We start from the raw sequence: 93148 nt of genomic DNA, 5'->3' as shown, positions 1-93148 counted from the left end.
GCTCGTTCCCGCCGATTACGAAGCGGCTCGCAGCTCCATCAAGCTCGCCGCTCACACCGATGGTCCCGTGTACGTTCGCATGGGCCGCGCTGCCGTTCCCGCCGTATACGCTCCTGGCGTCGAGCTGGAAGTGGGTCGTGCCTACGTGCTGCGCGAAGGCACCGATGTCACCATCATCGCCAATGGCGTCGAAATCAGGGAAGCCCTGCTCGCGGCCGACGAATTGGCCGAGCGTGGCATTTCCGCCGAGGTCATCGACGCATTCTGCGTGAAGCCGCTCGACGAGGAGACCATCCTCGCATCGGCTCGCAAGACGGGTCGCGTCGTGGTTGCCGAAGAGCATTCCATGTACGGTGGCCTCTGCTCGGCCGTTGCCGAAACGCTCGCCTTGAACCATCCCACGCCGTGCGCGTTCGTGGCAATGCGCGACCGATTCGGCAAATCGGGGTCGTTCGAAGAGCTCATGTCGTACTTTGGGCTCGATTCCAAGGCCATTGTTGAAGCTGTGGAGAGCGTGGTGGCAAAATAGCACCATGCTAGAATGGCATTGTGTCTCAGTACATCACTATTCGAACGGAGCATTCTGTGACAAACGCTAACAACCAAGGGGTTACTGCGCCTGGTGCGTATCCCGCGGGTGCGCGTGCGGGTCATGCCAAGCAGATGACGGCTCAGCTGTCCTCCACTCTGCCTGATCTCGACCTCGACAGCATGCAGCAGCCTTCGGGCACTCCCGTCGTCACGTTCGACCATGTGACGAAAATCTATCCCGCTCAGCCTAGCAAGCCCGCTCTGTACGACGTCTCGCTGCAGGTGTACGCAGGCGAATTCGTCTTCCTGGTCGGCCATTCCGGCTCCGGCAAGACCACGCTCACGCGTATGATCATCCGCGAGATCAAGCCCACCGAGGGCCATATCTACATTGCAGACGAAGACCTCTCCACGATGCGCAACTGGCGCGTTCCGTACCTGCGCCGCAACATCGGCACGGTATTCCAGGACTTCAAGCTGCTTCCGAATAAGACGGTTTTCGAGAACGTGGCATTCGCGCTCGAGGTAATCGGCAAGTCGCGCCACGTCATCCGCACCCAGGTTCCCGAGGTGCTTCGCCTCGTCGGCCTGCAGGACAAGCTCGACAAGCGCCCCGACCAGCTCTCCGGTGGCGAGCAGCAGCGCGTTTCCATTGCCCGCGCAATCGTGAATCGCCCGCCGCTTCTCATCTGCGACGAGCCCACGGGTAATCTCGACCCGCAAACCTCGCGCGGCATCATGGACCTTCTGGAGCGCATTAACCGTACCGGCACTACCGTGCTGGTAGCCACGCACGACCGCGAAATGGTCGACAACATGCGTCGTCGCGTTATCGCGCTCGACAAGGGCCATCTCACGCGCGACCAGGACAGGGGGGTGTACGGTTTCGATGTCTAGTTTGGCGTATTTCTTCTCCGAGTCGCTCAAGGGGTTCGCTCGCAACCTTTCCACGGCGCTCGGTTCCATCGTCACGATTTTCCTTTCGCTGATGATCATTGGTATCTTCCTGATCGGCGGTTTCGTTGTCGACAACATCGTCAAGTCCGTCGAAAGCAAGGTATCCATCACGGCGTACATTGCCGACGATGCCTCTGAAAGCGATATCCAGTCGCTGCAGAGCCAGATCAAGAGCATGAACGGCGTTGCCACCGTGTCCTTCACCACGAAGGACCAGGCTCTCGAGAATTTCAAGAATTCCATGACGAGCAACCCGGAAATCGTCGACCAGCTCGATGGCGAGAATCCTCTTCCCGCATCCATCGACGTTGAGCTTTCCGAAGCCCAGCAGGTCGAAGACGTGGCAAACCAGATTCTGAACAACGACACGTTCAAGAAGATCTGCGACAACGCAAGCGATCCCAGCGATTCGCTCAAGTACGGCCAGAAGACGGTCGAGAAGCTGTTCACCGTTACCAACTACATCCGCTATGTGGGTGTTGCCCTGGTGGCGCTGCTCATCTTCATCGCATTCGTGTTCATCAACAACACGATTCGCCTCTCCATCCTGGCTCGTCGCAAGGAAATCGCCATCATGCGTCTTGTAGGCGCCTCGAACAACTTCATCCGCGGGCCCTTCCTGATGGAAGGCGCGCTGCACGCCATCATCGGCGCTGCTCTCGCGGTTGTCGTCCTCGAGCTCCTGCGCAACCTGGCCATGCCGCGCTTCCAGTCGGCACTGCCTTGGCTGCCTATCGACATCGCTGGTTCGTCTTTCTTCCTGATTTACGTTATCCTGTTGGTGAGTGGCCTGGTTATCGGCCTGCTCGGTTCGACGCTCGCTATGCGCCGTTACCTGAAGGTGTAAGCAAAGGAATCGTGGCTAGCGCTCATGGCGCGAAAGATTACACGTAACGCTAAGAAAAGCATTCGCAAGCGCGATGCACATCACATCAGGCTGATCAAAATGATGGTCAGCCTGTTGTTCGTGTGCCTGGCCTTCATTTTGGGCTTCGCGCTTCGCGGCAACGATATTGTCGTCGAGCGTCTTGGGCTCGACGATTCCTCGGCCGATAGCTCCCAGAACCCGGGCCTCACCGTTTCTGGCAACACGTACGATTCCCTTTCCGCCCGCGTGGCTGAAATCCAGGGCATCCCTTCCACCGAGAGCCTCGATTCCTACAGTCTCGACTCCGCCACAGAAAACGTGCTGAAGGCCCTTGCCGACTCCACCGACGATTCCTATCTGCGCTATTACGACGAAGCGCATTACGCCGCCTACCTGAAAGAGGTTTCTGCGACGTATGCGGGCGTTGGCATCCTGTTCGCCGAAAACAACGGCCAGGCGTATGCCGTCGACGTGTTCTCGGGCTCGGAAGCGGAGGCTTCGGGCGTCATGTCGGGCGATTACGTCGTCGCCATCGATGGCGACCGTGGAACCGATGGCTGGACGGCTGCCGAAGTCGTGAAGCAAGTCTCCCGCGATAAGGGCAGTTCCGTGGTGCTCACGTTCCGCAGGCCCGCGTCGCTCGATGCGGAAGGCGGTGACGAATTCACCGTCACGCTCATCTGCAGCGATTATTCCGAGCCAAACGTCACTACCGAGCTCGTTGATGGCGTTGGCTACATCAAGCTTGCGCAGATTACCCAGAACGCCGATGTGCTCGTGCAGAATGCCGTGAGCACGCTTTCCGCGGAAGGCGCCAAGAGCTTCGTGCTCGATTTGCGCGACAACCCCGGTGGCTACCTTACGCAGGCAGTCGACATCGCCTCGCTGTTCATTGGCAGTGGCACCATCGTGGGCATTCAGACGAAGGCGTCGGTTTCCACGCGCACGGCCACGGGTTCCGTTGTCACCACGCTTCCGCTCGTCGTTCTCGTGAATGGCAATACCGCATCCACCGCCGAGGTCATCGTTGGCGCGTTGCAGGATACCGATAGGGCTACCATCGTTGGCTCGCGCACGATGGGGAAGGGCTCCGTGCAGTCGGTCGTCGAGCTTTCCTTCGGCGGCGCCTTGCGCTACACCAGCGCGTATTACAGCACGCCCAAGGGCTACGCCATCGACAACAGCGGCATTTCCCCCGATGTCACCATTTCCGACAATCCCGACGAACAGGGCGATGAGCAGCTGAATCTCGCGCTTGAAACGGCGCGTTCGCTCATTACCATCTAGAATCGATGGCCCGTTCCCGTCACAACACGCGCCGTCGCCCCAAGAGCAATCCGCGCGGCGTTATTTCCATTCTCCCCGATGGCTTTGGGTTCGTTCAGACGTCTGAGGGCGAGTTCTTCGTGCCTGCATCGAAGATAGGCGGGGCATTTGATGGGGACGAGGTAGAGCTCGCGCCCATTCACATCAACCATGCGCGTCCCCAGGCGGGTAAGAGCCATAACCAGGTGGGGGAGCGGCCTTCCGCTCGCGTGGTTGCCGTTTTGCATCGCGCGCACGAAACGCTCGTGGGCCGTTATGAGGTTGCCGATCCGTTCGGCGTGGTGGTCCCCAGCGATTCGCGCATCCCCTACGACGTGTTCACGATGCGCTCCGACAATCCCGATATTCCCGATGGCTCCTTCGTGCGCGTGCGCATCAATTCGTTCCCCTCGCGGAAGAGCGCGGCAACGGGCGTGGTAGAGGAAGTGCTGGGGGCAAGCGAAGACTCCCCGGGCATGGACGTTGAGGCGGTCATTGGCCGCTACAAGCTCGAGACTTCATTTTCCGAAGGGGCCATCGAGCAGGCGAATGCTGCCCGTGTCGATGAAGCGCATGCGCTTGCCCATGGGTATCGCGACATTCGCGATCGATTCATCTTCACCGTCGACCCGGTGGATGCGCGCGACTTCGATGACGCGCTTTCCATCGAGCCCCAATCCGATGGCAGCTTCCTTCTGGGCGTTCACATTGCCGATGTGGCGCATTACGTTCCCTGGGATTCTTCGGTCGACCTTGATGCGCGCAGGCGTGCCACCAGCGTGTACGCCGTCGATCGCGTTGTTCCCATGGTGCCCGAGCATCTGTCGAACGACGTATGCTCGCTCGTTCCCGGTGCTACGCGCCGTGCCATGACGGTTGACATTCATCTGTCGCGGTCGTGGGAGGTCCTTGATGTCGAGGCCTACGAGTCGCTCATCGTTTCCTCGGCGCGTCTTTCGTATGAATGGGCACAGTGCTACATCGAGGCTGATACCGTCGAGGATGCGCGCTCGCGTACTCGCCTAGAGGACGAGCCCCATGCGGCCATGCCCCTACATGACAGCACGTGCAATCAGCTCTTTGCCGCGCTTGGGTACTTGAACGACATGGCCCATGCGCGCATGAGGCGCAGGGAATCGCGCGGGGGCATGGATTTCTCCTCGCGCGAGGCGAAGGTCGTGCTCGATGACGAGGGCATTCCCGTCGACGTTCGCATTCGCACGAAAACGGACGCGACGAGTTGCATCGAGGAAGCCATGATTCTCTGCAACGAGTGCGTGGCCGAACTGCTCGTTCAGGCGGAAGCCCCTTCGATTTTCCGCGTGCACGATGCTCCCTCCGCCGATTCGCTGGCCGACCTCGTTGTGGTCCTTCACGAGTTTGGCTACGAGAAAGACGTTCCCATCGAAAGCGTTGTGGCGGGGAATCGCCATGCCCTGCAGCGCATGCTCGAGCTTGCGAAGGGCCGCCCCGAAGAGGAGCTCGTTTCGTCGCTGGTGGTGCGCAGCATGAAGCGCGCCGAGTACAAGGCAAGCTGCGAGCCGCACTATGGGTTGGCAAGCGAAACGTATTGCCATTTCACGAGCCCGATTCGACGTTATCCCGACCTTGTGGTCCATCGTGCCCTGAAGGCATTGCTCCATGGCGGCGGCGTGCTCCCCGCGGCGCAGTCGCAGGCGCTTTCCTGGATTGCGGAGCATTCGTCCAAGATGGAGCGCATCGCCGATGCATGCGCACGCGAAACGCAGGAGATCAAGCTCGTCGAATACATGTCGCGCTACGTTGGGCAAACGCTTCCGGGAATCGTTTCCGGCGTTACGTCGTATGGCCTGTACGTTCGATTCGACAATACATGCGAGGGCTTTCTGCCCGTGCGCTTCCTGGGGTACGACTACTTCACGTTCGATGCGGCTCGGTATCGTCTGGTGGGGCAGGATACCAACCGAACCTATCGCTTGGGGCAGGTGCTTCGCGTGCTCGTGCATGATGCGCCGGCGCACGCTCGCAAGCTCGACCTGCGACTCGCGTAATCGCCATATCCCTTTTGTCGAAGCGGCCCGCGTGGCGTTTGGGCGTTCCCTCCATCGCGTATAATGATGTGCGAAATTCAAGAGGAATAGAGGTTTCATCGTGAATGACGAACAGTTCAATTATCTGAAATCGCTGGTAGAGACCCCGTCTGTTACCGGTACGGAATACAATGTCGCGCGTCTCGTGCGCGAGTACGTGGCCGATGTGGCCGATGAGGTCGAAACCGACGTCATGGGCTCCGTGCATGCGGTTTTGCATGCGGCCGCGAATCCCGAAGACCCCGAGGCAAAGGCGCCTTCGGTTCTCATCGCCGCCCACATGGACGAAATCGGCCTGATGGTGCACTACATTTCCGACGAGGGCTTCCTGTATGTCTCCGCCGTTGGCGGCGTGGATGCGGGTCTTCTTCCCGGCCTGCGCGTCGACGTCCATACCAAGGATGGCGACCTGCGCGGCGTGGTGGGTCGCATGCCCATTCACCTCATTCCCGCCGACGAACGCAAGACGGTTGCCTCGCTCGACAAGCTTTGCATCGACCTGGGCATGCCAGCCGCGGAAGTGAAGAAGCGCGTGCGCATTGGCGACACCATCACGTATGGCGTTGGCTGCGAGCATTTCGGCGAGGGCATGGCAGTGTCCCGCGCGTTTGACGATCAGGCGGGTGTCTTCATCGCCACCCGCGTCATGGAGGAACTTGCGAAAGCGGGGGATAGCAAGGCCGATTACATCTGCGCTGCCACCGTGCAGGAGGAAATCGGCTGCCGCGGCGGCCTTACCAGCGCGTTCAGCGTCCATCCCGATGTCGCGCTTGGTTTCGACGTTACCCATGCCACCGATTACCCTGGCATCGACAAGAACAAGTTCGGCGGCGTGAAGTGCGGCGGCGGCCCCGTTATCGCGCGTGGCCCCAACATCAACCCCGTCGTCTTCGAACGCCTGGTCATGGCTGCCGAAGAGGAGGGCATCGCCTATCAGCTCGAAGCCGAGCCGGGCGTAACGGGCACCGATGCGGGCCCCATGCAGGTACAGCAGGGCGGCATCGCCACGGGTCTCGTTTCCCTGCCGCTGCGTTACATGCATACGCCCAACGAGGTCATTTCGCTCGACGACGTCGAGGGCTGCATCAAGCTCCTCGTCCGCTTCATCCGCGACCTCGACTCCGATATCTCATTCGTTCCGGGAATGTAGCATGGCTAACCGCGAGGAAAAGCTCATTGCGAAGAATAGGCGCACTCTGCATGAGTACGAGGTTCTTCGCACGTACGAATGCGGCATCGTGCTCACGGGCACCGAGGTTTGCTCGCTGCGCGAGAACAATTGCCAGCTGAACGATTGCTTCGCGTTGGTGCGCAAGGGCGAGGTATGGCTCATGAACCTGCATATCGCGCCCTATAGCCACGGCAACATCAGCAATCCCGATCCCGACAGGAATCGCAAGCTCTTGCTGCATAAAACGGAAATACGCTCGCTTCTCGAGCAGACGCGCGAGCGCGGCATGGCGCTTGTACCCCTTAAGATGTATTTTTCCACCAGCAATCTCGTTAAGCTCGAGCTTGCCGTCTGCCGCGGCAAGAAACTGTACGATAAGCGCCAGGATATGCGTGCCCGCGATGCGAAGCGCGACGTCGAGCGCGCGTTGAAAGACCGCTCCCGTTATTAGGAGGCTCCATGGCCGAACCCGAAGACGTTCTGTTCGAAGACGATGACGACGCGGAAGTAGAAGCTGCGCTCGCCGAGATTTCCGAAGAGGAAGACGTCGAATACGAATACGTCTACGTCGATGAAGACGGGAACGAGATTCCCGTGGAAGACGAAGACGACCTCGAAGACGCCATCGTGGAAGACGACGGCGACGAGGATGTCGAGTACGTGTACGTCGACGAGGATGGCAACGAGATTCCCGCCGATCAGCTCGACGAGCTCGATGTCGACGTGGAAGACGACGAGCCGGAAGAGTACGTGTACGTCGATGAAGATGGCAACGAAGTCGTCATCAGCGAAGACGAGCTTGACGGCTATGAAATCGTTTCGGAGTCCGACGGCGATAATCCGCTCGCGTACGACAAGGTGCAGCGTGCCACCGACGATTTGAACTCCATCGCTCGCGAGGGCATCAAGATGGGGAAGGAGCTCAAGGAAACGGTCGACGATTTCAAGTCGCTCCTCGATTTCAAGAGCATGTTCAAATAGCTGGTTCTCGGTTCCGCGCTTGCACCCCGTGTGCGCGGAACCAGTTGTTTAGGCAACGAAAAAGCCCGCTCATACGAGCGGGCTTTCATGTTAGAACGTATGCCAAGAAGAGTTAGGCGCGTTCCACCTTGCCGGCCTTCAGGCACTTCGTGCAGATGTTGGCCTTGCGCACGTGACCCTTTGCGTCCTTGATGGTGACGCGCTGGATGTTCGGGCGGAACATGCGGTTCGTAACACGGTGCGAGTGGCTTATGTTACGACCAGCAACAGGTGCCTTGCCGCATACTTCACAGATCTTAGACATTCGTATCACTCCAGACGGTTATGTTCTATGCTTGCCAAACATATCCAGACAAGCGTGGATTACCAAAAGCTCCAGTACTATAACATGGATACACGAGAGCGCCAACACTTTTATGAGATGCTTGGGATGCTCATTCACTGTTTCTTCGTAAAGGGCGCCTATTTGGGGGCGTGGGGCGGCCTTTGCTTATGGAGAACTCGCCTTTACTTCCCGGGGCTTCTGGAGGCATTCTGCCTATGGGGTATACTGAAAAGCTGATTAATTGACTGAAGATGATTTTAATTGCGCGTATCGTGAAAGGATACTCAATGCCAGATATTATTTCCGGTGAGCTCCACGTCGCCAATGATGTATTGTCCGACCTGGTTGGCAATGCAGCAATGAATGTCTATGGCGTGGTTGGCATGGCTGCGCCCTCCGCATCCGATGGCATCGCCAAGATTCTCCCCGCATCGCGTCTGCGTCGCGGCGTCGTCGTGCAGACGAACGAAAACGGCGTTCACGTCGACCTCTACGTCATCATCGAGTATGGCACGAACATCAATGTAATTTCCCAGAATCTCGTCGAAGCGGTCGAGTTCGCGCTCACCAACTACGCCCAGGTGCCCATCACGGGCGTCGACGTTCACGTCCAGGGTGTAAAGGTGCGCAATAAATAGCGGGTTCACGCAGTCAGCGAATCCCAACAAGGAGTTTAGGCCGATATGTCTGAAACATATACGAGTAATGATATTTTGAACGCCATTGCGGTTGCCGCGCGTACGCTGGGCGAGCGCAAAGACGAGGTGAACCGCCTTAACGTGTTCCCCGTGCCCGATGGCGACACCGGCACGAACATGTCGCTTACCGTGAAGATGGTAGTCGACAACCTGGCCAAGCTGCCCATCGGCGCATCGAATGCCGATGTGCGCAAGGCCATCACCACCGGCGCTCTCATGGGCGCTCGCGGCAATTCCGGCGTTATCACCTCGCAGATCCTCCGTGGTCTGTGCGAAGGCGCCGCCGATGCCACGGAATTCTCCGTCGCTTCCATCGACAAGGCGTTCGACCAGGCCGTTACCACGGCATTCCAGGCCGTGCGCAAGCCCGTCGAAGGCACGATTCTCACGGTTCTGAAGGATACCGCCGCTGCTGCGCGCCGTGCCAACAAGAAGAAGATGGAGCTCGATGAGGCCCTGGCCTACATCGTCAGCGAGTCGTATGCCTCCGTGCAGCGCACGCCCGAGCTTCTTCCCGTGCTGGCCGAAAACAACGTCGTCGACGCCGGCGGCTATGGCCTGGCCATCCTGCTCGACAGCTTCGTTTCCGCCATCACGGGCCGCGAAGCTCCCCTGGGCGACGAGCTCGCGTTCTCGCGCGGTTCCGAACCCAAGGTCGAAATCGAGCAGATCAACGACTGGGAAGGCTCCCGCTTCAGGTACTGCAACGAGTTCCTGGTAGACTCCGAAACCCTCGACAAAGACGAGGCTCTCGACTTCCTTTCCACGATGGGCGACTGCGAGCTCTGCGTGGGCAGCATCCCCAAATTCAAGGTTCACGTGCACTCGAACACGCCCGACAAGGTTCTGGCGTACTTCCTCGAGCGCGGCCAGATTTCCGAGGTCTTCATCCACAACATGCAGCTCCAGGCTGCCGACCGCAATGCCAAGCTTGCCGAAGAGCAGCAGGAAGAGCATAAGGCGCTCGGCTTCGTGGCCGTTGCGGCGGGCGAGGGCAATGCCAAGATCCTCGAGAGCCTGGGCGTCGACCGCGTCGTTTCCGGCGGTCAGACCATGAACCCCTCCACGAAGGATCTTCTTGATGCGGTGAACAGCGTGAACGCCGACGCCGTTATCATCCTTCCGAACAACAGCAACATCATCATGGCTGCGCAGAGCTGTGCCAGCGTTTCGGAAATCCCCTGTGGCGTCGTTCCCACGAAGAGCGTGCCCCAGGCCTTCTCCGCGATGTTCGCCGCTAACCCCGATGCCTCCCTGGACGAGAACGTCGAATCCATGACCGACGTCATCGCCGAGGTGCGCACGGGCGAAGTCACGCAGGCCATCAAAGACGCCAAAGACGCGCATGGCAACCCCATCAACAATGGCGACACCATCGGCATCGCCGATGGTTCCATCGAGGCCGTGGGCGCGTCTTCCGAAGAAGTCACGCTGAAGCTTCTCGAAACGCTCGAAGCCGAAGATGCCGATACGCTCACCATCCTGGCGGGTTGCGATTATCCCGACGACGAATTCGAGGCGCTCGTTGCGCGCATCGAGGAAGCGTTCGAGGAACTCGAGGTCGACGCCCATCGCGGCGAGCAGCCTCTGTATCCCATCGTCTTCGGTCTTGAATAGCGAAACGCTATCATCTCGTAGGGCCCAGGCCTCATTCTCGCTCGATTCGCCGGTAACGGCGGTGAAGGGTATTTCGGGAGTGAGGGCTGGGTCTCTGCGTTCTCTGGGTATCTCTACCGTTCGTGACCTCGTTTCGCATTACCCGCGACGCTACATCGACATGAGTCGCCTGGTCACGTGCGCGGAAGCGCGCATTTCCGATGCATGCACCATCGTAGCCAGCGTCTACGAGGTGAAGGTCAAACGGCCCAAGAACCTCGTGCTCACCGAGATTACCATCAACGACGGCACGGGGACGCTCATCGTTACGTGCTTCCGTCAGCCCTGGTGGGGGCAGAAGCTTTCCCGCGGAACGCGCATCGCCGTATCGGGCACCGTCGAGTTCAATTTCGGCTTCAAGCGCATGACCAACCCGCTTATCGAGGTGGTCGAAGACGCGTCGCAGCAGGTTTCTGGGGCGATTGTTCCCGTGCATCCCGCATCCGAAAAGCTTCCCGCTGCCACGATGCGCAAGCTCGTGCAGGCGGCTATGGAAATCACCGTGGGGCTGGAAGACCCGTTGCCTCTTTCGCTGCGCACGCGTTACCGCCTGATGTCGCGGGGAATGGCGCTCAACTGCATTCATTTTCCCAAGTCGATGCAGGAATACGCTAACGCGCGCCGCCGCCTTGCCTACGAAGAGGTGCTCATGCTCGAGCTGCATCTCATGCGCTCGCATGTCGCGAAGGCGGGGCGTGAGGGCGCAGTCTCTCATGTTGTGGATGGCCCGCATGCCGCCGCGCTGAGCGAGGCCATTCCCTTCCAGCTTACCGACGAGCAGCAGGCTGCCGTAAGCGACATTCGGTCGCGCATGGCGAAACCGGCGCCCATGCACCACATGCTTCTGGGCGACGTGGGCACGGGTAAAACGGCCGTTGCCGCTTTCGCGCTTGCCGCCGTTGCCGATACGGGCACCCAGGCCCTCATGATGGCGCCTACCGAAGTGCTCGCGCGTCAGTATGCGCGCTCCCTTGGCGCTTGGTTCGATGCCGCGGGCATTACGTGGGACGTGCTCACTGGTTCGGTGGACGCCGAAGAGCGCGCTGGCATTCTCGAGCGCGTTTCGTCGGGGAAGACCTCCGTGCTGTTTGGCACGCATGCCCTTATAGAGGACGAGGTGCGCCCTGCGAAGTGCACGCTCGTGGTAATCGACGAGCAGCAGCGTTTCGGCGTCTCGCAGAGAAACGCGCTCATCGCGAAGGGCGTTGCGCCCGACGTGCTCTCGCTCACCGCCACGCCCATTCCCCGATCGCTCGCGCTTGCAACCTATGGCGACATGACGCTGTCGTACCTGCGCCGTCGCCCCCATGCGCATGCGGTCACGAAAACGAAAGCGCTCACGTACTCCCAGATAGGCGAGGCGTATGAAGCGGCTCGCGACGCGCTCGACGCCGGTCGGCAGGTGTATGTCGTCTGCCCGCTCGTGGGGCAGTCGCATTCCGAGAAGAACAAGGAGGCGGCCAAGCGCCGCGCATCCTCCGAGGCTACGCGGGCCGCTGACGAAGGCGAGCAGCACGCGTATGCGTCCATCGCCATCGAAGGCGAGGCCGATTACCGCAACGACGACGCGCATGCCGCCATCGAGCAGGCGCGCTTCCTCGAACAGAAGATCTTCTGCGGCTACGAGGTGGGCGTGCTGCATGGGCGCATGAAGAGCGATGAGAAGCAGGCTGCCATGGAGGCGTTCGCCGAAGGTCGCACGCAGGTGCTCGTGGCCACCACGGTTATCGAGGTTGGCGTCGACGTTCCGAACGCAACCGTCATGGTCGTGCGGGATGCCGATCGTTTCGGCCTGGCTCAGCTCCATCAGCTGCGCGGTCGCGTGGGCCGTGGCGAGGCGGCAGGCGAGGTGTATCTCGTTTCCGGTAGCAAGGCTCCTCTCGCGCTCGAGCGCCTGGCGGCCATGGAGCGCATCGAGGATGGCTTCGAGCTGGCCGAATACGACCTTTCGCTTCGTCGCGAGGGAGACATCCTGGGCAACAGGCAGCATGGCGTGTCAACGCTTCGGCTCGTGAACGTCGTGAGGGATGCCGCCCTCATCGAGGCGGCTCACGCAGATGCCCTCGAATTGCTTCAGGCCGACCCCGAATTGAACCATCCCGATCATCGTGCGCTCAGATACGAGGTATCGCGTGCGTTTCCCGAGCAATCCCAGAGAAAGGACGACTAATGCGCATCATCGCCGGTGAATTCCGCGGCAGGCCCCTGCGGGCGCCAAAGGGCCGCACCACGCGCCCCACGGTAGACCGCGTACGCGAGTCGCTCATGAGCACCGTCATGTCTGCTCGTGGCTCGTGGGAGGGCGCGTATGTTCTCGACGCTTTCGCGGGTAGCGGCGCCCTTGGCATGGAGGCCCTTTCTCGTGGTGCCGAGTTCGCATGCTTTTGCGAGCGCGACCGCGAGGCGCTTGGATGCCTGGCAGTGAATACGGTTTTGGCCGAGCCGCAGCGCACGCATGTGGCGCGCATCGACATCGAAAAGCGCCTGCCCCCGATTCCGGCATCGCCCTTCGACCTGGTGTTCCTCGATCCTCCGTATGCCTACGACGTGCAGACCGTAGCCGGCGTGCTCTCCAGGCTCGACGAGGCGGGCATGCTCGCTTGCGATGTGCTGATTAGCTATGAACATGACGCATCGCTCGATTGCGCGGATGCCCCGGAATTTCTTGCCTTACAATTGCATCACCTTACGCGTAAGAAGTATGGCGATACCGCTATCGACCTGTTCAGAAAGGAGCTCGCATGAAACGCGCGCTCGTGCCCGGTACGTTCGACCCCATCACGGAGGGGCACCTCGACATCATTCGACGTGCTTCCCAGATCTTCGATGAGGTGATCGTCGCCGTGGCCGCGTCGCCCAACAAGGGCGGCCGCAAGAGGCTCTTCACGCTCGAGGAGCGCGTCGAGCTGGCCCAGAAGTCGGTGGCCGATATTCCCAACGTGCGCGTCGAGCCGTTCAGCGAGCTTCTCGTTTCCTTCGCGCGCCGCATGGACGCCAAGGTTCTGGTGAAGGGCCTGCGCGCTATCACCGACTTCGAGTACGAGTTCCAGATGACGGCCATGAACTACGACATCGACCGCGAAGTCGAGACGGTGTTCATCATGTCGCCTCCAAAGTACATGTACCTGTCGTCTTCCATCGTTCGCGAAATCGCGAGCCTGGGCGGCCCGTTCCACGAGTTCGTGTCCGACCCGGTCTATCGCGCGCTGTGCGAGAAGTACGGTCTTCCCGCCAACGAGCAGGAACAATAATCCGCGTCCGCTTCTTCGCTACCCGGCAACCCCGCCGTGGAGCGGGCGGGGAAGTGGGGCACTTAGCTCGTGCATCGTGCCCGTTTGCGGCATCGTGCGCCATAGGCATATGCGCTAGCTGGTTAAATGTCGTATAATCGCACGTGGAGCCTGAGTGTTCATTTTGTTCCATATGGAACTGCATGATAGAATGCAGTGGATTGTTTTGACATATTCAACCGCAGCTTAGACGCAGCATACGGAAGGAAATACTATGGACGAAACAGGGGTTTTGGGGCTTATCGAGGAGCTTTCTATCCTCCTGGAAGATGCGAAGCCCGTCTTCGGCAAAGGCAACCTGCGCCAGGTCGACGTTGCTGCCGCCTTCGAAATCATCGATGACATCCGCGACGCTTTCCCCAGCGAGTTCGCTCAGTCTCGCCAGATCGTGCGCGAGCGCCAGAGCCTTCTCGACGACGCCGAGGCCGAAGCAACGCGCATGATCGAAGATGCGCGTAGCCAGGCGCTCACCATCGCCGGCGAGCAGGAAATCGTGCGCATTTCCCAGCAGCAGGCCGACACCATCATGGCCGAAGCCCGAGAGCTCGAGCGCGAAACCCGCGCTGGTGCCGAAGACTACGCCGACGAGGTATTCGGCCACGTCGAGCAGAGCCTCGACACGCTTCTGTCCAACGTGCGTCGTTGCCGCGAGCGTCTGAATTCGAACTCGTTCGGCAGCGGTCGATAGGGCTTTCCGGTAATGGATTCCACTACCATCGAAATCCCATCCGAGCTCTTCGCGCCCGCGGAGAGCTCTTCCTATTCGGGCATTCTCGAACTGCCTGAACTGGAAGCCGGCCCCGATATCTACGCCTTTTCCGAGCCTCTTTCCTGGAATGTCGTCGTGTCCAATACGGGCGACGCGCTCCTGGTGAATGGCACGGTTACGGGCCTGGCCACCACGTCGTGCGCGCGCTGCCTCGACCCGATCGAGGTCGATTTCCAGGGCGACATCGAGGGCTATTTCCTCATTGGCGACGCGGAAAGCCCCGAGGATATGGACGAAGACGAGTTCGATCGCCTCGACGATTCGAACACCATCGACCTCGTGCCCCTCATGACGGCGGCATTGCTGGTCGACACGCCACTCGTTCCTCTGTGCCGCGACGATTGCAAGGGCATTTGCCCCGATTGCGGTGCGAATCTGAACGAAGGCGATTGCGGGTGCGCCGCCAAGCGCGAGGCCGAGCAACAGGCCGAGGCGGAAGCCGCGAATCCCTTTGCCGCATTGAAGGGGTTGAAGTTCGACGACTAACGCGTTCCGGGCTGTTCTTTTCGGGGATGTCCGTTCGCGCAAACACGCGAGTGTGCAGTCTCGGTGAACATGCCTTGCGTCCCCATGGCGCGGGTGTTAACATACCCATTCGCGTATTCGTGTTATATGTTGCAGGCGCTAGGGAGCGCCTCAGCTGTAAGAAGGAGATAATAATGGCAGTACCTAAACGCAAAACGGGCCGTGCTCGCACGCATTCCCGCCGTTCCGCTAACGACAAGATCGCAGCTCCCGCTCGTTCTCTGTGCCCGAAGTGCGGCGAAGTGAAGCTCCCGCATCGCGTGTGCCCGAGCTGCGGTTTCTACCGCGACCGCGAGGTCATCGAGACGGCTTAGTTCTAGCTGCCATAGTTTGTTAACGGGTCCCCTGATCGCGTAAGAGGTCAGGGGATTTTTACTATTGCGAAGTACCGAATGAAAGGTGAGCGCGCATGAATCAGTCTGTGACCATTGCCGTCGATGCCCTGGGTGGCGACGCCGGCACTTCCGTAGTTCTGCCCGGCGTCGAAGCCGCCCTGGCCGAAGACCCCTCGCTGTCCGTGCTCTTGTGCGGCCCCGAGGATGTCGTCGTTCCGTTCTGCGAAGCGCATGAGCGCTGCGAAGCTGTGGTGACCACCGAGGAAATCGCAATGGGCGAGCATCCCGCGCAGGCCGTGCGCAAGAAGAAGGACTCGTCGCTCGTGGTGGGCTGCCGCATGGTGAAAGAGGGCAGGGCCCAGGGCTTCTTCTCGGCGGGTTCCACCGGCGCGGTGCTCACGGCTGGCACGCTCGTCATCGGGCGCATCAAGGGCGTTTCCCGTCCCGCGCTTTGCACGGTGCTTCCCACGCCCACGCGTCCCGTGGTGATGTGCGATGTGGGTGCCAATGCCGATTGCAAACCCGAGTACCTCGTGCAGTTTGCCCAGATGGCCTCTATCTACGCCGAGAAGGTGCTTGGCCGCGAGAACCCACGCGTCGCCCTTCTGAACATCGGCTCCGAAGAGGCAAAGGGCAGCCAGTTCGCCCAGGCGTGCCATGCGCTGCTGAAGGAAAACGTGCCGAACTTCACGGGCAATGCGGAAGGCAACGACGTCTTGGCTGCCACGCACGACGTGTACGTCACCGATGGCTTCACCGGCAACGTATGTCTGAAGACGATCGAGGGCACGTCGAAGGCGCTCTTCGGCGCCCTGAAGGGCGTCTTTACCAAGAATGCCGCAACCATGCTGGGCGCTGCGCTGGTGAAGGGTGGCCTGAAGGACCTGAAGGACCTTGTTTCCGCCGACCGCATGGGTGCCGCTCCCGTGCTGGGCGTCGCGGGCGCGTGCATGGTGGGCCATGGCTCTTCCAACGAAACCGCCATCAAGAACGGCATCCACATGGCCGCCAAGACGGTGCGCCTGCAGGTTTCTGAATTAATCGCGCAAGCCGTCTCTTCACCTGCAGCTTCGGGTAAAATGGATAAATCTGAATAGATTCGCGTTTTCATACATTTGAGGAAGGGGGCGGGCCCTCGGGGCCTGTGTTATGAATGCAATTCCGCGTGACGAGCAGCGTAAGAAGCTCGACCTAGCGCAGGAAATCCTTGGGTACCGCTTTACCAACGAGCGGTACCTCCTCTCCGCCATCACGCATCCGTCGGCGGTCGAGGGCAAGCCCGTAAAGTTTTCGTACGAGCGCTTGGAGTTCCTGGGCGACAGTATTCTCGGCGCCGTGGTGGCCGATGCGGCGTTTCATAAGTTCTCGGAAATCGACGAAGGCGGGCTCACGCGTATCAAGGTCTCGCTCGTAAGCGGCGCCTCGCTTTCCCATGTGGCGAGCGAGCTCGGCTTCGCCGATTTCATTATCTTCGGCCTGTCCGAACGCGGCACGGGCCGTCGCGGCCTGCATTCCGCACTCGAGAATGTCTACGAGGCCATCGTCGCCGCGCTGTATCTCGATGGTGGCATGGATGCAGCTCGCGATTTCATTTCCAAGACGCTTCTTGGCTACATGAGCATCGACATGGCCCGCGAGCCGGAAAATCCGAAGAGCGTCCTGCAGGAAAAGCTTCAGGAAGATGGCATCACGCCCACCTACAAGCTCATCGAGACGCAGGGCCCTCCGCACGACCGCACGTTCGTCACGCAGGTGTACGCCGGCCTTCAGGCGCTTGCCCGCGGCGTGGGCCGTACGAAGAAGGAAAGCGAAAGCCAGGCCGCCCAGAGCGCTCTCACGCAGATGTCCTTCGAGTCGTCGAAGAAGAGCGAGCGTGAAATCCAGCGCGAGCAGAAGGCCGCCCGCCGTGCCGAGCGCAAGGCCGAACGCGAAGCTGAAAAGGCCCGCAAGGTCGAAATGAAGAACAAGAAAAAGCCCTCTTCTTCCGAGCGGGGATAATCCGTGTATCTCAAGTCGCTTGTCCTGAAGGGGTTCAAATCATTTGCCGATCGCAGCGTGCTGGGCTTCGAGCCCGGCATTGCCGCTGTTGTGGGCCCTAACGGTTCGGGTAAGTCGAACATCTCCGACGCCGTGCTGTGGGTTCTGGGCGAGCGCAACGCGAAGAACCTTCGCGGCCAGGCCATGGAAGACGTCATCTTCGCGGGCTCTTCCGCGCGCAAACCGGTGGGCGTGGCCGAAGTCGAGCTCGTGCTCGACAATTCCGATGGCACGCTTCCCGTGGAATACAACGACGTCTCCATCATGCGCCGCATGTACCGCAGTGGCGAAAGCGAGTACCTCATCAACGGCACCATTGCCCGAAGGATGGACGTGCTCGACATTCTGCACGATAGCGGCTTGGGCACGGGCACGCACTCGATCATCGCCCAGGGTCATTTGGCCGAAATCCTGCAGAGCAAGCCGGAGGACCGCCGCGCCCTCATCGAGGAAGCCGCTGGCGTTCTGAAGCACAAGCAGCGCAAGGCGAAGAGCCAGCGCAAGCTCGAGCGCATGGACGAGCACCTCGCGCGCGTGCGCGATGTCGTTGCCGAGGTGGAGCGCCAGGTGAAGCCGCTCGAGCGCAAGGCGAAGCGCGCCATGCAGTATCGCGACGTCAGCAAGCAGCTCGCGCAGGTCAACCTCGAGCTCGCCGTCGACGACCTCCGTACGCTCCAGAAGGCGTGGGATGAAACGCTCAAGCGCGAGCAAGCGCTGTCTTCCCAGCTCGAGGGGCTTCGCACGCAAATCGAGAAAACCGAGTCGGTGTCGGAGGAGCTGCAGAAGAAGCTGCAAGCCGAAACGGCCGAGGCGGGCATCGTGGCTACCCATCAGCGACGCGCGCAGGCCGCTTCCGATAAGCTCGATTCGAACGTGCTCCTTCTCCACGAGCGCAAGCGCTCCATCCAAAGCTACCTCGCCGACCTCCAGCTTCAGCTGCAGGGGTCGGAGCGTTCGCTGCAAGAGCTCGAAGAGCGCAGGGAACAGGCGCAGGCCCAGCTCGATGAGGCCGTTGCCGCCCGCGAGGCCGCCGATGCCGCATATGCCGCTTCGCGCACGCGCACGCAGGAGCTGCAGGAGAAGAAGCGCGCGCTGCAGCAGCAGCTCGACGACTCCACGCGCAAACGCCGCGACGCCCTTCAGGAGCTCGAGGGCGTGCGCGCAGCTCAGGCCCGTACGCAGGAAATCCTTGCCAGCAGCCATGCGCAGCAGAAGCTCATCGACACCCATGCGGCCGAGCTCGACGAACGCTTTGCTGCCGCGAAGGCGGCAGTCGACGCTGCGCAGGCCCACGCCAACGCCATGGCGCACGACCTGGAAGAGGCCAAGAAGGCCGAAAATGAGGCGCGCACCAAGGTGGGCGTGGCCGTGCGCAAGCGCGACGAGCTGCGACACGCCCTCGACGAGGCGCGCGACGAGCGGGCGACTGCGTCCGCTGCCGTGAAGAGCCTCGAGGAGCTTCAGCGTGCGCGCACCGCTTCCAATCCGCTTCTTCAGTGGGTGGGGGAGCATGCAGGCGAGCTGAAGTCGCAGGCCACCCCCTTCATCGAATCGCTTACCGCGTCTCCCGAAGCCGAGGCGCTCGTTACGCTCCTGCTTGGCTCCGACGTGGAGGCCCTTTTCGTCGACGATGCGCCCAGCGCGCTCGATGCTGCCACGCGCATCGTTTCCTCGGGCCAAGCGGGTTCCATTTCGCTTCTGCCCCGTAGCGACATGCGTCCGGGCACGTTGCCCGCCAGTTTGCCGGAAGGCGCGCGTACGCTCGTTTCCATGCTTTCGTATCCCAGTTCGGCCGCATCGTCGGTCGAGGCGCTGCTGGGCGATGTGCTCATCTGCGATAGCATCGCCGCTGCGCAACGCGTTGCCGCCGAGGTTCCCGGCGTTCGCGCCGCTACGCTCGATGGCGTGGTCGCATGGCCGAATGGCAAGGTAACGTACGTTCTTCCCGGCGACGATAGCGCCAACGCCCTCGCCGCGCATCGCGAGCTCGAGGCTGCGCGCGAGCGCCTTTCCGCTGCCCAGGAAGCGCTCGACCTTGCGCAGAAGTCGCTCGACGAATCCGAGGAGGAGCTTCGCGCCGTTCAATCGGTCGTGCTTTCCACCTCCCAGAGCAAGGCTAAGCTGCAGGGCGCATCCGACGCCGCGTCCACCCAGGTGAAGCAAGCGCAATCTGCGCTTGACGCCCTGAAGCGAGAATCCGATTCCATTGAAAAGCAGCGCGCTTCTGCCCAGGAGGCACTTGAGGCTGCCCAGCCCGAAGCCGTTTCGCTCGACGAGCGCGCCAAGATCCTCTCCGGCACCATCGACGATGCGAAGAACCGCATCGATACGCTGCGCGACGAACTGGCGCCCGTGCGCGCCCAGGCCGACGAAGCGTCGAACGCGCTTGCCGAGGCGAAGCTCGCCGCGGCAACGGCCAAGGAGCGCACCGATTACGCCAAGCGCATGGTAATCGCGCGCGAGCAGGATATTCGTCAGGCCAAGAAGACGCGCGAGGTGGCGCAGCGCAACATTGCGAAGAAGAGCGTCGCCGCCCGCCGTATCGACCCGCTGCTCGAGATCTGCCGTACCCTCGCCGAGGCCTCTCGCGTTCGCTCGCAGAACCTCGAAGACGCGAGCGCGGCTTCTCGAGAGATGTCCGCTGGCCTTCACGAGCAGATCAACGAGGCGCGTGCCAAAGCCAAGGAGGCTCACGATGCCTTCGATGCCTCGAACGAGACGCTTTCCCAGGTAAGGGTTGAAAAGGGTCGTTTGGAAATGCAGGTGGAAACCGCCATCCGCACCATCACCGACGACTGCGGCACGCCGCTCGAAGTGGCGATGCGCGAACCCGAGCTGGAAGACCGAGCGGCTCTCGAAGCCGAATCGTTCAAGCTTCAGCGCCGCATCGCGAACATGGGCACGATCAATCCCGACGCTGCCGCCGAGTACGAGCAGCTCAAGACGCGCTACGATTACCTGCAGTCGCAGCTCGACGATATGATGGCTGCCCGCCGGTCCCTCGTGAAGATCGTCCATGTCATCGACGATCGCATGAAAGACGACTTCGTGAATACGTTCGAGCAGGTGAACGCTAATTTCCAGCGCATCTTCCGCGAACTTTTCCCGGGTGGCGCGGGCGAGCTTTCCCTGGTCGATCCCGACGACCCCGAAAACACTGGCGTCGAGGTGAGCGCCCAGCCCAGCGGCAAGCGCATCCTGAAGATGTCGCTCATGTCGGGTGGCGAGAAATCGCTGGTAGCCATGGCGCTGTTGTTCGCGGTATACGAAACGCGTGCCACGCCGTTCTACATCCTCGACGAGATCGAAGCCGCTCTCGACGACACGAACCTGCGTAGGCTCGTCGCGTATCTCGATTCCATTCGCGACACCACGCAGTTCATCATGATCACGCACCAGCGTCGCACGATGGAAATGGCCGACGTGCTCTATGGCGTGTCGATGCAGTCGGATGGCGTTACCAAGGTTATGAGCCAGCGTCTCGACGCTGCGCTTCGCTATGCGGAAGGATAATCATGTTTGAGAGTATGAAGCGTGGCATGCAGAACACGCGTCAGCGTTTCGCCGAGCGCATGAACATGCTGCTCGACCGCGGTCCCGACGTCGACGAGGACTTCTGGGATGGCCTGGAAGAGGCCCTCATCCTGGCCGATGTGGGCGCACCCGCTGCATGTGACATCGTCGAGCGGATGCGCGAGATGGCAACGCGCAAGGCCCTGCCCGATGCCTACGCCGTCATGGATGCCCTGGCCGACCAGCTGGCCGAACGCTTTGCCAGCGCTGATGTGAACCTGTTCGACGAGAATCCCGTGCTCGTGCTCTTCGTGGGCATCAATGGTGCGGGCAAAACCACCACGGTGGGCAAGATTGCCTATTCCGCGAAGGAAGCTGGTCGCAACGTGCTTCTGGGCAGCGCCGACACCTTCCGCGCTGCCGCCATCGAGCAGCTTGAAGAGTGGGGGCGCCGCGCCAACGTGGAAATCGTCGAGCGCGAACGCGGGGCCGATCCGGCAAGCGTTTGCTACGACACGATCGAGCGCGCCGAGGCCACCAATGCCGACCTCGTCCTCATCGACACCGCGGGTCGCCTGCATACGTCCGACGACCTCATGCGCGAGCTGAGCAAGGTGGTGAACGTCGTCCGCAAGCGTTCCTCCATTCCCGTGAAGACGGTGCTCGTCATCGACGCAACCACCGGCCAGAACGGCCTTTCCCAGGCGCGCAAGTTCAACGACGCGCTCGACCTGGATGGCCTTATCGTCACGAAGCTCGATGGCACGGCGAAGGGCGGTATCGCGCTTGCCGTTTCCTACGAGCTGAACCTTCCCATCGTCAAGATTGGCGTGGGGGAGAGCCTGGCCGACCTTCAGGACTTCGACGCCCACGACTTTTCCGCGGCGCTCATCGGCGCGGAACCCGTGGAGGGGGAAGAGCCCGAACCCGCTGTTGCCTCCGAGGAGCTGGAGTGGGATGCTCCCTCTGAGCCTGAGCCTGAGCCTGAGCCTGAGCCTGAGCCTGAGCCTGAGCCTGAGCCTGAGCCTGAGCCTGAGCCTGAGCCTGAGCCTGAGCCTGAGCCCGAGCCCGAGGCAGGGGAAGAGGAAGAACCCGAGCCCGAAGCCGAAGAAGAGGGCATTGAGGAAGAGCTCGCTCAGGACGAACCGGTTGAAGAACCCAAGAAGGAAAGCCGCCTGAAGCGCGCCTTCAAGTGGATGGGATTTTAGGAGAACACATGCTCGAGAATCTTTCCGATCGCCTTCAGAGCGTATTTGGCGGTCTGCGCAGCAAGGGCAGGCTTACGGAGGAAGACATCAACGACGCCATGCGCGAGATTCGCATGGCGCTTCTTGAGGCCGACGTCAACTTCAAGGTCGTCAAGAATTTCGTGGCGCGTACCAAGGAGCGCTGCCTTACCGCGGAGGTGCTCGATTCGCTCACGCCCGCGCAGAACGTCATCAAGGTCGTTCTGGCCGAGCTCACGCGCCTGCTGGGCGAAACCGATTCCCGTCTGGTGCTTTCCAGCCGCATTCCCAACGTCATCATGCTCGTGGGTCTGCAGGGCTCCGGTAAGACCACCGCAGCCTCCAAGCTGGCCTACCTGCTGAAGCAGCAGAATCACAACCCGCTTCTGGTGGCGTGCGACGTATATCGTCCCGCTGCAGCCGACCAGCTGCAGACGCTCGGTGACGAAATGGGCGTGCGCGTCTATCGCGGCGACGGCACCGATCCGGTCCGCATCGCGAAGGAGGGCGTGCAGGACGCCATCGACAACCTGCGCGACGTGGTCATCATCGACACGGCGGGTCGCCTGCATGTCGACGAGCAGATGATGCAGGAAGCGCGCGACATCAAGGAAGCCACGAAGCCCGACCAGATCCTCATGGTCGTCGACGCCATGACCGGCCAGGATGTCGTGAACGTTGCATCCGCCTTTGCCGAGCAGGTCGACTTCGACGGCGTGATCATGTCGAAGATGGACGGCGATGCCCGCGGTGGTGGCGCACTTTCCATTCGCGAGGTAACCGGCAAGCCCATCAAGTTCATCAGCCAGGGCGAAAAGCCCGATTCGCTCGAGGAATTCCATCCCGACCGCATGGCCAAGCGCATTCTGGGCATGGGCGATGTGGTGAGCCTCATCGAATCGGCTACGAAGCTGCAGGAAGAGCAGCTCGAGGCCGAGCAGACCGAGCGCATGATGAAGGCGCAGCTCAATCTGAACGACTTCCTCGAGATGAACAAGCGCGTGCGCAAGATGGGCGGCATTTCGAAGCTCGTCTCCGCGTTGCCGGGTGGCGACAAGGCACTTTCCCAGGGCCAGGTCGACACATCGGCGCTCGATCGCATGGAGAACATCATCTTCAGCATGACCGAGCAGGAACGACTCCATCCCGACATCCTCAATGGCAGCCGTCGCGCCCGCATCGCACGTGGCGCAGGCGTTTCGGTTACCGAAGTGAACCAGGTGATGAAGAAGTTCAACGAAACCAAGAAGATGCTCAAGCAGATGATGCCCGCCGAGGAGCCTTCGTCGGGTCGCAAGGGCAAGAAGGGGAAGAAGCGCCGCCGCCGTGGCTTGCCCGGTATGCCTGGCATGAATCTGAAGGACCTTCAGAAGATTCAGGACATGCTCGACCAATAAGCGTGTCCAACGGGCATTCGCTGTGGTCGTTGCATGGTTATCTTTCTGGATTTCGTTTGTGTTTGAACGCTATGCTTGCGTAAATTGCCCCTACGGGCTAACATTACCAATTGCTGTTTTCAAGAGCGATTATTCGCTCTCGTATACGTAGGAAATTAAAGGAGTTCACCTTCATGGTCAAGATTCGCCTCGCCCGTCATGGCGCTAAAAAGGCCCCGTACTACCGCATCGTCGTCGCCGACGCTCGCTCTCCTCGCGACGGTCGTCTGATCGACGAAGTTGGTCGTTACAACCCCAACACCGATCCTTCCATGATCCAGCTCGACATGGAAAAGGTCGAGAAGTGGATCGCTTGCGGCGCTCAGCCCACCGACACGGTTGCCCGCCTTATCGAAACCGCTCGCAAGGACGCATAAATTATGTCCGATCAGACTATGGATCTGGCGGGATTGGTTCGTACGCTCGTAGAGCCCATCGTTGAGTATCCTGGCGACCTGCAGGTTTCCCAGACGGAATCCGATGCAGGCATCCTGGTCGAAATCGACCTCAACGAAGAGGATACCGGCAAGGTAATCGGTCGACAGGGTCGCGTAATCAAGGCTATCCGCACGCTTGCTCGTGCTGCTGCCGTTCGCGCCGATCGTCACGTCGATGTGGAGATTGCCGAATAACATGGGTGCGTGGGTTCGAGTAGCTCGCGTTGCGAAGACGAGGAATCTTGAAGGGAATCTCGTGGTGCAGGCCACCACGGGACTCCCTTTTCTGCTTTCGGAAGGCATGGAAGTGCGCTTCGTGCCTCCTACGCTGAAGGGCCCCCGGTCTGCAGTCGTTCGCGATCTCTATCAAATCAAGGGCAATGCCTGCGAGGTTTCTTTCGAGGGCATTTCTTCCGCTGAAGACGCCGATGCTCTTATCGGATCGTATTGCCTGGTAAGACGCGATAGCCTTCCTGAAATCGATTATACGCAGTCGCCTTCTGCGCTTGCGGGCTGGAAGGTGCTCGATGGCGAGTTCGGCGATCTGGGCGAAATCACCGAGGTTATCGACAATCCCGGGCAGTCGCTTCTCGTCGTCGCGGGCGAACGCGGCGAGGTCCTCATTCCCGTGGTCGACGCGTTCATCCAATCCATCGACGAAGATGAGCGCGTAGTGGGAACGTGCATTCCCGCCGGCCTGCTGAATCTGTCGAACGCAGACGAAGACGCTGCCGAAAAGGACGAATAGTGATTGTCGATACGCTCTCCACGTTCCCCGGAATGTACGATTCCGTGATGGGAACGAGCATGATGCGCATCGCCCAGGAAAAGGGCGCACTCGAATTTCATGCGCACGACCTGCGCGATTGGACGCACGATAGGCATCGCACCACCGACGACGAACCCTACGGCGGAGGCCAGGGGCTCGTGATGAAATGCGAGCCCATCTTCGAGGCATACGACGATATCGCTTCCAGTGGCCCCGCTCCCTATACCATCTTCCTCACGCCCACGGGCGAGCGCTTCGATCAGGCCCTCGCGCTCGATTTGGCCGAAAAGTCGCGCCTTCTGTTCATCTGCGGCCACTACGAGGGCATCGACGAGCGCGCATACGCGCTGGCAGACCGCTGCATTTCGCTGGGCGACTACGTCCTTACGAGCGGCGAGCTTGCGAGCATGGTGGTCATCGACGCGGTTGCTCGCCTTCTTCCCGGCGTGCTGGGCGACGAGGGGAGTGCTGTCGACGAGAGCTTCTACGATGGCCTGCTGGAATATCCTCAGTACACGCGCCCGGCTACGTTCCGCGAGATGAGCGTTCCGCCCGTTCTCCTTTCGGGCAATCATGCGGCGATCGACCGCTGGCGCCGCGAGCAGAGCATCGAGCGCACGGCGCGCTTGCGCCCCGATTTGCTCGAGGAATCCAATTTGTCGCAGGAAGACCGCGACTTTTTGAAATCTTTGCACAACCGCTAATCGCGTTGCGCCGAAGCGCTATTATTAAAATTCACTACTTTGCATCTAGGGGCTTATTCGCCACGGAGAGGAAAGCCGATGAATTCCGGTAACCATGCACCTTCGACGTCGCGGGGTTTTGGGCGCGCGTGCATCGAATTCGTCGTCATCGTGGCGCTCATCGTTGGTTGCGCGTACCTGCTGCGCACCTACGTCATCACGCCTTACGAAGTTCCTTCGGGCAGCATGGAATCCACCATCATGTCCGATGACCGCATTTTCTCCGAGAAGATTTCCTACTATTCGCGCGACGTGCAGGTGGGCGATATTGTTACCTTCGACGATCCCGAAGTCGAGGGTCGCACCCTCGTGAAGCGCGTTATCGCCACGGGTGGCCAGACGGTCGACCTCGTCGACGGCGTCGTGTACGTCGATGGGGAAGCGGCGTTCGAGCCGTACACCAATGGCCAGCAGTCGTTCCCACTCAGCACTGCAGCCGACGTGACCATCGAGTATCCCTATACCGTTCCCGATGGCTACATCTGGGTCATGGGCGACAATCGCGGCAATTCAGCCGACTCGCGCTATTTCGGAGCCGTCCCCGTTTCGAATGTCTCGGGACACGTGTGCTTCATCTACTGGCCGCTCCAGCATTTCGGCCCCATCAGCTAATTCATTAAAGAAGATACATCGCAGGAAGACGATCGAGGAGGATCATGGCACCTCAGGACGCCACGAAGAATGCGGGAAGCGTCCCCACATTCCAAGACATCATTATGAATCTCCAGCATTACTGGGCCGAACAGGGCTGCGTTATCCTGCAGCCGTATGACGGCGCGGTTGGCGCTGGTACCAACCATACCGCCACCACGCTTCGCTCGCTCGGTCCCGATACGTGGCGTACGGCATACGTGCAGGGTTGTCGCAGGCCAACCGACGGCCGCTACGGCGAGAACCCTAACCGCCTGCAGTACTACTATCAGTTCCAGGTGCTCATGAAACCCTCGCCCGATAACATCCAGGACCTCTACCTGGGCAGCCTGCGTGCCATCGGCATCGAGCCGAACGAGCACGACGTGCGCTTCGTGGAAGACGACTGGGAAAGCCCCACGCTCGGCGCCTGGGGTCTGGGCTGGGAGGTCTGGCTCAATGGCATGGAAGTCACGCAGTTCACGTACTTCCAGCAGGTGGGCGGCTTCGAATGCTCGCCTGTTCCCGTTGAAATCGCGTACGGCCTCGAGCGTCTTACCATGTACATCCAGGGCGTCGACAGCGTGTACGACATCATCTGGGCCCGTGGCGACGACGGCGTCGAATTCACGTACGGCGACGTCTACCTGGAAAACGAGCGCGAGTTCTCGACGTACAACTTCGAAATCGGCAACACCGACTTCCTCTTCCAGCTGTTCGACAACTGCGAAGCCGAAGCCCAGGCGTGCCTCGCCGCCAACCTTCCGCTCCCCGCGTACGATTGGGTTCTGAAGTGCAACCATGCCTTCAACCTGCTCGACGCTCGTGGCGTGATTTCCGCCACCGAGCGCATGGCCTACATTCTGCGCGTCCGTTCCATGGTGAAGGATTGCTGCGCGTCGTACATGGAGCACGTGGTGGGATCGGCACCCCAGCTCGAGGAAGAGAAGGGGGAGTAACATGGCGAACACGAAAACGCTCGCCTTCGAGATCGGCGTAGAGGAAATTCCCGCATTCGACCTCGATTCCGCACGTAAGCAGCTCGAGAAGGCCGTTCCGGAAGCGTTCCAGAACGCGCGCATCTCGTTCGACAAATTCGAGATTTACACCAGCCCGCGCCGCATCATCGTGATGGGCTACGGCTTGCCCGAAGCCACCGAGGCGCTGCGCGAGGAGTATCGCGGCCCTGCGGCCAAGATCGCCTTCGACGCCGACGGCAACCCCACGAAGGCTGCCATTGGCTTCGCGCGTGGCAAGGGCCTTACGCCCGATGCGCTGGAGCGTCGCGACGAAGGCGGCGTGGAATACGTCTACGCCACGAAGGAAATCCCCGCTACGCCCATCATCGGCCTTCTGCCGGGCATTCTTTCCGAGTTCATCACCATGCTGAAGTGGCCGCGTAGCTGCCGCTGGGCGTCGTATCGCGACTACTTCGTGCGCCCCGTGCGCTGGATTTGCGCCATGCTCGACAACGAGGTCATTCCCGTGTCGTTTGCCGGTGCCACTTCCGGCAACACCACGATGGGCCATCGCGTGCTTGCCCCTGGCGAGCATGCGGTCGATACCGCCGCGAACCTCATCGACGTGGTTCGTGACGCGTACGTCGTTCCGTCGCAGGCGGAACGCGAGCAGATCATCCGCGAGGGCGTTTCCGCAATCGAAGCCGAAACGGGCTGCAAGGCCGAGCTTCCCGCCAAGACGCTGCTCGAAGTGGTAAACCTCTCCGAATATCCCACGCCCCTGCGCGGCGTGTTCGACGAGGAGTTCCTGCAGGTTCCCGAGGAAATCATCGTCGACGCCATGCTCATGCACCAGCGCTATTTCCCGCTGTACGACGAGGCTGGCAAGCTCACGAACAACTTCATCATCGTTTCCAACGGCGACCCGGCGTGCAGCGCCACCATCGCCGACGGCAACGAGCGCGTTGTCCGCGCGCGCCTCTCCGACGCCAAGTTCTTCTACGAGGAGGACCTGAAGAACTCGCTTGAGTCCTACGTCGAGAAGCTCGACGCCGTGGTGTTCCAGGAGTCCCTTGGCACGGTGCGCGCCAAGGCCCAGCGCCTTTCCGCCCTTGCCGGCCATCTGGCCGAAGACGCGAAGCTCTCCCAGGAAGACGCCCGCGACCTCACGCGTGCCGCCTACCTCTGCAAGGCCGACCTCGTTACCAATGCGGTAATCGAGTTCACGAGCGTCCAGGGCATCATGGGAAGCTACTATGCGCTCGCCTCTGGCGAAACCCCGCAGGTCGCGCAGGCCATCGGCCAGCACTACCAGCCCCGTTTCGCAGGCGATGCCGCTCCCGATACCACGGTGGGCAAGCTCGTGGCCTTTGCCGACAAGCTTGACACCATCTGCGGTCTGTTTGCCGTCAACCAGGGGCCCACGGGTTCTTCCGACCCGTTCGCGCTTCGTCGTAGCGCCATCGGCATCGTGGGCATGCTCGAGGCGGGCCTTCCCGTGTCGCTCGATGCTGCCATCGATTTCTCGTTGAACGAATTCGCCGCACAGGGCGTGGAATTCGATCGCGATTCCGTGCGCGAAGCGGTCGTCGACTTCTTCGTCACGCGCACCAAGGTCATCCTACGCGATGGCGGTGCCTCCGCCGACGCCATCGATGCGGTGCTCGCCGCGGGCGTTACGGAACCGGCCATCATCATCAAGCGCACGCGTGCTCTGGAAGACGCCCGCAATGGCATGCCCGAGGTCATGGCCGATCTGGCCATCGCCTACGACAGGGCGAACAACCTGCGCGACGAATCTCTGGGCATCGACGTCGACGCCTCGCTGTTCCAGAGCGAGGAATCGGTGCTCGACTCCGCCATCGACGAGGTTTCCGCCGCAATCCCGGGCCTTCTGGCCGCGGGCGATTACGAGGCCGCTCTGAAGCAGCTCGCCTCGCTGCGTGGTCCCATCGACGCATTCTTCGAGGCCGTCATGGTCATGGCCGAGGAGGAGAACCTGCGGGGCAATCGTTTGCGACTGCTCAACAAGTTCGTCACGGCGTTCGCAGGCGTCGCCGACTTCGGTAAACTGGCGAAAGCGGCTCGATAAGCAACGACTTTTCGGCGCGCCCTGCGGGGCGCGCCTCATTTTGGGAGGAGAACCATGGAGACTATTCAATACGGCGCTGAAAAGTCCTCCATACCCACCATTCACGTCATCAGCGACTCGGTGGGCACCACCGCTTCCGCCATCGCTCGCGCCGCAGCGGCCCAGTTCGGGGAAACGGAACCGCGCGTGGAGCTTCTGCCGAACGTGCGCTCGTTCGAGGAGATTCGCGATTACCTGCTGAAGCATTCCGAATACCACAAGCAGCTCTACGGCGACCCCAGCATGGTGGTGCTCTACACCATCATCGATGCCGAGGTACTGGCGCAGTTGCGCCTCTTCTTCGAAGTGCATCCCGAATTCGCCGCCGTCGACCTCATGACCGAGGCTGTGGCGTCCATCAAGAAGGTCAGCGGCATGGAGCCCAGCTTCGAGCCGGGCGAGCTGCACGTAACCGACGAGCGATACTTCCATCGCATTGACGCCATCGAATTCACCATCGAACACGACGATGGGCGCAATCCGCAAGACCTCACCAAGGCCGATATCGTCATTCTGGGCGTTTCGCGCTGCGGCAAGACGCCCATTTCCATCTACCTTTCCCAGGAAGGCTATCGCGTGAGCAACGTGCCGCTCGATTTGCAGAGCGAGCCCCCGCGCGAGCTTTTCGACGTCGATACGACGCGCCTATTCGGCCTCATGACCACGCCGGATGTGCTGGTGAACGTCAGGCGCAAGCGCCTGGGTCGCGCCATCGCCGTCGCTTCCGACTACGCCGACCCGGAGCAGGTCGTGGAGGACCTCGACGAGGCCCGCGCGTTCATGCGCAAGCTGGGCTGCATCGTCATCCACACCGAAAACCGCGCCGTCGAGGAAACCGCCCAGGAGATTCTCAGGTATTTCGAGCTAAGCCATCCGCGCGTCAAGCCGCAGGCGCTTCCCGGGCCCACCATCTAGACGTTTCACCACGTAGGCAACGTGCCGTTTAGCGGTGCCATTGTACGCATTTTGTCATAATGCGTGCCGTATCTTTTCGTTGCGTTATTATTGACGTGCTCTCTTGCGATTTCGGAGTTACACGCAGGGGAGAGACTTTTAGAACGTCGCGAATAAGGAGTAAAAGTGACCGAAGAAGTGAAGCGCGTCTATGCATTCGGCAAGGATGCTGACGGCAAGAATGTAACCGAGGGCAATACAAGCATGAAGGCGCAGCTGGGTGGCAAGGGTGCCAACCTCGCCGAGATGGCTAATATCGGCCTCCCGGTGCCTCCTGGTTTCACCATCACCTGCCAGACCTGCATGGAATATTCCAACGCTGGTAACGTATGGCCCGAGGGCGCGCTTGACACCATCCGCCAGTACCGCGAAGACCTCGAGCAGCGCGTGGGCAAGAAGATCGGCGATCCGAAAGACCCTCTGCTCGTTTCCGTCCGTTCCGGCGCACCCATCTCCATGCCCGGCATGATGGACACGGTGCTCAACCTTGGTCTGAATGACGAGTCCATCAACGGCCTCATCGAGCAGACGGAGAACCCCCGCTTTGCATGGGACTCCTACCGCCGCTTCATCCAGATGTTCAGCAACGTGGTTATGGGCCTCGACGGCGATCTGTTCGAGAACGCCATCACCATCAAGAAGAACGAACGTGGTGTGAAGAGCGATACCGACCTCACCGCGGAAGACCTGCAGGAGCTCGTGGCCGAGTTCAAGCGCATCTTCAGCGAGAACGTCGACATCGCCGCCTATCCCGACCTCGCCCAGGACGGCGTCGCCGTCTTCCCGCAGGACCCGAAGACCCAGCTGAAGCTGGCCATCGAAGCCGTATTCGGCAGCTGGGATAACCCCCGTGCCGTTCTGTACCGCAAGCAGAACAAGATCGACGACAACATGGGCACCGCCGTCAACGTGCAGTGCATGGTGTTCGGCAACAAGGGCAACACGTCCGCCACGGGCGTTGCCTTCACCCGTAACGCCGCCAATGGCGCCAAGGAATTCTACGGCGACTACCTGGTGAACGCCCAGGGCGAAGACGTCGTGGCCGGCATCCGCAACACGAGCCCCATCTCCGAGCTCAAGCACACCCCGGGCCTGGAAGAGGCTGGTCAGGAACTCGAAGACGTCTTCGTGCTTCTGGAAAACCACTTCCGCGACATGATGGACATCGAGTTCACCATCGAGCAGGGCAAGCTCTACATGCTTCAGACCCGCGTTGGCAAGCGTACCGCCGCCGCTGCGCTGCACATCGCCATCGACATGGAGAAGGAAGGCCTGATTTCCAAGGAAGAGGCCGTTTCCCGCGTCGAGCCCGAACAGCTCGACCAGCTGCTCCATCCCCAGTTCGATAAGAGCGCTTCCTACGACGTGCTCGCCAAGGGCCTGAACGCAAGCCCCGGCGCTGCCGTTGGCGAAGTTGTCTTCAGCAGCGAAGACGCCGTGCGCGTGTCCGAAGAGGGCCGCAAGTGCGTTCTCGTTCGCTGGGAAACCAACCCCGACGACCTGGCCGGCATGATTGCCGCCGAGGGCATTCTCACCAGCCATGGTGGCAAGACGAGCCACGCTGCCGTTATCGCTCGTGGCATGGGCGCTCCCTGCGTCTGCGGCGTAGACGCCCTGAAGATCGATGCCGAAAAGAAGGAAATCGTCGTTTCCGGCACCGATGTCGTGCTCCACGAGGGCGACATGATCTCCATCGACGGCACCACCGGTATCGTCGTGAAGGGCGCTGTCGACCTGGTTATGCCCGAGCTCACCGGCGACCTCGACACCATCCTCGAGTGGGCCGACGAAATCCGCGAGCTTGGTGTTCGCGCTAACGCCGACAACCCCGAGGACGCAGAGCTGTCCCGCAAGTTCGGCGCCGAAGGCATTGGCCTGTGCCGCACCGAGCACATGTTCCTGGGCGACCGCAAGCAGATCATCCAGAAGTTCATCCTCGACGAGAACGAGGAAGTTCGTGCCGAATGCGTCAAGCAGCTCGGCGAGCTGCAGACCGGCGACTTCCTGGGCATGTTCCGCGCCATGGACGGCCTGCCCGTCATCGTGCGCCTGCTCGATCCGCCGCTGCATGAGTTCCTCGAGAGCCCCCGCGCACTCGACGTTGCCATTGCCCGCATGGAAGAGCAGGGTGCCAGCGCCGACGAAATCGCCGCTAAGCGCAACCTCATGGCTCAGATCGATGGTTGGGCCGAAGCTAACCCCATGCTGGGTCTGCGCGGCTGCCGTCTGTCCATCCTCTTCCCGCAGCTGCCCGAAATGCAGGTTCGCGCCATTGCCACGGCTGCTGCCCGCCTGAAGAAGGAAGGCCTGAATCCCCAGCCCGAAATCATGATCCCGCTGGTAGCCTTCGAGAGCGAAATCGAAACGCTCCGCGAAAAGGCCGAGGGCTTCGTTGCCGCCGTCGCCGCCGAAGAGGGCGTCGAGCTCGACATCAAGATCGGCACCATGATCGAGCTGCCTCGCGCTGCCGTCATCGCCGACAAGATCGCCAAGCACGCTGACTTCTTCAGCTTCGGCACCAACGACCTCACGCAGACCACGCTCGGCTTCAGCCGCGACGACGCAGAGGCCAAGTTCCTGCCCGCTTACATGGAGCAGCACCTGCTGAAGCGCAATCCGTTCGCCACGCTCGACGATGGCGTTGCCGAACTGGTGAAGATGGGCTGCGAGAAGGGCCGTTCCACGAACCCCGCTCTGAAGCTCGGCGTTTGCGGCGAGCATGGTGGCGATCCCGAGTCCATCATGAAGTTCGCCAAGATCGGTCCCGACTATGTTTCCTGCTCGCCTTACCGCGTGCCGGTTGCACGTCTGGCTGCCGCTCAGGCTGCGCTCGCTAAGTAAGCGCCTCGCGCATTAGCCATACGCTTTTCGTACTGGCTCCCTGCTTCTTTCGGCAGGGGGCCAGTACTGCTATTCTGTAGTCTGTATCTGTAGGGAGTTTGGTTCCCTCCCGCCGGTGTTTCCCTCTGGGAAAGCTCGGCGAGAGGGTACGGGAAGGAGGGAGTGCATGGATATGGATTCGCTGGTTGCCATTACGGGCGACATCGATACGTTCATGTACACGTACATTCTCATCATCATGCTCGTCGTTTCGGGCGTCCTCTTCACCATTCGCACGAAGGGGGTTCAGATTCGCCTGCTCAAGGACATGATCAAGTCCATCACCGAGCAGAAGTACAACGAGGGCACGTCCACCGCCTCGTCGTTCCAGGCGCTTATGCTTTCCACAGCCAGCCGTGTTGGCACCGGCAATATTGCAGGCGTTTCCACGGCTATCGCCTTTGGCGGCCCGGGTGCCCTCATGTGGATGTGGATCATGGCCACCATCGGTGCGGCTTCCGCCTTCGTGGAATCAACGCTCGCGCAGATCTGGAAGGTGAAGAACGAAGATGGCTCCTTCCGCGGCGGCCCGGCGTATTACATCCAGCAGGGCCTGGGCAAGCATTGGCTGGGCGTTGTGTTCGCCGTATCGCTCATCGTGTGCTTCGCGTTCGGCTTCAACGCGCTTCAGGCATATAACGCTTCCAGCACGCTCGAGGTGTACATGCCCGACTACTTCCAGAGCGACGTGGTCATCTGGGTTGCGCTGCTCATCGCTGCGTTCATGGCCATGAGCATTTTTGGTGGTGGTTCGCGCGTGAGCTTCCTCACCAGCATCATCGTTCCCATCATGGCGGCGTCGTACCTCGTTATCGCCGTTATCGTCACCTTCATGCATGCGGGCGACATCCCCGCCGTGTTTGGCCTTATCTGCTCTTCCGCGTTCGACTTCCGCTCCTTCGCGGGTGGTTTCGCCGGCTCGGTGGTCTCCTGGGGCATCAAGCGTGGCCTGTACAGCAACGAAGCTGGCATGGGTTCCGCTCCTAACGCCGCGGCTTCCGCTTCCGTGTCGCATCCCGTGAAGCAGGGCCTCGTCCAGACGTTTTCCGTGTTCATCGATACGATGATCATCTGCACCTGCACGGGTATGATGATCCTGGTGTTCTACGTGGGCGGCGGATTGGAAACCGTCGTCGACCCCGTTACGAACATCACCTCGTTCGTGAATCCGCACACGGGCGCCGTCCTTACGGGCATGCCGCTCGTGCAGGAAGCACTGCGCTACTCGCTGGGCGATTTCGGCGTGAACTTCATTACGTTCAGCATCTTCCTGTTCGCGTTCTCCAGCCTGCTGGGCAACTACTACTATGCAGAAAGCAACATCCGCTTCATCAGTCAGAACAAGTGGGTCATCCTCGTATTCCGCCTGATCTGTGTGGTTACGGTCTTCTGGGGCGCCCAGGCAGGCTTCGACCTAGTGTGGAACGCGGCGGATATCTTCATGGGCTTCCAGGCATTCGTGAACCTCGTCGCCCTCTTCCTGCTGGGTGGTTGGGCTATCAAGGCTCTCACCGACTACGAAGCGCAGAAGAAGCAGGGGTTGAACCCGGTCTTCCTTGCCTCCAGCATTCCCGGCCTTCCAAAGACCGAATGCTGGCATGAAACGCGCGACGAGCTGGCGGAAGATGCCAAGCGCGGTGGCCTTTCCGAAGACGCCAAGATGCGTCACCAGGTAGAGGAAATGCTGCACTAGCTCGCATTTCGCATAGAAGTGTAGAGCCGAAGGACGCTATCGTTCTTCGGCTCTTTGTTTTGGGCATAGTAAAGCCGGGCGAGGGGAGGGGCCCGCCCGGCTTTGAAGTGGTGGAAAGGGCTTAGTCGAATTTGCCAGCCGCGAGGTCGCGACCAAGCAGGTAGCCGAACGTCAGGCAGTTTATGCCGTAGCTATTTCCGGGGATGGCGAAGTTGTAGGTGTTCGCGTACATGTCGCCAATCATGGCGCCTACGTTGAACAGGCCGGGGATGGGCTCGTCCTTCTCGTCGCAGACTTCCATGTTCACGCTCGTGCGCAGGCCGCCCATGACGGTCATGAACATGGCGTAGTTCTGGGAAGCGTAGAACGGGCCCGCTTCGTCAATCTTCACCAGGAAGTCGGGGTTCTTGTGGAAGTCCTCGTCAACGCCCAGGTCGCAGAGCTCGTTGTAGCGCTTCACGACGGCCTTGAGCTTCGTGGCGTCGAGGTTGAGCTGCTTGGCGAGGTCATCGAGCGTGTCGGCCTTGAAGTACTTGCCGGTGGCAACTCCGTCGTCCCACACCTTCACGAGCTCTTCGGGGGTGAGGGAGGGAAGCGTGTAGTCCATGCCGAACGTGTACCACTCATGGCCCTTTGCCATGATTTCCTCGGGGTAATTCTTGGTCCAGATGCCGTATGCAACGTTACCGGGCTGCGAGAGCAGGTGGTTGGAGCTGTAGGGCGAGGAGATGTCCTCGCGCTGGTAGCGCTCGGTCTTCGTGTTCACGTTCAGGCCCATGTGGAAGCCGCAGGGTTCGTGGCTGCCGCCCCATGCGCCCTGCATCATCGGGGCGTTGGGGTAGGCGTGCTGCCAAGCGGCGCCAATCCACAGACCCATCTTCTGGCCGTCGCCGCCGTAGATGCCGGTGAGGTTGAAGCTGGTGTTGTAGTCGATTTCGCCCTGCTCGTAGCCAACCAGGGGCAGAACCTGCGGGCAGTAGGCGGCAAGCATTTCCTTGTTGCTCGAGAAGTCGCCCGTTGCCAGTACGACGGCCTTCTTGGCCACGAACTTCACGTAGCTGCCGTCGCTCATCTTCGAGGCGATGACGCCGGTTACGCGGCCCTTGTTGTTGTCTTCGCGGATGAGCTGCTCGGCTTTGGTGTCGTAGATGATCTGCACGCCATATTCCTTGGCCTTTGCCTCGAGCGCTTCCACGGCGCCCTGTTGGCCGGTGGAAACCATCGAGGAATTGCCCATGGTCGAGAATGCGTGAGCGTAGTTCGGGCCCATGTCGAAGGAGTTGTCGCGCTCCATGATGACTTCCAGCCCGCTTGCGCGGGCAATGTCGATCATCCAGTTCATGGCCTCTTCGGAGTTATTGTAGCCGCGCATCCACTTGGGCTGGTCGATGGCGAACGAGGCGGCGCGCATCTCGTGGTAGAAGAATGGAACGGGGTCGAACGGGGTGATGCCCAGCTCTTCCATGACCTTGGAGTTGCGGGCGAAGTTCGAGCCGCCACGCGAAATGGGGGCGCTTGCGGCCGAGAAGAGCGTTACGCTCGCGCCCTTTTCAGCGGCGGAAACGGCCGTGGTGAAACCGGACATGCCGCCGCCAACGATGATGATGTCGTTTTCGATCGTCTCGCTGATGCTGCTATCGGCAATGGGCTCGGGCGGAATCATGAACGACCATTTGGGCATTCCATCGGTGAGGCTGAGGACCGCATCAGCCGATGCGACTTCGCCCGAAGCGACGGCTTCCGTTTTCTTGGAACCCGATGGCGACGCGCAACCTGCCAGGCCGGCGGCTGCGGCGCCCGCTGCGCCCAGTGCACCCATCTTGAAGAATGAACGACGTGAAAAATCCCTTGGCTCTCCCATTTTCCCTCCTATGGAAATCGATTGTGTGCCAGGACCCGTCCCTCAACGGGTCTTTTAAGTGTATTCTTCATGGAGACTATTCCTATGCAGCTATGTTTTACCGCCCGGCAACTTGATTTCGCTTGTCGCCGATTGAGTTTGCGTTGTAACGGAAATGCACTATCATGTGGGCATTACAGCTGCTTGAGGAGGGATATCCATGGATATACGGCAGTTGGAATACTATTCCACCCTGGTACGAAAAGGGAGTTTCACCAGGGCAGCCGATGAGCTGTTTGTCACACGTCAGGCACTCAGCAAGGCTGTAAAAAATCTCGAAAACGAGTTGGGTGACAGGCTGGTATTCGTGCGCAATGGTCGTGTGCACCCCACCGAGGTGGGGACGAGCCTCTATGCCGAAGCGGCGCCTGTCATCGATTCGTACCGCAGGCTCGAGGGTCGTTTCGTGCCCCATTCCGACGCTTCTCAGCGCAAGGTGTCTCTTTCGATTGCCTTGGGGCATGGCACGCTCATTTCGCTGCCCGACGGCTATCTCGAGCAATTCCGCTCGCAGTTTTCCAACATGCGCTTGTATGTGGAGGAAGTGCCCACGGAAACCGTTCTCGACCTTGTATCGGAATCGGAAGTCGATATCGGCATCGTGGGTTCCAACCCCGAGTTTCTGGGAGCGTTCGATCATAAGCTCCTCGTGCAGTCGGGCTTCTATATTTCCGTGCCTCTATCTAGTGATTTGGCGGATAAGACCGAACTCCATCTTCAGGATCTGGATGGCCAGCCCTTCGTTACGTTCGGGAAGCGCAATCATCTGCATCGCTTCTTCGTCGAGGAGTGCAAGGCTGTGGGCGTCCACCCCGATATCGTGCTTACCACGTCCGATTCTGACATGCTCATGCAGTCGGCTCAGTCGAGTCAGGCAATGTATTTCTGCTTCCCGCATGTGGCGCCCGATTTGCTGAAGTATAACCGCGTCGTGCGTCCCCTCGTGTTCCCGGGTTCCGCCTCGTTCGGCACGTACGCCATTATGCGCAAAGACGTGCCCGCAGCATCGTCCGCGAAGATCTTCTGGGATTGGGCAGAGTAGCTGCATCCTCCTGCGCGCCCTGCTCCTGCCTGCCTCTCGAGCACCGCTCCGCTGCTCGCGTGGTTTCGGCCCCGCATGGGCCGAAACCTACGCTCGTGCGCTGCGCTGCTTCATGCTTTTACTTTGCGCTGTTCGGGATGCCCGTGGATCTACGAGAGGCTTCGCCTCCCGCTCTCCACGGGCATCCCGAACGTAGCGCGTTTGTTTGATTTCAGAGTGCCTCGAGAGGCAGGCAGGAGCAGGGCTACCCGTCGGCTGAGAGGCCTACTTTAAACCTTTATTGGGGCTTTTATTTGGGGCCTCCGTTCGCCTGTGGCGAACGATTGGCTCCCGCGAGTAGGTTCGGGCCGGCGGGCATCGCTTCGCCCGTCCGCGTTGGTGGATTCTGCTGGGGCGTTCGATTGACGCGTTTCCACTCCAATGAGTTCGATTCTCCGTAACGGCATGGAAAAAGAAAAAGGCTGGTAGCGGGTGCTACCAGCCTGTTGTCTATGGTGGAGGCAAGGGGGTTCGCGCGGCGGGGCGCATGCCCCGCGAAAACGATCGATGATCGTTTTCAGCGCGAAGGCGGTGAGGCGTGAGCCGAGCCGCATTCTCCGCGCCGGAGCGCATTATGAAGAAGGCCGCATGCGCGGCCTTCGTGGTACGTGGTGGAGGCGCGGAGAATCGAACTCCGGTCCATACTAGACAGTCCCCAGGACGCTACAAGCTTAGTCGGCGAAAAGGCTTCAGCGAAGATTTGCTCGTCGACGAACATCGTCTTCGCCTAATCGGTTCAATCTTTATCGTGCGCCATACCGATTACGTGCGCGGATGCATCCCCCTAATGTGACATCGCGGAAGGGCCGAGGGAAGCGCCCAACTTTGACGCGCTGCGTTAAATTAAGCAGCGAGGGCGTACTGCCCAGAGAAAGATTTGTTGTCAATTAAATTTGACGGTACCCCTGTTTAACGTGGCGAGGAGACCACGGCTTGCTTCCCGGTTCGAACCTACCATGTCGAAACCAGTCGCCCCCAAAAGAGGTGGTCACTTATTGTACGTGCTGCGGCCCCATCAATCAAGCACCCGTGTATTGGGGATGGATGTGCTGTTCCTGGCCTGATTTCCGCATGGCGCGCGGGCGTATACTGTAGGCATTCACGTGAGGAGTAGCGCATGAAGCAAGTCATTATCGCCAGCAACAACGCCCACAAGGTCGAGGAAATCGAAACGGCCCTCGATTTCGAAGGCTGGGAGTTCAAGACGCTCCGCCAGGCCGGACTCGATTCCGATCCCGAGGAAGATGCTGATACGTTTCTGGGGAACGCCCGCATCAAAGCGCAGGCTGCCCACGAGCTTTCGGGCGCGGCAGTGCTTGCCGACGATTCTGGGCTGGAAGTGGATGCGCTCGATGGCGCCCCGGGCGTGTATTCGTCGCGCTACGCCGGCGAACATGGCAACGACGCCGCTAACAACGCCAAGCTGCTTGCGGACCTTGCCGACGTCCCCGATGAGAAGCGCACCGCGCGCTTTGTCTGCACGCTCGTCTTCATCGACGAGGATGGTAGCGAGCTTGTGGCCCGTGGAACCATCGAGGGAAAGATCGGATACGAGGAGCGGGGAAGCGAGGGCTTCGGCTACGACCCGCTGTTCATTCCCGATGAGTTTGGCGGCGAACTTACGCTCGCCCAGGTGTCTCAGGCGCAGAAAAACAGCGTGTCGCACCGCGGAAATGCGCTTCGTGCATTGCGGAAGAAAATTTCTGAAACGCTGCAATAGTCTGCTATAATGACCAAGCTGCAGAGGCGGGACGTGGCGCAGTTCGGTAGCGCGCCTGCTTTGGGAGCAGGATGTCGCAGGTTCAAATCCTGTCGTCCCGACCAGCAGCCGAACATATTGCGGGTGTGGTTCAATGGTAGAACTTCAGCCTTCCAAGCTGATAACGCGGGTTCGATTCCCGTCACCCGCTCCAGATCGATTTCAGCAACGCTCACCAATCGGTGGGCGTTGTTTTGCTTTCGGGCGTAGGGAATCGAACCGATGAGGTGGAAACGCGTTAAGCGGACGCCCCAGTGAGGCGTCCGTAGCGTTTCGCCCGACCGAGCCTGCGAGGGAGGGGTCGGGATCCGCGCAGCGGATGCCGGAGCCCGTCACCCGCTCCAGATCGATTTCAGCAACGCTCACCAATCGGTGGGCGTTTCTCATTCCCTGGCGTGGTCGGGGTTGCCCCACGGGCATCGCTCCGCTGCTCGCCCGCAAGCGGGCTCGTGCGCTGCGCTGGATCATGTTTTTACTTGCGCTTGGGTTAGCTTTCACAATGCCCCGTGGGGCAACCCCGACCACGCCTGCAACCTCCTCTTTGTTCGTGTGTTGTCTGGTCTTGTCGCAGCTGGGATCTCCTCGATCAGCTTTCAGGGCTGTGATTCAGGGTGCCTTCAAGTCGTTTTGGATTTTAGCGTGCAGGCGTCCAGAGGGACATGCACCATCAGGCCCGTCTAGGGTTTGGCCTGTGTACATGATGTGGGGTGGGGCGCCTCGTCTATGGAGACGGTGTGGTGCGAAGCGTGATTATGGGGGTAGTGGGCTTTGCTGAACTGGGAAAATGCTTCTAACTGACGGATTTGTAAGGTTTAAGGCTGGAATTGTTCCTATAATTAGCACGTTTGCATAGAAAGCTAAAAGGAGGGTTCGTGTTAGACGAGTTGTTTTCTCAGTTATCGTTCGTCGATATCTTCAACTTCTGCGTTTTTATCACGTTCACTGTTTGCTACGCCTATCAGCTCTATTACGTGCTCGTCACGCTTACGCGTAAGCCGCCTGCACACGTAGCGAAGAAGAATCACCGGTATGCCGTGCTTGTCTCGGCACGCAACGAGGCCGCCGTTATCGCCGACCTCATCCACAGCATCCGCGTTCAGAATTATCCTCAGGAGCTTATCGACGTGTTCGTTATCGCCGATAATTGCACCGACGACACGGCTGAAATCGCCCGTACGGCGGGCGCTCACGTGTTCGAGCGCGAGAACACCGAGCTGCGCGGCAAGGGCTACGCGCTCGATTATGGCTACCAGAACATCCAGCGTTACTACGGCGACAAGGGCTACGAGGCCTACTTCGTGTTCGACGCCGACAACGTGCTCGACGTGAACTACTTCCGCGAGATGAACAACACGTTCGACTCGGGCGCCATCGCCTCCACGAGCTACCGCAACTCCAAGAACTTCGACAGCAACTGGATCTCGGCTGGCTATGGCGTGTGGTTCCTGCGCGAGGCGAAGTACCTGAACCAGAGCCGCCTCACGCTGAACACCAGCTGCGCCGTTTCTGGTACGGGCTTCTTCATCGCGGCCGAGGTTCTTGCCAAGACCGGCGGCTGGAAGGGGCATCTGCTCACCGAGGACATCGAGTTCTCCACCAGCACCATCTGCGAGGGCGGGCGCATCGCATATTGCCCCACGGCCGTTCTCTACGACGAACAGCCCATCACGTTCCGCGACTCGTGGCGTCAGCGCGAGCGCTGGGCCAAGGGCTTCTACCAGGTGTTCGGCCATTACGGACTGCGTCTGGTGAAGGGCATGTTCACGAACCCGCGCGGTCGCAAGTTCGCCTGCTACGACATGCTCATGACCATCGCCCCGGGCATGCTTCTCACGCTGGTCACCATCACGTTCAACGCCATTATCATCGGTCTGTCCTTCGCGGGCGTCATGTCCACGGGCCAGATGGTGGCAACGAGCGCGTCGTCCATCATGTTCTGTATTCTGAACTACATGCTCTTCATGTTCCTCTTCGGCGTGCTTACCACGTTCACCGAGTGGGATAACATCCATACGTCGTCGAAGAACAAGGTGAAGTACATGTTCACGTTCCCCCTGTTCATGATCACGTATATCCCCATTGCCATTGCGGCCCTGTTCATGAAGCCGGAATGGAAGCCTATCAAGCACAGCATCTCCGTGAACGTGAGCGAATACGCCACGGTTCAGGGCAAGGAAAGCGAAAGCGTCCTTTCCCGCTAGGGGCTTTGCGTTAGAGATACGGGGCCGTCGCGCGATTGATGCGCGACGGCCCCGTTTGCTTTCTGCGGCTTTTCTTCCATCGACTTGTCGCCCCGCCTTCGTAACCTCGATTTCGAAGGCGGAAGGAGCGGCAATGGAACATGAGCGTGAGCACTCGTCTTGCGCACCGTGCGATTCGACGTGGCGTCGCTACGCGAGGGCGGCTGCGCTTTGCATTGCGGAGTCGGTGTGGCCCACGCGCTGCGTCTTGTGCGAGCGTTTGGGTTCGGTGCTCTGCGACTCGTGTAGGCGTGCGCTTCCCTATATCGACCAGTGGATGGCGTGTCCGCGTTGCGGCGCGCCCTATGGCATGTTGGAATGCACTGAATGCAACGCCCTGAGCCTGCGTGGTAGTGGGTTGGACGAACTGCCCATTGGGTCGTGCGTGAGCGCCACGGTCTTCTCCGATGCCACGGCCCGTATCGTGCGCACGCATAAAGACGGGGGAGAGCAGCGGCTTGCCAACGACATGGCCTATGCCATCGCCTGCGCCATTCCCGCTGAATGGCTTGGGGGAGGGGCTGTGGTTGCGGGCATTCCGGCGACACGCGAGGCCAGGCGCGCACGCGGGTTCGACCATGGCGCATCGCTCGCAGCTGCGGTGGCGTCGCTTCTGGGCCTGCCGCATGCGAACGTGCTCCTTCCGCCTTTGGCCAAGGACCAGCGCGAGCTTTCGCGTGAGGCGCGTTTCGCCAATATGGAGCATGCGTTTTCGCTCGATGCGCGCACTTCGGTGGAGCTGCCGCGAAGCATCATTCTGGTGGACGATGTGCTCACCACGGGGGCGACGCTCCTTTCCGCGGCGTTGCTTTTGCGAAAAGCCGGCGTGGGGAGCGTGCGTTGCGCGACGTTCGCGCGCGTATATTGATATTACGCAAAGCGGTTAGACCATACGCCCTTCTGCTACAATAGCCAGTGCTTTTACGGGCTGTAGTTGCGGAACGCACGATGCGTTCCTATTCCATGGCAGATGCGGTCAAAAGGATCCACGTAAGCGCGTGTCGCAAGGCACCGTGAGCATGGCGCATTCTAGACGTAAGACGCACCGTCCGTTTACTTCATGCGGCATACCGTCGCGCGGGCGAGAGGGTGATGGTGAATAGCTCAGCCCCAGTGCGCGAGTGTGGGGGCAAAGACTAGGTCAGCCGTATTAGCTTTACGTAGAGCCGAAACGGAAGGTTAAGCTATGAAACGTTGGGTCTCGGTAGGTCTCGCACTCATGCTCGTGTGCGCGCTTAGCACGCTCCTTTGCGGATGCCAGAGCCAATCCTCGTACGAACCCACGAAGAAGAGCGCAACCGTTACGGTTCCCACCATTGGCCAAGATGGCAAGCTGCGCGTTGGCGTGAACTCTTCGAACGCGCCGTTCTCCACGCAGGTTTCCGGCAAGCTCGTTGGCATCGACATCGACATCGCAGCCGCACTTGCCACCGAAATGGGTCTCAGCCTGGAACTCGTTGATGTGGGTAGCGACGCCGAAGGCGCGCTGGAAGATGGCTCCGTCGATATCGTCATGAACCAGGAAACGGGCGATTCCTCCACGACCGCCTGGCTTTCCGATTCCTACCTGCCCACGGCTGTTTCGGTGTTCTCCACGTCTTCCGCCACGTCTCTGCCCGCCGAAGACTCCAAGCCCACCATCGAGGCCCAGTCTTCCTCCATGAGCGCTTGGGAGGTTGCCAACCAGTTCGGCGACACGTCGCTCTCCAGCGTTTCCGACCTGAAGACCGCGTTCTCCGACCTTTCCTCTGGTAAGACCACCTACGTTGCCGCCGATGCCGTTATTGGTTCCTACGTTGCCTACACCAGCAATGTCGACGCCCATATCGTTGGCGTGCTCCAAAAGGTCGGCGGTTATAGCATTGGCATTTCGAATTCGAACACCGAGCTCCAGTCCGCCGTGGCTGCCGCGTTGAAGACGCTTTCGAATAACGGAACCATCTCCGTCATCGAGTCCAAGTGGCTCGGCACGTCGCTCGACCTTAGCACCGTCGACCAGTCCGCTGCCGCCCGCAAGTCCTCGGGTTCTGGCTCTTCCTCGGCTGCTACCAGCGCTTCTACCGCTACGCAAGAAGACAAGTCCGCGGGCGATTCCGTGCAGGCCGACGAAAGCGAAAGCTCCGAAGGCGCCTCTGCAACCGATGCATAAGAGCGCTCGTTTAGCAGGAACGTTTCCATTTCGTAATCAGATACGCCATTCGTAGTATTGACCCCACCTGATTTCATGCAGGTGGGGTCATCTTTGTTTGTTTTACTTTCATCGCGTCTGCGAGGGCTATCGCTCAAGGGGGAGTCCGTCTAACGGGGCTATAATCCGTGGCGTAAGGAAGTGGATTTGGAGGTCATGTACGCATGAGTGAATCGCGAAACTATTCCCGTCCGTCTTACTATCCCGTTTTCGTCGACCTAACCGACCGCAACACGGTCGTTATCGGTGGTGGCAAAGTTGCGGAGCGTAAGGTCGAAACCCTTCTTTCGTGCGGAGCCTCCGTTCGCGTCGTTTCCCCGTGCGTGACCGATGCCATCCAGTCGCTTGCCGATTCCGGCGCCATTGCGCTCGACCTTCGTTGCTACGAAGAGGGCGACCTCGCGGGTTCCTGCATGGCGTACTGCGCGTGCGGCGTTCCCGAGGTCAACGAGCTCTGCCATGATGAGGCGCGCCGCATCGGATGCCTCATGAACGTCGTCGACGTCCCTTCCGAATGCGATTTCATCGTTCCCTCTATCGTTTCCCGTGGGCCGCTTACCATTGCGGTATCCACGTCGGGCACGGCTCCTACGGAAGCCAAGTCCATCCGCCGTTCCCTCGAGCGTCAGTTCGATGACAGCTGGGGGGAGTATCTCGAGCTCATGGGTGATGTTCGTCTTTTGGTGAAGGAGCGCATCAGCGGCTCCGACGAAGACCGTCGCCCCTATTACGAGGCCGCCAGCGCGGCTGGCTGGAGGGAACGCATTGCTTCCGGCGAGGTGATCGACCCCGAGGAAGCGTATCGTCAGGCGTGCGAGATTGTGGAGGCGCGCTAATATGCAGCTTTACATGATGGGCCTCAATTACAAGACTGCCGATGTGGATGTGCGTGAATCGGTTGCCATCAGCAGGCCCCACCTTGCGAGCGCACTGTGCTCGCTTGCCGGCCGCGAGGGCATTCGCGGCGCGGTAATCCTTTCCACGTGCAATCGTTCCGAATTCTACGTCGATGCGGAAGACCCCGCGCTGGCGCGTGCGGGCATTAGGGAGTTCCTTAGGGAGTACCGACGCGTCGACCTCGACGAGCTCGAGCCGCATCTCTATCGCCGCGAGGGCTTCGAAGCCGTTCATCACCTGTTCAGCGTCGTTTCCTCGCTCGACTCGATGGTGCTGGGCGAGCAGCAGATAACCGGGCAGGTGCGCAATGCGTTTCGCCAGGCCATGCAGGCGGGCACGTGCACGATGGTGCTGGCGCGCATGTTCAGGCAGGCGCTTACGTGCGGCAAGCGCGTGCGCAACGAGACGAGCATCAGCGAGAACCACGTGTCGGTGTCCACGGTGGCCATCGATGTGGCGCGCGAGCAATTCGATTCGTTCCACGACAAGACGGTGCTCATCGTGGGCTCGGGCGAAATGAGCGAACTTGCTGCCCGGTACCTGCAGGAACAGGGCGTGAAATCCTTCATTGTCTCGAGTCGCACGTACGCTCACGCATGCACGCTGGCAACCGAGCTATGCGGAACCGCCCGCCAGTTCACCGAACTCCCCGAGCTGCTTCAGCAGGCCGATATCGTCATTTCGTCTACCTCGGCCCCGCATTACGTCATCGTGCCGTCGCTGCTTCAGGGGTGCAAGGAGCGCGTGCTCATTCTCGACATCGCCCTTCCGCGCGACGTCGACCCGGCTTGTGGCGAAATTCCCGGCGTTACGCTCTACGACCTCGATGGCCTGAGCGAGATTATCGCCTCCAACCAGGAGAAGCGTCGTATCGCGGCCGATGAGGCACGCGCTATCGTGGAAGATGAGACGCGATCCTTCCTGGCATGGGTGGGCGAGCATGCCGTGGTTCCCACTATCAAGAAGATGCGCGGCGATGCCGAAGCCGTGCGCACGCGCGAAGTCGAGCGCATGGTGAAATGCCTGGACGCGAATCTCTCGCCCGAGGACCTGCATGTCGTGGAATGCGCGACCAGGGCCATCGTGAGCAAGATTCTGCACGAGCCCACGGTGCGCCTGAAGCAGAGCGCCGCGCACAACAAGGATTTCGAATGCGTCGAAGCCGTGCGCTATCTGTTCGGCTATAGCGAGGGCATGGTGGAGCATTCCCGCACGCTCGCTGAAAACGTTGAATCCGTGGGGGCTGGCGTTGCTGCTCCTCATGCGATTCCCCCGCATCCCATCCCGCATGAGCATTTCACGTTCGGAGCGGGCATGAACCCGCATATGTCGGAAGCCGACATGAAGGCCATGTGCGAAGGCCTGATGGCTACCGTCTCCAAGAACGCTTAATTTCGAAGGCAATACGAGGAGGTACTTCTGTGGAGAAGCAGACTATTGTCCTGGGCAGCCGGGGCAGCAAGCTTGCTCTATGGCAGACGAATTACGTGAAGGGGCTTCTGGAAGCGGCGGCTCCCGAATACGACTACCGCGTCGAGGTCATTCACACGAAGGGTGACAAGATCCTTGACGTCGCGCTTTCCAAGATTGGCGACAAGGGACTGTTCACGAAGGAGCTCGAGCGTGCGCTCCTCGATGGTTCCGTCGACCTGTGCGTGCACTCCATGAAGGACATGCCCACGGTTCTGCCCGAGGGCCTTGCCATTACGGGCGTACCCGTTCGCGCGAATCCCGCCGATGCGCTTGTCACGCGCGACGCGCGGGGTTCCCTGATGGACCTTCCCGCTGGTGCACGCGTGGCGACGGGTTCCCTGCGCCGTACGGCCCAGCTCCGTCGTCTTCGTCCCGATATCGAGCCATGCGAGATCCGCGGCAATATCGACTCGCGTATTCGTCGCATCGTCGAAGGCGAATTCGATGCGGGCGTGCTTGCGTGCGCCGGTATCGAGCGTTTGGGAATTCCCAACGTCATTGCCCAGGTCATTTCCACGTCGGACATGATTCCCGCAGTGGGGCAGGGCGCAATCGCCATCGAGACGCGCCAGAACGACGATCTCATTGCCTCCCTGTGCGCTGCCATCACCGACGAGGCGACCATGCGTGCCGTTCGCGCCGAGCGCATCGTGCTGCGCGCCTTGGAAGGCGGCTGCCAGGTTCCCATGGGCGTGCATGCCCATGAGGTGGAGGGCGACGGCGGCGAGGCTGCATTCGTCATGGATGCCTTCGTGAGCTCGCTCGACGGTGCTCGCTTCGTGCGCGCCCATCGCGAAGGCGCGTTGGCGGAAAGCGAAGCCGTTGCTCAGTGCGTTGTAGACGACCTGCTCGCTGGTGGCGCGGGCCCGATTCTAAGCGAGCTGCGATGAGTATGGAAAATGCATCCCTGGTATACCTGATTGGCGCTGGCCCGGGCGACCCTGGCCTGCTCACGTGCCGCGCACGTGAGGTGCTCCAGACCGCCGACGTCGTTATCTACGACTATCTTGCGAGCGATGCGGTGATGCGATTCGCCAATGGCACTGCCAAGCGCATCTTCGTGGGCAAGAAGGGCTTCTCTCAGCACGTCACGCAAGAGCAGATCAACGAGTGCCTCATCGAGGAGGCGCAGCGCCCCGGGCTCGTCATTGCCCGCTTGAAGGGCGGCGACCCGTTCGTGTTCGGTCGTGGTGGCGAGGAGGGCCTGGCCCTGCGCGAGGCGGGCATTCCGTTTAAGGTCGTTCCCGGCGTTACCGCCGGCGTGGCTGCGCCCGCATACGCGGGCATTCCCGTCACGCATCGCGGCGTATCCACGTCGGTCACGCTCGTGACAGGGCATGAAACCCCCGATAAGAACGAGTCGGGCATCAATTGGGAAATGCTCGCGAAGGGCGCCGATACCCTGTGCTTCTACATGGGCATTCGCGATCTTCCCGTTATTGCCGAAAAGCTCATGCGTTTCGGGCGCCCCGCGGAAACGCCCGTCGCCCTGGTGCGCTGGGGCACGACGGCCAAGCAGGAAACGCTTGTTGCCACGCTCGAGACGGTGGTCCAGAAGGTACGTGAGGCGCAGTTCAAGGCCCCGGCGATTATCGTGGTGGGCGATGTGGTGTCGCTGCGCGATAGCCTTTCCTGGTTCGAATGCGCGCCTCTGTTCGGCAAGTCGGTCGTCGTGACGCGCTCGCGCGAGCAGGCGTCGGCTCTTTCCGAGCGCCTTTCTGCCAAGGGCGCCGATGTAGTGGAGTTCCCCACGATCGAGATTGCGCCGCGCGAACTCGACGAATCTGCGAGCGCTGCCATCGATGGCCTGGAAGCGGGCGCGTACGATTGGGTGGTCTTTACGAGCGCCAATGGCGTGGCCTGCTTCTTCAGCATGCTCCGTGCGGCGGGGAAGGACTCGCGTGCGTTTGCGGGAAGCAAGATCGCCGCTATCGGCCCCGCCACGGCCGATGCCCTGGCATCCCGCGGCCTGGTGGCCGACCTCGTGCCGCCTCGCTTCGTGGCAGAAAGCGTGGTGGAATCCCTGTCTGGCGCTTGCGACCTAGCCCATGCGAACGTGCTCATTCCGCGTGCGTCCGAAGCGCGCGATGTGCTGCCCGCCTCGCTACGCGAAGCGGGTGCGAACGTGAGCGTGGTGCCCGTGTACGACACGGTCATGCCCCATGACGGGGAAGCGGCCAGTCTCATCGAGCGCCTTCGCGCAGGTGACGTGAGCGCCGTGACGTTCACGAGCTCTTCCACCGCGCGAAACTTCGCCACCTTGGTGCGCGAGCAGTGCGAGCCGGGCGAATGGCCCTCGCTGCTGCATGGCGTTCAGCTGGCGAGCATCGGCCCTATCACGAGCAATACGATGCGCGAAATGGGCATGGAGCCTTCCTGCGAGGCTTCCGCGTATACCATTCCCGCGCTTGCCCAAATGGTTGAAGACGTTCTGTCTAACGAGAAGGAGATTTACTAGTGATCGGCATTTCTAAACTGTACTGCGGTTCCGTCGAACCCAGCGATGTCCTGCGTTACAAGCGCCAGTCGAAGGAGCTGCCGAGCGGTTTGCTGCAGTTCTCGAAGGACAAGAAGCCCGTTGTGGTGTGGAACTGCACGCGCACGTGCAACCTGAAGTGCGAGCATTGCTACGCCCAGTCCGACGGCCATCGCTACGACCAGCTCAGCACCGAGGAAGCCAAGGTCATGATCGACGATCTGGCTGCGTTCGGCGCGCCCGTGCTGCTCTTCAGCGGCGGCGAGCCCACCATGCGCCCCGACCTGCTGGAGCTCATGCATTACGCCAAGAGCAAGGGCATGCGCGTGGTCATTTCCACGAACGGCACGCTCATCACGCCGGAGCTCGCCAAGCAGTTCGCGGAAGTGGGTCTGTCCTACGTGGGCGTTTCGTTCGATGGCGACCCCGAAACCCACGATAGGTTCCGTGGCGTGGAAGGCTCGTTCGATCGCGCTCTGCAGGGCCTTAAGAACAGCCAGGCGGCTGGCATCAAGGTCGGCCTGCGCTTCACCATCAACAAGCACAACTGGCGCGAGATCAACGACATCTTCGACCTCATGCAGCGCGAGGGCATCAACCGCGCTTGCTTCTACCACCTGGTGTATTCGGGCCGCGGCACCGAAATGATGGACGAGGACCTCTCGCACGAGGAAACGCGTCAGGCCGTGCGCCTCATCATGGACCGCACCAAGCAGTGGTTCGACGAGGGTGGCAAGCCCGAAATCCTCACCGTCGACAACCATGCCGACGCGCCGTTCGTATACATGGAGCTTCTGAAGGAAGACCCCGAGCGTGCCGAGAAGGTCATGCAGCTTCTGCAGTGGAACCAAGGCAATAGCTCGGGTAATGGCATCGGCTGCATCAGCTGGGATGGCGAGGTGTACGCCGACCAGTTCTGGCGTCACTACAGCTTCGGCAACGTGAAGGACCGTCCGTTCAGCGAAATCTGGAGCGACGTGAGCCGTTCCGACGAGCGCAGCGAGCTCATGTTCCGCCTGAAGGACAAGCGCCCGTGGGTTAAGGGCCGTTGCGCCGATTGCCGCTGGCTCGACGTATGTGGCGGAAACTTCCGCGTGCGCGCCGAAGCTGCCACGGGCGATTTGTGGTCCGCCGACCCTGCCTGCTACCTCACCGATGAGGAAATCGCCAAGCACGACGACGATCCCGAGAAGCGCGTCGTCGAGGCTCCCGCATACGAAAACTAGGTTGAAAGTATCCGGCAGCGCTCGGGAGGGCGCTGCCGTCGAAAGAAGATGATCACATGCAGTACGGTACGTTTCCAGCATATCGCCCGCGTCGCATGCGCGATGGCGAGCTTGCGCGCACGATGATTCGCGAGACCGCGCTTTCCGCGGACGACTTCATCTACCCGCTGTTCGTGAAGCCCGGTTCGGGCCTGAGGGACGAGATTCCCTCGATGCCCGGCGTGTTCCAGGTTTCGCTCGATCGGCTCATGGACGAGGTAAACGAGCTTCTGGAACTCGGGGTGCACTACGTGCTCTTGTTCGGCATTCCCGCCGGCAAGGACGAAGTGGGGTCTTCCGCCTGGGATGAGCATGGCGTGGTGCAGGAAGCCTGCCGCATCATCCGCGCGCAGGCGCCTTCGATGTACGTCATCTGCGATGTATGCATGTGCGAGTACACGAGCCACGGCCATTGCGGCAAGCTCGACGAAGACGGCTATGTGAACAACGACGCGACGCTCGAGCTCCTTTCGCGCGAGGCCGTGAGCATGGCGCGCGCCGGCGCCCATATGATCGCGCCGTCGGACATGATGGATGGTCGCGTGGGTGCCATTCGAAGCGCTCTCGACGAAGCGGGCTTCGAACGCGTGCCCATCATGAGCTATTCCACCAAGTATGCGAGTGCCTTCTACGGGCCGTTCCGCGATGCCGCCGACAGCACGCCGTCGTTCGGCGACCGTCGCGCGTACCAGATGGATCCGGCTAACGCCGAAGAGGGCGTGCGCGAGGCGTTCTACGACATCGCCGAAGGCGCCGACATGGTGATGGTGAAGCCTGCGCTCTCGTATCTCGACGTGCTGCGTCGCGTGAAGAGCGAGACGGGTTTTCCCACGGTCGCGTATAACGTGAGCGGGGAATACTCGATGGTGAAGGCCGCTGCCGCGCAGGGCTGGATCGACGAGAGGCGCGTCGTGCTGGAGCTTCTGCTAAGCATGAAGCGCGCTGGCGCCGACATGATTATCACGTATCACGCTAAAGAAGCCGCTCGTTGGCTTTCTGAGTAGGGGTTTCAATGACGAAAGAGTTTCTGGGGGAAATGACGGCCCTGCAGCGCATGGCCCAGTCCGCGCGCGACGAGGCTGCCGCTGCGGGCAAGCTCACGGGCGAGCAGCCGAAGCAGGGCGGGCATCCTTCGTGGGTTCCCAAGGTGGGCAAGCGTCCCGAGTGGACGAAGAAGCTGGGTGGCAAGGGCAAGCCTGGAAAACCTGGCAAGCCCGGCGCGCATCCCGAGAGCGTAGCGGGCCGCGGATATCGCCCTGGCGGCGGCGCGGCGGCGCAGGCGTACAAGGAGCGTACGGGCATTCAGGCTCCGCGCATCGTGGCCTGGGAAATCACGCGTAGCTGCAATCTGTCTTGCGAGCACTGCAGGGCGGCGGCCGAATTCGGGCATTACCCGGGCGAGCTTTCCCTCGAGGAATGCAAGGCGGTCATCGACGACATCGCCAGCATCACCAACCCCATTCTCATCCTCACGGGTGGCGAGCCGTTCATGAGGCCCGACATCTGGGAGATCATCGACTACGCGCGCGAGGCGGGCTGCATGCCCGTCATCGGCACGAACGGCACCACCATCACCGAGGAAATCGCGCAGAAGATGGCCGAGCATCACATCGGCCGCATCAGCATTTCGCTCGATTTTCCCGATGCGGAACGCCATGATGCCTTCCGAGGCCAGCAGGGGAGCTTCGATGATGCCGTGCGCGGCATCAAGCTTGCTCAGAAGCATGGCGTTGGCGTCCAGGTGAACACGACGGTGACGAAGAAGAATGCCGAGTGCCTGGAGGAAATGCATGACATGGTGCGCGGCTTGGACGCCGTGGCGTTTCACCCGTTCCTGCTCGTGCCCACGGGCCGCGGCGAGAGCCTGCGTGAGGTGGAGCTTACGCCCGAGGAGTACGAAGAGGTTCTCACCTGGGCGTATTACAAGCAGAAGACGTCCCCTCTGCATTTCAAGCCTACCGATGCGCCCCAGTACTACCGCATTTCGCATCAGCGTCTGCGCGAAGAGGGCGACACGTCCACGGCCGAGGAGTACGGCCTGAATGCCATGACGCGCGGCTGTCTGGGCGGCATCTCGTTCGTCTTCATCAGCCACGTGGGCGACGTGCAGCCGTGCGGCTACTTCGACATGCAGCTTGGCAATGTAAAGGAAACGCCGTTCAGCGAAATCTGGACCAATTCCCCCGTGTTCAACGACTTGCGCGATTTCGGCAAGTTGAAGGGCAAATGCGGTGCCTGCGAGTACCGCGGCGTATGCGGCGGCTGCCGTGCGCGCGCCCTGTCCGCAACAGGCGACTATATGGACGAGGAGCCGTACTGCAGCTACGTCCCCCGTTCGATGCGCGAAGAGGGGCAGGACGACGGCACGGTCAAGCTGCCCGCGTTCGCCATGGGCGCGATCTGCAGCGAGGCCCCGGTTATGCAGGAGGGCAGCGTTGATGGCCGCTAGCGAAGAGCTGAAGGCTCAGCTGCTCGACGTCATCCAATCTGGGTTCCCGCTGCAGCGCAGCCCCTATGCCGCGTTGGCTGCCCAGCTTGGGGCCGGTGCCGAGGACGTATGCGATGCGCTTGCCGCGCTCTATGCCGAGGGCAGCGTCAGGCGCACGGGCGCGTCATTCGACTCGCGCAAGCTTGGGTATACCTCGACGCTGTGCGCGCTGGCCGTTCCCGGTGGGGAAGAGCAGCTGCGCGCCGCTGCGGAGGTCGTGAATGCCTATCCGGGCGTCACGCATAATTACGGGCGCCAGAACAGGTACAACCTCTGGTTCACGCTTATCACGCGTTCGGCCGAGGAAAAGGAGCGCATCCTTTCCGAAATCAAGCAGACCACGGGTTGCGATGACTTGCTGGACATGCCCGCATCGCGCATGTTCAAGATTCGCGTCGATTTCGGGTCGGCGCGCCGTCATGCCGGGAAAACGCCGGCTGCTCGTGACGAGATGCCCGATGCTAAGCCGTTCGATGCTGCGAGCGAGCTCGACGTCGCATTGGTGCGCTGGGCGCAGGGCGATATCGCGCGCGATGCGCAGGGAGGCATCGTGCCGGAGCCGTTCGACGAGGCGGCGCGTTTCGTGTCGGCCCAGGTGGGCCGTGACGTTTCCGCCGACGACATCCTCGTGCGCCTACGAGAGCTCAAGGCTCTGCGTGCCATCAGGCGCTTTGGCGTCATGGTCCGCCACCAGCGCATTGGCTTCGCGTTCAACAGCATGACCGTGTGGGATATTCCCGACGACCACGTCGAGGAAGCAGGGCGCCTGTTTGCCTCGAAGGATTTCGTGAGCCATTGCTACGTGCGCCCGCGTATGGAAACGTGGCCTGCGAATATGTATGCTATGACCCATGCGCAAAGCGAAGAGGAGATGGCCGATCATATCGCCGAGCTCGCACGTGCCTTGGAAGAGGCTGCCGTGCCTTGCTCGCGCCATTTCGCGCTTACCACGACGCATGAGTTCAAAAAGGTTTCGATGACGTATTTCGCGTAGTCTAGCTGCGCATTTGAGGAGCATTTGCTATGAAACACAGCGTATCCCAGCAGGATTTCCAGAAGGCGTGCGCTTCTATTCCCGGTGGCGTCAACTCGCCCGTCCGCGCGTTCGCGAACGTCGATTGCAGCCCCGTGTTCTACGACCATGCCAAGGGAAGCCATGTGTGGGACGTCGATGGCAACGAGTACGTCGATTTCATCTGCAGCTGGGGTCCCATGATTCTGGGCCATCGCCCTGCGGCGGTCGACGCCGCCGTGCGCGCTCAGCTCGATAGGGGCGTGAGCTATGGTGCTCCGTGCGAAGCGGAAATCGAGATGGCGCAGGAGATTTGCCGTATCGTTCCCGCCGCCCAGAAGGCACGCATGGTTTCGAGTGGAACCGAGGCCACGATGAGCGCCATTCGCCTCGCACGAGGCTTCACGAATCGCCCGAAGTTCATCAAGTTCGAGGGCAATTACCATGGCCACTCCGACGCGCTCCTCGTTTCCGCGGGCAGTGGCGTTGCAACGTTTGGCATTCCCGGCACGCCCGGCGTTACCGAAGGGGCCGTGGCCGACACCATCGTGCTGCCGTACAACGACCTCGATGCGGTCGAGGCTGCATTCGCGGCACATCCTGGCGAAATCGCCTGCATTATCGTCGAGCCCATCGCGGGCAACATGGGCGTTGTCGCTCCTGCGGAAGGCTTCCTGGAGGGCTTGCGCGAGCTGTGCACGAAGAATGGTGCGCTCCTCATCTTCGATGAGGTCATCAGCGGTTTCCGTGCCGCATTGGGTGGCGCGCAGGAGCGTTATTCCGTGCTTCCCGACCTGTGCACGTTCGGCAAGATCATTGGCGGTGGGTTCCCCGTGGGCTGCTTTGCGGGCCGTGCCGATGTCATGTCGTACCTTGCCCCCGAAGGCCCCGTGTATCAGGCGGGCACGCTTTCTGGCAATCCCGTTGCCATGGAAGCTGGCCTCGCCCAGCTGCGAGAACTGCAGAAGCCAGGTGTGTACGAGCGGCTCGAGGCTCTGGGCGAGCGCCTGGAAAAGGGCTTGAACAACGCAATCGAGCAGACGTCTACGCATGCGTGCGTGAATCGCGTTGGCTCCCTTGCCACGCTTTTCTTCACCGATGGCCCCGTGCGCAATTGGAACGATGCCGCTGCGTGCGATACGGACATGTTCGCGCGCTATTTCCGCGGCATGCTCGATCGCGGTTACCTCATTGCGCCAAGCCAGTTCGAGGCGCTGTTCCTCAGCATCGCACATACTGAAGAAGAAATCGATGCATTTACTACGGCAGTAGTAGAGGTTCTTGCGGAAATTGCGCGTTAGCCGATTCGGGCGGAGCGCCCTCGTGCGCCCGTGTTAGGATTATCCCCGCTGGTTATCCAGCGATACTTGCCCCCTTCGTCTAGCGGCCAAGGACACCGGCTTCTCAGGTCGGAAACGCAGATTCGAATTCTGCAGGGGACACCATAGCGCATGAAAAACGCGGGCTCGAATTCGGGCCCGCGTTTCTTGTTGCCTAATGTGGCGTATGGCTAGCTCAGGAAGTCGTCGAGAATTTCCTGCTCCGCTTCCTCCTCGGTGAGGCCGAGCGTCTGGAGCTTCACGATCTGGTCGCCGGCGATCTTGCCGATGGCCGCCTCGTGCATGAGGATGGCGTCTTCGCAGTCGGCTTCGATGGCGGGCACCGACTTCACCTTGCCGTTGCCGATGAGGATGGAGTCGCACTGCACGTGGCCGCGGCATGCGGCATTGCCGATGACGAGCGGGCTGAACACCTGGCGCGAATTATCCTTCGCGACGCTGCGGCTGATTACCTGCACGCTGCTGTCGTCGCCGTTCAGTTCGAAGAGCATGTTGCTTTCGGCGAACTGGTCGTCGTGCGTCATGAGCTTTTCGGTGACGATCATCTTCGCGCCGTCGGCCAAATCGGCTTCCGTTTCGCGCTTGGTGCTGGTAACGCCGGCGAGCTGGGTGAGGTCCATCTCGCAGAACGAGTTTTCGGACATGTGCACTTTCGTGACGGGGTTCAGGATGCGCACGCCGTCGGCTGCGCCCTCGCCGTAATGGGCTTCCGTGTACTTCACGCGCGCGCCCTTGCCGATAAAGAACTCGTGAATGCCGTCGTGCTGACTCTGCTCGTGCGCGCCATTGTGGATGCCGCAGCCGGCCACGATGGTGACGTCGCTGTTCTCGCCAACGTAGAAGGTGTTGTACACGACGTCCTTCACGCCCGCCTTCGTCACGATGACGGGGATGTACACGGTTTCGCCGCGCGTGCCGGGCTTGATCTTGATGTCGATGCCGGGAACGCCCTCTTTCGTGGCGATTTCGATGAACGCGCTGCTGGAGCGCTCGACGAGTTCGCCGTTACGCCTGATGTTGAACGCGCCCTTGGGCATGCCGTGCAGTCCGGAAATGGTGGAGAGCAGGTTCTCGTCGATGGGGGAAAGGTCTACTGCCATGATTGCCTCCTAGCAGTTGGTGTTGATGTCGCCCGTGTTGATGTTGGTGGGCGCCGTGAACGTGCATGCTTCGTTGGGGTTGGTGCGGTGCGCCAGGTGAAGGTGGGGCATAACCTCTTCGAGCGTGCCGCGCTTGTCGATCTTTCCCTTCTTCAGGAGCACGATTTCGTCGGCGAGCTGGATGATGCGCTCCTGGTGGCTGATGATCATGATGGTATGGCCTTCGCGCGCCTCGTGGATGTCGCGGAACGTGCCGGTAAGGCGGTCGAAGCTCCACAGGTCGATGCCCGCTTCGGGCTCGTCGTAGATGGCCAGCTTGGGGTTGCGGGCGAGGAGCGTGGCGATTTCGATGCGCTTGACTTCGCCGCCGGAAAGGTTCTTGTCGACTTCGCGCGTGAGCCAGTCGGCGCTGCAGAGGCCCACCTTGGCCAGGTATTCGTTGCATGCGAACATGGGAAGGCGTTCGCCAGCTGCGATTTCCAGCAGCTTCTTGACCTTCATGCCCTTGAAGCGCGGCGGCTGCTGGAAGCCGTAGCCAATGCCCAGCTTCGCGCGGTCGCTGATGCTCATGTTCGTGATGTCGGTTCCATTGAACAGAATCTGGCCGCTCGTGGGCTGCTCGATGCCCATGATGAGCTTCGCCAGCGTGCTCTTTCCTCCACCGTTCGGGCCCGTAATGACGACGAATTTGTTGTCGTCGATGCGAAGGGTGAGATCGTCGATGATACGCTTGGTCTCGGTTGACCCCTCTGATACGGGTACGTCAAATACTACGTTCTTAAGCTCAAGCATCTAACGTCCTCTCGTCTATGCGTCTGTGCTTTTAGCAGTTCGATTCGGTATTGTATCCGAACAGGTGGGAAGCTCCAATGGATATTATCTGGACGGGAATAGTCCTGTAATGCCATACCGTATAATTAATGGGCTACAGGAAAGAAGGTGGATGCCGTGTCGGAAGAGAAAGCGTTTAACCTTATAACGGTAAGCGACGACGAAGCGGATGACGTGGTCGTCCAGGCTGGGGCCGTGCCGGCTGCCCAGCGCTCTTCTCATGACGTCCCCTGTAACCCGGCCGAATCCCACGTTGCCCTTCAGGAAGAAGCTCCTGGGGAAAGCGACGAGCTCACGGAAATGCTCCAGAACGCTTCCGAAGAAGACCGCAAGGCATATGCTCGTCACCTGAAGGCGAAGGCCCGACGCGAAGCCGATGCGCTCATCACCTCCGAAGACGATTTGCATGTTGCAACTCCCTTCGCCCGCATGCGCGCTATCATCATCGTCGTCGGCGTCCTTATGGTCGTGGGTGCCGTGGCGTATTGGATGTTCACTCATCCCGCATAGAAAACGCTCGTTACACGCTCGAAAGGTGGATGCGCCAAATGTCCAAGCAAAACACGCATGGTGCTAGCGAAAGCGAAGAGACTATTATTTCGAACGAAGAGGAAATCCAGTCGACCGAAGAGCTCGACGAATCCGTTCCCGCCGATGCTCCCGTGGAAGATGCGGAGCAGGAAGCGCCCCAGCAGGACGAAGCTGATGAGGTCTCCTCTGCTTCCAGCGATGCGGAAGATGACGAGGCTTCTTCCGACGAGGCAGGGGAAGAGTTTGCCGAGTCCGTTCAGGAAGGCGCTGATAGCGAGTTCCCCACGCCCCACGCATTCGGCGTGGAGGGGGAGCGCTCCCGTTCCAACGGCGACGATGGCGTAGATGGCCTTCCCTTCGATTCCGATCACCTGTGGGATCCCACCGAAAATGGCGAGGAGTTCCTGGGCGGTTCTGCCGACAGCATCGTCGACGACGCCCAGCGCGATTACTACGAGTACGGCGACAAGATGCACACCGTGCGCGCCGACGTCGTGGAAGAGGGTGCCGCGCCCGCTCGCGGAAAGCATGGGCGTCATGGCAAGTCGAAGCCCACGCGCAAAGAGCGCCTGGCGGCCATGCCCGAGCATCAGCGCAAGTCGCGCCGCATGCGTCGCGTTCTGCTCGTGGTGGTAATCGTGCTCATCGCGCTTCTGGGTGCCATCGTGTATCTGGGCTACCAGTTCTACAATACGGCGTCCGAATTCAACGTGCAGCAGGGCACTAGCTCCACCACCGACGTCATCCAGTCTTCCAGCAACTCCAGTGGCAAAGACGCCTCTTCGGGCAACACCAAGGTTACCGACGTTCCCGACCTGGTGAGCATTCTGGGCCTCACGCAGGATGAAGCCATCGCGAAGATCGGCCACGGTGCCGTTGTTTCGCCCACGTCGTCGACCTCGGGCGAAGAGGGCGCTCCCGTAACCACGAACCTCACGGTCATGCTCACCGACGAGCCCGCCGATTCGAAGTCGGGCACGCCCACGGTTTACCTCACCATCTCGGAAGAGGGCACCGTCGTGCGCGCTGGCTACACCGCTGCCACGGCCAGCCTGGGCTATGGCGACCTGAGCTTCTCCGATGCCGTAAGCAACGAGCACGTCATCGAGAAGACGCTTAACGAAGCCGGCCTGAACGTAGCCGACGGCTCCGTTTCCCTGCCCGACGCTTCCCAGTACACCACGTATGCCACCGATGGCACCACGCGCGTATTCGAGAAGTGCTCCTTCGACGGCAGCTCCACCGTTGGCGGCGCTACGTATAACTGGTCTTCGGTGCTTTCGTACGATTACACCGCTGCGAACACGAGCGGCAACCTGGCCGATACCGTTCGCCAGATTACCATTTACATTTCTGCGGCTTAATGGTGTTTTATTCTTCGAAGGCTGCGAAAGAGCTATAATTCATCGATTGTGCGCCCATACTAGATATGGGCGCGATACTGTAGGGCGGCACGAGGACTGGCGTTGGATTTTCTTCAATTGGGCATTGTATTGCTGGTGGCTTTCGTGGTCACGTATATCATGGTGCCCGTGTCCAAGCGCATAGCCTTGCGCATTGGCGCCATCGATTACCCCAGCAATCGACGCGTGAATACTACGCCCATTCCGCGATGCGGTGGCATCGCCCTCTTCGTTGGCTTCATGGCTGGCTTGTTCGTTATGCACGTGCAGTCGTTTACGTGCGGGCACAGCTGGCTCGACATCATCATGGAGCGCAACGTCAACCCGTCACTGCTGGTTGCCGGCATCACGTTCATGTTCGCGCTCGGCCTCATCGACGACGTGCGTCAGATTAACGCGAAGGTGAAATTCGCAGGGCAGATCGTCGCATGCTGCCTCATCTATGCTGCTGGCATCTCCATCGACGCCATTGGCTCACCTATCGATGCCGATGGTCATAGGCTCATCTTCCTGCAGTGGGCCGATATGCCCATTACGGTTATCTACCTGCTTGGCTTCGTGAACATCACCAATCTCATCGATGGCCTCGACGGCCTTGCCGCCGGCATCGTCGCCATCGTTACGGCGTGCCTCATGGTGCTCGTGGGTGCGCAGGGGTCGTTCACGCTCACGGGCATGTGCCTGGCGCTCATCGGCGCCTGCATTGCCTTTTTGCGTTTCAACTTCTATCCCGCCACCGTCTTCATGGGCGATTCCGGCTCGCTGTTCCTGGGGCTCATCGTGGGCATCGTCTCCATCATGGGCGTGGTGCGCATGTCCAGCCTCGTGCTCATGCTCGTTCCTCTGGTAATTGCGGGCGTGCCCGTTATCGACACGCTTTCGGCAATCGTGCGCAGGAAGATCGCGCATAAGCACATCGACGAAGCCGACCTGGGACATGTTCACCATAGGCTCCTCGATGCCGGCTTCAGCCAGCGCAAGGCAGTTGTCATCCTGTATAGCTGCTCTGCCGTGCTGGGCGCCATCGGCATTTCCATTGGCCAGTTCACCGGCATGGAGCGCTGGGTCATCTTGGGCGTGCTGGCTGCTGCGCTTGCCGTGGTCATCTGGAAGTTCAAGCTTTTCAAGCCCGTGCTTCGCCATTACTACGAGCATAAGGGCAAGGAAGGCCCGCGCGTGCCCGTGGGGTACGAACGCGATGCCAACGCTTCCGGTGGCGAGGATTCTTCGTCTGAAGAATAGGCGAGGTAGGGCACGTGTTGTGTAGAATGCGTGCCATGCGATTATCTTGTTGCACTGGGTGGCCCGTGTGGTAATCTATATGGGCTGTCATTCAAGCGGGCCTAATCGGCCCCACCTGTTTCGGCGCTTCGGCTGCTGATGGGTCATACGAATATGCTGTATAGCGTATGTTGTTATGTGTCCCATGGCCCGTGCCATGGGTTTTTTATTGGATAGCAAGAACGATACCTTGAAGGGGGTGTTTGCGATAGCTGCACAGGAACCACGGCTCAATGAGTCCATTACCGCACGCGAAGTGCGTCTCATTGGCTATGACGGAGAGCAGATGGGCATTTGCGCAGTCGAGGAAGCTCAGCATGTTGCCGACAATGCGGGTCTCGATCTCGTGGAAATTGCTCCGAATGCCAACCCGCCCGTATGTCGTGTGATGGATTACGGAAAGTTCAAGTACGAACAGGCCATCAAAGCAAAGCAGGCTCGCAAGAACCAGAGCAAGATCGAAACCAAGGAAATGAAGTTCCGCCCCAAAATCGATGTGGGCGACTACACCACCAAGAAGAAGCACGTCATCCGCTTCCTCGAGGCTGGCAACAAGGTCAAGATCACCATCATGTTCCGCGGTCGCGAAATGGCCCATCCGGAACAGGGTCTTAGCATTCTGGAACGTCTCGCAGACGATTTGAAGGATATTGCGGCTATCGAAAGCCAGCCCAAAATGGAAGGCCGCAATATGCACATGGTAATTTCGCCTTTGCCTGGCACGGCCAAGAACAAGAAGGCCGCTGCTGGTAAGCGTAATAGGAAGAACGTCGAAGAAAAGGAAGGGGAGTAACATGCCCAAGATGAAGACTCATCGCGGCACCGCTAAGCGTTTCCGCGTTACCGGTTCTGGCAAGATCATGCGCTCCAAGGCTTACAAGAGCCACATTCTCACCAAGAAGAGCCAGAAGCGCAAGCGTAATTTCCGCCACGAAACCGAGATTGCCAAGGCTGACCAGAAGGTCGTCGCACGCAATCTTGGCCGTCGATAGTAAGTAAGGGAGGATTGAAATGCCTCGTGTAAAGCGTGCCGTTAACGCTCATAAGAAGCGCCGCACCGTCCTTAATCGCGCCAAGGGTTACTATGGCGCAAAGTCCCGTTCCTATCGCGCTGCGAAGGAACAGGTCCAGCACTCGCTGCAGTACCAGTACCGCGACCGCCGCAACAAGAAGCGCGAAATCCGTCGTCTCTGGATTACGCGTATCAACGCTGCTGCTCGCATCAACGGTATGAGCTACTCCACGTTCATGAATGGCCTCAAGAAGGCTGGCGTCGAGCTTGACCGCAAGGTTCTCGCCGACATGGCCGTGAACGATGCTCCCGCATTCGCCGCTCTTGCCGAAGTTGCCAAGAAGGCTCTGTAAGCTCAGCGACATAGCATTGCGAAAGGGGTTGGCACATGCCAACCCCTTTTCGTGCGCTGTTCGAAGTGAAGCGAACGGCGATATGTCCTTCGGCGTTATCTGCTAGACGGATAGCGCTTTCTCTTATTCTTCTTCGTCCTCGAGCGATTCGCTTTCGAGTTCTTCGGCTTTTTTCTGGACGTAGGATTCCGCTGCCTGCATCGCGCGACCACTGGCGTCGATCACGACTTCGATGCCATGTTCTTCGAAGGCGTTCATATCGGCGGCGCTCATGGCGTGGCAAATGAATACGTCGACGTCGATTCTGTCCATGAGCTTGGCGTATTCTTCTCCCGTTAGCCCCTGGGCGGGTAGGTTCTGAGACTCGGCTATTTCATAGCTCTTCGTGGTGTAGTAATTGAAATTCTGGCACTGGGGAAAGAACTGCGCTACATCCAGGCCGTCGCTCGCTACCGCGATTCTCATAACGTACTCCTTTTTCTGTCTGCGAAAACGATAGCAAAGCCCCCGGCTTAGCGGGCGCTCTTTCGCTCAACGGAATTAATTTGCAAGTTGGTGGTAGACGCGAAAAAGAGAGGCGGTTTGCACCGCCTCTTACTATCGCTTGCTGTTTAACGAGAGCTCTTCGAGTGCTGTTTCGCCCTCGTGCGACGCTGCGACCTACCGGGGCGGAAATCGCTCTTGGCGTTCTTGTTCTTGCCCTGCGCCTTCCCGGAGCGGAACTCGCCCTGACCATTGCGGCTCTTGGGCTTGGGGGCTCCGTTGCGGTTCTTCTTGCGGGGAGCATCGTCGGCGGGCTTGCGGTTGCTCTTCTGGGCGGCCTGTGCGGCCTTCTGATTTTTCTTATCTTGCTTCTTGGCCGTGCCGCGCGTCTTGCGAGGGGAGGGTGCTTCCTCGTTGCGCTTGCGTTCGCGCTTGGCCTTCGACTTCTTGCGCGACTTTTCCTCTTTGGCGGCGGCTGCAAGTTCGGGGTCGTCCTTGGCTGCCTTGCGCGTGGCCTTGTCGGCCAGGGCGGCTTCGCTCGCCGACGCGTCGAACGACTTCACTTCCATGGTGGGGATGCTGATGCCGATGAGCTTCTCGACGGCGCGCAGCAGCTTCCTCGTGTCGGGCGAGATGAAGGAGACGGCAAAGCCCTTTTCGCCGGCGCGGCCCGTGCGGCCGATTCGATGCACGTAGTCTTCTGCCTGCATGGGCATGTCGAGGTTCACGACGTAGTACACGTCGGAGACGTCGATGCCGCGTGCGAGTACGTCGGTGGCGACGATGATGTCGATCTTGCCGGCAGCGAAATCGTCGAGCGCGCGTTTGCGCTGGTTCTGGCTGCGGTCGGAATGGATGGGCGCGCACTTGAATCCTGCGCGGCGCAGCTTCTTGACCGTGTTGTCGACGCGATGGCGCGTGCGGGCGAACACGATGATGCGCGTGCCGCCGCGTTCATTCAACAGCGAGATGAGCAGGTCGATCTTCGCGCGCTGGTCGACGTGGATGACATATTGCTCGATGGTGTCGGCAGTCTCGCCCTTGTGGGCGATTTCCACGAAGACCGGGTCCTTCAGCAGGTTCTTCATGTTCTTCTGAATGGCCGAATCGATGGTGGCCGAAAACAGGAGCGTCTGGCGGTCGACGGGGCACTGCTTGATGATGCGCTTCATATCGGGCAGAAAGCCCATGTCGAGCATGCGGTCGGCTTCATCGAGAACCACCGTTTCCACCTGGCTTAGGTCGGCAGCGCCCTGGTTGATGAGGTCGACGAGGCGGCCGGGCGTGGCGATGAGCACGTCGGTGCCACGCGAGAGCGCGTCGATCTGGGGGCCATAGGAAAGGCCGCCCACAACGCAGGTTACGTGGTGGTGCGTCTTCGTGGCAATGGTGGTGCACACTTCGCGAATCTGCATGGCGAGTTCGCGCGTGGGCGTGATGACGAGCATGAGCGGGCCCTGACCATGGCGGGCGTGACCGATCTTGTCCATCGACGGCAGGCTGAACGCTGCCGTTTTGCCCGTGCCCGTCTTGGCGGCGGCGATGACGTCGCGGCCCTTCAGGATTGCGGGAATAGCCTGTTGCTGCACGGGGGTGGGCTCGTTGTAGCCAAGTGCGTCAACGGCTGCAAGGCCTATTTCGCTTAGGCCCAGTTCGTTAAAAGAGGTCATAGGGAATAATCAATCCTTGGTTGAATCTTATGCGTCTATACGTTGGGCATCGGCGTGGAATGCTCTCTGGGTGAGCACGATGCCAGGCGTATGTGCCAGCGTTTCAGTGTACGTAGGCGCGATTAGCGTTGCAACGCTCGGAGTGCATCTCCCTCAATTCCCCGTAAGGATGACGTGTAAAACGCAACAAATCCCGTGAGGTTGGGATTGAGCGCGTCTTCTTCGGGGAGCGAGCCGGGATGGAAGAGGAACTCCATCGGCATGTTCTTCTTGCGCGCATACGACACGAATGCGGGGTAGACGGCGCTTACGCGTTCGGGCGTCATGTGGCCGCTGAAATTGATGCCGCAGAAGATGGCGGAAACCTGCTCGTATTGCGGTAGCTTTTTTCTGTCGAGGCGCCAGAGGAAGTTCAAGAGCCAGTGCTTTACCCAGTTGATGGGCGGAATCTTGAACCAGATGCGGGGCGTTTTCAGGAAGGGCAGCACGGGTTCGGCCGGAATGCGCATGAATGCGATGGTGCATCCGCGCGATTCCGCCGCCTTAAGCGTCGCGTCGAAGACGGCGGGGATGAGGTGGAAATGCTGGTGACTATCGATGCGCAGCGCGCTCTTCGCCTGGGGAAGCGCTTCGAGGTAACGATCGAGCTGGGCGCCTATTTCCTCGGTTAGCTGGCGCGTGAGGTCCTCGCGCGTGCTTCCGAATGAGAGCTTCAGCATCGAGGCGAAGCTCTGGCGGAACATGCCCTGCTCGTCGGCCAGAAGCGGAACGAGTGCCGGGTTGGCGCAGCAGCGGCCTTCGACCACGTTTACATGCAGGCTCGTGAGGATGTGGCCCTCGTGCTCCTTCAGCAGGCGGACCGAGTCGCTGAAGCTGGGGGAGTTGACCATGACTGAAATGCTGTTGAGCGCCCCTGCGCCGCCGCACGAATTTGCGTACGAGAGAATTAGATTCGACTGATCTGGGGTGATGCCGAAGTCGTCGGCGTGGAAAATGATTTCGGGGGTCGTATCGTACGTCATGTGCCTAACGTATCTCCTTTTTGTTCAGCTCCTGGAAAATCTTACCATGCGCTACACTGGGACTGTCCGATATACACCGTCTGTAAAGATTGCCCATGACTTTTGAACTCGCGGCCGAAGCGCCATCGCATCAGATTTTCGACCTCTCCCTGGTGGTTCCCTGCCATAACGAGGAGAAGAACGTCGAGCCCTTTTTCGATCGCGTGAGGGAAGTCTTCGACGGCACGGGCGTTACGTACGAAATCGTGTACGTCAACGATGGCAGCTCCGATGGCACCATGGGCTCGCTGCGTCGCCTCATCGACGCCGATGCGGGGCAGCATGCGCTGCGCGCCATCGGCTTTTCGCGCAATTTCGGCAAGGAAAGCGCCATCTATTGCGGCATGAAGGAATCGAGGGGCGCTTCCGTGTGCCTCATCGACGCCGACCTGCAGCAAGACCCGGCGCTCGCGTTCGATATGTACAAGTATCTGGTCGAGCATGACGAATGCGATGTGGTGGCGGCCTACCAGGAAACGCGCCGCGAGAACAAGATGCAGGCGTGGCTGAAGCGCCGCTTCTACCGCACGTTCAACGTCGCTTCCGACGAAATAGAGATGCCCGAAAACATGAGCGACTTCCGCGTCTTCCGCCGCAGCGTGGCTGATGCGCTCATTTCCATGCCCGAGTACTACCGTTTCAGCAAGGGGCTGTTCGCCTGGGTGGGCTTCAATACGCACGCCGTTCCCTACACGCCCGACGAGCGCTTGGAAGGGGAGTCGAGCTGGTCGACGCGCAAGCTCTTCAAGTACGCCTTCTCGGGCATCATCGCATTCACCACGTGGCCTCTGAAGGTTGCCAAGTACATCGGCTTCCTTTCCAGCGTGGTGGCTACGCTTTACTTGCTGTACGTCATCATCATCGACTATCTCATCATGGGCGTCGAGATTCCCGGTTACCCCACGCTCGTGTGCCTCATTCTTCTTTTCGGCGGAATTCAGCTTCTGGTGCTTGGCATCATGGGCGATTACCAGGCTCGAAGCTATATCGAGCAGAAGCACCGCCCGCTGTATATCGTGAAGGAGCGCTACGACACACGGGGCTAAGGGCGAGTCGTGGACATCGTGTGAACGGCGGCAATGTTAAAAAAATTGCCCCTTGCGCGCTTCGCGGGGCTTTGCCATAATAGCCTAGCTGCTTCACGGAAGCGCATGATCGTCCCCATAGTCTAGCGGTCAGGACGCGGCCCTTTCAAGGCTGAGACACGAGTTCGATTCTCGTTGGGGGCACCAAAATAACGCAGGTCGCGGCATACGCTGCGACCTGCTTTTTTATTGGTTGATTTCAGGAGGCGTGCATGCCCAAAGTATCCATTCTCATCCCCGTCTACAATGCGATTCCCTATCTCAGGCAGTGCCTCGATAGCATCAAAGCGCAGACGCTCCAGGATATTGAGGTGCTTTGCATCAACGACGGCAGCAAGGACGATTCTCTTGCCGTGATGCGCGAGTACGCCGAGGCCGACAGCCGCTTCAAGATTCTCGACAAGCCCAACGGCGGTTACGGTCACTCTCTGAACTACGGCCTTAGCCACGCCACGGGTGAGTTCATTGGCATCGTCGAGCCTGATGACTTCATCGACGAGCATATGTACGAAGACCTCGTGTCGTACGAGAACTTCGGTGGCAAGCCCGCCGACATCGTGAAGGGCTCCTACGTGCAGTTCTACGATGGTCGCAATGGCTATGGCGATGCCGTAACCACGTCGGCGCTCACGGAATTCATGCCGAAGGTCCCCACGGCCCTCACCATCGACGAGCATCCGGGCCTTTCCTCTTCGCATCCCTGCATCTGGACGGCCATCTACCGTCGCTCGTTCCTGGAGTCGGAGGGCATCCGCTTCGTGGAGCCCAAGGGCGCAGGCTGGGCCGATAACCCGTTCATGCAGGAAACCCTCGTTGCCGCCAAGCGCATCGTGTGGGTTCCGAAGAACTACTATTACTACCGTCAGACCAATATGAGCTCTTCGAGCTTCCTGAAGGATTTTCATATCCCGTTCGACCGTACGCGTGAAATGCGCGAGGTGCTTCGTCGTCGCAACGCGTCCGCGAAGATCTGGGAAGCGCTCTACGTGCGCGAATTTAGCTACATCAACTTCGTGCTGGGGGAGTGCGGCTTTTCCGAAACCGACCCCGAAGTGCATGCGCTCGTGCTCGAGATGCTCGAAGACATGGATAAGGACCTCGTTCTTTCCAGCAAGTGCTTCGCGGCAAGCGATATCGATTTCTACAAGTCGTTCCTGGCTGCGGCTCGCATGGAGAAGGCAGCCCAGGAGCGGGAAGCCGCCGAAGAGCAGCCCGTCGTTTCGTTCGTCGTTCCCGTGCTGAATAATCGTCGCACCATGGCCGAATGCCTGGCCTCGCTCAATGCGATGGCAATCCCGCACGAGGTCATCTGCGTCGACTGCGGTTCGCAGGATTCCAGCCCCATGATCTGCAAGCGCGTGTGCGATACGCATGCCAACGTGCGCATGTTCGATTGCGCGTACGATTCCGTGCCCGCCGGCCTTAACGCCGCGTTTGCGGCATCCCGCGCGAAGTACAGCATGGTCATCGATGCTTCCGTGAGCGTCGATGGGCGCCTGTCCTCGTACCTCGAGCTCGTTGCCGAGGCTTCTTCCGACGTTGCCCTGCTTGATAACGACATGCGCTACGTCGTCGACGCCCTGCGTGCTGCAAGCGCATACGATGCGCCCACCGTGCAGTCCGATGAATTCGTGGCTGCCGTTCTGCCCGCAGGTGCCGAAGCGCTTTCCGGCTTCGTGTTCGACGTGGCCCATGCGAACGAGTATGCGCGCATCTACCGCAACGATTTCATCCGCGACGAGGGCCTCTCCTTCGATGAGTGCGACGGTATGGGCGACGGCTCCTTCGGCATGCGCGCCACCCTGGCTGCCAAGACCATTGCGTACGGCGCGTTTTCCTGCATGACCAACGCCGACCGCTTCATCGAATGGCCCCTGTTCTACCTCGAGCTCGACGAGCAGCATCAGCTCCGCGCCGAGCGCAGCGCAGCGCGTCGCCGCGTCACGCCTGCCATTTTGAAGGGCATCGAGGCGATAGGGGAAGAAGCCTATTCCGTGTCGCTTTCCAACCTGCTTGCCAGCGCGTTTGCCTGGGATATCGTTCAGACCGACAATCTCGACGAGCTGCATGCGTGCATCGACGAGGAGCTTCCCGCCGTGCGTGCCTGCCTGGAGCGCTTGGGCAACGAGTATTGTTGGCATAGGCCCCGCGAGCATCGCGTGTTCGAGCTGCTCGCCAAGGGTGGCGTCGAGGAGTTCCTCGAGGACCGCATGCTCTACAAAGACTACGTCATGAAGCTCGACGAGCAGGCGCTTGCAGACATGAAGGTTTCTCCCACCATGCGCCTGGGCACCAAGCTTGCGCATGCCGGCCGCATCATCATGCCGCGCAAGGCCATTGCCGCCGTGAAGAACGCGCTTCGGAAGTAGCCATGTCCATTATCTCGGGGCTCGTTCATCGTCTTACCGCGGGCGAGAGCTGGATCTCGCCCGCTGAGGTGCTTACCGGCGCGGGAACGCGCGTCGTTGGCTGCAGGCCGCTGGAAAAGGGCGTCTGGATGCTGGAATCCAGGGCCCTCATCGCCCAGAATCGCATCGACGACCTGCAGTTTCAGGTCGTTCTGGATGATGGTACCGTACTCGATTCGTCGCTGCGTGCGTCGTGCGAAATCAAGTCGCCCCGCGGCGCGAAGGGCGTTCCCTGGTTCGAGCAGTGCTACGTCACGCTTCTCTCCAGGGAAATGGGCGACGTCACGGTGCGCTTCCTTGACCGAGAGTCGGGCGAGGCGAAATGCTGCTGGACGCTTGCGAAGCAGCGTTGGCAGAAAGAACTCACCGACGACTACTATGCGCTCGTAAGGAATCCCTTCGCCGATGGCGCGTACGAGGAATGGCGCGAAGCGCATTGCGCAACCACGGAAGAGCTCGTCAAGCAGTCCCAACATTCGTTTGCTCACGAACCTCTGGTGAGCCTCGTGAGCCCCCTGTATCGCACGCCTGCGGCGTTTCTGCGCGTCATGATCGATTCCGTGCGCAATCAGAGCTATGCGAACTGGGAGCTTGTCCTGGTGAACGCAAGCCCCGACGACGAGGGCGTGGCGGAGGTTCTGGCCTCCTATTCCGACGAGCGCATTCGCGTGATCGACCATCCCGAAAACGACGGCATCGATGGCAATACGAACTGCGGCATTGCCGCCTCGCGTGGCGAATACGTGGGGTTCATCGATCACGATGACTTCATCGAACCCGATTTGCTGCACGAATACGTGCGTCGCATCAACGAAGTGGGCGACGTGGATCTGCTCTATTGCGACGAAGACAGCTTCGAGGAGGGGAAGGGCTATACGCTGCCGCTGTTCAAGCCCGATCGTTCTCCCGACTTGCTCTATTCGAATAATTACGTCATCCATCTGCTCATGGTGAGCCGATGGCTTCTCGAGCGCACCGAGCGCTCTGGCCCCAAGACGAATGGCGCGCAGGATTACGACCTTACGCTCAAGGCATTCGAAGAGGGGCGCAATATCGTGCACGTCCCGCGCGTTTTGTATCACTGGCGCATGCATTCTGGCTCTACGAACGGCGGAAATGCCGATGCGAAGCCGTATTGCAATGATGCGGGCGCCTACACGATCGAGCGTCATTTCGATCGCAGGGGCATTCCCGCCGATGTCGTGGATACCGATTGCATCTTCGTGTATCAGCTGAAGATTCATTCCGATATCGATGAGCGTCAGCTTGAAATCGTCGTCGATTCGCCTGCGGACACGCACGACGATAATGCGTGGGCTTCCGCCAAGGCCAAGGGCGCCATGGTAACCACGCCCTCTGAGCGCGCTGCAACCGAGCGCGAGGTTCTTGCGCATCGCAATGAATGCGCGCGCAATTCGAGTGCCGAATACCTGCTTTTCACGGCGGGGGACGTTGCTCCCATCACCGATAACGCGCTTTCGATTCTCCTGGCGTATTTCAAGCGCTCCGAGGTTGGCGCTGTTGCGCCGCGTCTGCTCACGCCGCAAAAGACGCTTTGCCAGAGCGGCATCGTGTTGCGACGTGATGGTGGCCTTACCGAGCTGGGCGTCGACTTGCCCGCATGGGACAGTGGCTACATCGGGCGTTTCCATAGGCCCGCGAACTACAGCGCCGTCGCACCCGATTGCGTGCTTGTGCGCAGGAGTGACTTCCTTGCGGTTGGCGGTTACGACGAGAGCTACAATTCGCTGCTCTACGCCCAGGTTGATCTGTGCTTGAAGCTAGCCGAAAAGGGCCTTCTCAGCCTTTACGTTCCCTTTACCGAGCTTGAGCATGCACGCTGCCGGTTCGAGGCGCTTTCTCCTGTGTCGCAACGCGTTCGCGCGAGCAGGGCGGAAGATGCTGCCCGGTTGAAGGCTGCATGGCCGCGCATCGTTTCCGCGCCCGACGGGTTCTACAACCCCAATCTCGATCAGGGCAGCTCGTATTACCTGCTCAATCATTCGCTGTAAAACAAATCAACCCCGCGATATGCGGGGTTGATTGCGTTTCGGGGTTGTTGGGGTGCTTTACGCCTGATGCTCCTGCTCGAGGCCGCGGTAAGCTGCGCATACCTCTTCGACCGTGCCGATCTTGCGCAGGTGGCCCTTCTCGATCCAAACGGCCTTCTCGCAGACGCGCTCGACCTGGTCGATGCTGTGCGAAACGAAGAGCAGGGTAGTGTTATGCTCGCGCACGAGCTCGTTGATCTTGCGTTCGCACTTTTCCTGGAACAGGAAGTCGCCTACGGAGAGAGCTTCGTCCACGACGAGGATATCGGGAATCGTAGCCGTTGCCACGGCGAAGGCCACGCGTGCGACCATACCCGAAGAGTAGTTCTTCATGGGCATGTCGAGGAAGTCGCGTACCTCGGCAAAGTCGACGATCTCGTCGAAGTGGGCATCGATGTACTTGCGGCTATAGCCCAGAAGCGCGCCGTTCAGGTAGATGTTCTCGCGTGCGGTGAGCTCCATATCGAAGCCGGCGCCCAGCTCGATAAGCGGGGCGATGGAACCGTTGACCTCGACATTGCCCTCGGAGGGCTCGAGCACGCCGGCGATGATCTTCAGCAGGGTCGACTTACCCGAGCCGTTCGTGCCCACGATGCCGTACACGTCGCCTTGCTCGACGGTGAAGTCGATGTCTTCCAGCGCCTTGAATTCCTTGAAGAACAGTTCGCGCTTGGCGAGCTTGATGAAGTATTCCTTCAGGCTGTTGAGCTGCTCGTTGGCGATGTTGAACACCATCGAGACATGGTCTATGCGGATAGCGGGTTCGCTCATGTTCTGTCCTAGATGTAGAGAATGAATTTGTGTTCGGTTTTACGGAAGACGATGAAACCGACCGCGAAGGTGATGGCCGCCATGCCGAAGCAGATGAGGTTTTCGGTAAGCGAGGGGCAGGTGTTCCACATCATGATGTCGCGGAAGAACGTCAGGTAGTGGTACATGGGGTTGAACTGCATGATCGTCATCATCCAGCCAGCGAGCATGTCGACGGGGTAGAAAATCGGCGTTGCGTACGTCCAGGCCGTGAGGAGCACGCCCCATAGATGCATGACGTCGCGGAAGAATACCGAGAGTGCCGAGATGAGAAGGCTCAGCCCGAACGAGAAGAGCGTGATGTAGATAACCAGGAGCGGCAGGCCCCAGATGGCGTGGATGCTGGGCAGCACGTGGAAGTACGCCATCACCAGCACGGCCGCAATCATCGAGATGGCCGTGTTAAGCAGTTCGAACATGACCTTTTCCATAGGGAAGATCATCTTCTCGATGCGAATCTTCTTGATGAGCGATTGCGCGTCGATGATGGACCCCATGGCCGAGTTGGTGGAGCGGTTCATGAAGTCGAACATGATCTGGCCGAGGATGAGGTACAGCGGGAAGTTCTCGATGTTGAATCGGAACATGTAGCTGAACACGGCTGCCAGGACGATCATCATGAGGAGCGGGTTGAGAACGCTCCAGACGACGCCCAGGAAGCTGCGGCGGTACTTGAGTTTGAAATCCTTGCTCACAAGGGAGGCCAGCACGAACTTGTTATGCTGGAATTCGGATACGCGTTTCTTTTCTATAGCTGCGTCTGCCATTCCATTTCCTTTTGAGTTTGTCCAGTCGCAAGCGTTTATTATCGCGATAATGCAGACGCGTATCAATTACGCCAACGCGAAAACATGGAATTCCGTTACTTGCCTTTCACATGCCCGCCCAGCTGAATTGTGGTAATAGTCGACGCGTTTCCCTGATGGATGGGCGCAGGGCGTAGAATAACACTGCATATATATGACATGTACATGTTAAAGGAGCGCACATGAAGGGCATCATTCTTGCGGGTGGTAGCGGTACCCGTCTGTATCCGCTTACCACGGTAACCAGCAAGCAGCTTCTTCCCATCTACGATAAGCCTATGGTCTTCTACCCGCTTTCCACGCTCATGCTCGCGGGCATCAAGGATATCCTCATCATCTCCACCCCGGCCGACCTGCCTCGCTTCCGCGACCTGCTGGGCGACGGCAGCCAGTACGGCATCTCGCTTTCCTACGCCGAGCAGCCTTCTCCCGATGGCCTTGCCCAGGCGTTCATCATTGGCGAGGAATTCATCGCGGGCGAAAGCTGCGCGCTGGTTTTGGGCGATAACATCTTTTATGGCAATGGGCTTTCCCGTCATCTGAAGGCCGCCGTCGACGCTGCGGAAAACAACGGCGGTGCCACGGTATTCGGCTATTACGTCGACGACCCCGAGCGCTTTGGCGTCGTGGAGTTCGACGAGGAGGGCCATGCCATCTCCATCGAGGAAAAGCCCGCTCAGCCCAAGAGCAATTACGCGGTTACGGGCCTGTATTTCTACGACAAGCGCGTATGCGAGTTCGCGCGCAACGTGAAGCCCTCCGCGCGCGGCGAGCTGGAAATCACCACGCTCAACGAGATGTACCTGAACGATGGCAGCCTCGATGTCGTCACGCTTGGTCGTGGCTACGCGTGGCTCGATACGGGTACGGTCGAATCGCTTTTCGAGGCATCCGAGTTCGTTCGTTCCGTCGAGCGCAGCCAGTCGATGCCCGTTTCCGTGCCCGAGGAAATCGCCTTCGAGAATGGATGGATCTCGCGCGAGACGCTGCTCGAAGCTGCGAAGACGTATGGCAAGAGCCCGTACGGCCAGCACCTCCAGAAGGTTGCCGACGGCCGTATCATGGATTAGGTGATTGCATGCGCATCCTCATTACCGGAGCTGCGGGTCAGCTCGGTCGCGAACTGGCGGGCATGCTCGCCTCGGGCGAAGCTGAAATCGGCCCCATTCCCGCATCGTACGTTGGCGCTTCCGTCGAGTGCGCCGATGCCGATACGCTTGACATTACCAACGCCGCAGCGGTAGACGCGTTCCTCGCGCGCGGCTTCGATGTCGTGTTCAACTGCGCGGCCTACACCAATGTCGATGGCTGCGAAGCCCATGAGAGCGACGCCTTCGCGGTGAACGCCACGGGCCCCGCGAACCTGGCGCGCGCATGCCAGCAGCATGGCGCCAAGCTCGTGCACGTCTCCACCGACTACGTATTCCCGGGCAACCAGCCCGAACCGCGCGTGGAAACCGACGAAGTGGCTCCCATTTCCGCATATGGACGCACGAAGCTGGCGGGCGAGAAGGCCGTCGCCGATGCGTGCGAGCGCCATTTCATCGTGCGCACGGCCTGGCTCTATGGTCACGAGGGCAAGAACTTCGTGAAGACGATGATGCGTCTGGGCGAGTCGCTTGACGCCGTTACGGTTGTGAACGATCAGCTGGGATGCCCCACGAACGCCAACGACGTCGCGTATCAGATGCTTCGCATCGCCGAAACGGAAAACTACGGCATCTACCATTGCGTGAACAAGGGCACCTGCTCATGGGCCGATTTCGCGCAGGCCATCATGCAGGAGGCCGGCCTCGACTGCCAGGTCATCCGCTGCACTTCTAAGGAGTACAAGGAAGCGCACCCCGAAAGCGCCTCGCGTCCCGCGTATTCCTCGCTCGTGAATGGTCATCTGCGCGATACGATTGGCGATACCATGCGCCCCTGGCAAGACGCGCTTCACAGCTATATGGGTAAGTAGCCTTCGCTTTGCGAAGCCAACTATAAGGAGATTCATGAAAACGTATTTGGTAACCGGCGGTGCTGGTTTCATCGGCAGCAATTTCGTGCTGTACATGCTCGCGAAGTACGAGGACATCCGCATCGTGAACGTTGACGTGCTCACGTACGCCGGCAATCTGGAGAACCTGAAGGACATCGAAGGCGACGAGCGTCACATCTTCAGCCAGACCGATATTCGCGACAGCGAAGCCATCGCGCGTCTCTTCGGCGAGTACGATCCCGATTACGTCGTGAACTTCGCGGCTGAAAGCCATGTCGACCGCTCCATCGCGAACCCCGAAGTGTTTGCCGATACGAACGTCATGGGCACCGTCACGCTTCTGAATGCCGCCCGCGCCGCCTGGCAGCAGGCCGATGGCTCGTGGACGCCCGGCAAGAAGTACCTGCAGGTTTCCACCGACGAGGTGTACGGCACGCTCTCGCTCGACAAGCTCGACGAGTTCTTCCGCGAGGACACGCCGCTTTCGCCCCATTCGCCCTATTCCGCCAGCAAGGCAGCGGCTGATATGTTCGTTGCGGCCTATGGCGACACGTACGGCATGCCCATCAACATCACGCGCTGCTCGAACAACTATGGTCCGTACCAGTTCCCCGAGAAGCTCATTCCGCTCATGATCAACAACGCGCTTGCGCATAAGGAGCTGCCCGTGTACGGCGATGGCCTGAACGTGCGCGACTGGCTGTACGTGGAAGACCACTGCAAGGCCATCGACATGGTGCTGAACGACGGCAAGCTTGGCGAGGTGTACAACGTGGGCGGCCACAATGAGCGCGCCAACATGTTCATCGTGAAGACGATCATCGCCGAAGCCTCGAAGGCCGTGAACGACCCGGCCATTACCGAGGAGCTCATTCGCCACGTCACCGACCGCGCTGGTCACGATAGGCGCTACGGTATCGCCCCCGATAAGATCAAGGCTGATTTGGGCTGGTACCCCGAAACCAAGTTCGAGGATGGCATCGTTCGCACCATCGAGTGGTACCTCGAGCACAAGGAATGGATGGAGCACGTGACGAGCGGCGCCTACCGCGCATACTACGACACGATGTATTCCGCCAAGGAGGTTCTGGACTAGATGGAGTTCGGTAAGCTCACGCGCGGCGACGGCAAGATCTACATCGCGCTGGATGCCGCGGTGCCCGCTGGTTCCAGGCTCGTTGTTTCCTCGCGCGCCGATGGCGGCAACAGCATGCCCGCGCTTGCCCTTCGCGGCCAGCAGCCGGGTGCGTACGTAGTCGTGCTACCCGTCATCTCCGTTGAGCAGGAAGTAAACGCGCAGGTAGTCGATGAGTCGGGCAAGGTGGTTAGCAGCGCCTCTCTCTCCGTCGACCCGAAGAAGTCGGCGTGGCAATCGAAGCGCAACACGCTTCTGAAGGACGCTGCAACGTCCATGCGCAACATCGATTCGGAACCGCGCTTGGATTGCGCCAACATCCGCATCGACCGCATCGTTCTGTTCGATGACGGCAGGAACGTCCTGCATGGCTTCATTTGCGCATACGCGCCCGAGTATCGCGATGAGTCGCTGAACAACGCTCAGATTCGCTTCGTCGGCATGGGTGGGGAAGTGCTTGAATCGCCGAAGGTTACCACGTTCGGCGAAAAGCCCATTCCCGTTACGCTCACGTCTCCCGACGGTGCCCGTCTCATCGAATTCTCGTTCGAGCTTCCCGTGCATGACGCAGATTTCTTCATTTGGGTGTCGTTCCCAGGTGGAAATGCGCCCGACGGCTTCATTCGCATGGAAGCCTCGCGCATCGAGCGCATGCGCGAGGATTTCTTCTTCATGATGTCGCATACCTCGCAGGGAGATGCGTACGACGATTGGTTCCGCCGCGTGCATCGTACGTCGCCCCTCATCGTGGAAGCGCAGAAGAGCGCTCGCTTCGATATCGAGCCCCTCTTTTCCATCATCGTGCCGCTGTTCAAGACGCCCATCGGCTTCTTCTGGGAGATGGTGGATTCGGTGCGCGCGCAGTCGTACGCCAAGTGGGAGCTCGTGCTGGTGAACGCTTCTCCCGACGATGCCGAACTTGCCGCGAACGTGCAGAAGGCCATCGAGGCCGACAATCGCATTCGCCTGGTCACGCTTGATGAGAACAAGGGCATCACGCTCAACACCAACGAGGGCATTCGCGCTTCGAAGGGCGATTTCCTCTGCTTCTTCGATCATGACGACATCATCGAGCCTGACATGCTCTTCGAATACGTGAAGGGCATCAACGCCTATCCCGATACCGACTTGCTCTACTGCGACGAGGACAAGATCGAGGACGGTCGTTACTTCGATGGCCTGCTGAAGCCCGATTTCGACATCGAATTGCTTACGGCCTGCAACTACGTGTGCCACATGCTCACGGTGCGCGCGTCGCTCGTGAACGAGCTTGACGAACTGCCTGGTAGCGAGTTCGACGGCGCGCAAGACCATAATCTCACGTTCATGATTGCCGAACGTGCCCGCAACATCTTTCATGCGCGCAAGGTGCTCTATCATTGGCGCGTGCACCAGCAGTCTACGGCTGCGGCGGCCGATGCCAAGCCATGGGCGCAGGACGCCGGCAATCGCGCGGTCGAGGCGCACTTCAAGCGCATCGGCGTGCCCGTTACCGTGGAAAACGACAAGCCCGCGTTCTACCATCGCGTGACGTACCATATGCCCAGCGAGCTTCCCAAGGTGTCCATCGTCATTCCCACGAAGGACCATATCGACTTGCTTTCCACCTGCGTCGATTCCATCTTGCAGAAGAGCACGTACGGAAATTACGAGATTGTTCTCGTGGAAAACAACAGCACGGAACCCGAAACGTTCGCGTACTACGACGACATCGTCGCGCGCGATTCGCGCGTGAAGACGGTCCGCTTCGAAGGTTCGTTCAACTTCTCGGCTATCTGCAACTTCGGCGCGCGCCACGCGACGGGCGAGTACCTGCTGTTCCTGAACAACGATACCGAGGTCATCACCCCCGATTGGATCGAGCGCCTGCTCGGCCCCATGCTGCACCGTTCTAGCTGCGCATGCACGGGCGCGATGCTCCTCTATGCCGACGACACGATTCAGCACGTGGGCGTAATCGTTCCCAAGGCGAACCCCGACCATCTGTGCCATTGCTTCCCGTGCGACTCGATGTACCACTTCTCGCACCTGCAGCGCACGCGCGAAGCCTCTGCGGTTACCGGTGCCTGCATGATGGTGCGTACGAGCATGTTCAACGACGTCGATGGGTTCGACGAGCGCTTTGCGGTCGCGTACAACGACATCGACCTCTGCCTGCGCCTGCGCGCGCAGGGCTGGAACGTCGTCATCGAGCCCATGGCGCGTCTCTATCATTACGAATCCGCTTCGCGTGGCTCCGACTTCACCAACCCCGGAAAGTTTGCGCGCCTGCATAGCGAAGGCGGTCTTTTCCGCGAGCGTTGGGGTAAGTACATCAGCGGTGGCGATCCGTACTACGGTACGCTCTGCGCCCGCGAATCAACTAGGTACGAACTTGATTGGATGCGAGAGGAATGGAAACTATGGACCAAGGCGTAATCACGTCTGGCAACTTCACCTTTACGAAGACCTCTATCGACGGCGTTATCATCGTCGACGTGAAGGCGTACGGCGATAGCCGCGGCTACTTCATGGAAACCTACAAGCGCCCCGATTTCGTGGCTGGCGGCATCGACGTCGACTTCGTGCAGGATAATCAGAGCTCCAGCACCAAGGGCGTGCTGCGCGGTTTGCATTTCCAGATTGAGCACCCGCAGAGCAAGCTCGTCCGCGTCGTTTCGGGCAAGGTCTTCGACGTGGCCGTCGACCTGCGTGAAGGTAGCCCTACGTACGGCGCGTGGGAGGGCGTGGTGCTTTCCGCGGAAAACAAGCGCCAGTTCTTCATTCCCCGTGGGTTTGCCCATGGCTTCCTCGTCCTTTCCGATACCGCCGAATTCTGCTACAAGTGCGACGACGTCTATCATCCCAACGACGAGGGCGGCCTGATGTGGAACGACCCGGCAATCGGCATCGAATGGCCCGCCATGGATGGCGACGAGGCCTTCGACGCGTCGAAGATCGTCCTTTCCGATAAGGACAAGGTTCACCCCGCGTTTTCGAAGTAAGTCTTTGCGGCACCACCGGTTCGATGGTGCCGCATTCATGTTGCGCGCCGTTCGTCCTTGGGGGATTTAGCGTATGTTCCCCGAAGCGCGAGAGGGTTGCGTATACTCGGTATGGCTTAACGTTTAGAAAGGAATGATCGTGTCTCAGTACGATTATCTTATCGTCGGCGCTGGCATCTCGAGCGCCGTGTTCGCCCATGAAGCGGCCAAGGCGGGGAAGACCTGCCTCGTCATCGACCGTCGCCCGCATATTGCCGGCAACGTGTACTGCGAGGATATCGAGGGCATTAACGTGCACAAGTACGGCGCCCATATCTTCCATACGTCCATTCGTCGCGTGTGGGATTACGTGAACCAGTTCGCCGAGTTCAACAACTACGTGAACAGCCCCGTGGCCGTGTACAAAGACGAGCTGTACAACCTTCCGTTTAACATGAACACGTTCAGCAAGATGTGGCCCGAGGTTCGCACGCCCGAGCAGGCGAAGGCGAAGATCGAAGCCCAGGTTGCCGAAGCTGGCATCGGCGAGCCCTCGAATCTGGAGGAGCAGGCGCTTTCCCTGGTTGGCCGCGATGTATACGAGAAGCTCATCAAGGGCTACACGGAAAAGCAGTGGGGCCGCGACTGCAAGGACCTCCCCGCGAGCATCATCAAGCGCCTCCCGTGCCGCTTCCGTTACGACAACAACTACTTCAACGATCGCTGGCAGGGCATTCCCATGGGCGGCTACACCAAGATGGTCGAAGCCATGTTTGGCGACACGCCCATCAAGCTGAACACGGAATATCGTGAGTTCATCGCGCAGAACCCCGACGTGGCCGACCGCGTGATCTACTGCGGTCCCATCGACGAGTTCTACGATTACCAGCTCGGTCGCCTCGAATATCGCAGCCTGCGCTTCGAGAGCGAAATCCTCGATGAGGAAAACCACCAGGGCAATGCCGTCGTGAACTACACCGAGCGCGAAGTGCCCTACACGCGCATCATCGAGCACAAGCATTTCGAGTATGGCGCGCAGCCCAAGACGGTTATCACGCGCGAGTACCCCGCCGATTGGAAGCCCGGCGACGAGCCGTACTATCCCATCAACGACGAGCGCAATTCCTCGCTGTATGCGCAGTATGTCGAGCTCGCCTCGAAGGAGGGCAAGGTCGTGTTCGCCGGTCGTCTGGGCGGCTACAAGTACTACGACATGGACAAGGCCATCGACGCTGCATTCGACCTGGTAGAGTCGGAGCTTGGCGTAGTCATCGCATAAGCGAACCGTAAAATTCGCAGTGTGGGAAGGGCTCTTCGGAGCCCTTCCTTTTCATTGCGCCAGGCGGGTAACGCTCCGTAAATGAGACCTCTGTTATGGTAGTATTCCTCATATAGAGAATGCTTCTCGCATGAGGGAAATGGGGCTGCCATGTCGAAGTATCTTCCTAGCTTGCGCCTGCGTGCTGCGTGTGTCGCTGCTGCCGTCGCGTTCGCTTCTCTGCTTTGCTTCTCGTCGGCGCCCGCCTTCGCTGCGGAAGCCGAAGAAGGCGCCGATTCCTCGCTTCCCGCGGATGGCGTTGTCGCCGTTCCGGAGTTTGCGAATGCCCCGAGCGTGCCCGCATCCGATGTCCCCGTCGCGAGCTCCGAGGGCGAAAAATCTGACGTTACCGATGCTTCCGCAGCTGATGTGCCTGCGGCTGCCGCCGGAGCGTTGCCCCAGGCGGTCGAGCAAGAGGCCCCAGATGCGCTGCCTGCGAATGAGGGGGAAATCTCCTCTGGGCTTGAAGCGTATTCTGACGACCCCGCGCCCGGCGATGAGGGCGAAGGGGAAGACCCGGCTCCTACGTACGAGGAATCGCACGTTAACATGTATCGCCTGTACAACTCCAATTCCGGTGAGCATTTCTACACGGCGAGCGAAGCCGAGGCGATGAACATCGCGGGGCTTGGATGGCGGTGGGAGGGCATCGGCTGGGTTGCCCCCATTACCTCGGAGTTCCCCGTGTATCGCCTGTATAACCCAGTAGCGGGCGACCATCATTACACGATGAGCCTGAAGGAGCGCGATGGCCTGGTGGCGAAGGGCTGGCGCTACGAGGGCATTGGCTGGTACTCCGATTCGGAAGATCAGCTTTCCATCCTGCGTCAGTACAACCCCAATGCGAAGGCGGGCGCCCATAACTTCACTGCTTCCGCGAAGGAAGACGCCGCGCTCGTGGCTGCGGGCTGGAGGAGCGAGGGCGTTGCCTTCTACGCAACCAACGGGGCGAACCTCCCGTTCACCGCGCGCTGGCTCGTGTCTCCCGCCTGGACGGGCTCCCTCGAGCGCTATTGGATCGACGCAAATGCCTCCATTGCGAAGTCTCGCCTGGTTACGGCATCGGAAGGTGCAGGCTATACGGCCTATGCGCGCCCCAATGGCATCATCGTCCGCGGAAAGTGGGATAGCAACGCCGGTCGCGTGTACGTTGCCGATAACAATGGGAAGCTCGCCTCCACGTCTGACGGCAAGACGGGCTGGCTCGTCACCAAGGCGTACGACGGCGTGCTGCAGCGCTATCGCTACGACGGCACCACGCATGCCATGCTTTCCGGTTTCTTCGTCGTCGATGGCGCACGCTACTTTGGCATGGGTGGTCAGGGTTACGTGCTTCGCGGCAAGACCAACTGGGGCAACCATGTGCTCCTCGCTAACAACGACGGCGTTATGCCCGCGAATGCGGGCTGGCTCGTTACGGGCGACTACGACGGCTCCGTGCTGCAGCGCTATTGGCTCGAGAGCGTGAACGGCGTTTACGTGGGAGCGCGCACTGGCTTCTTCAACGCCGAGGGAAGCAAGTACTTTGGCGTGTACAACCAGGGCTATGTCTTCCGCAACGACTTCATCAAGGATGGGGGAACATGGTACAAGGCCGATAACGACGGCAAGCTCGTGAAGTCGGTGCCACCCGCGCAGTACTTGATGACCGAGTACGCGCAGCGCTTTTCGAGCGCTACGCGCTGGCTGATCATGATCAACCTCGATACGGCCATGCTGGGCGTGTACACGGGTTCGCAGGGTAACTGGACGTGCGTGCAGTACTGGCTTTGCTCGCCTGGCAAGCCTTCCACGCCCACGGTAACCGGCACGTTTACCACGCTCGACCGCAAGCCGCATCTCAGCACGGCGTATTCCGCGCAATACTGCACGCGTTTCTACCGCGACTTCTTCATCCATAGCATCTTGGGCACGGGAAACGAGCTTGGCAGCTATCGCTACCTGTCGCATGGATGCGTGCGCGTCGAGGTTGCCAACGCGAAGTGGATCTACGAGAACGTCCCCCTGGGCACTACCGTTCACGTGTACAACTAGCATGCGAAGGGCGCGCGTGGGAACCCTGAAGCTTGCTTAATTGCGGCGGCCCATTTGAGCGGGTCGTATGTAAAGTAAGTTGGCGCGCGAGTATTCGTATATACTTTTTGAAGTTTGAGCATGTCGAACTTTAGGGGACTATTCAACTCATGAGCAAAGGAAAACACGCCGGCCACGGCACACCGGTTACTCGCTACGATAATCAGTGGGGCCAGGGTGATGGCGATTCTCAGTGGATGCCCAGTGGTATGGTGCCCATCAATCCATATTCGCGTTCCGCCTATGCCGAAAACATGGCCAACAAGAAGGGCAAACGCCGTCGCCGCAGGCGCATCGGCCTCACGATTACGCTGGTTATCGTGGCCATGCTCGTTTGCGCCGGAACGGCAGCCGCTCTGTATTTCTCGAACCAGGTGAAGACCATCGACGAGAACTTCGCGCAGGGCCTCGACGAGAATATCGAAGACGCCCTGGTGGAAACGAATGCGCCGAGCGATCCCTTCTACGTGCTGCTGATGGGAACCGACGGCTCGGTGGAGCGTGCCGAAAGCGGTACGTTCGATGGCGTCTTCCGCACCGACACCATCATTCTCGCGCGCGTCGACCCGGGTAATAAGAAGGTCACCATGATCTCCATCCCGCGCGATACGCAGGTCGATATGGGGCAGTACGGCCTCCAGAAGATCAATGCCGCATATGCGTTCGGTGGGGCATCGCTTGCCGTAACCACCGTATCCGATCTATGCGACGTCGATATCTCGCACTTCGTGCTGGTGGACATGGACGGCCTTGCGGCCATCGTCGACAACTTGGGCGGTATCGAGGTCGATGTGCCCATGGAAATCGATGACGAGGATTACACGGGCCATCTCGACGCTGGCCTGCAGACGCTCGATGGCTGGCAGACGCTCATCTTCGCGCGTAGCCGACATGCGTACGACGAGGTGGGCGACGGCGACCTTCTGCGCGCCGCCAACCAGCGTACCGTTATCAGCGCCATCGTCGACAAGCTCTTCCAGAGCGACATCATCACGATGAGTTCGTCGATCACGAAGCTTTCCTCGTTCATCCAGACCGACCTCACCGTTAGCGAAATCGTGCAGTATGCCCAGGCCATCAAGGGTATCGACATGGAAAACGACGTGTACAGCGCCACGGCGCCCGTCGAGTCGGTGTACGAGAACAACATCTGGTGGTGCAAGCTCATCACCAAAGACTGGGAAACCATGCTCGATCGCATGAAGCAGGGGCTTCCTCCCACTGAAGAAGAGGTGGTCGACTCCGCGACGGGCATCGTCGTCTCGTCGGTGGGCGACAGCGGCACGAGCGGCGTCACGGCCGATACGTCCACGTCTTCCACGACGACGGTCACGCAGGATGGTTCGGTTGTGGTGAAGAACGGATCGGGCGTTTCGGGCGCTGCGTCTTCCGCGGCCTCCATGCTGGCCAAGGCAGGCTTTAACGTGAAGGAAGTGGGCGACGCCGATTCCGACACGTACACGAGCACGCTCATCATCTACGCTTCCGACGAGCATGCCGACGAAGCCCAGACTATCAACGAGGTCATGGGTGGCAAGAACAAGGTTCAGAAGAACGACGGAACGTACGCGATGACAGGCGATTTGCTGGTCGTGCTTGGCTCGGCCGACGCATCGAGCCGCTAGGTTTCAACGCCAATGGGGGAGCGCCGACGATGTCGGCGCTCCTTTTTTGTAAATTGGAAACATCTTCGAAAAGAACTGCGTGTACTATGTTCCCAACCACATCGTTAGACTGGTGACGCTATGCGTCTTGGCGACATGAAGGGAAGGCTTATGACCCCCGATCAGGAATACGTTCTTAAAACGGTTAAGGCCAGGGACGTCCACTTCGTTCGCTTTTGGTTCACCGACGTGATGGGGAACATGAAGTCCTTTGCGGTGAATCCCAACGAACTCGAGCACGCATTCGAAGATGGCATGGGCTTCGACGCCAGCTGCATCAACGGCTTTTCCGATACCGCCGAAAGCGACATGCTCGCGTTCCCCGATGCGTCCACGTTCCAGATTCTTCCCTGGCGTCCCGATTCCAACGCGGTCGCCCGTATGTTCTGCGACATTCGCACGCCCGAGGGCGAGCCGTTCGAAGGCGATTCGCGCCTCATCCTTTCCCGCGTCGTGCAGGGAATCCGCGAGGCTGGCTATGAACCGAACATCGGCCCCGAAGTCGAGTACTTCTATTTCCGCGATTCGCACGGCACCGAGCTGCTCGACCGTGGCGGCTATTTCGACCTCACCGAGCTCGATTCCGGCAGCGACCTGCGCCGCGATACCGTTCTAGCCCTCGAGAACATGGGCATTCCCGTGGAATACAGCCACCACGAGAACGGCCCCAGCCAGCATGAAATCGACCTGCGCTATTCCGACGCCTGCAGCATGGCCGATGCAGTCATGACCTACAAGATGGTCGTGAAGGAAATCGCCTCGCTCCACGGCGTGTACGCGAGCTTCATGCCCAAGCCCCTCACCGATTGCCCGGGCAGTGGCATGCACGTACATCTAAGCCTGTTCGATCACGACGACCGCAACGCGTTCTTCGAGCCCACCGATCCGCTTGGCCATCGCCTCTCGGCTACGGCCAAGCATTTCATCGCGGGCCTGCTGCGCTACGCGCCGGAGTTCTGCCTCGTCACGAACCAGTACGTGAATTCCTACAAGCGCCTCACCGGCGGCAAGGAAGCTCCCGCATACGTTACGTGGGCGCGCAGCAACCGCTCCACGCTCGTTCGCATCCCCGGGTACCGTCCCACCGAGGAAATGGCATGCAGGGTGGAAATGCGCAACGCCGACCCTGCCTGCAATCCGTATCTGGCGTTCGCGGTTATGCTCGCGGCGGGCATGGCGGGTATCCGCGAGTCGCTTCCGCTGCCCGAATCGTCCGAGGGCGTGAACCTCTCGGCGCTCGACCCATGCACGCTCCACAAGATGGGCGTGCAGAAGCTTCCTACCACGCTGGGCAACGCCATCGAGCTCTTTGCCGAAAGCGATCTCATGAAGTCGGTGCTCGGCGAGCACATTCACGGCTACCTCGTGGATGCGAAGTCGCGGGAGTGGCACGAGTACCTTAAGCAGGTTTCCCCGTGGGAGCTCGATCGCTGGCTGGAAGTGTTGTAGCTATGGCGCGCAAACAGGTGGCCTTCGTAGCCGACAGCCTCGATAACGCTTACACGTTTCAGAATGCCCTATCCGATATGGATGTCGACGTCGTCGCCTGGTCGAGCGCGCGCTTTGAAAAGGCGACGACCCAGCGTTTCGATTTCGACTTGCTCATCTACGAGATTGCGGGCAATCTCGCGGAAACGCTTCACAAGCTCGAACGCGTGCTCTCCAGCGAGTCGAATGCGTGCGCGCTGTTCGTGGTGAATCCCTCGTACTTGCCCGATTTGTGCCTGCCTACGCAGGTGAAGTGCGATTTCATCCTCTCGGGTGCGACGGGCGCCGAATGCGCCGCCCGCATTCGGCAGCTTCTCTGGCCTGGAAACGAAACGAATGTCGACGACTACATCGTCGTCGATTCCATGACCATCAACCTCGCTACGTACCAGGTCGACATCGACGGCACGCCGCTCGATTTCACCTACCTCGAGTATGCGCTGCTGGCGTTTCTGGCGTCTCACCCGGGGCGTACGTATTCCCGCGATGCGCTCCTCAGCCGCGTCTGGGGATTCGACTATTATGGCGGCAGCCGCACCGTCGACGTGCACGTGCGACGCATTAGGGCAAAGCTTGGTCCGGAACTTGCACAGCATTTGGAAACCGTGCGTGGGGTAGGCTATCTCTGGAGCGTGTAGGGTATACTCAACTTTTCAAAAGCTGTATGTACCGGAAGCGTGTCCTATGTCTAAGAAAATAGCCGTTATCGACGGAAACTCATTGATGCATCGGGCGTACCATGCGGTGCCTCCTACCATGAACGCACCTGATGGAACGCCTACCAACGCCGTTTTCGGCTTCCTTTCCATGTTCTTCAAGTTCATCGAGGAAGCGGCTCCCAACGCGGTTGTCTGCGCATTCGACGTGGGCAAGCCGAAGTTCCGAATCGAGGCGCTCGAGCAGTACAAGGCGCAGCGTCCTCCCATGGACGACGAGCTGCGCGTGCAGTTCCCCCTCATCGAGGACATCCTGGCCAGCATGAACATTCCCGTCGTGAAGGTTCCCGGCTGGGAGGGCGACGACATTCTGGGCACCATTTCCGCACGCGGCGATGCCGCCGGCTATGACACGCTTCTGGTTACCGGCGACAAAGACGCCTGCCAGCTTGCCAGCGAGCACACGCACATCGTCAACACCAAGAAGGGCATCTCCGACGTCGTGATCTACGATCCGGCGGGGGTCGAGGAAAAGTACGGCGTAACGCCTGCCCAGATCCCCGATTACCTGGGCTTCATGGGCGACTCGTCCGATAACATCCCCGGCGTGCCCGGCATCGGCCCGAAGAGCGCGTCCAAGCTCCTGCAGCAGTTCGGCAGCATGGAGGGCGTGTACGAGAACCTCGACAAGCTGAAGGGCAAGCAGCTCGAGAATCTGCAGAACAACCGCGATGCGGCATTCCTGTCGCGCGACGTTGCCGTCATCAAGCGCGACCTCGACTTCGAGCTCGACCTCGAGGGCCTTGCGTTTCCGTCGTTCAGCGCGGAAGAGGTTACCGAGGCTTTCGAGAAGCTGCGTCTCAAGGCCCATCTGGGCAAGGCGCTTGCGCTCATCGGCGGGGAAGTGGTTTCGAAGAGCGTCGAGATTCCCTGGCGCGACTACCTCACGGGCGAAGAGGCCATGGCATTTGCCGACGCCGTTTTGGACGACGGCGTGGCGCATGACGCCGAAGACGTGGTGGGCATTGCGTTCAAGAAGAGCGAGCAGGCCTCGATCTTCGGCGACGACCTCATGCTTGCCGTATCCACGGCGGAGGGCTGCGCGCTGCTCGATGGCTCGTCTGCGCAGGCCATGCTCTCGCACGCCGTACTCGTTTCCAGCGTGATTCCCGTTGCCGTGTTCGATTCCAAGCAGGTGGCTGGCGAGGTCTATCCCGCCGACACCACCGAGGAAAAGCTCATCCACACGCCCGACCTCTTCAACATGAAGCTGTTCGACGTGAGCCTCGCGGCCTACGTGCTCGACTCCTCGGCACGCGATTACGAGCCCGCGCATCTTGCCGAGCGTTACCTGGGCGGCGCGCTCCCGAGCGTTTCCGATGACGCGGACGCCCTGGTGGTGCAGGCTGCGGCCATGCGCCTTCTTGCGCATGAGCTGAAGGGGCGCCTGGAAGACGACGGAGTCTATTCCGTATACAGCGATATCGATGCTCCGCTCGTTCCCGTGCTCGCGTCCATGGAGCGCGTGGGTGCGGCTATCGATGCCGACCACTTGCAGGCGCTTGGCGAGAAGACGCAGGGCCAGCTCGACGAGCTTGTCGCGCAGATCTACGAGGTGGCTGGCGAGGAATTCAACGTCGATTCCCCCAAGCAGGTTGGTCATATCCTGTTCGAGGTCATTGGCTTGAAGCCCAAGAAGAAGACCTCGCGCGGCTATTCCACCGATGCCAAGGTGCTTTCCGAGCTTGCCAACGAGCATGAGCTCCCTGGCCTCATTCTGAAGTATCGCGAGCTCGCCAAGATCAAGAGCACGTACATCGACGCGCTGCCGAAGATGCGCCGTGGCGATGGGCGTCTGCATACGTCGTTCAACGAGACGGTTACCACGACGGGCCGCCTCAGCTCGAGCGACCCCAACCTGCAGAACATCCCCGTGCGCACCGAATTCGGTCGCCATATCCGCGAATGCTTCGTTCCCCTTCAGGAGGGGCACGTGTTCGTGTCGGCCGACTATTCCCAAATCGAGCTGCGCCTCCTCGCGCATCTTTCGGGTGACGAGCATCTCGTGGCCGCGTTCAATTCCGGCGCCGACTTCCATGCGGCAACCGCGTCGCATGTGTTCGGCGTGCCCATCGATGAGGTAACGCCCGAGCTGCGCAGCAGGGCGAAGGCCGTAAACTTCGGCATCGTGTACGGTCAGCAGGCGTATGGCCTGTCCCAGAGCCTGAAGGTCTCGTTTGGTGAGGCCCAGCAGATGATCGACCAGTACTTCGAGGCGTATCCCGGCGTGCGTTCCTACCTCGATGGCGTCATCGAATTCGCCCGCGAGCATGGCTACGCCGAGACGATGTTCGGTAGGAAGCGCCATATTCCCGAAATCAACGTGCGCAATGCGCAGCAGCGTTCCTTCGCCGAACGCACGGCCATGAACCATCCCATGCAGGGTAGCGCCGCCGACATCATCAAGATGGCGATGGTGCAGGCGGAATCCAGGCTGCGTCATGAGTTCCCCAACGCCAAGCTCATGATTCAGGTGCACGACGAACTCGACCTGTCCGTTCCCGCCGATCAGGTGGAGGCAGTAAGCGAGCTTCTGCGCGATGTCATGCAGAACGTGGCCGAGCTTTCGGTGCCCCTCATCGTCGACGTGCAGTCTGGCGAAAACTGGGCCCAGGCTCACTAGAGGTTCCGATGCATCTCACCGATTCCCAATGCGATAGGTATTTCGACGTGATGGATTGCCTGCTCACGTATGTGAACGGGCGATTCAGCGTGGTTGATGCGAACGAGGTCGACGACCGCGACCCGCTCATCGAGGCGAAGCTCGCGCTCATCGCCCATGAGCTTTGGGAAAACGTGGCCGTCATCGACGACTTCGTGCGCGATAATCCCTACGACCTTCCGCAGGCCGACCTGTCGCTGTGCGAGTCGTGGAAGTACGCCCTTTCCGGCACGTTCACGGTGGTGCGCTACCAGCAGGGGCGTGCCGTGCTCATGAACGAATCGGGCGTGTACAGCGTTCAAGGCGTGGAAGCCGAATGGGAAGAGGTCCTGGGGCGCGTGCCGGCCGTGGTGGACGCCGTGCTCCTTCCGTTCGAGGGCTCCATTATCTACGACGGATTTCTTTCGATTGGCGACGTGCCCGAAACGCGTGCGCGCGCCATCTACGACGAGTTCGAAGTGCGCTGCCAGGAAGGCGTGGCCACGACGGAGGCGGAATTCCTCGAGCGTTCGCGCGCCTATCACGACAAGCAGCGCATGCTCGAAATCGAGAAGTTCATGAGCTCGCTCGATCGCTTCGACGCTAGCGAGCCCGAGGTGCTTCCCGAGGGCTTTCACCGTGGCGCGCTTGCGGGTCTTTTGGGTGATGAGCGCGATAGCGCAATCGATGCGTATCTCGCCAAGCGGTTTGGCGAGTCGCAGGCGCCCACGCGCGAGATGAATGCCAACGACGAGGCGCTTAACGTCATCGGGCTTTGCACGCTGTATTGCGGCCTTGTGCGCTTGCCCGACGCGTATCGCCAGTACTGCGCTTGCGTGAGCGACCCCATGAGCGAGGAAGCCTTCAAGGCTCTTGCCGTAAGTGCCGGCCAGGACAAGGAAGCCCCCTTCGTCATCTGGGTCGACGAGGGGCAGGTATACGCCATGCACTTCACGCTCGACGAAGCCTACGTGTCTGCGCAGGTCGCGCAGCGCATCACCGATGCGTCGCCCATGCAGGCCTTCATGTCGATGGAGCGCAATATCGCCGAATTCCGCCGCATGCTCGAAGACGAGCTGGGTAACCTGGAGGGCATGCGCCATTACCTCGCGCGCGAGCACGAGAAGTATTCCATGCGACCCTTGCCGCCGTACTCGCCCGACGCCGATGCGTTCGACGTGATCTTCGAGAATTCGTGCGTGAAGACGCTCATCTCGTTCATCGATGCGCACATTCCCGACGGCCAGGATGACTACCTGTTCGCCGATAGGGTGGTGGAGGAGCTTGTGCTGGGCGCTATCGAAATCGGCGACGTGCAGGCCATGCATGCCTATACCCAGCAGGTGGGCCTTGAGGGCTGCTGTTCCGACGCGAATCGCCTGCATCAGCTTGTGGCCAACGTCTACGACAATGTTCCTTCGTGGGAAAACAACGGCTGGTCGCCCCGCGAAGTGCGCGAGCGTCTAACGGGACGCCGCGAATTCTACGATGAGCGTGGCGAGCTGATGAGAGTGGGCAGCAACGACCCATGTCCGTGCGGAAGCGGACTCGAGTACCGGGATTGCTGCGGCCGCTAATTACTTGTTTGCGGTTTCGACGCTGAAGGCGATCGTGCCAGTAGCGTCTCCCGTTACCGCCACCACGTAGGTGCCCGACGCGATGCCGTCGATGGTTTGGGAAACGCTTCCCGAAAGAGTTCTCTCGAATGCCGTGTAGCCGCCTTCTTCCGAGATCGTGAGCGTGGGGGAGCCCGAGGAAACGCTTGCCTCGATATGCAGGTTCTCGCCATCTGCGATGGTTACGGCGTTCGACTGGTCGCCTTCGGCAAAATCGAACGTGAAGAGCTCGTTTGAGTATATCTTTGCAGGCTCCTGCGTTTCGCCTTGCGCGCTCTGCTGGCTTTCGCTTGCGGCTTGTTCCTGGTTCGCGGCTTGGTTTTCCTGGCCCGAGTTCGAGCATCCGAATGCCAGAATGCATGTGGCGCATAGAAGCGCGCAGATAATTGCCTTACGCATGGTTCCTCCCGTAATTGCCTTCTCGCTATTGTACGCGTTGAGCGCGGCTCCTGCGATTCATTCGGCGGGCGGCAAAGGATGTCGTATTCTACAAACAATTGCATGCAATTAAATATGACGATATAATAACGAAGGCGTTTCGAAGCGGATATTCGTTGTTCGGGGCGCTATAGTTACACACAACACATGAAGCGCATTGAGCGCACTGAAAAAGGAGTAAATCATGGCTCACGTACTTTCTTCCGCAGAATTCGATTCCAAGGTTCTTCAGGCTTCCGAACCCGTGCTGGTGGACTTCTACGCCGATTGGTGCGGTCCCTGCAAGATGATGGCTCCCATGATCGACGAGATTGCCGTCGAGATGGAGGGCAAGGCAAGCGTCTACAAGCTGAACGTCGACGAGTGCCCCGATATCGCCCAGCGCTACAACGTCATGAGCATTCCCACGCTCATCGTGTTCGAGGGCGGTCAGGTGAAGAATCAGACCCTCGGCGCGCAGCCCAAGGCTTCCGTGCTCGCGCTGTTCGAATAAGCGGTCTGCGAGGTTTGCGATATGAACGAGTTTGATATTGCCATTATCGGCCAGGGCCCGGCTGGCCTCACGTCTGGGCTGTATAGTGCCCGAGCTGGCCTTTCCACGGTTATGTTCGAACGCATGATGCCGGGAGGCCAGATGGGCGAGACCGACAAGGTCGACAATTACCCGGGTTTCGCGGAAGGCGTGAGCGGCTTCGAGCTGGCCATGCAGATGAGCCAGCAGGCAACGCGCTTCGGCGCCCAGAGCGTTCAGGAAGACGTCGTTTCCGTCGACTTGGAATCGTCTCCCAAGGTGATTACCACCGCTTCCGGCTCGTATCAGGCGCGTGCGGTTATCTTCGCGCCCGGCGCCCGCAGCCGTAAGCTCGAGGTTCCCGGCGAGGCGGAATACGCGGGCAAGGGCGTTTCATACTGCGCCACCTGCGACGGCGGGTTCTTCCGCGGCAAGGACGTCGTCATCGTGGGCGGTGGCGAAACCGCCGCGAGCGATGCCATCTACCTGGCGCGTCTTTGCAACAAGGTCTATGTGGTCCATCGTCGCGATGCCATGCGCGTGAGCGCGGCAAGCGTGCAGCAGATGGAAGCTGCCGAGAACATCGAGTTCGTGTGGAACTCCGAGGTCCGCGAAATCATGGGCGAAGACGGCAAAGTTTCGAGCGTGGCAGTCGTGAACAACCTGTCGGGCGAGGAACGCGTCATTCCCACGAGCGCCGTGTTCGTGGCCGTTGGCAAGGTTCCCAACACCGAGCCGTTCGCCTCGGCGCTGCCGCTCGATGAAGCTGGCTACATCATCGCAGATGAAAGCGGTGTCACTTCGATTCCCGGCGTATTCGCCGCGGGCGATGTGCGTACGAAGCGCCTGCGTCAGGTTTCCACGGCGGTTTCCGATGGTGCAAATGCTGCGGAGGTCGCTGCAGAGTGGCTTGCATCATGCTAAGATAGCCCAGTTATATGAGTCTCCGCATACGAGCGGGGAAAATATCGATATATGCGAACGCGTCGCACTGCGGCGCGTTTTCGTGAATACAGGCGAAGGGTGAAACATGCTCGAAAAGGAAAAGCTCGAGAAGATCATCGAGGCGTACCGCGAGATTCAGGTCAAGATGACCGACCCCGCGGTTCTGGGCAACCAGAAGGAATACAACCGCCTCGCCAAGGAATATTCCAACCAGACCCCGCTTGCCAAGGCGGCCGCCAAATACGTGAAAGACCTCGACGACCTGGCCGAAGCCAAGGAAATGCTCGGCGAGGCCGACATGAAGGAGTTTGCCCAGGAGGAAATCGCGCGCATCGATGCCGAGCTGCCTGGCCTGGAAGAAGACATCAAGTTCATGCTCATTCCCGCCGACCCGGCCGATGAGAAGGACATTATCGTCGAAATCCGCGCAGGTGCCGGTGGCGATGAAGCCGCCATTTTCGCGGGCGACCTGTACAAGATGTACTCCCATCTGGCCGACGAGAAGGGCTGGAAGATCGAGACGCTCGACGCTTCCGCTTCCGAAGCTGGCGGCTACAAGGAAATCCAGTTCAAGGTCAAGGGCGACCGCGTGTACTCCGAGATGAAGTTCGAATCGGGCGTCCATCGCGTGCAGCGCGTTCCCAAGACGGAAAGCCAGGGCCGCATTCACACGTCCACGGCAACCGTGGCCGTTCTGCCCGAGGCCGACGAGGTGGAAGTCGACATCAAGCAGGAAGACCTGCGCATCGACGTGTACCGTGCAGGTGGCCCCGGCGGTCAGTGCGTTAACACCACCGACTCCGCCGTGCGCATCACGCATCTGCCCACTGGCCTGGTGGTTCAGTCCCAGGATCAGAAATCTCAGCTGCAGAACAAGATTGCGGCCATGGCCGTTCTGCGCGCGCGTCTGTACGACAAGATGCTCGAAGAGCAGCGCGCCGCGGAAGGCGCCGAGCGTCGTGCCCAGATTGGCACGGGCGACCGCTCCGAGAAGATTCGCACGTACAATGGCCCGCAGGACCGCGTAACCGACCATCGCATCGGCTATAACGGCACGTACAACGGCATCCTGCTGAACGCAGGCGGCGCGGGCATCGACGAGCTCATCACCGCACTGCAGGCAGCCGATCGCGCACGCAAGCTGGAGCAGGCTGTCTAAATGTCCGAAACGTGGACGGTCAAGAGAATCCTCGAATGGATTAGCGGCTACCTGCGCGAGCGGGGCGACGAGAACCCTCTTCTCTCCGCTCAATGGCTGGTTGCCGAGGCCTTGGGCGTTTCCCGCATTCAGCTCTACGCCGACTACGACCGTCCCCTTACCATCGAAGAGCGTGACGTCCTGCGCGATTATACGCGCAGGCGTGGCGCTGGCGAGCCTCTGCAGTACATCACCGGCACCACCGATTTCCGCTTCATCACGGTGCACGTGAAGCAGGGTGTTCTCATTCCCCGGCCAGAAACCGAAGTCCTCGTGAGCGAGGCCATCTCTGCCGCGAAACCGCGCCTTGCGGCATTGCGCGAGGCGGCGCGCGCTACCGAGGAGCGCGCCGATGGTGAAGCTGTCGCAGATGAGGCGGCGTCTCATGCCGAATCGGCGCTCCCCGAAATTTCCGAGCGCGAAGAGAATCCGTTCCGCGTGGTCGACCTTTGCACTGGTACGGGCTGCATTGCCTGCTCCATCGCGAAGGAGATTCCGGAATCCCAGGTTGTCGCTACCGATATCTCGGATGATGCCGTGGAGCTGGCAACGTTGAATGCCAGCGAGCT

Annotated in this window: 80 protein-coding genes, 4 tRNA genes and 1 other RNA gene; 74 read left to right on the top strand and 11 right to left on the bottom strand. The window is 60.2% G+C overall.

Translation table 11 applies throughout. The annotated features are described in order from the left end of the window. The 8 genes from AC04P6_RS03520 to AC04P6_RS03485 all read left to right on the top strand — a co-directional run. On the top strand, nt 1-529 hold a 529-nt coding region (locus AC04P6_RS03520; RefSeq protein WP_475565212.1), incomplete at its 5' end, for a transketolase family protein. A 56-nt stretch (nt 530-585) separates the two neighbouring features. Then, the gene (gene ftsE / locus AC04P6_RS03515; protein ID WP_475565211.1) at nt 586-1428 is read left to right on the top strand and encodes a cell division ATP-binding protein FtsE; all 843 of its coding nucleotides are present in this window, start codon (nt 586-588) and stop codon (nt 1426-1428) included. After that, nucleotides 1421-2335 (top strand): permease-like cell division protein FtsX, encoded by a 915-nt coding sequence (gene ftsX, locus AC04P6_RS03510; RefSeq protein ID WP_475565210.1) that lies wholly within the window; start codon nt 1421-1423, stop codon nt 2333-2335. Before ftsE ends, ftsX begins: the two co-directional genes overlap by 8 nt. Before the next feature lie 99 nt (nt 2336-2434). Beyond that, nucleotides 2435-3643, top strand: coding sequence for a S41 family peptidase (locus AC04P6_RS03505; RefSeq protein ID WP_475565209.1), 1209 nt, complete (start codon nt 2435-2437; stop codon nt 3641-3643). 5 nt (nt 3644-3648) lie between these two features. Next, entirely contained in the window at nt 3649-5691 is a 2043-nt protein-coding gene (locus AC04P6_RS03500; protein ID WP_475565208.1) for a ribonuclease R family protein, read from the top strand. Between the two features lie 100 nt (nt 5692-5791). After that, nucleotides 5792-6880, top strand: a complete 1089-nt coding sequence (locus AC04P6_RS03495; RefSeq protein WP_475565207.1) for a M20/M25/M40 family metallo-hydrolase — start codon at nt 5792-5794, stop codon at nt 6878-6880. Between the two features lies 1 nt (nt 6881). Continuing rightward, complete coding sequence (gene smpB, locus AC04P6_RS03490; protein WP_475565206.1) at nt 6882-7352, top strand: SsrA-binding protein SmpB; 471 nt, start codon at nt 6882-6884, stop codon at nt 7350-7352. 8 nt (nt 7353-7360) lie between these two features. Next, nucleotides 7361-7882, top strand: a complete 522-nt coding sequence (locus AC04P6_RS03485) for a hypothetical protein (protein WP_475565205.1) — start codon at nt 7361-7363, stop codon at nt 7880-7882. Nucleotides 7883-7994: 112 nt separating this feature from the next. On the opposite strand, the gene rpmB is transcribed toward AC04P6_RS03485, so the two are convergent. After that, complete coding sequence (gene rpmB / locus AC04P6_RS03480; RefSeq protein ID WP_475565204.1) at nt 7995-8186, bottom strand: 50S ribosomal protein L28; 192 nt, start codon at nt 8184-8186, stop codon at nt 7995-7997. A gap of 308 nt (nt 8187-8494) precedes the next feature. Between rpmB and AC04P6_RS03475 the strand changes: the two genes are divergently transcribed. The 23 genes from AC04P6_RS03475 (at nt 8495) to AC04P6_RS03365 (ending at nt 34888) form a co-directional block, all read left to right on the top strand. Further along, nucleotides 8495-8845, top strand: a complete 351-nt coding sequence (locus AC04P6_RS03475; RefSeq protein ID WP_475565203.1) for an Asp23/Gls24 family envelope stress response protein — start codon at nt 8495-8497, stop codon at nt 8843-8845. A 45-nt stretch (nt 8846-8890) separates the two neighbouring features. Then, on the top strand, nt 8891-10522 hold the full coding sequence (locus AC04P6_RS03470) for a DAK2 domain-containing protein (protein WP_475565202.1): 1632 nt from the start codon (nt 8891-8893) through the stop codon (nt 10520-10522). A gap of 61 nt (nt 10523-10583) precedes the next feature. Then, nucleotides 10584-12731 (top strand): ATP-dependent DNA helicase RecG, encoded by a 2148-nt coding sequence (locus AC04P6_RS03465; RefSeq protein ID WP_475565213.1) that lies wholly within the window; start codon nt 10584-10586, stop codon nt 12729-12731. After that, nucleotides 12731-13306, top strand: coding sequence for a 16S rRNA (guanine(966)-N(2))-methyltransferase RsmD (gene rsmD / locus AC04P6_RS03460; protein ID WP_475565201.1), 576 nt, complete (start codon nt 12731-12733; stop codon nt 13304-13306). The genes AC04P6_RS03465 and rsmD overlap by 1 nt, the downstream gene beginning before the upstream one ends. Continuing rightward, nucleotides 13303-13812 (top strand): pantetheine-phosphate adenylyltransferase, encoded by a 510-nt coding sequence (gene coaD / locus AC04P6_RS03455; protein ID WP_475565200.1) that lies wholly within the window; start codon nt 13303-13305, stop codon nt 13810-13812. The genes rsmD and coaD overlap by 4 nt, the downstream gene beginning before the upstream one ends. A gap of 253 nt (nt 13813-14065) precedes the next feature. After that, the gene (locus AC04P6_RS03450) at nt 14066-14539 is read left to right on the top strand and encodes an ATP synthase subunit B family protein (protein ID WP_066661741.1); all 474 of its coding nucleotides are present in this window, start codon (nt 14066-14068) and stop codon (nt 14537-14539) included. A gap of 12 nt (nt 14540-14551) precedes the next feature. After that, on the top strand, nt 14552-15106 hold the full coding sequence (locus AC04P6_RS03445) for a YceD family protein (RefSeq protein ID WP_475565199.1): 555 nt from the start codon (nt 14552-14554) through the stop codon (nt 15104-15106). Nucleotides 15107-15279: 173 nt separating this feature from the next. Beyond that, the gene (rpmF, locus tag AC04P6_RS03440) at nt 15280-15459 is read left to right on the top strand and encodes a 50S ribosomal protein L32 (protein ID WP_475565198.1); all 180 of its coding nucleotides are present in this window, start codon (nt 15280-15282) and stop codon (nt 15457-15459) included. A gap of 95 nt (nt 15460-15554) precedes the next feature. Beyond that, on the top strand, nt 15555-16577 hold the full coding sequence (plsX, locus tag AC04P6_RS03435; protein ID WP_475565197.1) for a phosphate acyltransferase PlsX: 1023 nt from the start codon (nt 15555-15557) through the stop codon (nt 16575-16577). A gap of 52 nt (nt 16578-16629) precedes the next feature. Further along, a complete protein-coding gene (rnc, locus tag AC04P6_RS03430; RefSeq protein ID WP_475565196.1) occupies nt 16630-17478 on the top strand; it encodes a ribonuclease III in 849 nt (282 codons plus the stop codon). 3 nt (nt 17479-17481) lie between these two features. Next, on the top strand, nt 17482-21030 hold the full coding sequence (smc, locus tag AC04P6_RS03425) for a chromosome segregation protein SMC (RefSeq protein WP_475565195.1): 3549 nt from the start codon (nt 17482-17484) through the stop codon (nt 21028-21030). Nucleotides 21031-21032: 2 nt separating this feature from the next. Beyond that, nucleotides 21033-22238: a signal recognition particle-docking protein FtsY gene (gene ftsY / locus AC04P6_RS03420; protein WP_475565194.1), complete on the top strand. Its 1206-nt coding sequence runs from the start codon at nt 21033-21035 to the stop codon at nt 22236-22238. An 8-nt stretch (nt 22239-22246) separates the two neighbouring features. Then, nucleotides 22247-23653, top strand: coding sequence for a signal recognition particle protein (gene ffh, locus AC04P6_RS03415; protein ID WP_475565193.1), 1407 nt, complete (start codon nt 22247-22249; stop codon nt 23651-23653). Nucleotides 23654-23826: 173 nt separating this feature from the next. Next, nucleotides 23827-24069, top strand: a complete 243-nt coding sequence (gene rpsP, locus AC04P6_RS03410; protein WP_475565192.1) for a 30S ribosomal protein S16 — start codon at nt 23827-23829, stop codon at nt 24067-24069. Between the two features lie 3 nt (nt 24070-24072). Next, the gene (locus tag AC04P6_RS03405) at nt 24073-24324 is read left to right on the top strand and encodes a KH domain-containing protein (RefSeq protein WP_475565191.1); all 252 of its coding nucleotides are present in this window, start codon (nt 24073-24075) and stop codon (nt 24322-24324) included. 61 nt (nt 24325-24385) lie between these two features. Next, on the top strand, nt 24386-24877 hold the full coding sequence (locus tag AC04P6_RS03400; RefSeq protein ID WP_475565190.1) for a ribosome maturation factor RimM: 492 nt from the start codon (nt 24386-24388) through the stop codon (nt 24875-24877). Next, on the top strand, nt 24877-25602 hold the full coding sequence (trmD, locus tag AC04P6_RS03395; RefSeq protein ID WP_475565189.1) for a tRNA (guanosine(37)-N1)-methyltransferase TrmD: 726 nt from the start codon (nt 24877-24879) through the stop codon (nt 25600-25602). The genes AC04P6_RS03400 and trmD overlap by 1 nt, the downstream gene beginning before the upstream one ends. A 78-nt stretch (nt 25603-25680) precedes the next feature. After that, nucleotides 25681-26253: a signal peptidase I gene (gene lepB / locus AC04P6_RS03390; RefSeq protein WP_475565188.1), complete on the top strand. Its 573-nt coding sequence runs from the start codon at nt 25681-25683 to the stop codon at nt 26251-26253. A 44-nt stretch (nt 26254-26297) separates the two neighbouring features. Further along, the gene (gene glyQ, locus AC04P6_RS03385) at nt 26298-27230 is read left to right on the top strand and encodes a glycine--tRNA ligase subunit alpha (protein ID WP_475565187.1); all 933 of its coding nucleotides are present in this window, start codon (nt 26298-26300) and stop codon (nt 27228-27230) included. Nucleotide 27231: 1 nt separating this feature from the next. Then, the gene (gene glyS / locus AC04P6_RS03380; RefSeq protein WP_475565186.1) at nt 27232-29322 is read left to right on the top strand and encodes a glycine--tRNA ligase subunit beta; all 2091 of its coding nucleotides are present in this window, start codon (nt 27232-27234) and stop codon (nt 29320-29322) included. Nucleotides 29323-29376: 54 nt separating this feature from the next. Continuing rightward, complete coding sequence (locus tag AC04P6_RS03375) at nt 29377-30276, top strand: pyruvate, water dikinase regulatory protein (protein WP_475565185.1); 900 nt, start codon at nt 29377-29379, stop codon at nt 30274-30276. A 165-nt stretch (nt 30277-30441) separates the two neighbouring features. Beyond that, the gene (gene ppdK / locus AC04P6_RS03370; protein ID WP_475565184.1) at nt 30442-33156 is read left to right on the top strand and encodes a pyruvate, phosphate dikinase; all 2715 of its coding nucleotides are present in this window, start codon (nt 30442-30444) and stop codon (nt 33154-33156) included. Between the two features lie 166 nt (nt 33157-33322). Next, nucleotides 33323-34888, top strand: a complete 1566-nt coding sequence (locus AC04P6_RS03365; protein WP_475565183.1) for an alanine/glycine:cation symporter family protein — start codon at nt 33323-33325, stop codon at nt 34886-34888. A 121-nt stretch (nt 34889-35009) separates the two neighbouring features. Here the strand turns inward: AC04P6_RS03365 and AC04P6_RS03360 are convergent, their stop codons facing one another. Further along, the gene (locus AC04P6_RS03360) at nt 35010-36749 is read right to left on the bottom strand and encodes an FAD-dependent oxidoreductase (RefSeq protein WP_475565182.1); all 1740 of its coding nucleotides are present in this window, start codon (nt 36747-36749) and stop codon (nt 35010-35012) included. A gap of 199 nt (nt 36750-36948) precedes the next feature. Here AC04P6_RS03360 and AC04P6_RS03355 point away from each other — a divergent pair, with 199 nt between their 5' ends. Next, the gene (locus AC04P6_RS03355; RefSeq protein WP_475565181.1) at nt 36949-37830 is read left to right on the top strand and encodes a LysR family transcriptional regulator; all 882 of its coding nucleotides are present in this window, start codon (nt 36949-36951) and stop codon (nt 37828-37830) included. A gap of 648 nt (nt 37831-38478) precedes the next feature. Here the strand turns inward: AC04P6_RS03355 and ssrA are convergent. Continuing rightward, nucleotides 38479-38846, bottom strand: a transfer-messenger RNA (tmRNA) gene (gene ssrA / locus AC04P6_RS03350). A gap of 140 nt (nt 38847-38986) precedes the next feature. On the opposite strand from ssrA, the gene rdgB reads away from it, so the two are divergent. The 16 genes from rdgB (at nt 38987) to AC04P6_RS03270 (ending at nt 55112) form a co-directional block, all read left to right on the top strand. Next, nucleotides 38987-39589 carry an RdgB/HAM1 family non-canonical purine NTP pyrophosphatase gene (gene rdgB, locus AC04P6_RS03345; protein WP_475565180.1) on the top strand — a complete coding sequence of 201 codons (603 nt, stop codon included), beginning with the start codon at nt 38987-38989 and terminating at the stop codon, nt 39587-39589. Nucleotides 39590-39616: 27 nt separating this feature from the next. Beyond that, nucleotides 39617-39693 (top strand) — tRNA-Pro (locus AC04P6_RS03340). A 15-nt stretch (nt 39694-39708) separates the two neighbouring features. Next, a tRNA-Gly gene (locus AC04P6_RS03335) sits at nt 39709-39782 on the top strand. Between the two features lie 718 nt (nt 39783-40500). Beyond that, nucleotides 40501-41829 (top strand): glycosyltransferase family 2 protein, encoded by a 1329-nt coding sequence (locus AC04P6_RS03330; RefSeq protein ID WP_475565179.1) that lies wholly within the window; start codon nt 40501-40503, stop codon nt 41827-41829. Nucleotides 41830-41962: 133 nt separating this feature from the next. Then, nucleotides 41963-42736, top strand: coding sequence for a phosphoribosyltransferase family protein (locus AC04P6_RS03325; protein WP_475565178.1), 774 nt, complete (start codon nt 41963-41965; stop codon nt 42734-42736). Nucleotides 42737-43054: 318 nt separating this feature from the next. Further along, nucleotides 43055-44017: a substrate-binding periplasmic protein gene (locus AC04P6_RS03320; protein WP_475565177.1), complete on the top strand. Its 963-nt coding sequence runs from the start codon at nt 43055-43057 to the stop codon at nt 44015-44017. Nucleotides 44018-44220: 203 nt separating this feature from the next. Beyond that, complete coding sequence (locus tag AC04P6_RS03315; RefSeq protein ID WP_475565176.1) at nt 44221-44892, top strand: precorrin-2 dehydrogenase/sirohydrochlorin ferrochelatase family protein; 672 nt, start codon at nt 44221-44223, stop codon at nt 44890-44892. A 1-nt stretch (nt 44893) separates the two neighbouring features. After that, nucleotides 44894-46345, top strand: a complete 1452-nt coding sequence (gene hemA, locus AC04P6_RS03310) for a glutamyl-tRNA reductase (RefSeq protein ID WP_475565175.1) — start codon at nt 44894-44896, stop codon at nt 46343-46345. A gap of 29 nt (nt 46346-46374) precedes the next feature. Continuing rightward, nucleotides 46375-47316, top strand: a complete 942-nt coding sequence (hemC, locus tag AC04P6_RS03305) for a hydroxymethylbilane synthase (RefSeq protein ID WP_475565174.1) — start codon at nt 46375-46377, stop codon at nt 47314-47316. Nucleotides 47317-47318: 2 nt separating this feature from the next. Continuing rightward, nucleotides 47319-48884 carry a uroporphyrinogen-III C-methyltransferase gene (gene cobA / locus AC04P6_RS03300; RefSeq protein WP_475565173.1) on the top strand — a complete coding sequence of 522 codons (1566 nt, stop codon included), beginning with the start codon at nt 47319-47321 and terminating at the stop codon, nt 48882-48884. Further along, nucleotides 48884-50128, top strand: coding sequence for a 12,18-didecarboxysiroheme deacetylase (ahbC, locus tag AC04P6_RS03295; protein ID WP_475565172.1), 1245 nt, complete (start codon nt 48884-48886; stop codon nt 50126-50128). Before cobA ends, ahbC begins: the two co-directional genes overlap by 1 nt. Nucleotides 50129-50184: 56 nt before the next feature. Then, nucleotides 50185-51171, top strand: a complete 987-nt coding sequence (gene hemB, locus AC04P6_RS03290) for a porphobilinogen synthase (protein WP_475565170.1) — start codon at nt 50185-50187, stop codon at nt 51169-51171. An 8-nt stretch (nt 51172-51179) separates the two neighbouring features. Then, nucleotides 51180-52616, top strand: coding sequence for a radical SAM protein (locus tag AC04P6_RS03285; protein ID WP_475565169.1), 1437 nt, complete (start codon nt 51180-51182; stop codon nt 52614-52616). Continuing rightward, entirely contained in the window at nt 52606-53649 is a 1044-nt protein-coding gene (gene ahbB, locus AC04P6_RS03280) for a siroheme decarboxylase subunit beta (protein WP_475565167.1), read from the top strand. Before AC04P6_RS03285 ends, ahbB begins: the two co-directional genes overlap by 11 nt. Nucleotides 53650-53678: 29 nt before the next feature. After that, nucleotides 53679-54968 (top strand): glutamate-1-semialdehyde 2,1-aminomutase, encoded by a 1290-nt coding sequence (gene hemL, locus AC04P6_RS03275; protein ID WP_475565165.1) that lies wholly within the window; start codon nt 53679-53681, stop codon nt 54966-54968. Nucleotides 54969-55036: 68 nt separating this feature from the next. Beyond that, a tRNA-Glu gene (locus AC04P6_RS03270) sits at nt 55037-55112 on the top strand. Between the two features lie 65 nt (nt 55113-55177). On the opposite strand, the gene AC04P6_RS03265 is transcribed toward AC04P6_RS03270, so the two are convergent. Together AC04P6_RS03265 and AC04P6_RS03260 are read right to left on the bottom strand one after the other, a co-directional pair. Then, entirely contained in the window at nt 55178-56107 is a 930-nt protein-coding gene (locus tag AC04P6_RS03265; protein WP_475565163.1) for a SufB/SufD family protein, read from the bottom strand. 9 nt (nt 56108-56116) lie between these two features. Then, nucleotides 56117-56899 (bottom strand): ATP-binding cassette domain-containing protein, encoded by a 783-nt coding sequence (locus AC04P6_RS03260; RefSeq protein WP_475565162.1) that lies wholly within the window; start codon nt 56897-56899, stop codon nt 56117-56119. Between the two features lie 156 nt (nt 56900-57055). Here AC04P6_RS03260 and AC04P6_RS03255 point away from each other — a divergent pair, with 156 nt between their 5' ends. The 6 genes from AC04P6_RS03255 (at nt 57056) to rplT (ending at nt 61518) form a co-directional block, all read left to right on the top strand. Beyond that, on the top strand, nt 57056-57448 hold the full coding sequence (locus AC04P6_RS03255; RefSeq protein WP_475565161.1) for a hypothetical protein: 393 nt from the start codon (nt 57056-57058) through the stop codon (nt 57446-57448). A gap of 38 nt (nt 57449-57486) precedes the next feature. Beyond that, nucleotides 57487-58833, top strand: coding sequence for a hypothetical protein (locus AC04P6_RS03250; RefSeq protein WP_475565160.1), 1347 nt, complete (start codon nt 57487-57489; stop codon nt 58831-58833). 117 nt (nt 58834-58950) lie between these two features. Then, a complete protein-coding gene (locus AC04P6_RS03245; protein WP_475565159.1) occupies nt 58951-60114 on the top strand; it encodes a glycosyltransferase family 4 protein in 1164 nt (387 codons plus the stop codon). Nucleotides 60115-60310: 196 nt separating this feature from the next. After that, nucleotides 60311-60946, top strand: a complete 636-nt coding sequence (gene infC / locus AC04P6_RS03240) for a translation initiation factor IF-3 (protein ID WP_475565158.1) — start codon at nt 60311-60313, stop codon at nt 60944-60946. 1 nt (nt 60947) lies between these two features. Further along, entirely contained in the window at nt 60948-61145 is a 198-nt protein-coding gene (gene rpmI / locus AC04P6_RS03235; protein ID WP_066661856.1) for a 50S ribosomal protein L35, read from the top strand. Between the two features lie 19 nt (nt 61146-61164). Next, the gene (rplT, locus tag AC04P6_RS03230) at nt 61165-61518 is read left to right on the top strand and encodes a 50S ribosomal protein L20 (protein WP_475565157.1); all 354 of its coding nucleotides are present in this window, start codon (nt 61165-61167) and stop codon (nt 61516-61518) included. 123 nt (nt 61519-61641) lie between these two features. On the opposite strand, the gene AC04P6_RS03225 is transcribed toward rplT, so the two are convergent. From AC04P6_RS03225 to AC04P6_RS03215, 3 genes are all read right to left on the bottom strand, one after another. Then, on the bottom strand, nt 61642-61983 hold the full coding sequence (locus tag AC04P6_RS03225; protein WP_475565155.1) for a NifB/NifX family molybdenum-iron cluster-binding protein: 342 nt from the start codon (nt 61981-61983) through the stop codon (nt 61642-61644). Nucleotides 61984-62129: 146 nt separating this feature from the next. Next, complete coding sequence (locus AC04P6_RS03220; RefSeq protein WP_475565154.1) at nt 62130-63671, bottom strand: DEAD/DEAH box helicase; 1542 nt, start codon at nt 63669-63671, stop codon at nt 62130-62132. A 122-nt stretch (nt 63672-63793) separates the two neighbouring features. Further along, nucleotides 63794-64693, bottom strand: a complete 900-nt coding sequence (locus tag AC04P6_RS03215; RefSeq protein WP_475565153.1) for a carbohydrate deacetylase — start codon at nt 64691-64693, stop codon at nt 63794-63796. Nucleotides 64694-64788: 95 nt separating this feature from the next. On the opposite strand from AC04P6_RS03215, the gene AC04P6_RS03210 reads away from it, so the two are divergent. From AC04P6_RS03210 to AC04P6_RS03195, 4 genes are all read left to right on the top strand, one after another. Then, a complete protein-coding gene (locus tag AC04P6_RS03210; protein ID WP_475565152.1) occupies nt 64789-65778 on the top strand; it encodes a glycosyltransferase family 2 protein in 990 nt (329 codons plus the stop codon). A gap of 111 nt (nt 65779-65889) precedes the next feature. Further along, a tRNA-Glu gene (locus tag AC04P6_RS03205) sits at nt 65890-65964 on the top strand. 65 nt (nt 65965-66029) lie between these two features. Further along, nucleotides 66030-68186, top strand: coding sequence for a glycosyltransferase family 2 protein (locus tag AC04P6_RS03200; protein ID WP_475565151.1), 2157 nt, complete (start codon nt 66030-66032; stop codon nt 68184-68186). 2 nt (nt 68187-68188) lie between these two features. Continuing rightward, nucleotides 68189-70237 carry a glycosyltransferase gene (locus AC04P6_RS03195; protein ID WP_475565150.1) on the top strand — a complete coding sequence of 683 codons (2049 nt, stop codon included), beginning with the start codon at nt 68189-68191 and terminating at the stop codon, nt 70235-70237. Between the two features lie 57 nt (nt 70238-70294). Here AC04P6_RS03195 and AC04P6_RS03190 read toward each other — a convergent pair whose 3' ends face one another. Together AC04P6_RS03190 and AC04P6_RS03185 are read right to left on the bottom strand one after the other, a co-directional pair. Further along, entirely contained in the window at nt 70295-71047 is a 753-nt protein-coding gene (locus tag AC04P6_RS03190; RefSeq protein WP_475565149.1) for an ABC transporter ATP-binding protein, read from the bottom strand. A gap of 8 nt (nt 71048-71055) precedes the next feature. Then, on the bottom strand, nt 71056-71853 hold the full coding sequence (locus AC04P6_RS03185; RefSeq protein ID WP_475565148.1) for an ABC transporter permease: 798 nt from the start codon (nt 71851-71853) through the stop codon (nt 71056-71058). A gap of 221 nt (nt 71854-72074) precedes the next feature. Between AC04P6_RS03185 and rfbA the strand changes: the two genes are divergently transcribed. The 12 genes from rfbA (at nt 72075) to AC04P6_RS03125 (ending at nt 89448) form a co-directional block, all read left to right on the top strand. Further along, on the top strand, nt 72075-72962 hold the full coding sequence (rfbA, locus tag AC04P6_RS03180; protein WP_475565147.1) for a glucose-1-phosphate thymidylyltransferase RfbA: 888 nt from the start codon (nt 72075-72077) through the stop codon (nt 72960-72962). An 8-nt stretch (nt 72963-72970) separates the two neighbouring features. After that, nucleotides 72971-73852, top strand: coding sequence for a dTDP-4-dehydrorhamnose reductase (gene rfbD, locus AC04P6_RS03175; RefSeq protein ID WP_475565146.1), 882 nt, complete (start codon nt 72971-72973; stop codon nt 73850-73852). 34 nt (nt 73853-73886) lie between these two features. Continuing rightward, a complete protein-coding gene (rfbB, locus tag AC04P6_RS03170; RefSeq protein WP_475565144.1) occupies nt 73887-74969 on the top strand; it encodes a dTDP-glucose 4,6-dehydratase in 1083 nt (360 codons plus the stop codon). Further along, nucleotides 74970-77426, top strand: coding sequence for a glycosyltransferase family 2 protein (locus AC04P6_RS03165; RefSeq protein ID WP_475565142.1), 2457 nt, complete (start codon nt 74970-74972; stop codon nt 77424-77426). Then, nucleotides 77411-77992: a dTDP-4-dehydrorhamnose 3,5-epimerase gene (gene rfbC, locus AC04P6_RS03160; protein ID WP_475565141.1), complete on the top strand. Its 582-nt coding sequence runs from the start codon at nt 77411-77413 to the stop codon at nt 77990-77992. The genes AC04P6_RS03165 and rfbC overlap by 16 nt, the downstream gene beginning before the upstream one ends. 133 nt (nt 77993-78125) lie before the next feature. Then, nucleotides 78126-79250 carry a UDP-galactopyranose mutase gene (gene glf / locus AC04P6_RS03155; RefSeq protein ID WP_475565140.1) on the top strand — a complete coding sequence of 375 codons (1125 nt, stop codon included), beginning with the start codon at nt 78126-78128 and terminating at the stop codon, nt 79248-79250. A gap of 150 nt (nt 79251-79400) precedes the next feature. Then, entirely contained in the window at nt 79401-81323 is a 1923-nt protein-coding gene (locus AC04P6_RS03150) for a L,D-transpeptidase family protein (RefSeq protein ID WP_475565139.1), read from the top strand. A 149-nt stretch (nt 81324-81472) separates the two neighbouring features. Continuing rightward, a complete protein-coding gene (locus tag AC04P6_RS03145; protein ID WP_475565138.1) occupies nt 81473-82987 on the top strand; it encodes an LCP family protein in 1515 nt (504 codons plus the stop codon). A gap of 135 nt (nt 82988-83122) precedes the next feature. Beyond that, on the top strand, nt 83123-84475 hold the full coding sequence (locus tag AC04P6_RS03140) for a glutamine synthetase family protein (RefSeq protein WP_475565137.1): 1353 nt from the start codon (nt 83123-83125) through the stop codon (nt 84473-84475). A 2-nt stretch (nt 84476-84477) separates the two neighbouring features. Further along, the gene (locus AC04P6_RS03135) at nt 84478-85152 is read left to right on the top strand and encodes a winged helix-turn-helix domain-containing protein (RefSeq protein WP_475565136.1); all 675 of its coding nucleotides are present in this window, start codon (nt 84478-84480) and stop codon (nt 85150-85152) included. Between the two features lie 46 nt (nt 85153-85198). Next, nucleotides 85199-87853: a DNA polymerase I gene (gene polA / locus AC04P6_RS03130; protein WP_475565135.1), complete on the top strand. Its 2655-nt coding sequence runs from the start codon at nt 85199-85201 to the stop codon at nt 87851-87853. 8 nt (nt 87854-87861) lie between these two features. Next, complete coding sequence (locus tag AC04P6_RS03125; RefSeq protein WP_475565134.1) at nt 87862-89448, top strand: YecA family protein; 1587 nt, start codon at nt 87862-87864, stop codon at nt 89446-89448. On the opposite strand, the gene AC04P6_RS03120 is transcribed toward AC04P6_RS03125, so the two are convergent. Then, the gene (locus AC04P6_RS03120) at nt 89449-89886 is read right to left on the bottom strand and encodes a hypothetical protein (protein WP_475565133.1); all 438 of its coding nucleotides are present in this window, start codon (nt 89884-89886) and stop codon (nt 89449-89451) included. It abuts the gene before it with no gap. 223 nt (nt 89887-90109) lie between these two features. On the opposite strand from AC04P6_RS03120, the gene trxA reads away from it, so the two are divergent. The 4 genes from trxA to AC04P6_RS03100 all read left to right on the top strand — a co-directional run. Next, on the top strand, nt 90110-90418 hold the full coding sequence (gene trxA, locus AC04P6_RS03115) for a thioredoxin (RefSeq protein ID WP_475565132.1): 309 nt from the start codon (nt 90110-90112) through the stop codon (nt 90416-90418). A 21-nt stretch (nt 90419-90439) separates the two neighbouring features. Continuing rightward, nucleotides 90440-91360: a thioredoxin-disulfide reductase gene (gene trxB / locus AC04P6_RS03110; protein ID WP_475565131.1), complete on the top strand. Its 921-nt coding sequence runs from the start codon at nt 90440-90442 to the stop codon at nt 91358-91360. A 106-nt stretch (nt 91361-91466) separates the two neighbouring features. Further along, nucleotides 91467-92540: a peptide chain release factor 1 gene (gene prfA / locus AC04P6_RS03105; protein WP_475565130.1), complete on the top strand. Its 1074-nt coding sequence runs from the start codon at nt 91467-91469 to the stop codon at nt 92538-92540. Next, the coding region (locus tag AC04P6_RS03100; protein ID WP_475565129.1) for a N5-glutamine methyltransferase family protein at nt 92541-93148 on the top strand (608 nt) is incomplete at its 3' end. It lies immediately after the preceding gene.

This window comes from Denitrobacterium sp. (genome assembly GCF_056180635.1).
Note: the sequence above shows the minus strand (reverse complement) of the source record. Positions and strands in the feature narration are given on the sequence as shown.

Bases quoted from the DNA above. Each gene is read 5' to 3' on its own strand.
- ftsX (WP_475565210.1), top strand. From the start codon at position 1,421: ATGTCTAGTTTGGCGTATTTCTTCTCCGAGTCGCTCAAGGGGTTCGCT.
- AC04P6_RS03505 (WP_475565209.1), top strand. From the start codon at position 2,435: ATGATGGTCAGCCTGTTGTTCGTGTGCCTGGCCTTCATTTTGGGCTTC.
- AC04P6_RS03500 (WP_475565208.1), top strand. From the start codon at position 3,649: ATGGCCCGTTCCCGTCACAACACGCGCCGTCGCCCCAAGAGCAATCCG.
- smpB (WP_475565206.1), top strand. From the start codon at position 6,882: ATGGCTAACCGCGAGGAAAAGCTCATTGCGAAGAATAGGCGCACTCTG.
- AC04P6_RS03485 (WP_475565205.1), top strand. From the start codon at position 7,361: ATGGCCGAACCCGAAGACGTTCTGTTCGAAGACGATGACGACGCGGAA.
- rpmB (WP_475565204.1), bottom strand. From the start codon at position 8,186: ATGTCTAAGATCTGTGAAGTATGCGGCAAGGCACCTGTTGCTGGTCGT.
- AC04P6_RS03475 (WP_475565203.1), top strand. From the start codon at position 8,495: ATGCCAGATATTATTTCCGGTGAGCTCCACGTCGCCAATGATGTATTG.
- AC04P6_RS03470 (WP_475565202.1), top strand. From the start codon at position 8,891: ATGTCTGAAACATATACGAGTAATGATATTTTGAACGCCATTGCGGTT.
- rsmD (WP_475565201.1), top strand. From the start codon at position 12,731: ATGCGCATCATCGCCGGTGAATTCCGCGGCAGGCCCCTGCGGGCGCCA.
- coaD (WP_475565200.1), top strand. From the start codon at position 13,303: ATGAAACGCGCGCTCGTGCCCGGTACGTTCGACCCCATCACGGAGGGG.
- AC04P6_RS03450 (WP_066661741.1), top strand. From the start codon at position 14,066: ATGGACGAAACAGGGGTTTTGGGGCTTATCGAGGAGCTTTCTATCCTC.
- AC04P6_RS03445 (WP_475565199.1), top strand. From the start codon at position 14,552: ATGGATTCCACTACCATCGAAATCCCATCCGAGCTCTTCGCGCCCGCG.
- rpmF (WP_475565198.1), top strand. From the start codon at position 15,280: ATGGCAGTACCTAAACGCAAAACGGGCCGTGCTCGCACGCATTCCCGC.
- plsX (WP_475565197.1), top strand. From the start codon at position 15,555: ATGAATCAGTCTGTGACCATTGCCGTCGATGCCCTGGGTGGCGACGCC.
- rnc (WP_475565196.1), top strand. From the start codon at position 16,630: ATGAATGCAATTCCGCGTGACGAGCAGCGTAAGAAGCTCGACCTAGCG.
- ftsY (WP_475565194.1), top strand. From the start codon at position 21,033: ATGTTTGAGAGTATGAAGCGTGGCATGCAGAACACGCGTCAGCGTTTC.
- ffh (WP_475565193.1), top strand. From the start codon at position 22,247: ATGCTCGAGAATCTTTCCGATCGCCTTCAGAGCGTATTTGGCGGTCTG.
- rpsP (WP_475565192.1), top strand. From the start codon at position 23,827: ATGGTCAAGATTCGCCTCGCCCGTCATGGCGCTAAAAAGGCCCCGTAC.
- AC04P6_RS03405 (WP_475565191.1), top strand. From the start codon at position 24,073: ATGTCCGATCAGACTATGGATCTGGCGGGATTGGTTCGTACGCTCGTA.
- lepB (WP_475565188.1), top strand. From the start codon at position 25,681: ATGAATTCCGGTAACCATGCACCTTCGACGTCGCGGGGTTTTGGGCGC.
- glyQ (WP_475565187.1), top strand. From the start codon at position 26,298: ATGGCACCTCAGGACGCCACGAAGAATGCGGGAAGCGTCCCCACATTC.
- glyS (WP_475565186.1), top strand. From the start codon at position 27,232: ATGGCGAACACGAAAACGCTCGCCTTCGAGATCGGCGTAGAGGAAATT.
- AC04P6_RS03375 (WP_475565185.1), top strand. From the start codon at position 29,377: ATGGAGACTATTCAATACGGCGCTGAAAAGTCCTCCATACCCACCATT.
- AC04P6_RS03365 (WP_475565183.1), top strand. From the start codon at position 33,323: ATGGATATGGATTCGCTGGTTGCCATTACGGGCGACATCGATACGTTC.
- AC04P6_RS03360 (WP_475565182.1), bottom strand. From the start codon at position 36,749: ATGGGAGAGCCAAGGGATTTTTCACGTCGTTCATTCTTCAAGATGGGT.
- AC04P6_RS03355 (WP_475565181.1), top strand. From the start codon at position 36,949: ATGGATATACGGCAGTTGGAATACTATTCCACCCTGGTACGAAAAGGG.
- rdgB (WP_475565180.1), top strand. From the start codon at position 38,987: ATGAAGCAAGTCATTATCGCCAGCAACAACGCCCACAAGGTCGAGGAA.
- AC04P6_RS03325 (WP_475565178.1), top strand. From the start codon at position 41,963: ATGGAACATGAGCGTGAGCACTCGTCTTGCGCACCGTGCGATTCGACG.
- AC04P6_RS03320 (WP_475565177.1), top strand. From the start codon at position 43,055: ATGAAACGTTGGGTCTCGGTAGGTCTCGCACTCATGCTCGTGTGCGCG.
- AC04P6_RS03315 (WP_475565176.1), top strand. From the start codon at position 44,221: ATGAGTGAATCGCGAAACTATTCCCGTCCGTCTTACTATCCCGTTTTC.
- hemA (WP_475565175.1), top strand. From the start codon at position 44,894: ATGCAGCTTTACATGATGGGCCTCAATTACAAGACTGCCGATGTGGAT.
- cobA (WP_475565173.1), top strand. From the start codon at position 47,319: ATGGAAAATGCATCCCTGGTATACCTGATTGGCGCTGGCCCGGGCGAC.
- hemB (WP_475565170.1), top strand. From the start codon at position 50,185: ATGCAGTACGGTACGTTTCCAGCATATCGCCCGCGTCGCATGCGCGAT.
- AC04P6_RS03285 (WP_475565169.1), top strand. From the start codon at position 51,180: ATGACGAAAGAGTTTCTGGGGGAAATGACGGCCCTGCAGCGCATGGCC.
- ahbB (WP_475565167.1), top strand. From the start codon at position 52,606: ATGGCCGCTAGCGAAGAGCTGAAGGCTCAGCTGCTCGACGTCATCCAA.
- hemL (WP_475565165.1), top strand. From the start codon at position 53,679: ATGAAACACAGCGTATCCCAGCAGGATTTCCAGAAGGCGTGCGCTTCT.
- AC04P6_RS03265 (WP_475565163.1), bottom strand. From the start codon at position 56,107: ATGGCAGTAGACCTTTCCCCCATCGACGAGAACCTGCTCTCCACCATT.
- AC04P6_RS03260 (WP_475565162.1), bottom strand. From the start codon at position 56,899: ATGCTTGAGCTTAAGAACGTAGTATTTGACGTACCCGTATCAGAGGGG.
- AC04P6_RS03250 (WP_475565160.1), top strand. From the start codon at position 57,487: ATGTCCAAGCAAAACACGCATGGTGCTAGCGAAAGCGAAGAGACTATT.
- infC (WP_475565158.1), top strand. From the start codon at position 60,311: ATGGGTTTTTTATTGGATAGCAAGAACGATACCTTGAAGGGGGTGTTT.
- rpmI (WP_066661856.1), top strand. From the start codon at position 60,948: ATGCCCAAGATGAAGACTCATCGCGGCACCGCTAAGCGTTTCCGCGTT.
- rplT (WP_475565157.1), top strand. From the start codon at position 61,165: ATGCCTCGTGTAAAGCGTGCCGTTAACGCTCATAAGAAGCGCCGCACC.
- AC04P6_RS03225 (WP_475565155.1), bottom strand. From the start codon at position 61,983: ATGAGAATCGCGGTAGCGAGCGACGGCCTGGATGTAGCGCAGTTCTTT.
- AC04P6_RS03220 (WP_475565154.1), bottom strand. From the start codon at position 63,671: ATGACCTCTTTTAACGAACTGGGCCTAAGCGAAATAGGCCTTGCAGCC.
- AC04P6_RS03215 (WP_475565153.1), bottom strand. From the start codon at position 64,693: ATGACGTACGATACGACCCCCGAAATCATTTTCCACGCCGACGACTTC.
- AC04P6_RS03210 (WP_475565152.1), top strand. From the start codon at position 64,789: ATGACTTTTGAACTCGCGGCCGAAGCGCCATCGCATCAGATTTTCGAC.
- AC04P6_RS03200 (WP_475565151.1), top strand. From the start codon at position 66,030: ATGCCCAAAGTATCCATTCTCATCCCCGTCTACAATGCGATTCCCTAT.
- AC04P6_RS03195 (WP_475565150.1), top strand. From the start codon at position 68,189: ATGTCCATTATCTCGGGGCTCGTTCATCGTCTTACCGCGGGCGAGAGC.
- AC04P6_RS03190 (WP_475565149.1), bottom strand. From the start codon at position 71,047: ATGAGCGAACCCGCTATCCGCATAGACCATGTCTCGATGGTGTTCAAC.
- AC04P6_RS03185 (WP_475565148.1), bottom strand. From the start codon at position 71,853: ATGGCAGACGCAGCTATAGAAAAGAAACGCGTATCCGAATTCCAGCAT.
- rfbA (WP_475565147.1), top strand. From the start codon at position 72,075: ATGAAGGGCATCATTCTTGCGGGTGGTAGCGGTACCCGTCTGTATCCG.
- rfbD (WP_475565146.1), top strand. From the start codon at position 72,971: ATGCGCATCCTCATTACCGGAGCTGCGGGTCAGCTCGGTCGCGAACTG.
- rfbB (WP_475565144.1), top strand. From the start codon at position 73,887: ATGAAAACGTATTTGGTAACCGGCGGTGCTGGTTTCATCGGCAGCAAT.
- AC04P6_RS03165 (WP_475565142.1), top strand. From the start codon at position 74,970: ATGGAGTTCGGTAAGCTCACGCGCGGCGACGGCAAGATCTACATCGCG.
- rfbC (WP_475565141.1), top strand. From the start codon at position 77,411: ATGGACCAAGGCGTAATCACGTCTGGCAACTTCACCTTTACGAAGACC.
- glf (WP_475565140.1), top strand. From the start codon at position 78,126: ATGATCGTGTCTCAGTACGATTATCTTATCGTCGGCGCTGGCATCTCG.
- AC04P6_RS03150 (WP_475565139.1), top strand. From the start codon at position 79,401: ATGTCGAAGTATCTTCCTAGCTTGCGCCTGCGTGCTGCGTGTGTCGCT.
- AC04P6_RS03145 (WP_475565138.1), top strand. From the start codon at position 81,473: ATGAGCAAAGGAAAACACGCCGGCCACGGCACACCGGTTACTCGCTAC.
- AC04P6_RS03140 (WP_475565137.1), top strand. From the start codon at position 83,123: ATGAAGGGAAGGCTTATGACCCCCGATCAGGAATACGTTCTTAAAACG.
- AC04P6_RS03135 (WP_475565136.1), top strand. From the start codon at position 84,478: ATGGCGCGCAAACAGGTGGCCTTCGTAGCCGACAGCCTCGATAACGCT.
- polA (WP_475565135.1), top strand. From the start codon at position 85,199: ATGTCTAAGAAAATAGCCGTTATCGACGGAAACTCATTGATGCATCGG.
- AC04P6_RS03125 (WP_475565134.1), top strand. From the start codon at position 87,862: ATGCATCTCACCGATTCCCAATGCGATAGGTATTTCGACGTGATGGAT.
- AC04P6_RS03120 (WP_475565133.1), bottom strand. From the start codon at position 89,886: ATGCGTAAGGCAATTATCTGCGCGCTTCTATGCGCCACATGCATTCTG.
- trxA (WP_475565132.1), top strand. From the start codon at position 90,110: ATGGCTCACGTACTTTCTTCCGCAGAATTCGATTCCAAGGTTCTTCAG.
- trxB (WP_475565131.1), top strand. From the start codon at position 90,440: ATGAACGAGTTTGATATTGCCATTATCGGCCAGGGCCCGGCTGGCCTC.
- prfA (WP_475565130.1), top strand. From the start codon at position 91,467: ATGCTCGAAAAGGAAAAGCTCGAGAAGATCATCGAGGCGTACCGCGAG.